General features: G+C 43.1%; 97 protein-coding genes, 2 tRNA genes, 1 other RNA gene and 1 pseudogene. 47 read left to right on the forward strand and 54 right to left on the reverse strand.

Features of this window, described 5'->3' with window-relative positions; genetic code table 11:
* Positions 1 to 109 precede the first annotated feature (109 nt).
* Entirely contained in the window at positions 110 to 2,425 is a 2,316-nt protein-coding gene (locus DK415_RS06750) for a Tex family protein (RefSeq protein WP_109432991.1), read from the reverse strand.
* A 116-nt stretch (positions 2,426 to 2,541) separates the two neighbouring features.
* Here DK415_RS06750 and greB point away from each other — a divergent pair, with 116 nt between their 5' ends.
* The gene (gene greB, locus DK415_RS06755; protein ID WP_109432992.1) at positions 2,542 to 3,021 is read left to right on the forward strand and encodes a transcription elongation factor GreB; all 480 of its coding nucleotides are present in this window, start codon (positions 2,542 to 2,544) and stop codon (positions 3,019 to 3,021) included.
* A 46-nt stretch (positions 3,022 to 3,067) separates the two neighbouring features.
* On the opposite strand, the gene mreD is transcribed toward greB, so the two are convergent.
* The 3 genes from mreD to DK415_RS06770 all read right to left on the reverse strand — a co-directional run bounded on the left by mreD (position 3,068) and on the right by DK415_RS06770 (position 5,747).
* A complete protein-coding gene (gene mreD / locus DK415_RS06760; protein WP_109432993.1) occupies positions 3,068 to 3,556 on the reverse strand; it encodes a rod shape-determining protein MreD in 489 nt (162 codons plus the stop codon).
* Positions 3,556 to 4,623 carry a rod shape-determining protein MreC gene (mreC, locus tag DK415_RS06765; RefSeq protein ID WP_109432994.1) on the reverse strand — a complete coding sequence of 356 codons (1,068 nt, stop codon included), beginning with the start codon at positions 4,621 to 4,623 and terminating at the stop codon, positions 3,556 to 3,558. The genes mreD and mreC overlap by 1 nt, the downstream gene beginning before the upstream one ends.
* Before the next feature lie 68 nt (positions 4,624 to 4,691).
* Complete coding sequence (locus DK415_RS06770) at positions 4,692 to 5,747, reverse strand: rod shape-determining protein (protein ID WP_109432995.1); 1,056 nt, start codon at positions 5,745 to 5,747, stop codon at positions 4,692 to 4,694.
* Positions 5,748 to 5,985: 238 nt separating this feature from the next.
* Between DK415_RS06770 and rnr the strand changes: the two genes are divergently transcribed.
* From rnr to glpQ, 4 genes are all read left to right on the forward strand, one after another.
* Entirely contained in the window at positions 5,986 to 8,373 is a 2,388-nt protein-coding gene (rnr, locus tag DK415_RS06775; RefSeq protein WP_109432996.1) for a ribonuclease R, read from the forward strand.
* A complete protein-coding gene (gene rlmB, locus DK415_RS06780) occupies positions 8,366 to 9,103 on the forward strand; it encodes a 23S rRNA (guanosine(2251)-2'-O)-methyltransferase RlmB (RefSeq protein ID WP_109432997.1) in 738 nt (245 codons plus the stop codon). The genes rnr and rlmB overlap by 8 nt, the downstream gene beginning before the upstream one ends.
* Positions 9,104 to 9,408: 305 nt before the next feature.
* Positions 9,409 to 10,851, forward strand: a complete 1,443-nt coding sequence (gene glpT / locus DK415_RS06785; protein WP_109432998.1) for a glycerol-3-phosphate transporter — start codon at positions 9,409 to 9,411, stop codon at positions 10,849 to 10,851.
* 156 nt (positions 10,852 to 11,007) lie between these two features.
* Positions 11,008 to 12,093, forward strand: coding sequence for a glycerophosphodiester phosphodiesterase (glpQ, locus tag DK415_RS06790; RefSeq protein WP_109432999.1), 1,086 nt, complete (start codon positions 11,008 to 11,010; stop codon positions 12,091 to 12,093).
* A gap of 103 nt (positions 12,094 to 12,196) precedes the next feature.
* On the opposite strand, the gene rplS is transcribed toward glpQ, so the two are convergent.
* The 6 genes from rplS to DK415_RS06820 all read right to left on the reverse strand — a co-directional run bounded on the left by rplS (position 12,197) and on the right by DK415_RS06820 (position 16,391).
* Positions 12,197 to 12,547, reverse strand: a complete 351-nt coding sequence (gene rplS, locus DK415_RS06795) for a 50S ribosomal protein L19 (protein WP_006719364.1) — start codon at positions 12,545 to 12,547, stop codon at positions 12,197 to 12,199.
* A gap of 125 nt (positions 12,548 to 12,672) precedes the next feature.
* Positions 12,673 to 13,425, reverse strand: coding sequence for a tRNA (guanosine(37)-N1)-methyltransferase TrmD (gene trmD, locus DK415_RS06800; protein WP_109433000.1), 753 nt, complete (start codon positions 13,423 to 13,425; stop codon positions 12,673 to 12,675).
* 64 nt (positions 13,426 to 13,489) lie between these two features.
* The gene (gene rimM, locus DK415_RS06805; protein WP_109433001.1) at positions 13,490 to 14,017 is read right to left on the reverse strand and encodes a ribosome maturation factor RimM; all 528 of its coding nucleotides are present in this window, start codon (positions 14,015 to 14,017) and stop codon (positions 13,490 to 13,492) included.
* 24 nt (positions 14,018 to 14,041) lie between these two features.
* The gene (gene rpsP / locus DK415_RS06810) at positions 14,042 to 14,290 is read right to left on the reverse strand and encodes a 30S ribosomal protein S16 (RefSeq protein WP_109433002.1); all 249 of its coding nucleotides are present in this window, start codon (positions 14,288 to 14,290) and stop codon (positions 14,042 to 14,044) included.
* Between the two features lie 232 nt (positions 14,291 to 14,522).
* Complete coding sequence (pepP, locus tag DK415_RS06815) at positions 14,523 to 15,833, reverse strand: Xaa-Pro aminopeptidase (RefSeq protein ID WP_109433003.1); 1,311 nt, start codon at positions 15,831 to 15,833, stop codon at positions 14,523 to 14,525.
* A gap of 9 nt (positions 15,834 to 15,842) precedes the next feature.
* Positions 15,843 to 16,391 carry a YecA/YgfB family protein gene (locus tag DK415_RS06820; protein WP_109433004.1) on the reverse strand — a complete coding sequence of 183 codons (549 nt, stop codon included), beginning with the start codon at positions 16,389 to 16,391 and terminating at the stop codon, positions 15,843 to 15,845.
* Positions 16,392 to 16,521: 130 nt separating this feature from the next.
* Here DK415_RS06820 and DK415_RS06825 point away from each other — a divergent pair, with 130 nt between their 5' ends.
* The 3 genes from DK415_RS06825 to DK415_RS06835 all read left to right on the forward strand — a co-directional run bounded on the left by DK415_RS06825 (position 16,522) and on the right by DK415_RS06835 (position 17,682).
* Positions 16,522 to 16,827: a cell division protein ZapA gene (locus DK415_RS06825; RefSeq protein WP_032997987.1), complete on the forward strand. Its 306-nt coding sequence runs from the start codon at positions 16,522 to 16,524 to the stop codon at positions 16,825 to 16,827.
* An 83-nt stretch (positions 16,828 to 16,910) separates the two neighbouring features.
* Positions 16,911 to 17,094, forward strand: a non-coding RNA gene (gene ssrS, locus DK415_RS06830) — 6S RNA.
* 12 nt (positions 17,095 to 17,106) lie between these two features.
* Positions 17,107 to 17,682, forward strand: a complete 576-nt coding sequence (locus DK415_RS06835; RefSeq protein WP_109433005.1) for a 5-formyltetrahydrofolate cyclo-ligase — start codon at positions 17,107 to 17,109, stop codon at positions 17,680 to 17,682.
* Between the two features lie 35 nt (positions 17,683 to 17,717).
* Here DK415_RS06835 and DK415_RS06840 read toward each other — a convergent pair whose 3' ends face one another.
* Positions 17,718 to 18,503, reverse strand: coding sequence for an outer membrane protein assembly factor BamD (locus tag DK415_RS06840; protein ID WP_109433006.1), 786 nt, complete (start codon positions 18,501 to 18,503; stop codon positions 17,718 to 17,720).
* A gap of 106 nt (positions 18,504 to 18,609) precedes the next feature.
* Between DK415_RS06840 and rluD the strand changes: the two genes are divergently transcribed.
* Positions 18,610 to 19,584, forward strand: coding sequence for a 23S rRNA pseudouridine(1911/1915/1917) synthase RluD (gene rluD / locus DK415_RS06845; protein WP_109433007.1), 975 nt, complete (start codon positions 18,610 to 18,612; stop codon positions 19,582 to 19,584).
* 1 nt (position 19,585) lies between these two features.
* A complete protein-coding gene (gene pgeF, locus DK415_RS06850; RefSeq protein ID WP_109433008.1) occupies positions 19,586 to 20,323 on the forward strand; it encodes a peptidoglycan editing factor PgeF in 738 nt (245 codons plus the stop codon).
* 73 nt (positions 20,324 to 20,396) lie between these two features.
* Here the strand turns inward: pgeF and DK415_RS06855 are convergent, their stop codons facing one another.
* The gene (locus DK415_RS06855) at positions 20,397 to 22,619 is read right to left on the reverse strand and encodes a FepA family TonB-dependent siderophore receptor (RefSeq protein ID WP_109433009.1); all 2,223 of its coding nucleotides are present in this window, start codon (positions 22,617 to 22,619) and stop codon (positions 20,397 to 20,399) included.
* A gap of 257 nt (positions 22,620 to 22,876) precedes the next feature.
* Here DK415_RS06855 and DK415_RS06860 point away from each other — a divergent pair, with 257 nt between their 5' ends.
* Positions 22,877 to 23,605, forward strand: a complete 729-nt coding sequence (locus tag DK415_RS06860; protein WP_109433010.1) for a 7-cyano-7-deazaguanine/7-aminomethyl-7-deazaguanine transporter — start codon at positions 22,877 to 22,879, stop codon at positions 23,603 to 23,605.
* A gap of 57 nt (positions 23,606 to 23,662) precedes the next feature.
* Here the strand turns inward: DK415_RS06860 and DK415_RS06865 are convergent, their stop codons facing one another.
* The 4 genes from DK415_RS06865 to hemC are packed head-to-tail and all read right to left on the reverse strand — an operon-like array spanning position 23,663 to position 28,092.
* Positions 23,663 to 24,937, reverse strand: a complete 1,275-nt coding sequence (locus DK415_RS06865; protein WP_109433011.1) for a heme biosynthesis protein HemY — start codon at positions 24,935 to 24,937, stop codon at positions 23,663 to 23,665.
* 12 nt (positions 24,938 to 24,949) lie between these two features.
* A complete protein-coding gene (locus DK415_RS06870) occupies positions 24,950 to 26,380 on the reverse strand; it encodes a uroporphyrinogen-III C-methyltransferase (RefSeq protein WP_109433012.1) in 1,431 nt (476 codons plus the stop codon).
* Positions 26,381 to 26,409: 29 nt separating this feature from the next.
* Positions 26,410 to 27,156: a uroporphyrinogen-III synthase gene (locus DK415_RS06875; RefSeq protein ID WP_048750758.1), complete on the reverse strand. Its 747-nt coding sequence runs from the start codon at positions 27,154 to 27,156 to the stop codon at positions 26,410 to 26,412.
* A gap of 9 nt (positions 27,157 to 27,165) precedes the next feature.
* Positions 27,166 to 28,092: a hydroxymethylbilane synthase gene (gene hemC / locus DK415_RS06880; protein WP_109433013.1), complete on the reverse strand. Its 927-nt coding sequence runs from the start codon at positions 28,090 to 28,092 to the stop codon at positions 27,166 to 27,168.
* A 153-nt stretch (positions 28,093 to 28,245) separates the two neighbouring features.
* Between hemC and DK415_RS06885 the strand changes: the two genes are divergently transcribed.
* The 5 genes from DK415_RS06885 to ppx all read left to right on the forward strand — a co-directional run bounded on the left by DK415_RS06885 (position 28,246) and on the right by ppx (position 38,762).
* On the forward strand, positions 28,246 to 30,747 hold the full coding sequence (locus tag DK415_RS06885; RefSeq protein ID WP_109433014.1) for a class I adenylate cyclase: 2,502 nt from the start codon (positions 28,246 to 28,248) through the stop codon (positions 30,745 to 30,747).
* An 8-nt stretch (positions 30,748 to 30,755) separates the two neighbouring features.
* Positions 30,756 to 31,385 carry a two-component system response regulator NarL gene (narL, locus tag DK415_RS06890; RefSeq protein WP_109433015.1) on the forward strand — a complete coding sequence of 210 codons (630 nt, stop codon included), beginning with the start codon at positions 30,756 to 30,758 and terminating at the stop codon, positions 31,383 to 31,385.
* A gap of 174 nt (positions 31,386 to 31,559) precedes the next feature.
* Positions 31,560 to 33,317, forward strand: a complete 1,758-nt coding sequence (tamA, locus tag DK415_RS06895) for an autotransporter assembly complex protein TamA (RefSeq protein ID WP_109433016.1) — start codon at positions 31,560 to 31,562, stop codon at positions 33,315 to 33,317.
* Positions 33,318 to 33,338: 21 nt separating this feature from the next.
* Positions 33,339 to 37,211 (forward strand): autotransporter assembly complex protein TamB, encoded by a 3,873-nt coding sequence (gene tamB / locus DK415_RS06900; protein ID WP_109433017.1) that lies wholly within the window; start codon positions 33,339 to 33,341, stop codon positions 37,209 to 37,211.
* A gap of 3 nt (positions 37,212 to 37,214) precedes the next feature.
* Entirely contained in the window at positions 37,215 to 38,762 is a 1,548-nt protein-coding gene (ppx, locus tag DK415_RS06905; protein WP_109433018.1) for an exopolyphosphatase, read from the forward strand.
* 64 nt (positions 38,763 to 38,826) lie between these two features.
* Here the strand turns inward: ppx and pckA are convergent, their stop codons facing one another.
* Positions 38,827 to 40,443: a phosphoenolpyruvate carboxykinase (ATP) gene (gene pckA / locus DK415_RS06910; protein ID WP_109433019.1), complete on the reverse strand. Its 1,617-nt coding sequence runs from the start codon at positions 40,441 to 40,443 to the stop codon at positions 38,827 to 38,829.
* A gap of 266 nt (positions 40,444 to 40,709) precedes the next feature.
* On the opposite strand from pckA, the gene DK415_RS06915 reads away from it, so the two are divergent.
* Entirely contained in the window at positions 40,710 to 41,354 is a 645-nt protein-coding gene (locus DK415_RS06915) for a hypothetical protein (protein WP_109433020.1), read from the forward strand.
* A gap of 97 nt (positions 41,355 to 41,451) precedes the next feature.
* On the opposite strand, the gene mnmA is transcribed toward DK415_RS06915, so the two are convergent.
* The 11 genes from mnmA to DK415_RS06975 all read right to left on the reverse strand — a co-directional run bounded on the left by mnmA (position 41,452) and on the right by DK415_RS06975 (position 51,023).
* Positions 41,452 to 42,603 carry a tRNA 2-thiouridine(34) synthase MnmA gene (gene mnmA / locus DK415_RS06920; RefSeq protein ID WP_109433021.1) on the reverse strand — a complete coding sequence of 384 codons (1,152 nt, stop codon included), beginning with the start codon at positions 42,601 to 42,603 and terminating at the stop codon, positions 41,452 to 41,454.
* A 111-nt stretch (positions 42,604 to 42,714) separates the two neighbouring features.
* Positions 42,715 to 42,921: a tautomerase family protein gene (locus DK415_RS06925; protein ID WP_014064153.1), complete on the reverse strand. Its 207-nt coding sequence runs from the start codon at positions 42,919 to 42,921 to the stop codon at positions 42,715 to 42,717.
* 30 nt (positions 42,922 to 42,951) lie between these two features.
* A complete protein-coding gene (gene nqrM, locus DK415_RS06930; protein ID WP_109433022.1) occupies positions 42,952 to 43,209 on the reverse strand; it encodes a (Na+)-NQR maturation NqrM in 258 nt (85 codons plus the stop codon).
* Positions 43,210 to 43,281: 72 nt separating this feature from the next.
* Positions 43,282 to 44,370, reverse strand: a complete 1,089-nt coding sequence (locus DK415_RS06935) for an FAD:protein FMN transferase (RefSeq protein ID WP_109433023.1) — start codon at positions 44,368 to 44,370, stop codon at positions 43,282 to 43,284.
* A gap of 151 nt (positions 44,371 to 44,521) precedes the next feature.
* Complete coding sequence (nqrF, locus tag DK415_RS06945; protein WP_109128876.1) at positions 44,522 to 45,757, reverse strand: NADH:ubiquinone reductase (Na(+)-transporting) subunit F; 1,236 nt, start codon at positions 45,755 to 45,757, stop codon at positions 44,522 to 44,524.
* A gap of 11 nt (positions 45,758 to 45,768) precedes the next feature.
* Entirely contained in the window at positions 45,769 to 46,365 is a 597-nt protein-coding gene (gene nqrE / locus DK415_RS06950; RefSeq protein ID WP_048750769.1) for an NADH:ubiquinone reductase (Na(+)-transporting) subunit E, read from the reverse strand.
* A gap of 3 nt (positions 46,366 to 46,368) precedes the next feature.
* The gene (locus DK415_RS06955) at positions 46,369 to 46,998 is read right to left on the reverse strand and encodes an NADH:ubiquinone reductase (Na(+)-transporting) subunit D (RefSeq protein ID WP_109433024.1); all 630 of its coding nucleotides are present in this window, start codon (positions 46,996 to 46,998) and stop codon (positions 46,369 to 46,371) included.
* Positions 46,998 to 47,783, reverse strand: a complete 786-nt coding sequence (locus DK415_RS06960; RefSeq protein WP_006719428.1) for a Na(+)-translocating NADH-quinone reductase subunit C — start codon at positions 47,781 to 47,783, stop codon at positions 46,998 to 47,000. The genes DK415_RS06955 and DK415_RS06960 overlap by 1 nt, the downstream gene beginning before the upstream one ends.
* Entirely contained in the window at positions 47,776 to 49,011 is a 1,236-nt protein-coding gene (locus DK415_RS06965) for an NADH:ubiquinone reductase (Na(+)-transporting) subunit B (protein ID WP_109433025.1), read from the reverse strand. Before DK415_RS06965 ends, DK415_RS06960 begins: the two co-directional genes overlap by 8 nt.
* 2 nt (positions 49,012 to 49,013) lie before the next feature.
* Positions 49,014 to 50,354, reverse strand: a complete 1,341-nt coding sequence (locus DK415_RS06970) for a Na(+)-translocating NADH-quinone reductase subunit A (protein ID WP_109433026.1) — start codon at positions 50,352 to 50,354, stop codon at positions 49,014 to 49,016.
* Positions 50,355 to 50,711: 357 nt separating this feature from the next.
* Positions 50,712 to 51,023 (reverse strand): BolA family protein, encoded by a 312-nt coding sequence (locus tag DK415_RS06975; protein WP_109433027.1) that lies wholly within the window; start codon positions 51,021 to 51,023, stop codon positions 50,712 to 50,714.
* A 106-nt stretch (positions 51,024 to 51,129) separates the two neighbouring features.
* Between DK415_RS06975 and DK415_RS06980 the strand changes: the two genes are divergently transcribed.
* Positions 51,130 to 51,723: a YajG family lipoprotein gene (locus DK415_RS06980; protein WP_109433028.1), complete on the forward strand. Its 594-nt coding sequence runs from the start codon at positions 51,130 to 51,132 to the stop codon at positions 51,721 to 51,723.
* Between the two features lie 198 nt (positions 51,724 to 51,921).
* Here DK415_RS06980 and DK415_RS06985 read toward each other — a convergent pair.
* From DK415_RS06985 to mutY, 5 genes are all read right to left on the reverse strand, one after another.
* Positions 51,922 to 51,997: transfer RNA gene (locus DK415_RS06985), tRNA-Asn, on the reverse strand.
* A gap of 4 nt (positions 51,998 to 52,001) precedes the next feature.
* Positions 52,002 to 52,077 (reverse strand) — tRNA-Phe (locus DK415_RS06990).
* 208 nt (positions 52,078 to 52,285) lie between these two features.
* Positions 52,286 to 53,362, reverse strand: coding sequence for a membrane-bound lytic murein transglycosylase MltC (mltC, locus tag DK415_RS06995; protein WP_109433029.1), 1,077 nt, complete (start codon positions 53,360 to 53,362; stop codon positions 52,286 to 52,288).
* A gap of 3 nt (positions 53,363 to 53,365) precedes the next feature.
* On the reverse strand, positions 53,366 to 53,641 hold the full coding sequence (locus DK415_RS07000) for an oxidative damage protection protein (protein WP_006719440.1): 276 nt from the start codon (positions 53,639 to 53,641) through the stop codon (positions 53,366 to 53,368).
* A complete protein-coding gene (gene mutY / locus DK415_RS07005; protein ID WP_109433030.1) occupies positions 53,619 to 54,758 on the reverse strand; it encodes an A/G-specific adenine glycosylase in 1,140 nt (379 codons plus the stop codon). Before mutY ends, DK415_RS07000 begins: the two co-directional genes overlap by 23 nt.
* A 301-nt stretch (positions 54,759 to 55,059) precedes the next feature.
* On the opposite strand from mutY, the gene trmB reads away from it, so the two are divergent.
* Both trmB and DK415_RS07015 read left to right on the forward strand, forming a co-directional pair.
* A complete protein-coding gene (gene trmB, locus DK415_RS07010; RefSeq protein WP_162540479.1) occupies positions 55,060 to 55,827 on the forward strand; it encodes a tRNA (guanosine(46)-N7)-methyltransferase TrmB in 768 nt (255 codons plus the stop codon).
* A gap of 30 nt (positions 55,828 to 55,857) precedes the next feature.
* Positions 55,858 to 56,196, forward strand: coding sequence for a YggL family protein (locus DK415_RS07015; protein ID WP_109128869.1), 339 nt, complete (start codon positions 55,858 to 55,860; stop codon positions 56,194 to 56,196).
* Between the two features lie 94 nt (positions 56,197 to 56,290).
* On the opposite strand, the gene DK415_RS07020 is transcribed toward DK415_RS07015, so the two are convergent.
* Positions 56,291 to 56,707 (reverse strand): copper chaperone PCu(A)C, encoded by a 417-nt coding sequence (locus tag DK415_RS07020; RefSeq protein WP_109433031.1) that lies wholly within the window; start codon positions 56,705 to 56,707, stop codon positions 56,291 to 56,293.
* 125 nt (positions 56,708 to 56,832) lie between these two features.
* Between DK415_RS07020 and hflD the strand changes: the two genes are divergently transcribed.
* The 3 genes from hflD (at position 56,833) to DK415_RS07035 (ending at position 60,050) form a co-directional block, all read left to right on the forward strand.
* Positions 56,833 to 57,444, forward strand: coding sequence for a high frequency lysogenization protein HflD (gene hflD, locus DK415_RS07025; protein WP_048750781.1), 612 nt, complete (start codon positions 56,833 to 56,835; stop codon positions 57,442 to 57,444).
* A 16-nt stretch (positions 57,445 to 57,460) separates the two neighbouring features.
* Positions 57,461 to 58,828: an adenylosuccinate lyase gene (gene purB, locus DK415_RS07030; protein WP_109433032.1), complete on the forward strand. Its 1,368-nt coding sequence runs from the start codon at positions 57,461 to 57,463 to the stop codon at positions 58,826 to 58,828.
* 223 nt (positions 58,829 to 59,051) lie between these two features.
* Complete coding sequence (locus DK415_RS07035) at positions 59,052 to 60,050, forward strand: iron ABC transporter substrate-binding protein (protein ID WP_109433033.1); 999 nt, start codon at positions 59,052 to 59,054, stop codon at positions 60,048 to 60,050.
* Positions 60,051 to 60,220: 170 nt separating this feature from the next.
* Here DK415_RS07035 and DK415_RS07040 read toward each other — a convergent pair whose 3' ends face one another.
* On the reverse strand, positions 60,221 to 62,665 hold the full coding sequence (locus DK415_RS07040) for a tetratricopeptide repeat protein (RefSeq protein ID WP_109433034.1): 2,445 nt from the start codon (positions 62,663 to 62,665) through the stop codon (positions 60,221 to 60,223).
* 298 nt (positions 62,666 to 62,963) lie between these two features.
* Between DK415_RS07040 and DK415_RS07045 the strand changes: the two genes are divergently transcribed.
* A complete protein-coding gene (locus DK415_RS07045; RefSeq protein ID WP_109433035.1) occupies positions 62,964 to 64,484 on the forward strand; it encodes an ABC transporter permease in 1,521 nt (506 codons plus the stop codon).
* A gap of 17 nt (positions 64,485 to 64,501) precedes the next feature.
* A complete protein-coding gene (locus DK415_RS07050; RefSeq protein ID WP_109433036.1) occupies positions 64,502 to 65,560 on the forward strand; it encodes an ABC transporter ATP-binding protein in 1,059 nt (352 codons plus the stop codon).
* Between the two features lie 110 nt (positions 65,561 to 65,670).
* Here DK415_RS07050 and dusC read toward each other — a convergent pair whose 3' ends face one another.
* The 4 genes from dusC to rph form a co-directional block, all read right to left on the reverse strand.
* Positions 65,671 to 66,609 carry a tRNA dihydrouridine(16) synthase DusC gene (gene dusC, locus DK415_RS07055; RefSeq protein WP_109433037.1) on the reverse strand — a complete coding sequence of 313 codons (939 nt, stop codon included), beginning with the start codon at positions 66,607 to 66,609 and terminating at the stop codon, positions 65,671 to 65,673.
* 3 nt (positions 66,610 to 66,612) lie between these two features.
* Positions 66,613 to 67,473, reverse strand: a complete 861-nt coding sequence (djlA, locus tag DK415_RS07060) for a co-chaperone DjlA (protein ID WP_109104138.1) — start codon at positions 67,471 to 67,473, stop codon at positions 66,613 to 66,615.
* A gap of 83 nt (positions 67,474 to 67,556) precedes the next feature.
* On the reverse strand, positions 67,557 to 68,201 hold the full coding sequence (pyrE, locus tag DK415_RS07065; RefSeq protein WP_109433038.1) for an orotate phosphoribosyltransferase: 645 nt from the start codon (positions 68,199 to 68,201) through the stop codon (positions 67,557 to 67,559).
* A 10-nt stretch (positions 68,202 to 68,211) separates the two neighbouring features.
* Entirely contained in the window at positions 68,212 to 68,928 is a 717-nt protein-coding gene (rph, locus tag DK415_RS07070; RefSeq protein WP_109433039.1) for a ribonuclease PH, read from the reverse strand.
* A 119-nt stretch (positions 68,929 to 69,047) separates the two neighbouring features.
* Here rph and DK415_RS07075 point away from each other — a divergent pair, with 119 nt between their 5' ends.
* The 12 genes from DK415_RS07075 to DK415_RS07135 all read left to right on the forward strand — a co-directional run bounded on the left by DK415_RS07075 (position 69,048) and on the right by DK415_RS07135 (position 82,253).
* Positions 69,048 to 69,911, forward strand: coding sequence for a YicC/YloC family endoribonuclease (locus DK415_RS07075; RefSeq protein ID WP_109433040.1), 864 nt, complete (start codon positions 69,048 to 69,050; stop codon positions 69,909 to 69,911).
* 27 nt (positions 69,912 to 69,938) lie between these two features.
* Positions 69,939 to 70,826: a CAF17-like 4Fe-4S cluster assembly/insertion protein YgfZ gene (gene ygfZ, locus DK415_RS07080; protein WP_109433041.1), complete on the forward strand. Its 888-nt coding sequence runs from the start codon at positions 69,939 to 69,941 to the stop codon at positions 70,824 to 70,826.
* A complete protein-coding gene (locus tag DK415_RS07085; RefSeq protein WP_109433042.1) occupies positions 70,826 to 71,668 on the forward strand; it encodes a patatin-like phospholipase family protein in 843 nt (280 codons plus the stop codon). The genes ygfZ and DK415_RS07085 overlap by 1 nt, the downstream gene beginning before the upstream one ends.
* Before the next feature lie 218 nt (positions 71,669 to 71,886).
* Positions 71,887 to 73,098, forward strand: a complete 1,212-nt coding sequence (yedE, locus tag DK415_RS07090) for a selenium metabolism membrane protein YedE/FdhT (RefSeq protein ID WP_109433043.1) — start codon at positions 71,887 to 71,889, stop codon at positions 73,096 to 73,098.
* A 51-nt stretch (positions 73,099 to 73,149) separates the two neighbouring features.
* Complete coding sequence (gene yedF, locus DK415_RS07095; protein WP_006719477.1) at positions 73,150 to 73,419, forward strand: sulfurtransferase-like selenium metabolism protein YedF; 270 nt, start codon at positions 73,150 to 73,152, stop codon at positions 73,417 to 73,419.
* A 195-nt stretch (positions 73,420 to 73,614) separates the two neighbouring features.
* Entirely contained in the window at positions 73,615 to 75,426 is a 1,812-nt protein-coding gene (locus tag DK415_RS07100; protein ID WP_048750721.1) for a monovalent cation:proton antiporter-2 (CPA2) family protein, read from the forward strand.
* Between the two features lie 271 nt (positions 75,427 to 75,697).
* A complete protein-coding gene (rpsB, locus tag DK415_RS07110; protein WP_109433044.1) occupies positions 75,698 to 76,420 on the forward strand; it encodes a 30S ribosomal protein S2 in 723 nt (240 codons plus the stop codon).
* A 141-nt stretch (positions 76,421 to 76,561) separates the two neighbouring features.
* Positions 76,562 to 77,410, forward strand: a complete 849-nt coding sequence (gene tsf, locus DK415_RS07115) for a translation elongation factor Ts (RefSeq protein WP_006719481.1) — start codon at positions 76,562 to 76,564, stop codon at positions 77,408 to 77,410.
* 188 nt (positions 77,411 to 77,598) lie between these two features.
* Positions 77,599 to 78,312: a DNA repair protein RecO gene (gene recO / locus DK415_RS07120; protein ID WP_109433045.1), complete on the forward strand. Its 714-nt coding sequence runs from the start codon at positions 77,599 to 77,601 to the stop codon at positions 78,310 to 78,312.
* 1 nt (position 78,313) lies between these two features.
* Positions 78,314 to 79,630, forward strand: coding sequence for a 23S rRNA (uracil(1939)-C(5))-methyltransferase RlmD (rlmD, locus tag DK415_RS07125; protein ID WP_109433046.1), 1,317 nt, complete (start codon positions 78,314 to 78,316; stop codon positions 79,628 to 79,630).
* Between the two features lie 9 nt (positions 79,631 to 79,639).
* Positions 79,640 to 81,868: a GTP diphosphokinase gene (relA, locus tag DK415_RS07130; protein ID WP_109433047.1), complete on the forward strand. Its 2,229-nt coding sequence runs from the start codon at positions 79,640 to 79,642 to the stop codon at positions 81,866 to 81,868.
* A 28-nt stretch (positions 81,869 to 81,896) separates the two neighbouring features.
* Positions 81,897 to 82,253 carry a diacylglycerol kinase gene (locus DK415_RS07135; RefSeq protein WP_109433048.1) on the forward strand — a complete coding sequence of 119 codons (357 nt, stop codon included), beginning with the start codon at positions 81,897 to 81,899 and terminating at the stop codon, positions 82,251 to 82,253.
* Between the two features lie 127 nt (positions 82,254 to 82,380).
* On the opposite strand, the gene DK415_RS07140 is transcribed toward DK415_RS07135, so the two are convergent.
* Positions 82,381 to 82,779: a MerR family transcriptional regulator gene (locus DK415_RS07140; protein WP_109433049.1), complete on the reverse strand. Its 399-nt coding sequence runs from the start codon at positions 82,777 to 82,779 to the stop codon at positions 82,381 to 82,383.
* A gap of 111 nt (positions 82,780 to 82,890) precedes the next feature.
* Between DK415_RS07140 and DK415_RS07145 the strand changes: the two genes are divergently transcribed.
* Positions 82,891 to 83,532: a cation diffusion facilitator family transporter gene (locus DK415_RS07145; RefSeq protein WP_109433050.1), complete on the forward strand. Its 642-nt coding sequence runs from the start codon at positions 82,891 to 82,893 to the stop codon at positions 83,530 to 83,532.
* Positions 83,533 to 83,599: 67 nt separating this feature from the next.
* On the opposite strand, the gene ftsX is transcribed toward DK415_RS07145, so the two are convergent.
* Genes ftsX through ftsY form a run of 3 tightly spaced genes read right to left on the reverse strand, consistent with a single transcriptional unit; the run spans position 83,600 to position 86,587 of the window.
* Complete coding sequence (gene ftsX / locus DK415_RS07150; RefSeq protein ID WP_109433051.1) at positions 83,600 to 84,532, reverse strand: permease-like cell division protein FtsX; 933 nt, start codon at positions 84,530 to 84,532, stop codon at positions 83,600 to 83,602.
* Positions 84,533 to 84,540: 8 nt separating this feature from the next.
* The gene (gene ftsE / locus DK415_RS07155) at positions 84,541 to 85,191 is read right to left on the reverse strand and encodes a cell division ATP-binding protein FtsE (protein WP_048750711.1); all 651 of its coding nucleotides are present in this window, start codon (positions 85,189 to 85,191) and stop codon (positions 84,541 to 84,543) included.
* 40 nt (positions 85,192 to 85,231) lie between these two features.
* A complete protein-coding gene (gene ftsY / locus DK415_RS07160; protein WP_109433067.1) occupies positions 85,232 to 86,587 on the reverse strand; it encodes a signal recognition particle-docking protein FtsY in 1,356 nt (451 codons plus the stop codon).
* Positions 86,588 to 86,666: 79 nt separating this feature from the next.
* On the opposite strand from ftsY, the gene rsmD reads away from it, so the two are divergent.
* The 5 genes from rsmD (at position 86,667) to DK415_RS07185 (ending at position 91,405) form a co-directional block, all read left to right on the forward strand.
* Entirely contained in the window at positions 86,667 to 87,251 is a 585-nt protein-coding gene (gene rsmD, locus DK415_RS07165; RefSeq protein ID WP_109433068.1) for a 16S rRNA (guanine(966)-N(2))-methyltransferase RsmD, read from the forward strand.
* A 267-nt stretch (positions 87,252 to 87,518) separates the two neighbouring features.
* On the forward strand, positions 87,519 to 88,496 hold the full coding sequence (locus tag DK415_RS07170) for a mannose/fructose/sorbose PTS transporter subunit IIB (protein WP_109433052.1): 978 nt from the start codon (positions 87,519 to 87,521) through the stop codon (positions 88,494 to 88,496).
* 17 nt (positions 88,497 to 88,513) lie between these two features.
* Complete coding sequence (locus DK415_RS07175) at positions 88,514 to 89,311, forward strand: PTS mannose/fructose/sorbose transporter subunit IIC (RefSeq protein ID WP_048750710.1); 798 nt, start codon at positions 88,514 to 88,516, stop codon at positions 89,309 to 89,311.
* Positions 89,312 to 89,322: 11 nt separating this feature from the next.
* Complete coding sequence (manZ, locus tag DK415_RS07180; RefSeq protein ID WP_109433053.1) at positions 89,323 to 90,159, forward strand: PTS mannose transporter subunit IID; 837 nt, start codon at positions 89,323 to 89,325, stop codon at positions 90,157 to 90,159.
* 85 nt (positions 90,160 to 90,244) lie between these two features.
* Positions 90,245 to 91,405 (forward strand): Cof-type HAD-IIB family hydrolase, encoded by a 1,161-nt coding sequence (locus DK415_RS07185; RefSeq protein WP_109433054.1) that lies wholly within the window; start codon positions 90,245 to 90,247, stop codon positions 91,403 to 91,405.
* Between the two features lie 72 nt (positions 91,406 to 91,477).
* Here DK415_RS07185 and DK415_RS07190 read toward each other — a convergent pair.
* A pseudogene (locus DK415_RS07190) lies at positions 91,478 to 91,573 on the reverse strand (pyridoxine 5'-phosphate oxidase C-terminal domain-containing protein); the annotation flags it as partial.
* A gap of 13 nt (positions 91,574 to 91,586) precedes the next feature.
* Complete coding sequence (locus DK415_RS07195; RefSeq protein WP_109433055.1) at positions 91,587 to 92,645, reverse strand: AI-2E family transporter; 1,059 nt, start codon at positions 92,643 to 92,645, stop codon at positions 91,587 to 91,589.
* A 77-nt stretch (positions 92,646 to 92,722) separates the two neighbouring features.
* Here DK415_RS07195 and arsC point away from each other — a divergent pair, with 77 nt between their 5' ends.
* Positions 92,723 to 93,073, forward strand: coding sequence for an arsenate reductase (glutaredoxin) (gene arsC / locus DK415_RS07200; protein ID WP_109433056.1), 351 nt, complete (start codon positions 92,723 to 92,725; stop codon positions 93,071 to 93,073).
* A 97-nt stretch (positions 93,074 to 93,170) separates the two neighbouring features.
* Here the strand turns inward: arsC and DK415_RS07205 are convergent, their stop codons facing one another.
* Both DK415_RS07205 and DK415_RS07210 read right to left on the reverse strand, forming a co-directional pair.
* On the reverse strand, positions 93,171 to 93,467 hold the full coding sequence (locus DK415_RS07205; RefSeq protein WP_109433057.1) for a DUF5377 family protein: 297 nt from the start codon (positions 93,465 to 93,467) through the stop codon (positions 93,171 to 93,173).
* 16 nt (positions 93,468 to 93,483) lie between these two features.
* Positions 93,484 to 93,768 (reverse strand): alternative ribosome-rescue factor A, encoded by a 285-nt coding sequence (locus DK415_RS07210; RefSeq protein WP_048750702.1) that lies wholly within the window; start codon positions 93,766 to 93,768, stop codon positions 93,484 to 93,486.
* Between the two features lie 215 nt (positions 93,769 to 93,983).
* Between DK415_RS07210 and rimO the strand changes: the two genes are divergently transcribed.
* The 3 genes from rimO to DK415_RS07225 all read left to right on the forward strand — a co-directional run bounded on the left by rimO (position 93,984) and on the right by DK415_RS07225 (position 96,194).
* Entirely contained in the window at positions 93,984 to 95,315 is a 1,332-nt protein-coding gene (rimO, locus tag DK415_RS07215; RefSeq protein WP_109433058.1) for a 30S ribosomal protein S12 methylthiotransferase RimO, read from the forward strand.
* A 59-nt stretch (positions 95,316 to 95,374) separates the two neighbouring features.
* A complete protein-coding gene (locus DK415_RS07220) occupies positions 95,375 to 95,848 on the forward strand; it encodes a low molecular weight protein-tyrosine-phosphatase (protein WP_109433069.1) in 474 nt (157 codons plus the stop codon).
* Positions 95,849 to 95,975: 127 nt separating this feature from the next.
* Positions 95,976 to 96,194, forward strand: coding sequence for an HP1242/YdcH family protein (locus DK415_RS07225; RefSeq protein WP_048750699.1), 219 nt, complete (start codon positions 95,976 to 95,978; stop codon positions 96,192 to 96,194).
* A 54-nt stretch (positions 96,195 to 96,248) separates the two neighbouring features.
* Here the strand turns inward: DK415_RS07225 and slyD are convergent, their stop codons facing one another.
* The 7 genes from slyD to def form a co-directional block, all read right to left on the reverse strand.
* Positions 96,249 to 96,962: a peptidylprolyl isomerase gene (slyD, locus tag DK415_RS07230; protein WP_109433059.1), complete on the reverse strand. Its 714-nt coding sequence runs from the start codon at positions 96,960 to 96,962 to the stop codon at positions 96,249 to 96,251.
* A 231-nt stretch (positions 96,963 to 97,193) separates the two neighbouring features.
* The gene (rraB, locus tag DK415_RS07235) at positions 97,194 to 97,631 is read right to left on the reverse strand and encodes a ribonuclease E inhibitor RraB (RefSeq protein WP_109433060.1); all 438 of its coding nucleotides are present in this window, start codon (positions 97,629 to 97,631) and stop codon (positions 97,194 to 97,196) included.
* Between the two features lie 92 nt (positions 97,632 to 97,723).
* Positions 97,724 to 98,110, reverse strand: coding sequence for a large-conductance mechanosensitive channel protein MscL (gene mscL, locus DK415_RS07240; protein WP_109433061.1), 387 nt, complete (start codon positions 98,108 to 98,110; stop codon positions 97,724 to 97,726).
* A 105-nt stretch (positions 98,111 to 98,215) separates the two neighbouring features.
* Positions 98,216 to 99,592, reverse strand: a complete 1,377-nt coding sequence (trkA, locus tag DK415_RS07245) for a Trk system potassium transporter TrkA (RefSeq protein WP_109433062.1) — start codon at positions 99,590 to 99,592, stop codon at positions 98,216 to 98,218.
* Between the two features lie 22 nt (positions 99,593 to 99,614).
* Positions 99,615 to 100,976, reverse strand: coding sequence for a 16S rRNA (cytosine(967)-C(5))-methyltransferase RsmB (gene rsmB, locus DK415_RS07250; RefSeq protein WP_109433063.1), 1,362 nt, complete (start codon positions 100,974 to 100,976; stop codon positions 99,615 to 99,617).
* Complete coding sequence (gene fmt, locus DK415_RS07255) at positions 100,976 to 101,932, reverse strand: methionyl-tRNA formyltransferase (RefSeq protein WP_109433064.1); 957 nt, start codon at positions 101,930 to 101,932, stop codon at positions 100,976 to 100,978. Before fmt ends, rsmB begins: the two co-directional genes overlap by 1 nt.
* A gap of 66 nt (positions 101,933 to 101,998) precedes the next feature.
* Positions 101,999 to 102,511 carry a peptide deformylase gene (gene def, locus DK415_RS07260; protein ID WP_109433065.1) on the reverse strand — a complete coding sequence of 171 codons (513 nt, stop codon included), beginning with the start codon at positions 102,509 to 102,511 and terminating at the stop codon, positions 101,999 to 102,001.
* Between the last annotated feature and the right edge of the window lie 166 nt (positions 102,512 to 102,677).

Consider the following 102,677-nt stretch of genomic DNA (forward strand, 5'->3'; position numbering starts at 1 on the left):
TCATTATGTTGATAAAACGAATCTGATGAAAACACAATAAAAAATGACCGCACTTTAGTGAAATAAAGTGCGGTCATAATTTTAAATATTTTTAGTAAACTAGCATTTACTATTTCTTCCAATTCTTCAACGCATCCACAAAGGCATTGCCCATCGCATTATTTGCTCGTGGGTTGCTACGGTCTTGGCGGACATTATCTGAACGCGGTTTTGCGGATAAAGTGCGGTCAGATTTTCCGTCATTTTTCACCGCACTTTCATCTAAACGCATTGTTAATGCAATACGACGACGCGCCACATCCACTTCCAATACTTTCACTTTCACGACATCACCGGTTTTCACCACTTGATGCGGATCTTCCACGAATTTATCGCTGAGAGAAGAAATATGAACCAAGCCATCTTGGTGCACCCCGATATCTATAAAAGCACCGAAATTAGTCACATTGGTTACCGTACCTTCTAAGATCATGCCGGCTTTTAAATCTGTAATTTCTTCCACGCCCTCAGCGAAGGTGGCAGTTTTAAATTCACCGCGCGGGTCACGTCCCGGTTTTTCCAATTCTTTGAAAATATCCTGAACCGTCGGCAAACCAAATTGCTCATCGGTAAACTGTTTTGCATCAAGCTGGCGCACTAAACCGGCATTACCCATTAAATCCTGAATCGATTGCTCCGTTGCTTGCAGAATTTTTTCTACCACCGGATAGGCTTCCGGATGCACTCCTGACGCATCTAATGGATTGTTGCCTGCGGCGATACGCATAAATCCGGCACATTGTTCAAAGGCTTTAGGGCCTAAACGAGGAACTTTTTTCAGTTGCTCACGGCTGTCAAAACGCCCGTTTTCATCACGGTATGTCACAATATTCTGCGCTATCGTTTTGGTCATCCCCGCTACTCTCGCCAATAACGGCACAGAGGCGGTGTTTAAGTCCACACCAACAGCGTTTACACAGTCTTCCACCACCGCATCTAGTTTACGCGCTAATTGACTTTGATTCACATCATGTTGATACTGCCCAACACCAATGGCTTTCGGCTCGATTTTCACCAATTCCGCCAACGGATCCTGCAAACGACGGGCAATGGATACTGCGCCACGCAAGGATACATCCAAATCGGGAAATTCCTGCGCAGCCAATTCGGAAGCGGAATAGACGGAAGCACCCGCTTCGCTCACCACCACTGTTTGTGGTTTATGTTCTTTAATTTCCTTAATCACGTCTTTGGCAAAACGTTCTGTCTCACGAGAAGCTGTCCCATTCCCAATGGCAATCAATTCTACGTTATGTTGTTTAATTAATTGGAAAACAGACAACATCGCACGCTCCATCTGCCCGGTGTGCGGATAAATGGTATCGGTTGCCAATAACTTACCGGTGTTATCCACCACCGCCACTTTCACCCCGGTACGCAGACCTGGGTCTAACCCCATGGTGTTCTTGGCGCCTGCCGGAGCTGCCATTAAAAGTGCGGTCAGATTTCGTGCAAACACATCAATGGCTTCATCTTCCGCTTTCTCACGCAAGGTCGCCATGAGTTCTGTTTCCAAATGCAAGGCCACTTTAATTTTCCATGTCCAAGCAATCACTTGCTCACGCCATTTATCCGCTGGCTGACCGGTGAAACGAACACCTAAATAATCACGAATAATCTCTTCGCAATAACTTTGACGACTCCCTTCTTCCGCTTCCGGATCGGCATTCAAACTTAACTGTAGAATACCCTCATTACGACCACGGAACATCGCCAACGCTCGGTGAGACGGCACATTTTTAAGCAATTCCTGATGGTCAAAATAATCTTGGAATTTCGCCCCTTCCGCCTCTTTGCCTTCAATCACTTTAGAAACAATCAGCGCATTTTTGCTTAAATAATCGCGCACCTTTGCCAACAATCCTGCATCTTCGGCAAAACGCTCCATCAAAATATAGCGTGCACCATCTAATGCAGCCTTAACGTCAGCGACGCCTTTCTCCGCATTCACATAATCAAGTGCGGTGGTTTCCGGCACTGTTTTTGGCTCGTTCCAAAGTAAATCCGCCAATCGCTCAAGGCCAGCTTCAATAGCGATTTGGCCTTTGGTGCGGCGTTTTGGTTTGAACGGCAAATAGAGATCTTCCAATTCGGTTTTGCTTTGCGTTGCTTGAATTTTATCGCGCAATTCAGCCGTCAATTTGCCTTGTTCCTCAATGGATTTCAGAATGGTTTGACGGCGGTCTTCCAATTCACGCAAATAAATTAAGCGGGTTTCAAAATGACGTAATTGCGTGTCGTCCAAACCTCCTGTGGCTTCTTTGCGATAACGGGCAATAAAAGGAATCGTGTTGCCATCGTCTAATAATTGAATGGCGGCAAGAATTTGACTATCGCGAACATTTAACTCTTGTGCGATAAGTTGGCTAATTTGCTGATTTAACATGATATGTACTTCTTTCTTAAGAATGAAAAAACGGGCATAGCATACTGTTTTTGCGCAATAGGCTCAAATGTTTGTTCCTTTTTCAGTATAATTTTACGGCAATTGAGGACAGGATTATGGCAAAGTCAAATTACATCACCCGACAAGGTTGGAATGTGCTGGATCGGGAATTAAAATTTTTATGGAAAGAAGAACGCCCACAAGTCACCCAGGCAGTGTCTGATGCTGCTGCGTTAGGCGATCGCAGTGAAAATGCAGAATATATTTACGGTAAACGCCGATTGCGGGAAATTGATCGCCGTGTACGCTTTCTCACTAAACGGCTAGAAGTGCTACAAATCGTGGATTATTCGCCAAAGCAAGAAGGCAAAGTATTCTTTGGCGCCTGGGTGGAATTGGAAAATGAAGATGGCGATATCAAACAGTATCGCATTGTCGGTTGTGATGAATTTGATCCAGCAAAAAATTGGATTTCCATTGACTCACCGGTGGCGCGTGCCTTAATTGGTAAAGAAGAAGACGACGAAATTACCGTAGAAACCCCTTCCGGTAAAATCCAGTTATATGTAAATCGTATTTGGTATGAAAAGGGGTAGCCAAGGTAAAGTGCGGTAAGAAAATTCAGTGAATTTTCTGCGCACATTAACTCAAACTTAAATAACGACGGATTTTTCTGAGAAGTAAGAAAATCCAAGGCCAAAGCACACCACTAGCCAACGCCCCGAAAATTTCTTGCCAGTTAAAATTGGCGCTATGCAAAACAGATTCAATCAAGAAAATACTGACTCGAATAGCAAAAACAAAGCCCACCAGTAACAAACTTTGCATCCATAAGGAAAGGTTGCGCAACCGTAAATGATGTCGAGTAATGAGATACGCGAATAAGGACATCACTAAGGCATGCACACCGAGTGTTGAGCCAAGCACCATATCCCAGATAATACCGATAATAAACGCCCACCCAATACTGACTTTATGCGGAATTGACAACGCCCAATAGGCAAATACCAAAACAATCCATGCCGGTTTAAAACTCTGAAAACCGGATGGCCATGGCGCCAATTCCATCACTAAAGCAATCGCAAAAATTGCCGTCAACACAAGACATTGAAAGAAAAATCGACCTTGCATTAATCTTCCTCTCTGTGAGATTGGTTTGGTAACGGTGGATGATTCATCTCATTTTGCGAATCCGTTGGTGCTTCTGCCGGCATGTATTCACTCGGTAATGGCGATGTCATATTATTACTCGGGTCATTCTCTACCGGTACAACGGTTTTCTTCACTTTATTGGCTTCAGCCCCTTGATTATCAAGACGTTGTTGGACTACCTTACGCACGTCTTCCGGCGTAATGGTTTTCGCTTTACGCATATCTTCATTCGTTGGCCACAATAAAAGCACATAACGCAATTTATCAATAGAAGCCAAGGGTTTTGCCGTGACCGTCGCAAAATAATTTTTTCCATTTCTGGAAACTGATTCCACGATCGCCACCGGATAGCCTTCCAAGAAACGCCCGCCTAAACCGGATGTTACTAATAAATCGCCTTTTTGAATATCAACGGAACGCGGCACATTATCTAACGTCAATTCATCACTATGGCCTGTTCCGTTAGCGATTAAACGTACGTCATTACGCAATACTTGAACCGGAACCGCATGAGTCACATCGGTAATCAACAAAATACGACTGGTGTTTTCCCCCACCGAAATAATTTGTCCAACGACGCCTTTCTCATCAATCACCGGCTGACCGACATAAGCCCCGTCTTTTTCACCTTGATTAATCACGATTTGTTGACGATAAACATCTGTTTCGGCAGTCAACACTTCTGCAATTTTTTTGTATTCGTCGGTTCGTAATGGTGAATTTAGCAATAAACGTAAACGTTGGTTTTCAACTCTGAGTTGATCAAGCAAAAGTAAATCGGCATTTTTTTCACGCAATTGCTCTTTCAACACGCGATTTTCAATTTGCAGTTTATTGGTATCCACCAAATTATCAGAAACCCCATCTAACACCGCACGCGGCGTATTCGCTAAATAATAGAGACTCCCGACCGCCGTTTCCAGAAAGCAGCGGGCTTGAATTATCGCGTTTGTTTGTCCGTCAGATAGGATTAAACCGACAGAAGCGGTAACCGCTAAAAAGAGTTTCAATCCTAAGGGAGGGGTTTTACCGAAGATAGGTTTCATTGTCGTCAATTCCGACTAAATAAAAGTGCGGTCATTTTTAACCGCACTTTTTTTCTTGTTCATCAAGCTTAAATTTCGTCGCTGAAAATATCGCCGCCGTGCATATCAATCATATCCAAGGCCTCACCGCCGCCACGAGCAACACAAGTCAACGGGTCTTCCGCCACAATGGTCGGTACGCCGGATTCCTTCGCTAACAACATATCAATATTGCGCAACAAAGCACCACCACCGGTTAACACCATGCCACGCTCAAAAATATCAGCTGCATGCTCCGGTTGGCATTCCTCTAATGCAGTGCGTACTGCCGCAACAATACCACTCAACGGTTGACGAATCGCTTCTAAAACATCTTGAGAGGTTAAGGTAATGGAACGTGGTGCACCTTCTGCAATATTGGAACAATGCACTTCCATTTGTTTCACCTCATCATCCTCTTGAAGATAAGCAATACCAATTTCTTGTTTAATACGTTCAGCGGTTGGTTCGCCAATAATGGAACCAAAGTTTTTACGCACATAAGACACGATAGCTTCATCAAAACTGTCACCACCAATGCGCACAGAAGAAGAATAAACGATGCCATTTAAAGAAATTACCGCGACTTCTGTCGTACCACCACCGATATCAATGACCATGGAACCTGTTGCAGTCGAAACCGGTAATTTTGCTCCAATGGCTGCTGCCATTGGTTCTTCAATTAAATACACTTCACGAGCACCAGCTCCCATGGCAGATTCTTTAATGGCACGACGTTCTACTTGAGTTGCACCTGCCGGCACACAAATCAACACACGAGGACTTGGACGCATGAAGTTGCCACTGTGTACCTGTTTAATGAAGTACTGTAACATTTTTTCGGTCACGAAAAAGTCTGCGATCACACCATCTTTCATCGGACGGATAGCTTCGATACTTTTCGGTGTACGCCCTAACATTTGTTTCGCTTCTCTACCTACCGCAGCAATGCTTTTTAATGAACCGCTACGATCGCGACGAATCGCAACGACAGATGGCTCATCAAGAACAATACCCTGTCCTTTCACATAAATTAATGTATTTGCTGTACCCAGATCGATTGAAAGATCATTAGAAAATAAACCGCGAATTTTTTTAAATAACATAGGAATTCCGTTAAACTGAATTGAATAAAGAATGCTCACTTTTGAGCGTCAGAAAATTGCGCTAAATGTACCAAAAAATGCGCGCCTATAACAGAAAATTTTATTTCATAACCGCAAAAAATTGAAATGTAATGGTGCTGTTTATGTATTTTTCGACAAGCCATTGAGCCTCAATTTCCCTTGCTTTAGGCAAAACAGCGTGTAAACTGACCGCACTTTAGTTGACGAAAAGAACATTATGGCGAAAAAAACACACAAAGCGATATTGCAAGATCCGAATTATGCGAAGGAATTGGCAAAATACGATAATCCGATTCCGAGTCGTGAATTTATTCTGCAAATTATTCGCAAACAGAATTCTCCTATGAGCAAAGAGGAGATTTTTAAAACCCTTGCCATTGTAAATGAAGAACAACAAGAAGCTATGCGCCGTCGTTTACGCGCCATGGAAAATGACGGTCAGTTAGTTTTCACCAAACGTAAATGCTATGCCCTACCGGAAAAACTGGATTTACTTAAAGGCATGGTGATTGGGCATCGCGAAGGCTTCGGTTTTTTACAAGTCGAAGGAAAAAAGGAAGACTTTTTCATTCCTAACGTACAAATGCAGAAAGTCATGCACGGCGATTATGTGTTGGCACAAGCAAACGGATTTGACCGTAAAGGTCGTCCGGAAGTACGCATTGTGCGGGTGTTGGAAGCAAACAAAAAACAAATTGTCGGTCGTTTTTTCCTTGAGCAGGGTATCGGCTATGTAGTGCCGGACGACAGCCGCATTACACGCGATATTTTAATTCCCGATAATGCCCGTCTTGGCGCACGTATGGGACAAGTGGTCGTGGTGGAACTCCACCCGCGCACGGCACCATTCTTTCAACCGATTGGCAAAATTACGGAAATTCTCGGTGAAAATATGGCGAAAGGCATGGAAGTGGAAATTGCCATTCGCAAGCATGACATTCCTCATGTATTCCCAAGTGCGGTGGAAAAACAACTTAAAAAATGGGCTGAAGACGTGCCTGAAGAGGCTAAACGTGGCCGTGTAGATTTGCGTGACTTGCCGTTAGTGACCATTGACGGCGAAGATGCACGTGATTTTGACGACGCGGTATTTTGCCAAAAACAAGGCAAAGGCTGGAAGCTTTGGGTAGCCATTGCCGATGTGAGCTATTATGTACGTCCGAAAAGCGCGTTGGACACGGAAGCCTATAATCGAGGCAATTCCGTCTATTTTCCGAATCGCGTCGTGCCGATGCTGCCGGAAAAACTCTCCAACGGCTTATGTTCGTTAAATCCACAAGTGGATCGCTTATGCATGGTGTGTGAAATAACGCTCTCTGCTAAAGGCAAAATGACAGATTATCGATTTTACGAAGCGGTGATGAATTCCCACGCCCGTTTAACTTATAACAAAGTGGCAAAAATACTGGAAAAAGACACCGCACTTTGTGAACGTTACGCCTCGTTAGTGCCTCATTTGCAAGATCTGCATGACATGTATCAGGCATTGGTGAAAGCACGCCAACAGCGCGGTGCCATCGAATTTGAAACCATTGAAAGCAAATTTATTTTCAATGCTTTGGGACGTATTGAACGTATTGAGCCGGTTGTGCGTAACGATGCCCATAAAATAATTGAAGAATGTATGATTTTGGCAAATATTGCGTCTGCCAACTTCATGGAGAAACATCAAGAACCGGCGCTATACCGCATTCATGCCGTACCAAGTGAAGAAAAACTCACAGCATTTCGTAGTTTCTTAGCGGAATGTGGCTTGAGTCTATCCGGTGGGAATAAACCGACACCGATGGATTATGCACAGCTACTTGAACAGATTAAACAACGTCCGGATCACGAATTAATTCAAACCATGTTGTTACGTTCCATGAGCCAAGCAGTTTACAACGCCAACAACATCGGGCACTTTGGTTTGGCGCTAGAAGAATACGCTCATTTCACCTCGCCGATTCGCCGTTATCCCGATTTAACCTTGCACCGCAGCATTAAATATTTATTAGCGAAAAAGAAAGGTTCTAAACGTAAAACCACCGACACCGGCGGATATCATTATCAACTTGAGGAAATAGATGTCTTTGGCGCACATTGTTCCTCCACAGAACGCCGTGCCGACGATGCCACCCGTGAAGTCGCCGATTGGCTAAAATGCGAATATATGCAAGATCATGTGGGCGAAGAATTTGACGGCGTGATTTCTTCCGTCACCGGTTTCGGCTTCTTTGTCCGTTTGAATGATCTGTTTATCGACGGCTTGGTGCATATTTCCGGTTTGGCAAATGACTATTACTTATTCGATATGCCGAAACAACGTCTTATCGGCGAAAACAGCGGCATGATTTTCCGTCTCGGTGATGCGGTGAAAGTGCGTGTGGAAGCCGTGAGTTTAGAACAAAAACAAATTGATTTTTCCCTCATTTCAAGTGAACGCAAGCCGAAACGTAGTAGTAAAACGGCACGAACGAAAGCCAAGAAAGCGGAAGTCAAAGCGCCTAAGAAAACAACAAACCAAAAGGCAAAAATAAACAAAAGTGCGGTCAAAAAAAGTCACGTTTCTAAAATGAAACCCAAAGCCGCCAAAACGAAGAAGGTAAAGAAAAAACATGAGTGAAACAATTTATGGTATCCACGCAGTAAAAGCGTTTGTCTCTAATCACCCGGAACGTTTAATTGAAGTGTTAGCACTAAAAGGCCGAGACGACCAACGTTTACAGCCTTTGATTAATGAAATTCAACGGTTGGGCATTTCCGTTCAATTTTTAAATCGTCAAACCTTGGATAAAAAAGCAGAAGGCGAAGTGCATCAAGGTATTATTGCGCGAGTGCACTCATTACCGGAATTAAATGAGCATGATTTGGATCTCTTATTAGAAACTCAAAACGCGCCTTTATTATTAGTTTTGGATGGTGTGACAGATCCACATAACTTAGGCGCTTGTTTGCGTACTGCCGATGCTGCCGGCGTAAGTGCGGTGATTGTGCCGAAAGATAAATCTGCGCAACTCAATTCTACTGCACGAAAGGTTGCCTGTGGCGCAGCAGAAAATGTCCCGCTTATTCGAGTGACTAACCTTGCCCGCACGTTACGTGATCTACAAGAACGACACAATGTATGGGTTGTAGGCACCGCCGGTGAAGCCACCGAAACCCTCTATCAAACCAAACTCACAGGGGCGTTGGCGTTGGTCATGGGAGCTGAAGGCGAAGGCATGCGCCGCTTAACCCGCGAACATTGCGATCAACTCATCAGCATTCCAATGGCCGGTTCGGTTTCTTCTCTCAATGTCTCCGTTGCCACCGGTGTTTGTTTGTTTGAAATCGTCCGCCAACGGTTAGGTTGATTTAGCGAGTGAGACATTGAAAAAGTGAGGCAATTTTTGACCGCACTTTTTCTCATCCAGATAAAAATAAGCGCTTAGAATAGCGCTTATTTTTTATTTCCCCCTACAATTTATGAGCGAAAATGAACAGCGGATGTTCATTTATCAATAATAAATATTTCGCATTCAATCAAAAGAGTGCTTATTTTTGTGATATTTCTCACAAAACCTCATAATTTTGCTTTCCTGTTTTTATATTTGCTTTATCATTCCTGCGTTCTTTTCATATAAAGACAATATTACTTATTTAACTCTTGGAGAATTTTATGTTTGGTCCATTTAAACCAGCTCCACATATTGCTGAGCTGCCGGCTGACAAAATCGATTCCACTTACAAACGCCTACGTTGGCAAGTATTCGCAGGGATCTTTTTCGGTTATGCCGCTTATTATTTCGTACGTGCAAACTTTGACTTGGCACAACCGGGCTTAATTCAAGCCGGCTTATACTCTAAAGCCGAATTAGGGGTTATCGGTTCTGCTGCAGGTTTGGCTTATGGTCTATCCAAATTCGTCATGGCCGGGATGTCCGACCGCTCTAACCCACGTGTGTTCTTACCATTTGGTTTGTTGCTCTCTGGTCTTTGTATGACCCTAATGGGTTTGTTCCCATGGGCAACGTCCGGTATCGCGATCATGTGGGTCATGATTTTCTTAAACGGTTGGTTCCAAGGGATGGGCTGGCCTCCATGTGGTCGTACTATGGTGCACTGGTGGTCTAAATCCGAACGTGGAACTATCGTGTCCATCTGGAATACCGCTCACAATATCGGTGGTATGATGCCGGGCGCCATGGTGTTATTAGCCAGCGCAATCTTCTTCAGCACTCATGGTGTTGAAGCACAAGCAAAAGACATTTGGCAACAATCCCTTTACTATCCGGGTATTGCAGCAATGTTCTGTGCTATTCCTGTATATTTTGTCATGCGTGACACGCCACAATCTTGTGGTTTACCTTCCATTGAAAAATGGCGTAACGACTATCCGGATGACTACAACGAAAAAACCTATGAAAACGACTTAACGGCAAAAGAAATCTTTGTTACCTATGTTTTGAAAAACAAATTGTTATGGTACATCGCGATTGCTAACGTATTCGTTTACTTAATCCGTTATGGCGTATTGAAATGGTCACCGGTTTACTTAAGTGAAGTGAAACACTTCAATATTAAAGGTACCGCTTGGGCATACACAATCTATGAATTGGCCGCAGTACCGGGCACATTATTATGCGGTTGGGTTTCTGACCATGTATTCAAAGGTAAACGTGGTTTAACCGGTTTCATCTTCATGATCTTAACCACTGCAGCAGTTGCCGCTTACTGGATGAACCCGGCTACACCGGAAGCAGAGTTAGCAAATTATGCTGCATGGTATGAAAACCCATATCAATTAACCGACTTCATCTTAATGACCTTAATCGGTTTCTTAATCTACGGTCCGGTTATGCTTATCGGCTTACATGCTCTTGAACTTGCACCGAAAAAAGCGGCAGGTACAGCAGCAGGATTTACCGGTTTATTCGGTTACTTAGGTGGTACAGTATCAGCTTCTGCCGTTATTGGTTGGGCTGCACAACACTACGGTTGGGACGGCGGTTTCTACGTCATGATCGGTGGTGGTGTTCTCGCGGTGCTCTTGCTCTTTATCGTCATGATTGAAGAAGGCAAACACAAAGCGAAATTAGGTGACACCTATGGCACTAAATAATTAAACAATACAAAGGCGCAAGCGAAAGCTTAGCGCCTTTTTTGTACCTCAATTTTATAAGTTAAATGATTTTATCCAACATAAGTTTCTGTCGCTGCATTTGGATAGAATCAAAAACACCCAAAAAATCAACCGCACTTTCAGGGAGAAATGCTGATGAAATTAAAAACCTTAGCCGTCACATTAATTGCAGCAGGCGTATTAGCCGGTTGTAGCCACCACCCCTCCATAAACAACATGAAATCAGACAAAATTATTATTGCCCACCGTGGTGCAAGCGGTTATTTACCGGAGCATACATTGGAATCTAAAGCGCTTGCTTTTGCACAACAAGCCGATTATTTAGAACAAGATTTGGCCATGACAAAAGACGGTCACTTAGTCGTCATTCATGATCATTTCTTAGACGGTTTAACAGATGTTGCGAAAAAATTCCCGAATCGCCACCGTAAAGACGGCCGTTACTACGTTATCGACTTTACATTAAAAGAAATTCAACGTTTGAATATGACAGAAAACTTTGAAACGAAGGAAGGAAAACAGGTCGCTGTTTACCCTGGACGTTTCCCTCTGTGGCAATCTCATTTCAAAATACATACCTTTGAAGATGAAATTGAATTTATCCAGGGTTTAGAAAAATCTACCGGTAAAAAAGTAGGTATCTATCCTGAAATAAAGGCACCTTGGTTCCATCATCAAAATGGCAAAGATATTGCTGTAGAAACTCTCAAAGTGTTGAAAAAATACGGCTATGACAAGAAAAGTGATCTAGTTTATTTGCAAACTTTCGATTTCAATGAGTTAAAACGTATTAAAACGGAATTACTACCGAAAATGGGCATGGATTTAAAACTTGTCCAGTTAGTAGCATATACCGATTGGCATGAAACGGAAGAAAAAAATGCCAAAGGTAAATGGGTAAATTATGACTATGATTGGATGTTCAAACCAGGTGCCATGGCAGAAGTTGTAAAATATGCCGATGGTGTTGGACCGGGCTGGTATATGTTAATTGACAAAGATAAATCCAAACTGGGGCAAATTGAATATACGCCTTTAGTGAAAGAATTGGCGCAATATAAGGTTGAATTGCACCCATATACCGTGCGTAAAGATGCATTACCTGAATTCTTTACTGATGTGAATCAAATGTACGACGCGTTGCTCAATAAATCCGGCGCTACCGGTGTGTTTACCGACTTCCCGGACACCGGCGTGGAATTTTTGAAAAAACAGAAATAATCTACGAATCAAATATGTGGATTAAGCATATTTAATTGCTTATCAACACAAATAAAAAAGGCTTGGAAATCCAAGCCTTTTCTTTTTTTTCTGCTTTGCGAAATTATTCGCCCAAACGCTCTTTGATACGAGCCGCTTTACCGGAAAGTGCACGTAAGTAGTAAAGTTTCGCTTTACGTACCGCACCTTTACGTTTCACTACGATGCTATCAACTGCCGGAGAGTGAGTTTGGAAAACACGCTCAACACCAACACCGTTGGAGATTTTGCGTACAGTAAATGCAGAATGCAAGCCACGGTTACGAATTGCAATAACCACGCCTTCGAATGCTTGCAAACGACGTTTGCTGCCTTCAACAACCCATACTTTAACTTCTAATGTGTCACCCGGACGGAAGCTAGGTACGTTTTGTTTTAATTGTTCTTGTTCAAGTTGTTTAATGATGTTAGACATTTTAATAATCCTTAATCCTAGAATTAACTGATATCTTGCTTCATATTTTAATCAATTTACTGCGTGGCTACGCTTCGTCGTACTAGATGTACTGCCTTCAGTTTGCCACTTGTATCTTGATTAAACTATTTTGCAAAAGACTGCTGATATTCGGCTTTCACCTGTTTTAACAGCTTACGTTGTTCGTCAGTCAGAGCTAGGCCTTCCAGTAGCTCAGGGCGTCGTAACCATGTTCTCAATAACGATTGTTTTAACCGCCATTTGCGAATTTCCTCATGGTGTCCCGACATCAGCACGGGTGGCACGGTTAATCCATCAAGCACTTCAGGACGCGTATAATGCGGACAATCCAGTAATCCGTCGGCAAACGAATCTTCCTCGGCGGAAGCTTGTTTACCAAGCACGCCTGGGATAAATCGGGCAACTGCGTCAATTAACGTCATTGCCGGCAATTCACCGCCGGTGAGGACATAATCACCTACTGACCATTCCTCATCAACGACGGTTTCAATTAACCGTTCATCGATGCCTTCGTAGCGGCCGCATAACAAAATCAATTTCTGATTCTGCGCTAATTCCTCTACGCCTTGTTGATCGAGTTTACGACCTTGCGGCGAGAGATAAATCACTTTTGCACCTTCGCCTGCTACTTCTTTTGCTGAATCGATAGCATCCTTTAATGGTTGCACCATCATCAGCATTCCCGGGCCTCCACCATAAGGTCGGTCATCCACGGTTTTATGCTTATCGTGCGTAAAATCTCTTGGATTCCAGCACCGCACTTGTAACAGGTTTTGCTTAACAGCCCTGCCGGTTACCCCATATTCCGTAATTGCTTTAAACATTTCAGGGAACAGACTTATTACCCCAATCCACATAATTTAGCCTTAACTTTTGAGCCTTATGTTAATGTTACCGCAAAGCGCTACGGCATACCTGAGATTAGAAACCAGCGTCCCAATCCACTGTAATTGTCTTAGTGGCGAGATCGACTCTTTTAACTACTTGTTCATACAAAAACGGAATTAACCGCTCTTGTTTCCCGAAAGCATCTTTTACATTGGCTTTTACTACCAATACATCATTAGAACCAGTTTCCATCATTTCGGTCACGGTTCCCATGGCATAACCTTCCAGATTCACCACCGCACAACCGATTAAATCGTGCCAGTAGTAATCCCCTTCTTCCAAGGTTGGAAATACCGATAAATCGACACCGATTTCCACATTGGCAAGAATTTGCGCCGCTTCACGATCATCCACGCCTTTTAATTTAACGATCAGTTCGTGATTATGATGACGCCAGTTTTCCAGTTCGGTTGGCTGCCACTGCCCTTTGATTTTCAAAAACCAAGGTTGATAATCAAAGATACTTTCAGCTTGTTCTGTGGATGAGTAAATACGTAACCAACCGCGAATACCATAAGTCGAACCTAATTTGCCGACAGTTTCGATTCTTTGTTGTTGCATATTCATCACCTCAAAAAAGTAAAATTACGCAGCTTTTTGCACTTCTTTTACTAAAGTCGCAACGCGATCAGACAATGAAGCACCTTGGCTAACCCAGTGGTTAACACGGTCTAAATTGATACGAACACGTTCTGCATTGCCTTGTGCGATTGGATTGAAGAAACCAACACGCTCAATAAAACGACCGTCACGTGGTGAACGGCTGTCAGCAACTACGATTTGGTAAAATGGGCGTTTTTTAGCTCCGCCACGAGATAAACGAATGGTTACCATAACCTTCCTCTAATTATTTGATTACAAAAAGAAAACCCTCAAATATCGAAAGTTAAATGAGAGTTAAACTTACTTTTTTCTCTGTATATATAGACAAAAAGCCCGTGGATTGTACTCTTTTTCGCATAAAAAGCAAGTTAAAATCCATGTTTGGGCTTTGTTAAAACGGGAATTTCTCAGATAAATTCAAGATAAAGTGCGGTCGTTTTTCAGAACGTTTTTAAGATCTCTTTTACCCTTCAAAAGATTGCGCATCTGCCATTAATTTCTCAATATCGGCAATTTCTTTCGGCGCAGCAGACGTCAGATTTTTGTTGCCATAATCGGTAATCAACAAATTATCTTCAATACGAATGCCAATGCCTTTGTATTGCTCCGGAATATCCGCGTCTTTAGATAAATATAACCCAGGCTCTACGGTGAGTACCATGCCAGGTTCCAATGTGCGGTCGCGATTTTCACCATATTCGCCCACATCATGCACATCCAACCCGAGCCAATGTCCGAGACCGTGCATATAAAATTCACGATAGGCTTTTTGTTCGATTAATTCATCTGCATCGCCTTTCAAAATGCCTAAACGGACCAAACCTTCGGTTTTAATACGAATAACTTCTTCGTTCGCTTTCGCAATGGAGCCGCCCGGCACCAGCAATTCAATGGCGCGTTTTTGTGCTTGTAGGACAATTTCATAGATCGCTTTTTGCGCCTCGCTAAATTTACCGTTTACCGGGAAAGTACGGGTAATATCGCCTGCATACATGGCAAATTCGCAGCCCGCATCAATAAGCACCAAATCGCCGTCGCGCAACGGCATATCGTTTTCCGAATAATGCAAAATACAGGCGTTTTCACCACCGGCAATAATGCTGTTATAGGAAGGATAACGCGCGCCGAAGCGATTAAATTCATGCAGAATATCGCTTTCCACCTCATATTCCAAACGGTTCGGGCGAGTTTGCTGCATGGCTTTAATATGTGCAAGCGCACTGATTTGCCCCGCTTGTTGCACGAGCGCAATTTCATTTTCCGATTTGAACAGGCGCATCTCACCGAGTATCGGCTTCCAATTAAAAACACTCAAAAATTCCACCGCACTTTGTTCCAGCAAGGCATCGCCCCAAGGCTGTTGCTTCGGTGCATAATAAAGTGCGGTCTGTTTTTGCGCTAAATTTTTAAACTGCGGTACAAACTCGTCGATAGCATAAGCGGTATCCACCAACAAGGTTTGCGGCGCGTTGTCCACGCCAAGACGGCGTCCGTTCCAAATTTCCAGTAATTTATCGGACGGGCGTACAAAAATGATCGCCTGCTGTTCACCTTGCTGTTTACGCAATAACAATGCCGAATTTGGCTCATTAAAACCGGTCAAATACCAGAAATAGCTGTCCTGACGGAAAGGATAATCACAGCCGTCATTGCGACGACGTTCAATGTCGGAAAATACCAAAAATAAGGAATCTTCCTGCATTTGTTCAAAAACCTTGGCGCGGCGTTGGGCAAATTCTTCCATCGGTAACGCTGCTATGTATGCGAGATCCATCATTTATCCTTAGTGTAACGTTGGCTGTTTGTCTTCTTGTTTGGTGAAATGGGTAAAAAACAAGGTGGCGATGGTACGTACATATTCCACGATCTCTTCCACCGCTTGTGCCAGTTCCTCGGGATCATCGTCTTCTTCGTAACCTAACTGGCAAATATCATGTAAATCGTCCAGCGCTTCGCCAATGTCGCCTTTTTCTTTATCCAAATGCGGTTGTGCTAAGCCTAAACCGAGCAAAAAGTGATTCGACCATTCCGCTAAGCCATCCGCCTGTTCAAACACATTTTCCGTATCGGGCAAACAAAGCTCAAAGTCAAAAGCTTCATTGTCCGCCAATTGGCGATGAACTTGTTGATAAATGTCGCTAACTTGCGTTAAAAGCGCGGTAGGATAGGCATGATTATCATTGGTAAATTGATAGAGCAATGGCTGCCAACTTTGATCTTGAATGCCTCCGCAAATTAAGCCGCTCAAAAAACCGTGTAATTCGGCGGCAGAAAGTGGAATAGAGGCTTGTTGAAGTTGTTGATTTAGGTGTTGATAAGAAATTGTTGTCATTGAAATTATCCTTGTTGAAATTCCGCTTAGTTTATCATTCTACACCGCAGGCAACCAGTTTAGAAATTGGCAAGTTTTTTCGCCTATGGCATAATACGGACAGTTTTGGATTAAGGAATTTGAGGCTAAAATGTCATCAAAAAGTATTGAAATTTCCGTCTTGGGGCAGGTATTACGTTTAAATTGTCCGGAAGAACAACATGAAGCTTTACGCAACGCTGCCCGTGAATTAGATCAACGCGTCTTGGAAATGAAAGAGCGCACCGGCATGTTACAAGTTGAGAAGGTCCTTTCCATCGTCGCCTTAAATTTAAGTTTTGAACTCATGCAAGAGCAACAAAAAACGCATCTCATTGAGGATGTGCTAAAAAACAGAATTTTGCGCCCGCTCGATCATTCTCTTGAAAATATCGGGGCACAAAAGCTCAATTCCTGATAATTTCAGATAACTAAATGTCATCTGAGAAAAAGAATTAGTGCTAGTCATTAAACCTAATTTCGAGTAGTATTAAATAAAAGAAATTCCTGAGGTGTTCGCCAGTGGGTTATGTCCCTGAGCCGATACTTTTAATCTTATGAATTGGTTTCCTGTCATTGGTGTGCAGGCTTAGCTCCGCTAAGAAGCCTAAAAATGATTTCAACTAATTCCCTTGAACCGTCGGGTTCAAGGACCGACCATCCACAACGGCACCTCGGGTCCTCTCAAACAACAACTATGTGTTTATTTTCCTCAACCGCTACTCTTCGCCAACAACTTCGTCAGCAAATGCGAGAAACTCGGCAAAAGCTAACCGCACTTCAGCAACAACACGCGGCCCAACGCATTACCCAACAAGCTCTCGCGTTCATTGAACAACATCAAGCACGCAATATTGCCCTATATCTTGCCGTGGACGGCGAAATTGTTACACAACCGCTCATTGAACAATTATGGCTACAGGGAAAAAACGTTTATTTACCGGTGTTACACCCATTTTGTAAAGGACATTTGCTATTTCTGCGCTACTTGCCTGATACACCGATGAAAGCTAATAAATTCGGGATTTTTGAACCTTACTTAAATGTACAAAATGTAATTCCACTCGAGCAATTGGATGTTATCTTCACGCCGTTGGTCGCCTTTGATAAGCAGGGAAACCGTCTAGGCATGGGCGGCGGATTTTACGATCGTACATTACAACATCCACAACACCATTTCATCGCCGTGGGCTTAGCACATCAATGTCAACAAGTAGAATTACTACCAATTGAAAGCTGGGATATTCCCTTAGAACACATTTTAGCGGGATAAAAAAACCTCCGAAAATTCGGAGGTTTTTTTATGGATTATTGTGGCGCTTTTAATTCCGGTTCTTTTGGCTTTTCCGGCTCATCAAATTTCTTGCCTTCGTTGGCCGCAATAATTTTTGCGGTTTGATCTGCTAAATGAGTCAAGTTCATCTTTTCATAAGATGCTTTCATCAACGGTAACGCATCCAAAGTCGCTTGCGTATCCGGATACAGTTTCAACATAGAAACCACGCGATTTGCCGTTGCCACATAAGCATCCCGTTTGAAATAGAACTTCGCAATCGCTAACTCATGACGAGCAAGACTCGCTTTAATGTAAGTCATACGCGCCAAGGCATCCGGCGTATAAGGACTATTCGGGAAATGTTGCACTAAATTTTGGAAGTTGGCAAAGGCCGTTTTAATGGATGTATTTTCACGGGTTGCGCGATCCACACCAAAGAAATCTTGGAAGAAATTATCACCTAATGCAGAATTAGTTAAGCCCGCCATATAAAGGGCGTAGTCTAAGTGGCTACTGTTTGGAAAACGTTGAATAAAACGGTCAATAGTGACTAAGGTTTCGGAGTAGTCCTGCGTTTTATAATAGGCATAAATCAAATTTAATTGTACTTGTTCGCTATAAGAACTCCCCGGAAAACGACTACTCACCGCATTTAAATAACGGATTGCCTGAGAATAATCACCGTCCTGCAAATAGGTTTGTCCTGTGCTGTATAAAGTTTGTTCCGGTGCTTGTTCTACATCTTGTTTAGAGCTTGAACATGCGGTCACCGCCAACGCCAGCGCGGTAAGTAATGCAAAGGATTTAAGTTTACGCATTGAATAGAATCCTTATTTTTACGAAAAATGAGAAATGAGTTACAATTGCCCGATATTGTATAGAACATTGCTAAATAAGCAAACTTGATTAACGGATTTTTTATTTATGGCCCAAATTACTCTCTCGGCAACCGTGCAACCACAACAAATGGGACAGCGCTTAGACCAAACCTTGGCGGAATTGTTCCCCGACTATTCCCGCTCCCGCTTAAAAACATGGATTGAGGAGGATTTGGTGTTGGTCAACGGCGTCGTGCAAAATGTGCCGCGTACCAAAGTTTACGGTGACGAACAAATTGAGATTACCGTAGAAATTGAAGATGAAACCCGCTTTGAGCCGGAAGCTATTCCGTTAAATATCGTTTATGAAGACGAGGACATTCTCGTTATCAACAAACCCAAAGATCTTGTGGTTCACCCCGGTGCAGGCAATCCTAAAGGCACCGTTCTCAATGCGCTACTTTACCATTACCCACAAATTGCCGAAGTGCCGCGCGCAGGCATTGTACATCGTTTAGATAAAGACACCACGGGCTTGATGGTCGTCGCCAAAACCATTCCCGCGCAAACGCAGCTGGTGCGTGATTTGCAAAAACGCAAAATCACCCGCGAATATGAAGCTGTTGCCTGCGGCATCATGACCAAAGGCGGCACCGTAGATGAGCCCATGGCGCGCCACCCAACCAAACGTACTCATATGGCTGTGCATCCGATGGGCAAACCCGCCGTTACCCACTATCGCATTATGGAACGTTTCCGCGATTACACGCGCTTGCGTTTGCGTTTAGAAACCGGCAGAACTCACCAAATCCGTGTGCACATGGCACATATCGCCCACCCGTTATTAGGCGATCAAACCTATGGTGGTCGTCCGCGTCCCCCCAAAAATGCCAGCGAAGAACTCATGGAGGTGCTACGTAATTTTAAGCGTCAGGCATTACATGCGGTGATGTTACGTTTACAACACCCGATTAGCGGTGAAATGATGGAATGGTACGCACCGTTGCCGGACGATTTTGTGGAATTAGTGACTGCTTTAAAAGCGGATTATGTTCTCCACAAAGACGAATTGGATTATTAATATGCAAGCCATTAAACCGAACTGGAACACCCCTCAAAACGTGAAGGCGTTCACCACGCTTCGCCATGGCGGTGTGAGCCTTGCACCCTATGACAGTTTTAATTTGGGTAACCATGTAGGCGACGATAAAAACGCCGTGAAAATCAACCGCACTTTATTGGTGGAAAAATTCCATTTGCCACAAATGCCGTTGTTCTTAAACCAAACTCATAGCACGCGTGTATTAACCCTGCCTTATGACGGGGAAGATTTCAATGCCGATGCGGTTTATACCAGCCAACCGAATCAAGTGTGTTTGGTGATGACTGCCGATTGTTTGCCTGTGTTATTCACCAATAAACAGGGCACGGAAGTGGCCGCAGCGCATGCTGGTTGGCGTGGATTATGCGATGGCGTATTGGAACAAACTGTCGCTAAGTTTGAATGCCCGCCTGAAGACATTTTAGCGTGGTTCGGACCGGCTATTGGCCCAACAGCCTTCCAAGTGGGGCAAGAAGTTATCGATCAATTTGTTGCCCAAGATCCCCAAGCCACATCAGCCTTCATCGCTGATCCTGCAGCCGAAGGCAAATTCCTCGGCAACCTTTACCAAATCGCTACGCAACGCCTCAACGCCCTCGGCATTCCCCAAATCAGCGGTGGCGAACACTGTACTTATCTTGAAGCAGACAAATTCTTTTCTTATCGCCGAGAGAATGTCACAGGAAGAATGGCATCGGTAGTATGGATTAATGGATAATTTGATTTTTAATCTGTTTCATAAAAAAAGTGCGGTCATTTTTAACCGCACTTTTATTTATCAAGGAAAGAAATTAAAACGTATATTTCAACGTCGCATAATAAGCACGACCCGGCTCATTGTAAGTATGCGCGTTATAATTGGTACTACTTGAAGAACGATAAAGTCGTTTATCAAATAAGTTATTTACACCAACTCGAACACTCACGGTATTTTTCCAGTTGTAACCAGCACTTAATCCCCAAACTGCATAGCTACCGATATCAGAAGAATTTGCTAACTTACCATTTTCCATTCGGTTCTCCGGATTCTTACGAGAAGTTTGCTTGCCGTATTGCGTATAGGTCAACATGGTATCAAACGCCTCTGTAATTTGATAGTTCAAACTGGAATTTAATGTATATTTTGGCACGATAGAAAGCGGGTTACCGGTATCTTTATTTTTGGTTTTGTGCATATAGGTGAAATTATTCACCCAAGATAATTTATCTTCAATTAATGGCAAGGTTAGGTTTCCTTCCAAACCTTCAATTACCGCACGGTTTGCATTGCCCCATTTATACACATAGTTTCCAAGAGAACTAAGGCCAACAAACTTGCCATCAGATACAATTTTGTTACGGTAATCGTTGCGGAAATAGGCAATGGAGGCTAATAGACCATCTTTATCATATTCAATACCAATTTCCTTGTTCCAGCTGGTTTCCGGTTTAATCTCGCTGTTTCCTTGGAAATAACAGGTTTTGCCATTCGGTACATAGGTTGGACAACCTTGACCTAAGGTAAACAGTAAGTAATTTGGGTTAGTTTGATAAAGGTTTGGTGCTTTATAGGCACGGGCAATGCCACCTTTTACTTTCCAATGGTCACTTAATCCTTGTAAGAAGTTTAAACCACCACTCACATTAGAGCCGGAATAAGTATTGTAATCATAGCGTAAAGACGGGGTGAGCACCGTTGATTTTGTTGCCGAAATATTGTCTTCAACAAATACGGCCCATTCACTTTGACTGGAGTGTCCGCCACGAACATTCGGCACACCGCTCGGTAAGGTTTCTGTAAGATCATAAATGACTTTACCGCCAACACGTCTTCCCCCGAGCAATTGTGTCATAGAGGAAGTATCGTCTAAGCTACTGTGTGCTCCCTCAAAACCAACTGTCAGCATATGCTCGACGCCGAAAGTAAACGGAATATAAAATTCAGAACTAAAACGGGTATTTTTTAAAACGGAATCTTTAAAATCAGAGGTGCTGGCATAACTGCCTTCCGGACCGCCGGCTAAAAATTCCGGCAAACGACTGTTTTTCGTTTTATCAAAGGCGAGATACGTTTTATTATCAAAATGATCAAATTTACCTTCATAAGTTAAGGCATAATTTTGACGGTACAAACGCGCTGTTTCTGCTTTATTGGCGGCTAATGTTTTAGTTGCAGGATAATTGGCATTATTATAAAGCCCACTAGAACTATTTTGCGTATCGCCATTATAAATATTGCCTTGACGGCTAAAACCACTGTCTAAAGTTAACTTGTGATCTTTGTTGATATTCCACACTAAACGACCGTTAATATCTTTGTTACGTACGCCTTCACGACCTGCAATAGCCGGATCGCCATTAATGCCCACATCGTCCGCTTGAGTCTTATTCCAGTTACCATATAAACGGAATTGCAATATGTCTTTAATTAGTGCACCGCTTAAATTGAAACCTACACGATTCGTCGCACCTTCTTTTCTATCTTCCGGTTGATTCGTATAATAGCTTATGCTCCCATGCAAATCATTGGTAACAGGTTTGGTAATAATATTTACTACACCACCCATTGCTCCCGAACCATAACGTGCAGCTGCCGGACCACGCAACACCTCAACGGATTCAATGGCCTCTATCGGTATCCAGTTGCTATCACCGCGAGAATTTCGCTCTCCTCTCACCCCATAACGCTCCGCATTACGTGAAGTCACAGGTTTTCCATCGACTAAAATAAGCGTATTTTCAGGTCCCATTCCACGAATATCAATTTGGCGTTTATTTCCACGTTGTCCTGTAGCAGAGTTGCCAGTTAAGTTTACCCCTGGCATTGTTCGTAACACATCAGAAATATCATTGGTGACGGGGCGTTTTGCTAAATCTTTTTCACTCACTATTGAAACACCAAGCGACTGTTTTACTTGACTTTCCGCTGTAACACGAATTTCATCCAACTGTTGTGTAGCCACCACAGCGTTTGCATTATTTACAAATAATGCAGTACTGAGCAAACTCAACATGAAAATAGATTGTTTTTGCATAAAATGCTCCTAAAGAAAAAGTATGTAATATATAGGGCGCTTATTCTAACGAAATAACACTTATTGTTGCAAATACAAATTAATTCCATTTATAAAATATTCTGTTTGGTTGGTATTTTCATATTGTGATTATGTTTCAATACTTAATTCTGGTTGAATTATTTTTTTGATGCAGTATTATTTGCGCCCTGCATTTTTGCAGACTCACAATATGTTCTGGGTTCCCTAACCCCAATTTAAACTAAAAAGGTATTCAAATGACACACACATTTTCGATCTTTAGCGATCGCCAAAAACGTCGAGCATTAGTTTTGCTCAGTTTCTTCCACATTTTTATCATTGCTGTCAGTAACTATTTAGTGCAGCTTCCTTTTGAAATTCATGTGCCACTGACATTCTTCGGCGCACAAGAAGACTTTATGTTCCACAGCACCTGGGGCGCAATTACCTTCCCATTTATTTTCTTGGCGACGGATTTAACCGTGCGTATCTTCGGTGCGAAAGAAGCACGTTGGATCATTTTCGTGGTAATGATTCCGGCATTAATTATCAGCTATGTGGTCTCAACCCTCTTTTCAGATACCCAATATCAAGGTCTACAAGCATTAACCGAATTTAATATGTTTGTGTTCCGCATTGCAGTCGCAAGTTTCTTCGCCTATGTTTTCGGACAATTATTAGATGTTTTGGTATTCAATCGCTTACGCCAACTCAAAACTTGGTGGATAGCGCCAACCAGCTCCATGGTATTTGGCTCTATGGCAGACACTTATTTGTTCTTCGCGGTTGCCTTCTATGCCAGCAGCGATCCGTTTATGGCGGAACACTGGATGGAAATCGGCTTCGTCGATTATTTATTTAAATTATTCATCGGGTTACTGTTATTCGTCCCTGCTTACGGTGTATTCTTAAATATGATTCTACGTAAGATTCAACAACTGACTGCCGTTCTCGAAAATGACATGGAATTACCCCAAAATTCTTAAAAAAGAAAGAATAAAAAAATGCCCTGAATCATCAGGGCATTTTGTTTTTTGAAGAGATTATTTTTGCGCTAAAAGTGCGGTCGGATTTTCTGATGTTTCTTCCGATAAGTTGAGATTTTCCACTGCCATCACAGACTTCAAACCATCTTCACGTAATTGTTGTGCTGCAGCCTTATCACCAACTTGCTCAAAGACATAAGATGCCATTGTAATGTCCGCCGGCTCCAATTTCTCTTTATTTGCGATTAACGCTTTAAACACCTCATTAGCTTTAGCAAAGTCATTGTTACGCACATATAAATAACCAAGTGCACGATGCGCACAACATTGTGCCGATGTGTTCGCGCCTTTTAACCACTTGCTGATAAATTTCACCAACTTGCTGTTATCTTCAGGTTGCAAACGGCTGATTTGTTTAAACAATTCTTGCGTTAACGAGCTATTGTCACTATCTAATTTTTTCACTAACTCCAATATGAATTCATAAGCAGACTCATGATCATTAGCATCAATTAAACGCGTGATTAACGCCAGTTTCACACGGGCATCATTGCGGCGTTTACGTGATTGCTCGTCCCACCAATCTAACAAACCATCGACGCCTTCTTCGTTCATTTTCTCATCGAGCAATCCTTCTTCCACTTGGGTTTGTAATGCAACAAATTCCTGTGAGGTATACAAGCCGGATTTTTCGATTTGGTCTAAAATATTATCTAGCGCCTGATAAGCTTTTGATTTTAAATAAATCTCAACGGCTAATTTAAGTACTTCCTTATTTTTCCCCGCCATCAACAATAAGCTGTCAACGGAACTGCGCGCTGCCGGTAATTTATTTTGTTGTAATAAAATGCGGGTACGGGCAATTTCTAAAACCAAGCTATCAGAACCGGCAATTTCCGTTGCTTCCATTAAATAACGGTTAGCACTGAATTCATCGCCACGCTGTTGTGCTGCTTCTGCTGCTTTAATGAAGTTCAGCACCGGCTCATCAGAATGCTTCGCATTTTTACCAATTAATTTTTCCGCTTTAGAATAATCCCCTTCATCCATACGCATTAAGCCTTCCAATGTTTGCTTTTGTGCTTTCGTGCGTTTACGACGAGAAAACCAGCTGTATGTGTTGTTGCTTAAACGGAAAAAACGGCTAATGATAACTTCAATGCTGTACACCAAAGCTAAAGCGAGCACGAAGAAGATCACTAAAGTGGTAATGGACATTTCGACGATATGACCTGCCGTTTCAATTCGCACATAACCCTGCTTACCCGCTAAATACGGACCGGCAATTAAGCTCGCCAGTAACAACAACATTAAAAATAGCACTCGTAACATAATCTATTTCTCCTATTGTTGTTGTCCTTGATTGGCATCAGGCTTAGTTTCATTCGCCGGCGCGGTGGCAGCCTCATTTTCTTTTCCAGTTGGCTCAGTTCCCGAATTCCCGTGCGACTCGAGTTCTTTATCCACAGAAAGGGTGATTTTTTGCACTTCTTGTGTTGGCTTATTCAACAATTTATCTAAGGCATTTAACCCACTTAACTGAGTCGGCACATCCACGTAAATTGATTGTTCTGCTAATTCATCCAAATTCTTCAAGAAGTTTTGAGCCACATCGGTATTGGTATCAAAATACGTCCGAATCCAAGAAGCCACAGTTTGTAAAGATTGTTTGTATAAATCGTTTTGTTGGCGCGGCACAGATAAAATTGCAATTTGTAAACGTAAACGAATATTCTCACGTAAATAAATATCTTGATTTGGCGCTAATAACGCTTTGTCATTCGCTTTCTTTGGGGTCACACGAATAAAATGATTTAAAAAACTCACCGCACTTTTTTCTGCATTTTCTTTCCAATCATCCAAAGAATCCGTCAATTTATCGTTGTTCGGATCTTCATCAAAATTCACGTTTAACACCGTTAATTCGTCGACATTGTTCGCAAGCTCCGATAGATCCTGCATGATGGCATTTTGGTCTACGTTATTAAGCGATAATAGGTTTTTCAAATCTGCGTGAATGGCGTTACGTACCGAAGCTACCTCTGGCAACGCAACTTTCGATAAAGTTTCATCGGCTACTTTTAACAACGCGATGCTGGTGTCCACGTCATTATCTAACACCAACTTACGCAACGCATTATTGAGTAGAAAGTCCGCCTCGGTAAGCAACCAATCATTGGGTTGCTCTGCTTTTGCTTGGTTCGCCAAGCGTTGAACTTCTTGTTTCAACGCTGATAAGCTTTGTTCTTTAACAGCAATTTCCTGATGTAACGCGCCAATTTGTTCACTGGCCATTTGCGAAAATGCAATAAGCTGTTGAAGCTGTGCTCTTTCGGCTTCAAAATTTTGTCCTTCGGCTACCACTACAGGCACTGACTGTTGTACTTTCCCTGAAAGTGCGGTCAATTTTTGTTGTATTTCCTCAACCTGTAACTGACCAAAATAATAGCCCGCGCCACCCAAACCTAGCGCAATTAAAATTGCTAACAAACCTAATGCAGAACCGCCTTTTTTTACAACTACCGTTTCTTTTACAGGCGTTTCTTTTATTGTAGAAGCGTTAGCAACAGTTTCCGCTACAGCAGATTGCTGTTCCGAAGAGATCGTCTTTTCATTGTGTTCTTGTTGCATAGTGTTTACTTTATCCTCTATTGGGGTCTCAATTTGTTCAGTTAATGCCTCATCTTGTGTCGCTAAATCAAGATCTTCACTGATATCAATTTTCTGTTCCACTTCTGCATTCCGTTTCGACGGGTGAGATTTCTTGTTAGCCATAATATTTACCTATAAAGAAAAAATGTGGTTTAACGACATTGTAATAAGGTTTGTAATAACGTTCTATTGTCTGAACACGGGCAAACCGTCACTTGTTGCCAACCTAACGCTTGCGCCAAATGGGCAATACGCTCACTGATTGTAATAAGGTGACAACTTTTTAGCCAATTATGTTCGCTTTGCGGAACAAAATCCACTAATTGGGTGAGTATTTCAGCACTGGTCACGACTATCGTTTGTACGCCAGCTCGTTTGCACAAACTGGTTTGCTCCGCTTGATTATAAACGAGAGGTTCACGTCGATAGCATTCGACAATTTCAATACTACCGCCACGTTGTTGTGCCTGTTCGGCAAAAAACTCGCGACCACCATTGCCGCGCAAAATTAATACCGTTTTCTCAGACAAATCCTGCATCATGGATAACTGCAATAATCCTTCACTATTTTCTTGCATAGTCGGATAGTGAACAACCATTTCTGTCATGGCAGCAAAATACTGAGCCGTACTTTTCCCGACGGCAAAATAGGATAAGTCATCACGCCACTTGAAACCGGTGTTTTTAATGGCTTTATCCGCAAAATCTACCGCATTTTTAGAAACAGCAAAGACATAATCGCCAGGTTTCAGCTTCGCTAATCTCGCTGGCAATTCGTTCAGTTCCGCCCCGCGAGTAATTTGAAATAGGGGTAAATGCAACGCAACGATGCCGGCTTTCACCAACATCTCAACCAGTTGTTCTCCACGTTCGTCAGGGCGTGTCACCAAAACAGCCATATTCAACTCTTATGCGTAAATATTTTGCAAAATCTTGTCAGCACCTTGTGCCAAAAGTTGCTCGGCAATTTGCACGCCCAAAACCTCAGCATTTTCTGCCGCACTTTGACCTTCCGCACGAATAATTGTTGAACCGTCAACACTCCCCACCAAGGCTCGCAAGTACAACATGCTCTCACACAACACGGCATAACCACCAATAGGCACTTGGCAACCGCCTTGTAGGCGATTATTCATGGCGCGTTCCGCCAACACACAATAAGTCGTTTCGACATCAGCCAACGGTGCTAATAATTGTTTCACCTGTTCGTCATTCGTACGGCATTCAATCCCTACAGCGCCTTGCCCGGCAGCAGGAAGTGACTGTTCTACCTCAATAAAAGAAGTAATTCGAGCTGCCAATCCCAAACGGATTAAACCGGCAGAAGCCAAAATAATCGCATCAAAATCACCGTTGTCCAGTTTGCTCAAACGCGTCCCCACATTGCCTCGCAAAGAGCGAATTTCCAAATCCGGACGTAAGGCTTTTAGCTGACACTGACGACGCAAACTGGATGTACCGACGATGGCTCCTGTAGGCAACTCGGCTAAAGTGCGGTAAGTATTTGAAACGAATGCATCACGCGGATCTTCACGCTTACAAATGACGGATAAACCTAGCCCCTCAGGAAATTGCATCGGCACGTCTTTCATAGAATGCACAGCGATGTCCGCTTCATTATTCAACAATGCATTTTCCAATTCTTTCACAAACAAACCTTTACCACCGATTTTCGCCAACGGCGAATCTAAAATCACATCGCCTTTAGTGACCATTGTCACCAATTCGATAGATAAATCGGGATACAGTTGTTGTAAACGCGCTTTCACAAAGTTTGCCTGCCACAATGCTAATGGGCTTTGACGAGTGGCAATTTTTAAAGTTTTTTTAAACATAATAACGAGATATGAAAGTGATCTTATGTGCTTTATCCTACCATTGTTAGCCCGTATTGTCAGTTTCCATTTAATTTTTTTGCTTTCCTGAAGTACTGGTGATAGAGTACCCACCAGCCAAGTATGACTGTTGTAAAAAAGTTAGGATACGAATTGAAGTTTGATCTCAATGAAGCCAAAAAACGCGTGGACTTTCTAGATAAATTACGCATTGATCGCGCTTTATCCGACACGACTGAATCCTTTCAACTTGTCTTTAAAGTCATTCCTTTGTTACTTCATTTTAACCATCCAGATCTTCCCTGCTATGTTGCGAACGCGCCAACCGGGATTGCACGTTTTTCTCTCAGTGGTTTTCAACAAGACTACCTTGCTAGAACACTTTCTGAAGAACAAAGAAAAAACATTCAAAAAAATCACCGCACTTTTGAGCAAGAAGCAATTCTAGGCGTATATGTGATGGGCAGTATTGCCTCCATCGCACAAACACCATCTTCCGATTTGGATATCTGGATTTGTCATCAAGAAGATTTAAGCCAAAGCGCGCTCGACCTATTACAACAAAAAACTAATGCAATTCAGCAATGGGCAAAACGTCTTCAAGTAGAAATTAACTTCTATTTTATGGATCAAAAACGTTTCCGTTGTTTTCGTTATGCCGAACCGATGGACGGTGAAAATTGTGGTTCAACACAATACATGTTACTGCTGGACGAGTTTTACCGCTCTGCCATACGCCTTGCCGGCAAACCTTTGTTATGGCTACATTTATTGGTTGAACGTGAAGAAAATTATGAAGCAGAAATTGAGCGTTTAACTCAAGAAGGACAACTGGATTTAAACGATTGGGTGGACTTTGGTGGATTAGGTTCGTTCTCGGCAAACGAATATTTCGGTGCAAGCCTGTGGCAACTCTATAAAGGCATTGATTATCCGTACAAATCCCTGCTCAAAATTTTATTACTTGAGGCCTATTCTTGGGACTATCCAAACACCTTCTTAATTTCTCGCGAATTTAAGCACGCCTTACTGAATGGCGATATGAACGTCGAACACCGATTTGATGCTTATTTAGCCATGTTACAGCGGGTTACCGATTATTTAACCCGTCAAAAAGAATTCAAACGGTTGGACTTTGTACGTTGCTGTTTTTATATCAAAGTACACGAAAATGAAGTGGCCCCCGGGGAAACGAACTGGCGTTTAGATGAACTGTTCAAACTGGCTCAACAATGGGGATGGAAGTGCGGTCAATTAGAGTGCCTCAATAATCGCCGACATTGGAAAATCAAACAAACCATGAAAATACATAATAGTTTGATTAAATTCCTCATGTTGAGCTATCGCAACTTAGTCCATTTTGCACGTAAACACCAAGTAAATGCCAGCATCATGCCACAAGACATGAGCGTGCTAACACGTAAACTGTACGCTGCTTTTGAAGAGTTGCCGGGTAAAGTGACCTTACTCAACCCACAACTGGCTGTGGATTTATCAGAACCGGCGTTGACGTTTATTGAAGTCAAACATAATCGACATTTTAAAGACGGTTGGTATGTCATCAATCAAACGCCGGACGTGGAAGGTTGTCGTCATCCTCGTTATATCGAATATAACGAAAGCTTGAATAAACTTGTGGCTTGGGCCTATTTCAATCGTTTATTAAACGCCAATACGCAATTATTTATTTCTAGCGATAACATAGAACTAAAAACGTTGCGCCAGTTTGTCACCGACCTCCGTTTAACATTCCCGATTGAAACGACCTTTGCAAGCAACGCCGATCTCAGCCATCCTTGCGAAATCCGTAGTCTTGCCGTCATTATCAATTTAACTCAAGATCCGACGCAACAGTTGAAGGACATCAAGCCCACCATCCAAGCCAGTGATTTGTTTAGCTTTGGTCCGAATGAAGAAAGCTTGGTTGGCAGCATTGACTTAACTTACCGTAATGTATGGAATGAGGTCAGAACATTACATTTTGAAGGAGCAAATGCGATTTTATTGGCGTTAAAAGTGCTTTCCAACAAAATTTATCGTGGTGCGCCATCACCGAAATTTGTACAAGTTTTTTGTTATAGCCGTTACTATCGACATGCCTTACGCCGCATCGTCACAACACTCATTAATAAATGTATCAGCATTCAACTTGGGGTCACCGAGCCGCCAAAAAATAATTTATTGCGAGTGGCAGGGAAAAACTGGCAATTTTTCTTTGAAGAACGCGGTATTAGTTTGCAAGAAATTCATCACGGACGGGTCACAAAAACACATCAATTTGACACCGCACTTAATAAAAAAGCAGCGGCAACGGATCCGGTTCCAACGAAGCATCAAAAGTATCCACGAGAAATCGATCGATTTGCAACGGAAGGTTTCCTGCAATTCTTCTTTGAAGATAATCCGAACGGTAGTTTTAACGTTTATATTTTAGATGAACTTAATCGCCTTGAGGTTTACCGCAACTGTGATGGTACAAAAGAGAAAAAAATTCATGAGATAAATCGAATTTATCAACTCTCAGGCTTGGATGAAAATGAGAATCCGTATAAAATCGTACAACGCGATTTTAATTATCCACAATTCTACCAATTATTAATGACAGAAGAAGGAATAACGATTGTTCCTTTCCATAGCCGTTTGGCTTTGTCTTGAGGTGTAACATGAATGACAAATTAAAAGTTTTAATTATTGATGACCATCCGTTAATGCGTCGCGGCATACAACAACTTGTTGAATTAGAAGAAGGTTTCGAGGTTGTTGGCGGTGCAGGCAATGGTTCTGAAGGAATTAATTTAGCGCTACAAACCTCACCGGATCTCATTATTTTAGATCTGAATATGAAAGGACTCTCCGGTTTAGATACGCTTAAAGCATTGAGAGCAGAAGACGTTGATGCTCGCATTGTCATTTTGACCGTGTCTGATGCTAAAAACGACATTTTTACCTTAATTGATGCCGGTGCGGACGGGTATTTATTAAAAGATACCGAACCCGACACATTGCTTTCTCAACTAAAACGCATCGCTCAAGGTGAAGTTATCCTCAGTGATTCCATTAAAAATCTCTTATTAGAGCGTCAATCTTCGCAAAGCCCTATTGACTCTCTTACCGATCGTGAAATTGACGTATTGCGTTTAGTGGCAACCGGTCTTTCCAATAAACAAATTGCCGGTCAATTGTTTATTTCAGAAGAAACCGTCAAAGTACACATTCGTAATTTGCTACGTAAACTTAACGTTCACTCGCGCGTTGCCGCAACAGTGCTTTATTTTGAGCATAAAAACAGCTAAACCATATCATTTCACAAGAAATAGCCGACAGCATTGTCAGCTATTTTTTTATTATCAATTTACTCGTCACCTTTTCTTAAAAATATCGAAAAAATCCACCGCACTTTGTATGGGGGAAGCATTGCAGGGTAAAAACCTAACGAGTAACCTACCAAGGTTTAATATGGGAGTTATATGAAGCAATTGTTCAATAAAAAAGCAAGTCAACGTTTCTATGCACTTGTATTTTCGTGCTTATTTTGGCATTCCTCTGCCTACGCCGAACATGTCGTTGATTTACAAATTGATGGGGTAAAAAACGATACGTTAAAAAACAATATCCAAATTCACCTCAATGCCATCGATAAAGAAGAGGCAGACGGCTCCGAACGTTATCAAGATATTGTCAGCAAAGCCGTTGATAAAGGTCTGCGTGCTTTAGGCTATTATGATCACCAGATTCAATTTGAATTAAAACCGCGAGCCAAGAACAAGCCGCTATTAATCGCTCACATTACCGTAGGGGAACCGGTAAAAATCGCTGCCACAGACATCGTGATTAAAGGGGAGGCCAAACAAGATTCGGAATTCATGCAACTGGAAAAACAGGTTCCTAAAACCGGCACCATACTCAATCACGAAACTTACGAAGATTATAAAAACCAACTGCAACAACTCGCGCTATTTCGCGGCTATTTTGATGCAGAATTTGAACAATCCCGTTTAGAAGTGATGAAATCCACGCGCGAAGCTTGGTGGAATCTCATCTTCGATAGCAAAAAACGCTACCACTATGGGAAAATTCATTTCTTACATGCGCAAATTCGAGAAGAATATTTACGCAACATGCTCAACATTCACTCAAATGAACCCTATTTAATGAGTGATTTTTCTACCTTAACCAACAATTATTCCTCCTCAAACTGGTTCAGCTCAGTGCTATTGCAACCGCACTTAGACGATAAAAAGAAATTAGTGGATGTGGATGTGCTGCTCTACCCGCGAAAAAAAAATATTATGAACGTCGGACTAGGTTATTCCACTGATGTTGGACCTCGCTTCCAATGGAGTTGGACGAAACCTTGGATCAATGATCGCGGGCATAGTGTCAGAAGTAATCTCTATTTTTCCTCACCGAAGCAAACGCTCGAACTGACCTATAAAATGCCCCTACTGAAAAATCCGCTGAATTATTACTATGAATATTCCGGCGGTTTTGAACGTGAAAATAAGAACGATACGAAAACAACCTCATCGACTCTTGCCGCATTACGCTATTGGAACCATCCTACCGGATGGCAGTATGCCTTGGGTTTACGCTTGCGCCACGATGCCTTTACCCAAGCGGATATATCAGACCAAACACTACTACTTTATCCAACCACTTCTTTAACCCGTACCCGTTTACGCGGTGGTGCCTTTCCTGATTGGGGTGATTCACAACGCATTACCTTCGATTTCGGACGTAAATTGGGGATTTCTGATGTCAATTTCTGGAAAATTCAAGCGTCCACCGCTTGGGTCAGAACCTATGCGCAAAATCACCGTTTTCTTACTCGTCTAGAAATTGGCGTACTCAACACTGCAGATATTCACCGAATTCCACCCTCATTACGTTTCTTTGCCGGCGGCGATCGCAGCGTACGTGGTTATGGTTATAAAAAAATCTCGCCAAAAGATCGAAAGGGAAAATTAATCGGTGGTTCACGTTTAGCAACAGGAACCCTTGAATACCAATATCAGGCTTATCCCGACTGGTGGATCGCCACCTTTGCTGATGCTGGTTTGGCGACAAATAGCTTTAAACCTGATGAATTACGCTATGGTGCGGGCTTTGGCTTGCGCTGGGCATCACCGGTAGGCGCCATTAAATTTGATGTCGCCACACCGATACAAGACAAAGACAAGAGTAAAAACATTCAGTTTTATATCGGGCTGGGTAGTGAAATATAGCAACATAAAACGGATTACTTCATGACAGAACAGACAGAAAAAGCGGCTCAAACAACAAAAGCAAAATCCCCAGGCCTTTGGCGATGGATTTTATGCCTCGTAAGTGCGGTCATTTTTTTACCTATTTTTGCCCTCTTCGCCCTCCTTTCAACAGAAAGTGGTCAGCACAAACTCCTCCACTGGGCAGATGCAGGGCTCGATGCTCTTTCCATTGAACAAGTACAAGGCAATTTGAAAGAAGGATTAACATTAAAACATCTTCGCTTTCAGACAGAAGGTGTGGATGCCCATATTGAGGAAGCGCATCTGCAGCTGCAATTAAGCTGTTTATGGCATTTAGACGTGTGCATTGATGATATCATCCTGACACAACCATCCATTCTGATTGACACCGCCTTGCTGCCACCCTCTGAGCCTAAAAAGAACAGCAACGGGAACATGAAACATGTGTTCCTACCTATCTCGGTGCAAATCAATCGGTTAGCCGTTAACGATTTCTCATTATCTCTTGATAAAAATAAAATCAGTTTAGGTAAATTCCATACGGCAGCAAGTTTAAACAACGCCAATGGATTAACATTAGCACCGACACAAATTGAGAATTTCAGCTTTATTCACGATTTAACCTCACCCCCCAAAAATACCGATACGTCTAAAAAGACTGAAACTTCCACACCAATTCAATGGGAAGAGTTGGAACAGTCTCTCCGTAAACCTCTGTTTAGTGAATTGCAGCAAGTTGAACTGCCTTTTGCAATACACATTCAAGGCGTTCAAGGCAAAAACTGGCGATATCAAAGCCTCAATGGGAAAAATACTGTCGAGCAAGATATCCTCGTTTCTGCTGCAGAACTTCAAGCAAGCGCAACTGATGATATTATCAAACTAGCTAAATTTGATGTGCAAAGCTCGCTTGGTCAGTTACAAGCGAATGGCCAACTAGAACGCCAACAAAATTTTCCGTTGCAATTTGATGCCACCGTAAAAATTAACGATATACGCCAAAATAACGAACTTATTTTGCCGGCAAGCCAAGCGGAAATCCGTCTCTCAGGCGCATTAAAAAAACAGACCGCACTTTCTTGGCAAACCCAGGGCGCGTTGGAGTCACAACTGAATGCTCAAATTCAGGCTGCTGAACCCAACTTTCCGCTTCAAGTGAACTTGACTGTGCCTCAAGCACAATACCCTTTTAATAACAAGGATCCGTTAAAAATTCAGGATTTCAATTTGACCGTAGGCGGCAACTTAGCTGCCGCACAAATACAACTTAAAAGTGCGGTCAGTGGCATGGGAATACCAAACAGCGATTTGGCATTACAAGCCGTGGCCCATTTATCCGACATCGCGATTAATCAACTCAAACTCAATACCTTAAATGGCACGGCAGATTTAACAGGCAAATTAAATTGGCGTGATGGTGTGGAATGGAATGGGCATTTAGCGTTAGCAAAGATGCCGCTTAATGCCTACTTAGCCGATTTTCCGGCAATCATTTCCGGTAGCTTAAATTCACAGGGAAGAATCAATCAAGGCAAACCAGAAATTTCGGTTTCAGACATCGCTCTGCAAGGTTCACTGTCGCAACGCCCATTGAGCCTAACCGGTAATTTACATATGGCAGAACAGCCATTACTTAATGTGCCGCAGCTCACGTTCACTTATGGCGACAACAAAATCAACGCACAAGGCAACCTTGGTTCCGTCTCCGATTTTACTCTTGATATTAATGCGCCGAATTTAAGCGGTTTATTGACCGGTTTATCCGCCTCAGTTAATGGCAAGAGCGCCGTAACCGGCAACATTATGCACCCAAATCTTGTCGTAGATTTAACCGCAAAACAGTTTCATTTCTACGACATCGACCTTACTCAAGCCAGCGTTAAGGGGCAGCTAAATACCGAGCAACAAATCCAAGGTCAGCTTAATGCCCAGCTCAATGGATTTCATTACAATGACATCAAGGTCAATAACCTCCAACTCTCTGTTTCAGGAGATGAGCAAAAACACAGTTTGCAGCTAATTTCAGAAGGAAATCCCATTGCTGCCAACATGAATATCATCGGAAATTTCGACCGCACTTTACAACAATGGCAAGGCACGATTAGCCAACTTATGCTAAAAACGGAGTTTGGCCACATCCAAACGAACAAAAGCGTGGCTGTCACATACGACAATAAAAGCACCCAAAGCACCATTGCCGCCCATTGCTGGATGCACAGCAACATAGATCTTTGTTTTCCGCAAACCTTTAATGTCGGCACTAATGGTGAAATACCTTTTGAAATCAAACGCTTTGATTTGGCATTTATCAATAAAATACTTGAAGAGGATCTTTTGAAAGGCCAGCTGAATAGCAAAGGAAAAGTAGCCTGGTCAACACAGGCACCACTATCAGCTGAGATACAAATCAACGGCAATGCCCTATCTTTGACAAAAAAATTAGATTACCGGACTTTTAAATTAGACATGCCAAAAGTCGTACTAAATGCCAATTTAGCAAATAACCATCTTGCCTTAAAAACAGAAGTTCATGTTCAGGAACAAGGCAAAATCAATGCCGATTTAAAATTGCAGGATATTGTTAACACTCGTAAACTGAGTGGTACTTTTACGATTCCTCATCTTAATCCTGCAATTGTTAACCAACTTTTAGCAAACGATGAAAAAGTCAGTGGAGAACTCAAAGCCAATCTCACATTAGGTGGAAACCTAAGCGCACCAACACTGAACGGCGATATTTTACTTAAACAACTGAACGCCCAAATTCGGGCCTTACCTTTCGATATTAAAAATAGCGAATTAGCGTTACATTTTGCCGGTACCAACTCCACGCTAAAAGGATTTGTACAAACAGATGACAGTCGCTTAAATCTCAGCGGTGAAGCCCATTGGAAGAATATCAATGAATGGCGCACCCGCTTGAACGCGCAAGCAGAGAAATTTAAAGTGGACATCCCATCAATGGCGAAATTGACGATTAGTCCCAATATTGAAATCAGTGCCTCGCCAAAACTCTTAGAATTATCGGGAAATATTGAGATCCCCAAAGCGCGAATCGCCATTGAAAGCTTGCCAGATAGTGCCATTGAAGTCAGTGCTGACGAAGTCATTTTAGACGGTAAGACAAAAAGAACATTGCCAAAAAATATTCCGGCAGAAACACGAAGCGGCATGGCGGTAAAATCTGATCTGAAAATTCATATTGGGGATGATGTCAGCTTAAAGGCTTATGGGCTCAAAACCTATTTACATGGCTTACTTAGCGTAAGACAAGAAAAGGGGAACCTGGGTTTATACGGCGAAGTTAATCTTAAAAATGGGCGTTACGCCTCCTTTGGGCAAGATTTGATTATTCGCAAAGGGTTAATCAGTTTTGTGGGCCAACCTTCCCAACCATTCTTAAATATTGAAGCCATTCGCAACCCAGAAGCGATGGAGGACAATAGCGTCACTGCCGGCGTGAAAGTCACTGGATTAGCCGGCTCACCAAGCATGACTGTTTTCTCCGAGCCCGGCATGCCACAGGATCAGGCTTTAGCCTACATTCTCACCGGACGTTCTTTAGAAAACAGTGGCGATGCATCTTCAAGTGGCTCTGTGGGTGCAGCCCTATTAGGTATGGGGTTAGCTAAGACCGGGAATGTTGTAGGTGGCATTGGAAAAGCCTTCGGAATTAAAGATCTGAATCTCGGCACACAAGGTGTCGGTGACAGTTCTAAAGTGGTTGTGAGCGGCAATATCACACCACGTTTACAAGTCAAATACGGTGTGGGTTTATTCGATGGCTTAGCTGAAGTGACCTTGCGTTATCGCTTGTTACCACAACTTTATGTACAATCGGTATCAGGTGTTAATCAAGCCTTTGATTTACTCTACCAGTTTGAATTTTAATCTATGAATAACGAAAACTTACTCAGTAAAGCCAATGAACTGCATGCGCGACGTGGCGAAGTGCGTGAAATTGCTGCCATTGATCTCGGCTCTAATAGCTTTCACATGATTATTGCCCGTATTGTAAACGGCACACTACAAGTACTTTCCCGCCTTAAGCAAAAAGTACAACTTGCCGAGGGGTTAGATGAGAACCAAGTGCTAAGTCCAGCTGCGATTGAACGTGGTGTCAACTGTTTGGCGTTATTTGCAGAGCGCTTACAGGGTTTTCCTGCCGACAACGTCAATGTCGTAGGCACATATACCTTACGCCGCGCTGTGAACAATGAAGAATTTCTACGTCAAGCGGCAAAAGTCTTCCCTTATCCTATTCACATTATCAGCGGTAAAACGGAAGCGAAAACCATCTACGCCGGCGTTTGCCATACACAGCCTGAAATTGGTCGAAAATTTGTTATCGACATCGGTGGTGGTTCAACAGAAATGATCATCGGCGATAACTTTACGCCATTAATTTATGAAAGTCGCCATATGGGCTGTGTAAGTTTTGCAAAACAATTTTTTCCTCACGGTCAAATCAATGAAGAAAATTTTCGTCTGGCAAAACAAAGCGCTTTAAACAAAATTGAAGATCTCGCTTGGGAATACCAAAATTTGGGTTGGCAATCCGTGCTCGGCTCGTCCGGCACGATTAAAACCGTCCATCAAGTTATTTGTGAAAACATTGATCCGAATGGCACCATTACAGCTGAACGTTTAAACCAACTCATTCAACAAACTCTGCTATTTAGCCACTTTGATCAACTCCAATTTAACGGATTAAATCCCGATCGCGCTGACGTTTTTGTACCGGGCTTAGCCATTTTAAGTGCAGTTTTTGAAAACTTTCACATTGAAAAAATGCGTTATTCCGATGGTGCACTGCGGGAAGGGGTGATGTATAGCTTGGAGCAAAACTTCCAAGTCAATAATATTCGTGAACGCACCGCACTTGGTCTGATGGAACAGTTTAATATTGACCAAGCACAGGGCGAACGGGTACATCAAAGTGCCTCGTTACTATTTGAGCAATACCAACATTGGCAAAACCAAGAAATGGTTGCTGAAATGAAAGACGTTCTCTTGTGGGCTGCACGTTTACATGAAGTGGGCATTGTCATCAATCACAAAAATCTACAAAAACACTCTGCATATATTTTATACAACACTGAGTTACCGGGTTATGACAACGAGCAACATCGTTTGCTGTCAACTTTGGCACGTTATCACTTAGGGAATTTCAAATTGCCGGAGATGTTTAAATTTTCTCGTTATCACGAGCAAGATGTGCTGGCGTTAATTCGCATTTTACGCTTAGCAATTATCCTCAATCGAGCCCGCCAAGCGACAGAAAAACCTCAAAAAATCACATTAAAAATCGACCGCACTTTAGTAGATTGGCGCTTAACATTTGAAACGGATTATCTACAACATAACCCGTTAGTGAAAAACGATCTCGCATTAGAACATCGTTTCTTGCAGACATTGGGATTATCCTTATCAACTCGTTAATTGATTTACTCTCCCATAAAAAATCCCCGCTGATAATAGCGGGGATTTTTATTCTTTCGTCAAATTACGCTTTAGGACCTGCAGCAATTAATGCTTTACCTTCAGCATTTGTTGCATATTTTTCGAAGTTCTTCACGAAACGACCGGCAAGATCTTTCGCTTTTGCTTCCCATTGTGCTTTGTCTGCATAAGTATCACGCGGATCTAAGATAGCTGGGTCAACACCTGGTAAAGCGTTAGGAATTGCCAAGTTGAAGATTGGTAATTCGCCCATTTCAGCTTTTTCGATAGAACCATCTAAAATCGCATCGATAATACCGCGAGTATCTTTAATAGAGATACGTTTACCTGTACCGTTCCAACCGGTGTTCACTAAGTAAGCTTCCGCACCTGCCGCTTGCATACGTTTAACTAACACTTCCGCATATTGAGTTGGGTGTAAAGTTAAGAATGCAGCACCAAAACAAGCTGAGAAAGTTGGGGTTGGTTCGGTGATACCACGTTCTGTACCCGCTAATTTTGCAGTAAAGCCTGATAAGAAGTAGTACTTAGTTTGTTCCGGTGTTAATTTAGAAACCGGCGGCAATACGCCGAATGCGTCTGCAGTTAAGAAAATCACTTTCGTTGCGTGACCTGCACGGGAAACCGGTTTAACGATGTTATCGATGTGATAAATCGGATAGGACACACGGGTATTTTCTGTTTTAGAACCGTCATCAAAGTCAACGGAACCATCTGCACGCACAACCACGTTTTCTAATAACGCATCACGACGGATTGCGCGATAAATATCCGGTTCGTTTTCTTCAGAAAGGTGAATAGTTTTCGCGTAACAGCCACCTTCAAAGTTGAAGATACCCACATCATCCCAACCGTGTTCATCGTCACCGATTAATTCACGTTTTGGATCGGTAGAAAGGGTGGTTTTACCGGTACCGGACAAGCCGAAGAATACAGCCACATCGCCATCTTTACCTACGTTAGCAGAGCAGTGCATTGCACCAACGCCTTTAAGCGGTAGGAAGTAGTTCATCATGGAGAACATACCTTTCTTCATTTCACCGCCGTACCAAGTACCGCCGATTAACTGAACACGTTCAGTCAAGTTAAATGCAACGAAGTTCTCAGAGTTCAAACCTTGCTCTTTCCAGTTCGGGTTGGTGCATTTAGAACCATTCATCACCACGAAACCTGGTTTGAAATCTTTTAATTCAGCTTCTGTCGGACGGATAAACATGTTTTTCACGAAATGTGCCTGCCATGCCACTTCAGTCACGATACGTACCGCAATACGGTCTTGTTCACTAGCACCACAGAAACCATCAACCACAAATAGGCGTTTACCGGAAAGTTGTTTAGTCACAATGCCTTTCAAGCTCGCCCAAGTTTCTTGGGTCATTGGTTTGTTATCGTTTTTCGCCGCATCGGAATTCCACCAAACGGTATCTTTTGTGGTGTCATCCAACACAATATATTTATCTTTCGGTGAACGACCGGTAAAGATGCCGGTATCAACAGCCACGGCGCCGGTTTTGGTCAACGTACCTTTTTCAAAACCTTCCAAGCCTGGTTTAGTTTCCTCTTCAAATAATTGTTCATAACTTGGGTTATAAACAACCTCTTTGACATCATGAATACCAAGCGCTTCAAGTTCTTTAATAACTTTACTTAAGTCAGTCATAGATTACCTCTTTGTGTTAAAAGTGTTAAAAATAAAAACTGTGCTTATTCTATGAAAATTTCTACCTAAAAACTGTTATCTTGATCAAATATTTGAACATTACTTTCTTTTTTATTCGATTTTAGGGAGAATTTATCCGCCTTTTGGAAAAGCCACTCACTGCTTTATCAAAACGCGTCCAAAAAGCACCGCACTTTCAAGTGGGAACTTATGCTTGAAGGCTCGTTCTAAGTTGCACAACAATTTAATGAGATAAAAGGAATCACATGAAATTACTCAAATTATTTTTACTTGCTACATTACTTTATATTCCCGGTGTACAAGCTGCCGAAGCAACGGATTTGAACATCAAATACAGCTCCAATTATCTCATGCCTGCTTATGTGCATTTTCACTCCGATGGCTTTGAATATACGATCAATGCCAACATCAATATCCCCTTGTACAAAATTCAATTTATCTCGAAAGGTGCGCAAAGTAGCAATGTTTTTAACATGTTCAGCTACAAAGACACTCGTAATGACAAACCTTATGCCGAAGCAAAAATTGCCAATCGAAAAATTGAGTACGGTAAAATAAAAAATGGACTTAAAACCGAAGAGTTAACCTTGCCAACCTATGATTTATTTACGGTAGCCTTCCAGCTCAGTTATTACGACAAGTTGCCAAAAAGTTTCCAAATCACCAATGGTAAAAAGCTTTATCCAATGGAAAACGTAGTGCTAAACACAACGAAAAAACAAGTGAAATACAACAAACAAGAGGTGACTGAAATCACCTATCAATTTAAAACCGATGGCAAAGATATAGTGGTAAAAAAACACGAAGGGGAAAAATTCCCGCGCTTTATTTCCTACAGTCGGGATGGTGATGAATACGAGCTTACTTTTAGCGATTTTGTCAAAAATTAATCTTTTCATGAAAAAATAAAGCCACCGAAATAGGTGGCTTTATTATTGGCAAGTGCGGTCTAAAAAACATATGAATTTTAGACTGCACTTTTCTGTTCTATTTTAGCTGTTGCTCGATGATACCACCGCCAAGGCAAACTTCATCCAAATAGAAGACGGCTGATTGCCCCGGCGTGACGGCAATTTGCGGCTCATCAAAAATAACTTTGATGCTTTCATCATCGATAGGCTCAATCGTACAAGGCACATCCGTTTGGCGATAACGGGTTTTCACTGTACAACGCAACGGTTCACGAATCGGTTGACGATCGACCCAATGTAATTGTTGTGCGATTAAACCGGTAGAAAGTAACGCAGAGTGATCATGTCCTTGCGCCACAATTAACTCGTTATTGACCAGATCCTTTTCCACCACATACCAAGCGTCTTCGCTTGCGCCTTTTACACCGCCGATACCCAAGCCTTTGCGTTGCCCCAATGTGTGATACATCAAGCCATCGTGGCGACCAATAATGTCGCCCTCTACCGTGCGAATGTTGCCCGGTTGCGCCGGCAAGTAACGGGCTAAGAAATCTTTAAATTTACGCTCACCAATAAAACAAATGCCGGTAGAATCTTTTTTCTTCGCCGTGATCAAACCTAAATCTTCGGCAATCGCACGTACAATCGGTTTTTCAATGTCGCCAACAGGAAACAGACTTTGTCCCACTTGCTTACTGCTCAATGTATATAAAAAATAGCTCTGATCTTTGTTAGCATCCAAACCGCGCAATAATTGTGCGTTATCATCAGTACCGCGACGACGGACATAATGCCCGGTAGCGATATAATTCGCGCCTAAATCTTCTGCGGCATACTCTAAAAAGGCTTTAAATTTAATTTCTTTGTTACACAGAATATCCGGATTCGGAGTACGACCAGCCTTGTATTCGTTAAGGAAATGTTCAAATACATTATCCCAATACTCTGCCGCAAAATTGATTTTATGAAGCTTAATACCAAGCTTGTCGCACACAGCTTGAGCGTCAGCTAAGTCCGCGGCGGCTGTACAATAATCGGTGTCGTCATCCTCTTCCCAATTCTTCATAAACAAGCCTTCCACTTGGTAGCCTTGTTGTTGAAGAATAAAAGCAGACACGGAGGAATCCACTCCGCCGGACATGCCACAAATCACTTTTTTCGTTGCATTTTCGGCAAGCTGTTCAGCAGAGAGTTTCGGGAAATGTTTTTCGTAGGTTTGTGATTTCATAGTTTAGTAATAAACGTTCCACTAAATAAATAATTGGGCATTCTACCGCAAATCAAGTAAGAGTAAAAATGCCCGACAATTTCGGGCACTTTCATACAGGTTACGGCATGATCACTTCATTGAACGTCGAGAAGTTACCGTTTTTCCGCCAATCCCCCAGTTATCCATATCGACTTCGTCAATAACCACCACTGTCGTTTCGGGATTTTTGTTTAACACTTTCTGTAATAAATGGGTGACACCTTCAATTAACTCCGCTTTTTGTTTAGCTGTCGGCGCCTCTGCACCACCGGTCACTTTAATATTGACATAGGGCATACTGTTCTCTCATCACAACGTTAAATGGAACTACTTCACTTCGTAAAATTGAGCTTTCTCTTTTTGCGCAAATTTTTGTTCATATTCTGCCTTCGCATTTTCGTCGCCGGCATCCAATTTAGATTGCAACGTATCGCAAGGCTTATCGCAATCACAGGCTTTCGCAATCCCTAAAGACGATAAACCGCCACAGCTACCTTTGAGCGCTTGGCGTTTTACGATATAGCCCAATGCCATGGTCAAAATAATCAGGATGAAAATCCCAAAAGTCACTAAGAATAATTTCATAATTTCTCCATAAATAATCTAAATATCTACCGCACTCTATCATTCAAAGTGCAGTCTTTTCTAACGCTATTTTTACTGAGCCAAAAATTGCTTAAATGCGGAAGACATTTCCGTGCGATATCCCTGACCGTCTTTAATGATCATAAAAATCGGCAAATTTTCCCGTTCAGCCACCGCTAACGCTTTTTCCTCGCCTAATACGAATAAACCGGTGGAAAGCCCGTCAGCAGTCATAGAGCTTGGCGCTAATACGGTAATTGAGGCTAACGCGTGTTGAATCGGGTAGCCTGTTTTCGGATCAATTTCGTGGGAAAAACGCACACCATCTTGTTCAAAATAATTACGGTAATCACCTGATGTTGCCATAGCCATATTATTTAAACCGATGATCTGTTGGGCTGCTTGCTTACCGTCAAAGGTTGGGCGTTCAATCGCAATCTGCCACAGTTTATTTTCGGCATTTTTGCCTTTAGCACGAATTTCACCGCCGATTTCCACCATGTAGTTTTGTACGTGAATACTTTCTAAATAATCTGCCACTTGATCTACTCCGAAACCTTTAGCGATAGAAGAAAGATCCACATAAAGCTGTGGTACGGCTTTTGCGAGGAAAAACTTACCACTCTCTTCAGTGAGTGACAACTTATCAATCCCGACTGAAGCTTGTCGCTCAGTAATTTGCTCTTGCGTTGGCTGTTTTTCCACACGCTTTTCCGGCCCAAAGCCCCAAAGATTAACTACCGGTCCAACGGTTACATCCAACGCACCTTGTGTCACCTGATTTAAACGCATTGCTTCTTTAACCACAAGCGCAAAATCTGCCGAGACTTCAATCGGTGTATTCGTCTGTGTATTTTGATTAAAACGACTGATTTCAGAATCCTGGATGTAAGTGGACATTTTGGCGTTCACCTCTTTCAGAATCACTTCAATCTGTTCATGCACTTGTTGTGATGTGATAGAAACTTCATTATTGCCCCAATATTTAATGTGATAAGTGGTTCCCATCGTTTTACCACTCAGGGCAACTATTTCATTTTTTGCTGCCACTGCTTGCTGCGTTTCTGCTTGTTGTGACGTCGCTTTCTGATCGCAAGCGCTTAGCGTCAATGCGATGGCGACAAAAGTAAGCCCGCGAACGAATAAATGAGAGATTTGCACAATACTTTCCTAACATAAAATGGATCACACGCAAACCAACTGTTGAAATTGATTTGCGTGTGATGAATCAAGATGGAAAACGCTGTAAAAATTGACCGCACTTAAGAAGAAAGTGCGGTCGTTTTTACGGTGTTTTTAAACCTAAACGGGATTAACCACCAAAGTCATCCAATAAGATGTTTTCGTCTTCAACACCGAGGTCTTTCAACATTTTGATTACCGCAGCGTTCATGACCGGAGGTCCGCACATATAGTATTCACAATCTTCAGGTGCTTCATGATTTTTCAAATAATTTTCATAAAGGACATTGTGAATAAAACCTGTGTAGCCTGTCCAATTGTCTTCCGGCAATGCATCTGAAAGCGCCACATGCCATACGAAGTTATCGTTTTCGGCTTGTAATTGGTCAAAGTCTTCTTGATAGAAAATTTCACGTTTAGAACGCGCACCATACCAGAAAGACATTTTACGTTTAGAGTGTAAACGTTTTAATTGGTCAAAGATATGAGAACGCATTGGTGCCATACCCGCACCACCACCGATGAAGACCATCTCATTATCGGTTTCTTTCGCGAAGAATTCACCGAATGGACCTGAAATTGTCACTTTATCACCTGGTTTTAATGACCAAATATAAGAAGACATTTGTCCCGGAGGCGCATCCGGTTGACGTGGTGGAGGCGTTGCGATACGCACGTTCAACATGATGATGCCTTTTTCTTCCGGATAAGACGCCATAGAGTAAGCACGGATAATATGCTCATCCACTTTAGACACATAACGCCATAAATCGTATTTGTCCCAATCCTCATGGTATTCTTCTGGAATATCAAAATCTTTGTAGTAAACCGTATGTGGATCAGCTTCAATTTGGATATAACCACCTGCACGGAATGGTACCTCTTCACCTTCAGGAATCGCCAACTTAAGCTCTTTGATGAAGGTTGCTTTGTTATCATTAGAAATAACGGTACATTCCCATTTTTTCACACCAAAGATTTCTTCCGGCAATTCAATATCCATATTGCCTTTAACGTTAACTTGGCAAGAAAGACGATAGCCTTCTTTCGCTTCACGTTTAGTAATGTGAGATAGCTCTGTCGGTAAAATTTCACCGCCACCACTTTTAACTTTGACGATACATTGACCACAAGAACCACCACCACCACAGGCAGAAGACACGAAAATACCTTTGCTGGCAAGTGCGCCAAGTAATTTTCCACCTGCTGGTAAAGTAATCGCTTTGCTTGGGTCATCATTAATCTTAATGGTAATGTCGCCGGAATCCACTAATTTGGATTTAGCAAATAAGATGATTGCTACAAGCACTAAAACGATCGCGGTAAAGGCTGCAACACCGAGTACAAGAATTGTTGTTTCGCTCATTTATGCACTCCTTATAACTGAATACCGGAAAATGACATAAAGCCAAGCGCCATTAAGCCTGCAGAGATAAAGGTAATCCCTAAACCTTTCAAACCGGCCGGCACATCGGCATATTTCATTTTTTCGGTTAAGCCTGCAAGTGCAACGATTGCTAACATCCAACCTAACCCTGCACCCACACCATAAACTGCAGATTCTGCAAAAGTGTATTCACGTTGTACAGCAAAAGATACACCACCAAAGATCGCACAGTTTACAGCGATAAGTGGAAGGAAAATACCTAATGCGTTATAAAGTGCTGGGAAGAATTTATCTAAAGTCATTTCAAGTAATTGAACAAGACCCGCAATAATCCCGATAAAGGTAATAAAGTTTAAAAACTCAAGGCTTACACCTTCTACCAATGCGCCATCTTTTAATACATGTTCGTATACAAATTGGTTCGCAGGCACCGCAATACCAAGTACCACTGTTACCGCAACACCAAGGCCAAACGCCGTAGAAACTTTCTTAGAAACTGCAAGGAAAGTACACATCCCTAAGAAGAAAGAAAGCGCCATGTTTTCAATGAAGATCGCCTTCACGAATAGGCTAATATAATGTTCCATTGATTATTTCTCCTGTTGCTCAGGTTTCCACGTTCTTAAGCCCCAAATCACGAAGCCGATAATAAAGAACGCACTTGGTGCAAGAAGGAACAAACCGTTCGGTTGATACCAACCGCCGTCTTGAATGGTTTGGAATACCGGTAAGCCGAATAAACGGCCGGAACCGATTAATTCACGTAAAGTTGCCACGATCAATAAAATCGCACCGTAGCCTAAACCGTTACCGATACCGTCAACAAAGCTTTCAAGCGGACGAGATTTCATCGCAAAAGCTTCTGCGCGGCCCATTACGATACAGTTGGTAATAATTAAACCGACAAATACCGATAATTGTTTGGACAAGCCGTAAGCAAAGGCTTTTAAAACTTGGTCAACCAAGATTACCAAAGACGCGATAATCGCCAGTTGCACAATGATACGAATACTGTTTGGGATGTAATGACGAATCATTGAAATAAACATACTGGAAAAACCGGTTACTAAACTTACTGCAATTGCCATAACGATCGCGGTTTGTAGTTGAGTGGTGACCGCTAATGCAGAACAAATACCCAAAATTTGCAGCGCAATTGGGTTATTTTTTGCGATCGGATCAAGCAAAAGTGCTTTTAAATTGCTTTTTGCATCAGCCATTATCTTGCCCCCGCTTTAAATTTTGCTAAGAATGGACCAAAACCATTTTGGCTAAACCAATAATCAAAAGAACCTTGCACACCATTTGAGGTTAAAGTTGCACCTGATAAGGCATCAACGCCGTGTTCTTTGTTAGAAGACGCATTTTTAGCAACACGAATAGCCACACGTTGATTATCATCAAACAGTTTTTTATCTACGAAAAGTGCTTGCCAACGCGGATTAGCGATTTCACCACCAAGACCGGCTGTTTCACCTTGATCATAGTAAGTAATGCCTTTGATGGTATTGGCATCTGGGGCAACCGCAACGAAACCGTACATTGTTGACCATAAACCACGACCATACATTGGTAATACCACTTGGCTGACATTGCCTTGTTCATCTTTCACAAGGTAAACACGCGCCTGATTTGCACGCACTTTAATACCCGCTTTATCTTGTTCAGCAGGAATTGCTTGGCTAAGTGCGGTCGATTTTACCGCTGTTTTTGGATCAAACTTTTCCACATCATCTTTTGATGCTTGAATAAAATCACCGCTTTGCAAATCCACTAAACGCGGTTCAATAAACTTGTTATAAGTGTCTTTAATGACAGAAGCATTATCTTCTTTCATTAGGCCGGCAACCGTTAAAATATTACGCTGAACGTCAAGTGCTTTTTGTTCATCTTGTTTTGATTTCAATGCAACTGCGGCACCGGAAACCACGATAGAACACACCAAACTTAGCAATACAACAACGGTAACTGTACCGCCAACGCTATCTTTATTAAATTTAGCCATTTGTTCTTGCTCTCCGACGTTTGATATTTGCTTGAACCACGATGTAGTCGAAAATTGGTGCAAACAAGTTTGCAAATAAGATCGCTAACATCATCCCTTCTGGGTAAGCTGGGTTCACTGTACGAATTAATACTGCCATCACACCAATTAACGCGCCGTACCACCATTTACCGGTATTAGTAAATGAAGCGGAAACAGGGTCAGTTGCCATGAAGATCATACCAAGTGCAAAACCACCTAATACGAAGTGCCAATGCCAAGGCATAGAGAACATTGGGTTAGAATCAGAACCGATAAGATTAAAGAGGGTTGCAGTACCGACCATACCGATCATCACACCCGCCATAATGCGCCAAGAGGCAATACGGGTGAACACAATCATAGCACCACCGATTAACAATGCGAGCGTTGAAACCTCCCCCATTGAACCAGGAATATTACCGATGAACGCATCCATCCAAGTAATTGGTTGACCACTTACGGTATGTTGTAATGCAGCTTGACCACCTTGTGACCATTGTGAAAGTGCGGTTGCGCCTGAGAAACCATCTGCAGCAGTCCATACTAAGTCACCGGAAATTTGAGCCGGATAAGCGAAGAATAAGAATGCACGACCAGCAAGCGCAGGGTTCATAAAGTTACGACCTACACCACCAAAGATTTCTTTTGCAACAACAATACCAAAGCTGATACCAAGTGCGGCTTGCCATAGTGGCAATGTTGGCGGAACGATTAAGGCAAACAGAATCGTAGAAACGAACATCCCTTCATTCACTTCGTGACCACGCACAACTGAGAATAATAATTCCCACATCGTACATACGGTAAACACCACTAAGTAAATTGGTAAGAAGAAAATCGCCCCTAACGCCATTTTTGAGCCCCAAGTTGCATTATTGGTTAAATCTAAACCTAATGAACTTGCAAGTGCATAGTGCCAATCGTTAGCAATTAATTGATCTAAATTGCCTAATTGATTTAAGGCTGGGATCGCTTGGTTACCCACATTGTACATACCGTAGAAAATCGCTGGGAACAATGCTAGGAAAACCGTAATCATCATACGTTTTGAGTCTAACGCATCGCGAACATGTGTGTTTTTGTGCGTTACTGTACCCGGTGTATAAAGCAAGGTATAAATCGATTCAAAGATCGGATAAAGCTTGCTGTATTTACCGCCTGGTAAAAACGCGGGTTCCATTTTTTCAAAAAGATTTTTCAAACCCATTTTTAACCTTCCTTCTCAATCTTATCTAAAACGTGACGCAAGATTGAACCGTATTCATATTTGCCCGGGCAAACGAAAGAGCATAACGCCAAGTCTTCTTCGTCTAATTCAAGACAACCTAACGCTTGTGCACCATCGGTATCACCCACGATTAAATCACGTAATAATAATGTCGGTAAAATATCCAACGGCATGACACGCTCATAGCTACCGATTGGTACCATCGCACGCTCACCACCATTTTCTGCGGTAGTAAAGTTGAATAATTTCTTACCGAAGTGACCAAGTACAGTTCGGGTAATCGAATATTTATTCGGTTGTGGCGTAATCCAGCCGAAGAATTCTTTTTCATTACCTTCTTCGATCACAGAAACTTGCAATGCATAACGACCGAGATAGTCGTGAGCACCTTTTGCTGTTTGACCGTAAAGTACCGAACCGGAAATAACGCGATTTTCACCCGCACTTAACTCGTCCTTCGTTAATTGGGAAAGGTTAGCCCCAATAACCGTACGCACTAAACGTGGCGATTTGACTTGTGGTCCCGCAAGAGAAACCACACGTTCTACATTAAGCTCGCCGGTTGTGAATAATTTACCGATAGCAATCACATCTTGATAGTTGATATACCAAACAGTTTTATTCATTCCTACAGGCTCAATAAAGTGGATATGAGTACCACTTAAACCCGCCGGATGAGGACCTGCAAATTCATTAATCACCACATTACTCGCATGTGATGCTGGAATTTTATTATCAGGCGCTTTGCATAAGTGAATGTTGCCATCATGTAAACGACTTAACACAGTTAAACCATTGACGAAATCATTTTCGGACGCAGCAATAATAACCGCAGGATCTGCCGCTAACGGATTCGTGTCCATCGCATTAACAAAAATGGATGAAGGTACTCCATCAATCGCAGGCACTTTGCTGAATGGACGGGTACGGAACGCTGTCCACAAACCAGATTCCTGTAAATTTTTACGCACTTGCTCCGCACTTAACGTGTTCAATTCAGCTGCCGGGTATTTATCGAAAGAAAGCGCTTCATCGCCTTCAACTTTAATTACCACAGATTGCAATACACGCTTTTCGCCACGATGAATTGCTGTGATCGTGCCACTCGCAGGCGCGGTGAAAATGACACCAGGATTCTTTTTGTCTTCAAAAAGCACCTGACCTTTTTTCACTACATCACCTTCGCGAACCTTCATAGAAGGGCGCATTCCCACATACTCTTCACCAAGCAAAGCAACTTCAGTAACGGTATTCCCGTTATGGATTACCTGCTCCGGTTTTCCTGCAATAGGAAGATCCAAGCCTTTTTTAATCGTAATCATATTGTTTGCACTACTTTTGTTAGATTAAAAATACAGCAATAACCCTAAGGTTATTACCTCGTCTTGAGTGATAGTTGTTGAAATGATTAAAGAAGAAAACGGCAAAACACCGCTATGCCTAAATAACCACTCTCCAACCGATAAAAATAAAACTCAAATTCTGTTTTAATTTTACGGACATTTTCGTCCGTAAAAACGTTAAATTTTTGCTAAAAAAATTGATTTATTTTAACCAAATAATAACGTTCTTACCACTTTGAAAGCCGATTGTTTATGTATTTTTGTGAAAAACTTCACATTCTTTGCCAAAAATCAATTTTTTAATTTTTATTGGGTAATTACAAAGAGGTAAGGGACTTATTGCCCAACACCCGCACAATGAGGGGATTTGGGGAATTGTTGCCCCAATTCATCCCATTCTTGTTTGGTATAAAGATGCAATGCCAAAGCATGAATACCATTTTGTAAATCTTGAGAGAGAAATTGGTAAATTTGGCGGTGACGAGCAACTTTGCTGCTCCCCTCAAAGGCGTCACTTACTAATACGATTTTAAAATGTGAATCTGCGCCACGCCCAGAACTGTGCATATAGCTTTCATTTTCAACCACAATAAAGTGCGGTTGAAATTCTTGGCGTAATCGTTGCTCTAATTCTTGTTGTTTTGACATATTTCTTTCTTCCTAAAACAAATGATTAAATTAAATGGGAGAGACTATACAATCAGTTATAACTTTGTAAGAATAATACAAATTTATTTAAACTTATGAGGATATTATGAAATTTAACATGAAAACCTTAATACTCGGTTCAGTCTTACTTTCAAGTGCATTATTGAGTGGTTGCCAAAGTGAATCCAACACGTTACGTTTTACACCTGCTGCGCCACAAGCAAGCATGAATGTTAACCAATCCGCTGTTGTTTACGTCACCACTCGCGATATGCGCCAAGCACCTGAAATTTCTAGTTATGTTGCCGATGGGAAACTCGTCAAATTATCCGCGATGCCAAGTGTCACCGAGCTATTCCAACAAGTTGAACAACAAAACCTTATCAGTAAAGGATTTCGCATCGGCACGGCAAACAACGCGAATGCCGCAGTCACCGTAAACGTGCAAGAGTTTTTTGCTAAAGTCAATCAAGGAAACTTACGCTATGATATCGATAGCAAAATCCAGTTAGCCATTCATGTTCAAGGGGCGAAGGGCCAATTCACCAAAAATATTGGTACCACACGTAGCCACTCGGGTGCATTCTCTGCCCAAAATTCAGAGATCCAAAAGGTGCTAGGTGAAACCTTTAATGACATCGTTCAATCTATTTATAAAGATCAAGAAGTCACTCAGGCAATTAACCAATACGCTAACTAAAAACACAGTGAAAAACCACCGCACTTTCTAGCTGAGTTCAGAAAAGAGCGGTACAAAAACCAAGTGTTTTTAGGTCACAATCCCAAAGATAAAAATAACGCATAAATTTGATTCCGATTTATGCGTTATTTTTTGCTTTGCAAAATACAAAATCAGAAAAAACAAAAGCCGCTAATTACTTAGCGGCTTTCTAGAATTTGGCTCCTCCTGCGGGACTCGAACCTGCGACATATGGATTAACAGTCCACCGTTCTACCGACTGAACTAAGGAGGAATAGTGGTGCCTCGAGGCGGAATCGAACCACCGACACGGGGATTTTCAATCCCCTGCTCTACCGACTGAGCTATCGAGGCAACTCATCAGTGGTGCGTATTAAACGTTTTTTTGAATTTCAAGTCAACATCTATTTTTAAAAAATACGAAATAATTAACTTGTTTGCACATTTAACAAGCGAAACGTACATAAATGCTACATTTATCGAAGATTTTTTACTTCTTATATAAAAAGAAAGCCCGCTCAATATTTATTAAGCGGGCAATAAATTTCACAAAAGATTGCGATTAACGTCTGACACGATAGCTCTTTTGCGCTTTATCAACTTTCACCAAATAATTTCGCGCCTGCGCAGACGGATGGCTGGTTGTCAAAATACGGTACACTTGTTCCGGATAAAGCTGGTTAATTTTCATCATGGCCATCTCTTTATCATCGTTAAATACACGCAATACCGCACCGGCACCGCTGTTATACGCCGAAATCATGGCAAAGCGTTTTGATGTCGGATTCGTAATACCATCTAAGTATTTATTTTGTAGCAACCATAAATACGCCGCACCGGCATCAATGTTTTTCTCAGGATCAAACAAATAATTTTTACTTGGTTGACCACTCATGCCTTTCATTTGGAACACATCGCGTCCTGCGGTGTGCGGCACAACTTGCATTAAGCCCATGGCGTTAGCATAGCTTATCGCATACGGGTTAAAGCTCGATTCCGTTTGCATAATGCCCAGAATTAAACTTTCATCCAATCCATAACGACGCGCAACTTTACGCACAATCGGTAAATATTTTTGTGCACGTACTTCCACGTGATTAGCAATCATTGGAATCACCACAAATTGCACTTGATTACCGTTTGATAACCGGCGAGTTTGCAATTTATTTTGAATTAAATATGTGGCGAAATTACTTGCGGTAAACTGATCTGCAATAGAACCACCGCGATTATCAATCACCTGCCCAACCAAGAAAGGGCGAGAGCTAATCGGCACATCACCGGAGGCAAATAAATCGATGCCATTCGCATCAGATCCCATCAATAAGGTGTGAACAATCGCATTATGTAAACGGTTTAAATCTGCCTGCGTTTCGATGGTAATTAAACCTTCATCAAAACTCACATGGCTACGGGTAAAGTAACGATCCGTATATTTCACATAGTCCTTACGACTTGCGACCAACAGCTCGTTGACCCCCCAAATGCGGTCGATATTATTGGCAAATTGTCCGGTTAAAATATCCAAACCACGGGTATCTTTTGCAAAGGCTTCATCGTAATCCAATCCCCGATGATGCGAACCGCCGCCACAAGCATATAAAAAAGGGATAAGGGCTAAAATTAAATACTTCTTCATTTTTTATTTCGCTTCAGGAGGAGTGTAACCTTCAATATGCACATCTTTGCCTTCAAAAAGAAAGCTCACCATTTCCTGTTCCAATAACTTACGATGATCCGCATTCATCATGTTTAATTTTTTCTCATTCACCAACATGGTTTGTTTTTTCATCCATTCGCCCCATGCTTGTTTACTAATAGAATCAAAAATGCGTTTACCCAATTCACCCGGATATAACTGAAAATCCAACCCTTCGGCTTCTTGTTTTAAACGTTCACAAAACACCATTCTTGCCATAATGATTCCTTACATATTGAGTTAATAAATTCTTCACGGGCGTTGCCAACCCGATAGGTTCAGGATGCTGCGGATCATACCAATATTTGACCGCACTTAATAGGTCTGATTGATATTCCTCCGTTTTTTTCGGCACTTTTTTCCAAGGGGAACAATCCTCATCTGCGGTCTCAGTTAAGCTGCCAACTTGCGCATAAATTGGATAAATATCTAAATGAAAATGGCTAAATGTATGACGAAATGCCGGCCACTCCTGATATTGCTTAATCCCGTTTGCGGCTAAATAGGCTAACAACGCCTGCTTTTCAGTAAATTGCGGAAAACAATACAATCCGCCCCATAAACCGGCACTTTCCCGTTGTTCCAAAGCAATCTTGCCATTTTGTTCTAATAACAAGAAATAACTTTCCCGTTCCGGTAGCGTTTTTTTCGGTTTTTTGCCGGGATAAGCCAGCCAATTTTGTTCGGCATTTGCTCGACAATCTTTTTTCAACGGGCAAAGATCGCACTTTGGCTTGGTTCGCGTACACACCATTGCACCAAGATCCATCATTGCCTGATTGAAATCCCCCACCTGTTCCGTTGGAGTCACCTGAGCCGTCAATTGCCACAAACGGTCTTCCGTTTTCTTCTCGCCCGGCCAACCGTCCACGGCAAAATAACGGGATAACACCCGCTTCACGTTACCGTCCAAAATGGGATAAGGCGCATTCAAACAAGAAGACAACACCGCCCCCGCAGTACTTCGCCCCACGCCTGGCAATGCCCACACTTGTTCAAATTCTGTCGGAAATATGCCGCCATATTGATCACGCATGATTTGCGCGGCTTTATGCAAATTTCGCGCCCGCGCGTAATAACCCAAGCCCGTCCACAAATGCAGTACCTCGTCTAACGGCGCATCAGCAAGTGCGGTCAAATTAGGAAACGTTTTAACAAAACGCTCAAAATACGGAATGACCGTTGCCACCTGCGTTTGCTGCAACATCACTTCTGACAACCAAACACCATATAAGGTTTTATTTTGTTGCCACGGCAAATTTTTTCGTCCGTATTTGGCATACCACGACAGTACGGCATGTGCAAAAGGCGCATGGGGAGATGATTGAGCGAGCATAAATCCTGATATATTCATAAAAGTGCGGTCGTAAAAAACAACGTTTTTAAGCGTCAATTTGCAGACAATCCAAGAGGACAAGCAACCGAACCTAATTCGATTGTGCGTAAAATATTCGCTATTTCTCAACCGTTTGATAATACAAAAACCGGCAAAGTTTATCACAAAGTACAATGCACCTTCAGCAAACTTCAAGAAATCACTTAGTGCTTAACCGGGCTAAATTGCTAATGTATTGGAAACAGCCTATAATCAGCCGCTAAAATTTTCCGCAGACAATAATTTCAACTTCAAAGAAGACATGTTAGAAACGCAATCAGAACATTCCATTCAATCGACTTTTGCCGACCAAAAACGCAAAACCGTTGAGGCTGCCGAGTTTACCAAAGACGGACGTTATAAACGCAAAGTGCGCAGCTTCGTGTTACGCACAGGACGCTTAAGCGATTATCAAAAAAACGCCATGAACCAAAACTGGGCAGCGCTCGGCTTGGACTATCAACCGCAGCCATTTGATTTCAATGCAATTTACGGCAACGACAATCCTGTCATTTTGGAAATTGGCTTCGGCATGGGCAGTTCGTTGGTGGAAATGGCGGCACAAAATCCTGATAAAAACTACTTAGGCATTGAAGTGCATACACCGGGTGTAGGCGCTTGTATCGCCTATGCCGTAGAAAAAGGCGTCACTAATTTACGTGTCATTTGCCACGATGCCACCGAAATTCTACGCGACAGCATTGCTGATCAAAGTCTCGGCGGGTTACAGCTGTTTTTCCCGGATCCGTGGCACAAAGCGAGACATCATAAACGCCGTATCGTGCAACCGCACTTTATCGACCGTTTATTGAATAAATTACAGGCGGGTGCTTTCATTCATATGGCAACCGACTGGCAAAACTATGCAGAACATATGTTGGAAGTGTTGCAACAATATCCGCAATTACGCAATACGTCAGACACAAACGACTACATCCCTCGCCCTGATTTTCGCCCTCTGACCAAATTTGAAGAACGTGGTCACCGTCTTGGGCACGGCGTATGGGATCTGTATTTCATCAAATCTTAATTTCATCCACCTCAATAGAAGGAAATCATCATGGCTATTAAACGTAACCAAAGACAACGCAAAAAAATGCATATCGCCGAATTCCAAGAATTAGGCTTTTTAGTGCAATGGCAATTTGCTGAAGGCACTTCCGTAGAACAAATCGACAGCACCGTTGACCGCTTCATCAGCGAAGTGATCCAACAAAACGGTTTGGCTTATGAAGGCAGCGGCTACTTACACTGGGAAGGTTTAGTGTGCTTAGAAAAAATCGGTAAATGCGATGCGTCTCACCAAGAATTAGTGAAAAACTGGTTAACGCAAAACGGCTTAGAACAAGTGGAAGTTAGCGAATTATTTGATATTTGGTGGGATTACCCAACAAAATAATCATTGTAAAAAATAGCTAAAAAACAGACCGCACTTTTCGCCTACAAAGCGCAATAAAAAGTGCGGTCATTTTTTTATGTCTTTTTACAGAATATTACTGTGAATACTTAACGACATTTGCCTCGATTTGAATTTTCTCACCGTTATCAAACAGCAACATCAGCGGAAAATGTCCCCCTGCCTGCAAAGCCGTAGCAGAATCAAACACCATAATATGTAAACCACCCGGCTTCAGTTTTACGTTGCCTTTGGCAGGAATTTCAATACCGTCCGTGGTGATCATTTTGCCGTTTTGTGTGCCGTGCAAAACCAAATTTGCCGGCTGACTGCTCTGCACCATCGCAAGATTCACGGCTTCGTTACCGTCATTATGCAATTCCATAAAAACAGCTGTTGGTTCACCCGCCTGTTGGGTTGCAAAAATGATCGGATTGGTCACACTGATTTTTGCCAACGTGCCAAGAGGCAAAAGTGCGGTCATAAAAAACAACGTTTTAAAAATACGTCGCATCGTTTTCTCCTTTTTCATTTCTTATTGATTTCGTCGGCATTGCCGATTGCCTTTAAAATATAGCAGAAAAATGCTATATTACCGCCCACTTTTTTATACCTATTTTATGCAATTCTAAAACCTCAATGGCAAATTATTACGACATTACACTCGCCCTAGCCGGCGTCTGCCAAGCAGCAAAATTAGTGCAACAACTGGCGTTAAATGGCGAAGCGGACTCAACGGCATTAGAAACTGGTTTAAACAGTTTGCTACAAACCGCACCGGATACGGCATTAGATGTTTTTGGCGGCGAGCTAAACAACCTGAAATTGGGGTTAACCACACTTTGCGAACAGCTTAACGGCAGCGAGCCGGAACTAGGTCGTTATTGGCTCAGTCTGTTAGCATTGGCGGCAAAACTCAACAAAACCCCGGAAGCCAAACAAGAATTGGCACGCCGCATTCAATATTTACCCACACAGCTGGAACATTACCACTTACTCGACGAACAGATGCTGTCTAATTTTGCCGGCATTTATGTGGACGTTATCAGCCCGTTAGGTCGCCGAATTCAAGTGACTGGCGTGACTCAATATTTACAGCATTTAGGCACACAAAATCGCATTCGCGCCGCGTTATTAGCCGGCATCCGTTCCGCTATTTTGTGGCAACAAGTGGGCGGCACCAAATGGCAACTGCTATTTTTCCGCCGCAAAATCGCCACCACGGCACAACACATTCTCTCTTCTCTTTAATATGGAGCTTTCATCTATGCAACTTAGCGCGCTAACCGCACTTTCCCCGATTGATGGTCGTTATCAAGACAAAACCGCCCGTTTACGTCATATTTTCAGCGAATTCGGATTATTAAAATTCCGCGTTACGGTGGAAGTTCGTTGGTTACAAAAATTGGCAGCGACCGCACAAATCACTGAAGTGCCTTCTTTGTCAAAAGAAGCAAACGATTACCTTAACCAAATTGTCGCCAATTTTGCTCTTGAAGATGCCGAGCGCATTAAAGAAATTGAAAGAACGACCAACCATGATGTGAAAGCGGTGGAATATTTCCTTAAAGAAAAAAGTGCGGCATTGCCTGAATTAGCGGCAATCAGCGAATTTATTCACTTTGCCTGCACCTCCGAAGACATCAACAACCTTTCCCACGCATTAATGTTAAAAACCGCACGCGAAGAAGTGTTGTTGCCGGAGTGGCAAAATTTAATCGAAAAAATCACCGCACTTGCCGAGCAATATAAAACCATTCCATTGCTTTCCCGTACGCACGGTCAACCGGCATCGCCAACCACCGTGGGCAAAGAAATGGCCAACGTGGTGTATCGTTTAAGACGCCAATACAAACAGTTACAACAAATCGATATTCTGGGCAAAATCAACGGTGCCGTGGGCAACTATAACGCCCATTTGTCTGCTTACCCGAATATTGATTGGCATACCTTCAGCGAAGAATTCGTGACGTCTTTGGGCATAACATGGAACCCGTACACCACCCAAATCGAACCCCATGACTACATCGCTGAATTGTTCGATTGCGTAGCACGTTTTAACACTATCGTGATCGACTTCGACCGCGACCTGTGGGGTTATATCGCATTAAATCACTTCAAACAACGTACTATCGCCGGTGAAATCGGTTCTTCTACCATGCCGCACAAAGTCAACCCGATCGACTTCGAAAACTCCGAAGGCAACCTCGGTTTAGCAAATGCGGTGATGGCGCACTTAGGCAGCAAATTACCGATTTCCCGCTGGCAGCGCGATTTAACCGATTCCACCGTGTTGCGTAACCTTGGCGTAGGTTTAGGCTACTGCTTAATCGCCTATGCGGCGACCCAAAAAGGCATCAGCAAATTAGAAGTGAACGAAGCCCATTTGCGCGAAGAATTGGATCAAAACTGGGAAGTGCTTGCCGAACCGATTCAAACCGTGATGCGTCGTTACGGCATTGAAAAACCGTACGAAAAACTAAAAGAACTCACTCGTGGCAAATGCGTTGATGCCAAAGCGATGTTTGATTTTATTGAGAAATTAGACATTCCGGCAGAAGAAAAAACGCGCTTGCAACAACTCACCCCGGCAAGCTATATTGGCGCCGCAGTGCAGTTAGTGGAAAAACTATAACGTCATTAAAAAAACGGTCGTACCACATACGACCGTTTTTCTTTTTACCCTTTTCTCTCGCCAAAATTCATTGAAAAAATCTACCGCACTTTTTACGTTAAACCCCAATCTTAATATTGAGAATAATTTGCATTTATAAGAATATTCCCCTAAAATAACCCCGTTAAAATTTAACATTTAGGAAACAATCTATTTAAATCACATCATTTAAAAAGGAGCATTTATGAAACTTAACGCATTAAAACTAGCAACACTTACCGCAGCATTGGCATTCTCTAGCGCCACTTTCGCTGACATTACCGTGTATAACGGTCAACACAAAGAAGCGGCCAAAGCCGTCACCGAAGCCTTTACCAAAGAAACCGGCATCAAAGTGACCTTAAACAGCGCCAAAAGCGAACAGCTTGCCGGTCAATTAAAAGAAGAAGGCGACAAAACCCCGGCTGATGTGTTCTATACTGAACAAGTCGCCTCCTTTGCCGGATTATCTGGCTCAGACCTACTCGAACCCCTCTCTGCCGACATCATCAAACAAACCCAATATAAAGGCGTACCGGTAGCACCGAAAAAAGACTGGATTGCCTTAAGCGGTCGTTCCCGTGTGGTGGTTTATGACAAAAATAAACTCTCCGAAAAAGACATGGAAAAATCCGTATTAGATTACGCCACGCCGAAATGGAAAGATAAAATCGGTTATGTGCCAACTTCCGGTGCATTCTTAGAACAAGTTGTAGCCATCACCAAACTAAAAGGCGAACAAGCGGCGTTAGACTGGTTAAAAGGCTTGAAAGAAAATGGCAAACTCTATGCGAAAAACAGCGTGGCATTACAAGCCGTTGAAAATGGCGAAGTGCCGGCTGCGTTGATTAACAACTATTATTGGTATGCCTTAGCAAAAGAAAAAGGCGAAGATAAATTAAACTCTCGTTTGTATTTCATTCGTCACCAAGATCCGGGTGCATTAGTCACCTACTCCGGTGCCGCAGTGTTAAAAGGCTCCAAAAATAAAGAAGAAGCGAAAAAATTCGTCGAATTCTTAGCCAGCAAAAAAGGCCAAGAAGCGCTTGTGGCTGCCCGCGCAGAATACCCATTACGCACTGACGTGGTTTCTCCATTCAACATGGAACCTTACGCAAAACTAGAAGCCCCTGAAGTCACCGCAACAACGGCGCAAGACAAAGAAAAAGCCAATAAATTAATTGAGCAAGCGGGATTGAAATAATCGTATCACCACAGTGTCTCTCAACGTGAAATACCGTGGGTACAGTTAAAAATATAAAAAGCCACCTGAAAGTGCGGTCGTTTTTTGACACGTTTTTCGGGTGGCTTTTTTGTTGCGAGCGAAATAGCTAAACAAGAAAAAGTTTCCAATAAGATGGAAACTTTTTGGGTTTAGTCATTCTTAATCGGAGGATTCGCATAAATCGGCAATGATGAACGAGAAACCTTAACATATGGGCATTTTTGTTTCATCTGGTGTTGAAATACTTCTGCTTTGTATCTGATATGAGTTTTCTCATAATTGGTGCCCAAAATCACTTCATCTACCATATAGCTGATATCAGCATAAGGTAAATAAATGGATTTGGTCGTTTTGCAATATTCAATTTCCTCTGAGCCGATTTCTGCCATTTTTAGCACCCGGAATTCTTCTTCATCACGGAAGGCAAAGTCTTTAAATAAATAGCGAATATATTCCAACGCATTTTTGTTTTTATCATTAACATGGTCTTTCTCCTTAAAAAAGCCAACAAGCTCTTGTAGGGCCTCCTTAAGTTGATCAAGACGAAAATTATGCCAAACCTTATTTTCACCTATCGGCTTCAAACAGATTCCAAATGAGTTATCAAGCCATCTTTCACATTTTTCTTCGGCAATGTATTCATCTTTATATGCAATATAAGCAACTTGATAAAGTGGTAGTTTTTCATATTCCACGTTGGAAATATCCGTCTCCTTAAATTCAGCTGAATTTTCGTCCAGATTTTTTAGAAAACTACGGAAGGGTGCTGAAATGTCAGGCTCTTTCAACCAATCTCTATTTTTATTAAATACCAAGCAACAGCCCGAAGCTTCTACACCATCTTCTTTGCCATATAAGCGAAATTGATTTAAATCATTCACACGAGCAGAAAAACAGGCAAAGAAAGCATTGTGAGGTGAACAATCTGCTTTATTTTCCAATTCCAAATCTTGTAGCGATAACAATTCCAGTAACCCTTTTCCTTCAGAAGGATCATTCATATAGGTGGAACTGCCTATTCTCATTGGACTAGTCATTGGACTAGAATCATCCTCATGAACAACACCAAATAGTTTGTTACACACTGTGGAAGATGTGTAATGCGCAAGCGGGGTTGAACCCAATTCAATCGGAGGAATATTTAAAACGGCTAAAATAGTAGAAATTGCTTCCTTTAGTTTTCTATCCAAGTTGTTATCCTCATCTGAAAATAACGCCTTACTTATATCTTGTTTTTTCTTATTAAAATAAAGAATCCAATTACTTCTAAGAAAACAAATGTTTCTTAAATAGTGGTAAATTATCTTTTCAACTCTTTTTCTTTCTTGTTCATTATCAAATAGTGGTAACAATTCCAAGGAACCTAAAAAATAGCCCTCCGCATCTTTAATCAAAATTTCAGTTTGTAACTTATCTTCAATTTTAGTCGCTTGTGAAAAATAACAACGACCAAGCCAAAATTGGGCATAGATTTGCTGCTGAATACGTGTTTGCTCATCAGTCAGCTGTTCAGCGAGTTGTAATTGGTGTTTATAATGGTGGTTAATTGCTTTTTCAAATAAATCTTTTACATTCGTTATGTCTTTGGTTCTAATCGCCTGTTCGAAATAACAACGACCAAGCCAAGATTGGGCATGGATTTGCTGCTGAATACGTGTTTGCTCATCGGTCAGTTGTTCGGCAAGCTTGAGCCACTCTTGGTGGTGCTCAATAGCTTGGGCAAATAACCTATTCGCCTCTGTTATATCTCCAACCTTCCGTGCCTGCTCTAAATAACAACGACCAAGCCAAGAGTGAGCATTGATTTGCTTTTGAATACCTGTTTGCTCATCGGTCAGCTGTTCGGCAAGCTTGAGCCACTCTTGGTGGTGCTCAATAGCTTGGGCAAATAACCTCTTCGCCTCTGTTATATCTCTAACCTTCAATGCCTGCTCTAAATAACAACGACCAAGCCAAAATTGAGCATTATTTTGCTCTTGAATACCTGTTTGCTCATCAGTTAGCTGTTCGGCAAGCTTGAGCCGCTCTTGGTGGTGCTCAATAGCTTGGGCAAATAACCTCTTCGCCTCTGTTATATCTCCAACCTTCCGTGCCTGCTCAAAATAACAAAGACCAAGCAAAAATTGAGCATTATTTTGCTTTTGAATTCGTGTTTGCTCATCAGTTAGCTGTTTGGCAAGTTTAAGTTGCTCTTGGTGGTGCTCAATAGCTTGGGCAAATAACCCCTTCGCCTCTGTTGTATCTCTAACCTTCAATGCCTGCTCGAAATAACAACGACCAAGCCCAAATTGAGCATTGTTTTGCTTTTGAATACCTGTTTGCTTATCAGTCAGCTGTTTGGCAAGTTTAAGTTGCTCTTGGTGGTGCTCAATAGCTTGGGCAAATAACCCCTTCGCCTCTGTTATATCTCCAACCTTCCGTGCTTGCTCGAAATAACAACCACCAAGCCAAGAGTGAATATTATTTTGTTCCTCAAGTTGAGAGTTTTTATCTTCAATCTCATCTAAAGCCTGATTAAATTTTGCAATTGCTTGATCAAAATTATTGCTTTTGAATAAACTCACACCTTCTTGAATTAAATCATTAACACTCATTGTTTTATTCCTTATGAAAATGCCTTAACGGAAATTAAATTTCGTTAGTAATAAAAAGACACAATCCATTAAATTTATTTATATAATTCATCTTAAAAATCACTTAATGAGAATTTTAGTTATTTTAATTTCGGAAAGGAAGATATAATGACACACTGAACACAAAATGAAGAAATTTTGTATAGTTAATTTGTGCCAACAACAGCTTTCAGGTGATACCGGTAACTGACAGTGCTTGGCATACAGCTATACTAGCGAGAGCCGTTAATTTTAACCCAATACTCAAAAGGACAGCCCCTTGAGCCGTAATCCTCCGTTTTGGCTAACCGCCTTGATTATTCTGATCAGTTTGCCATTGATTCTACCGTTTCTCTATGTGGTGGTTCGGGCGGTTGATGTGGGTTGGGTGCGCAGTATTGAATTGCTTTGGCGACCGCGTATGTGGGAGCTGTTGAGCAACACCTTGTTATTGATGGTATGTGTAACAACTTTTTCCATTATTCTCGGCACAGTTTGCGCCTTTTTATTGGAACGCTATCGCTTTTGGGGTAAGCCTTTTTTTCAGGTGGCGATGACCTTGCCGTTGTGCATTCCAGCCTTTGTCAGCTGTTTCACGTGGATTAGTCTGACTTTTCGTGTTGAAGGCTTTTGGGGCACGATTGGCATTATGACCTTAAGCTATTTTCCACTTGCCTATTTGCCTGTTGCCGCCACGTTAAAACGACTGGATCGGTCATTGGAGGAAGTCAGTCTTTCTCTCGGTAAAAGCCGTCGTGATACCTTTTGGTACGCCATATTTCCCCAGTTAAAACCGGCTATCGGCAGCAGTATTTTACTCATCGCGTTACATACATTGGTGGAATTCGGTGCCGTGTCTATTTTGAATTATCAAACCTTCACCACGGCTATTTTCCAAGAGTATGAAATGGCCTTTAATAACAATACGGCGGCGTTACTGTCGGCGGTGTTAATGGTTATTTGTGCCTTGATCGTGTTCGGCGAAATTTTCTTTCGTGGACAACAAATCCTGTATAACAGCGGTAAAGGCGTGACTCGCCCTTATCCGGTGAAAAATTTAACCGCCGGCAAGCAATTCTTGGCTATTATTTTTTTCCTCACCATTTTTCTCCTCAGCATCGGTGTACCACTCATTATGTTGATTCACTGGATGTTTGTAGGTACGTCTATTGAAAGTGCGGTGGATTTTTCCGCCTTTTTCGAAGCCTTCAGCAATTCTTTGTTGGTTTCCGGTTTAGGCGCGGGACTCACCGTGCTTTGCGCACTGCCACTCGTTTGGAGCGCCGTGCGTTATCGTAGTCGCCTCACTGTGTGGATTGACCGCCTGCCATATTTATTGCATGCGATGCCGGGTTTGGTAATTGCCTTGTCATTGGTGTATTTCACCATTAACTACGCTTATTCTTTCTACCAAACCTTCCTCATGGTCGTGGTCGCCTATTTCATGTTGTATTTACCCTTGGCACAAACCACGTTGCGTAGCTCCTTGGAACAAATCTCCGATAACGTCGAAAAAGTAGGGCAAAGCCTTGGGCGTAGTCATTTTTATATTTTCCGTACGCTCACCATTCCCGCCATGTTGCCGGGCATTACCGGTGCCTTTGCGTTGGTGTTTTTAAACCTGATGAAAGAGCTCACCGCCACCTTATTGCTCACCCCAAACGACATCAAAACCTTATCCATCGCCGTTTGGGAATACACTAGCGATGCCCAATATGCAGCCGCCACACCTTATGCCATAATGCTCATGCTATTTTCCGGCATTCCGGTGTTTTTATTGAAAAAATATGCGTTTAAATAATGACAATACAAACTTCTATGCAAACAACACCACTCCTCCAAATCCACTGCCTCAATAAACATTTCGGGCAGACGCATGTGCTACGTGATATTTCCCTTGAATTGCACAGTGGCGAAATCTTGTTTTTGCTCGGAGCTTCCGGTTGTGGAAAAACGACTTTGCTACGTGCTATTGCCGGTTTTGAACAACCTGATAACGGTGAAATTTACCTAAAAGAGCGGTTGATTTTTGGCGTAAATTGCAACATTCCGCCACAACAGCGTCGGCTAGGTTATGTGGTGCAAGAAGGCGTGTTATTTCCACACTTGAATGTGTATCGCAATATTGCTTACGGGTTGGGCGATGGCAAAGGCAACTCCCCGGAAGAACGACAACGCATTGACGAAGTGATGGCGCTCACCGGTATTTGTGCGCTCGCCGACCGTTTTCCACACCAACTTTCCGGTGGGCAACAACAACGTGTCGCCTTGGCACGCGCCATTGCGCCAAATCCTGAACTGATTTTATTGGACGAACCTTTTAGTGCCTTAGATGAACATCTGCGCCAACAAATCCGTCATGATATGTTGCAAGCACTCCGCCAAAGTGGTACTTCCGCCATTTTCGTCACCCATGATCGAGACGAGGCCTTGCGTTATGCCGATAAAATCGCTGTGTTGCAAAATGGAGAAATCTTACAAATTGCCAACCCGCGTACGCTTTATTGGTCGCCAAAACACCTTTCCACTGCCACCTTTATCGGCGAAAGCATTGTGTTGCCGGCAACCTTAAATTCACCTTCAACGGCGCATTGCCAATTAGGTGACATTGCCGTCATAGACAAAAGCCAAGGGCAACAACGCGGCAAGCTACTTCTCCGTCCGGAACAATTCTGTTTGTCAAAAACACCGCAAAATTCCACTGCACTTTTTAACGCCATCGTCCGCCACGTGGAATTCAAAGGCAAAATAACGGCGATTCGACTTGAAATAAACGGGTTCGACATTGAATTAGAGGAACACCATGGAATTGAGTTGTGTGTAGGAGATAAGGTTGACGTTTATTTATATGGCACGGGCTTGTTTTATGGGGAATAAGTGTTGGCTTTATGGCGGTTGCAATTTATGTTGTAGGTAAAAAAGCGCTATTCATGAGCTCATGAGTTAAAAAGTGCGGTGCATTTTTCAGTTATTTTTCAAACAGGAAGCTAGCCCAAGTACGTTTCCAACAACACTCTTAATTCATCCCCATCATGACAACGTTTTACAATCTCAAATAAATCCGTTGCTTCTTTATATTCACATTTCAAATACTGCAGCCATTGCTTAATGCGCGCCACGTGGTAAAAACCGCTGTCGTGGCAATTTTCTAATGTGGCGTATTTGCGCAAAATCGGCATGATTTCAGCCCAGCTTAACGGCGCGTCATTATGTTTTAGCACACGGCTTAAATTAGGCATATTAAGCGCCCCACGACCAACCATTAAATCTTCACAGCCGGTTATTTCTAAGCATCGTTGCCCATCTTCCCAACGCCAAATTTCGCCATTGGCGATCACTGGAATATGGAGTTTTTGGCGGATTTCACCAATTTTTTTCCAGTTGATACGATCAGCGCGATAACCATCCGCTTTGGTGCGGCCGTGAATCGCAATTTCGGTGGCGCCACCTTGTTGCACCGCGTCAGCAATGTCGTAAGCAAAGTCGGTGGAATCCCAGCCTAAGCGCACTTTGACACTCACTACCTGTTCTGGTGGGACGGCTTGACGAATGGCTTTGGTGGCTTGGTAAATAAGTTCCGGTTGCTTTAACAAAGAGGCGCCACCGTTGCTGCCGTTGACGGTTTTCGACGGACAGCCACAATTTAAATCAACACCGTGGGAACCTAATTGAATGGCAAGTTCGGCATTTTCCGCCAGCCATTGAGGATGTTGTCCGAGCAGTTGCACACGTACCGGCGTACCGCTTGGCGTGTAGCCCTGTTGGAGTAATTCAGGGCAAAGACGATAAAACACTTTCTGCGGGAGGCGTTGATCCACCACGCGGACAAATTCGGAAATGCACAAATCGTAATCGTTCACTTCCGTTAATAATTGACGCACGAGAGGATCAAGCACGCCCTGCATCGGGGCTAAAATGACGCGCAAAGGTTATTTCCAACCTTTGGCTTTGCAAATCAAGTCGTATGCGGCTTGAATTTGCTGGGTTTTCTCTTTCGCCATTTCCATCATTTCCGGTGGCAACCCTTTTGCCACTAATTTATCCGGATGATTTTCATTCATTAAACGACGATAGGCACGTTTCACTGTGGGCTGATCGTCTGTCGCGCTAACCCCAAGCACTTGATAAGCATCGTTTAAGGTCGGGCCGGAAGAAGATTGAGATTGCTGTTGATAGCCACCTTGGGAGCCGGAATGTTGCTCGTAGTAGCCGCCTTGTTGATAAAAACCACCGCGCGCAAAATGACGCGCCGCCATTTCCATTGCCAACATTTGCTCAAATTGAACGCGGGATAGCCCCAGTTCTTCAGCAACAATAAAGAGCACGTCTTTTTCATTGTCATGTAAATGATCGTCAGAAAATGCGGCTTGAATTTGCACGGATAAAAACGCCCGCAATAAATCGGCACGTTGTCCGCAACCAAGACGAAATTCACGAATCACCTGACGAATCGGAAAATCCACCTGTTTGCCACGGTTAAATGCCTCTTGCGCTAAACGGCGACCGGCATCGTCTAGTTGCATTTGGTCCATTAAATGGGTCGCTAACAGAATGTCATTTTCCGTGACACGCCCTTTGGCTTTGCTTAAATGACCCAACACCGCAAAGGTGGTTTGCATAAACAATAGTTGACGGGTGGTTTTCGTTTTGAAGAAAGAAGAATTGACTGTGCCCAGTTCATACAGTTTTTTGTCTGCAAGATGGCCAAGAAACACTCCCGCCAACATGCCAAAAAAACCGCCCAATCGAAAGCCGATTAAGGCACCTAAAAATTTCCCAATAAAATTCATTGTCGCTCCGTTAGGGTCAAAAAAGTGCGGTGGATTTTCTCAGCAAATTGAAAAACGCGTGAAAAAACAACCGCACTTTCGCTTTATTTAATGCCGTATTGCTCACGATAAGCGCGCATTGCCGGTAAATATTGTTGGTATTCCGGTTGAGTTTCAATGAACGCCATCAAATCGGCAAAATCAATGATAGATAACACGTCGCATTGGTAATCGCGCTCGACTTCTTGAATGGCAGAAAGCTCACCGTTGCCACGTTCTTGACGATTCAAGGCAATCAATACCGCGCTTAATTGCGCTTCATTGGCTTGAATAATTTGCATGGATTCACGAATTGCCGTACCGGCAGTGATCACATCATCCACCAACAACACCTTGCCGCGCAACGGACTACCGATTAAATTGCCACCTTCGCCGTGATCTTTGGTTTCTTTGCGGTTAAAGCACACCGGTTTATTGATGTCAAAGCGGTTGAATAACGCGATGGATACCGCGGTGGCAATGGGAATGCCTTTATACGCCGGGCCAAAAATCATGTCGTACTGCAAACCGGCATCTTGTAAGGCTGCCGCATAAAATTCACCTAAACGGGCAAGATCGGCGCCTTGGTTAAACAAACCGGCGTTAAAGAAATAAGGGCTCACACGGCCGGATTTCAAGGTGAACTCACCAAATTTTAAAACCTGACGGGCAAGGGCGAATTCAATAAACTGTTGTTTATAGTTTTCCATCTTCCTATCCTTATTCTGCCAATGCCGCACGTTGGGTTTGGAAAATGACCTCACAGCCTTGTTTAGCGAGATCTAATAAGGTTAATAATTCCTCGTGGCTGAACGGTTCGCCTTCTGCGGTACCTTGCACTTCAATCATGCGGCCATCTTCCATCATGACCACGTTCATGTCCGTTTCCGCAGCTGAATCTTCCACATATTCCAAATCACATACAGCTTCGCCGTTTACGATGCCGACAGAAATCGCCGCGACCAATCCTTTCAACGGATTTTTGCTTAATGTGCCGTTTACCACTAAACCGTTCAATGCATCACATAACGCCACGCAAGCGCCGGTAATGGAAGCGGTACGAGTGCCGCCATCTGCTTGGATCACATCACAATCCAATGTAATACAACGTTCACCAAGGGCTTCTAAATCCACCATGGCGCGTAAGGAACGGGCGATTAAACGTTGAATTTCTAAGGTACGACCGCCTTGTTTGCCTTTTGCTGCTTCACGTTGCATACGGCTGTGGGTTGAACGTGGCAACATGCCGTATTCCGCCGTCACCCAACCTTGACCCTGTCCTTTTAAAAAGCGCGGCACGCCGTCTTCCACGGTAGCAGTACACAACACTTTGGTATCGCCAAATTCCACCAGCACGGAACCTTCCGCGTGTTTGGTGTAATGACGGGTGATTTTAATTGGGCGGGTTTGGTGGTTGGCACGTTGATTCGGACGCATGAAAAATTCCTCGTTAAGCAATAAAAAAATCGCGCCATTTTAGCACGCAAACTGACAGAAACGAAATTTGGCAGTACAATAGCACGCAAATTTTAGCGCCTAAAAATGAAGGAATTATTATGATTTATAGCATGACGGCATTCGCCAGTTTAGAAATCAAAAAAGACTGGGGAAACGCAGTTTGGGAAATCCGTTCGGTCAATCAACGTTATTTAGAAACCTTTTTCCGTCTGCCGGAACAGTTCCGCAGCTTGGAAAACACCTTACGCGAAACCCTGCGTCAAAAACTCACTCGCGGCAAAATCGAATGTACTCTGCGTATTGATAACAAAAAGCAAGCCGCGACAGAATTACACATTAACCAAGAACTCGCCACGCAAGTATTGCAATCTTTACAATGGCTAAAACAGCAAGCAGGCGAAGGTGAACTCAATTTAACCGATGTATTACGCTACCCGGGTGTAGTGGAAGTACCGGAACAGGATGTAGATTTAATCAGCCAGGATTTATTGGCGGCATTTGAGCAGGTCGTGAGTGAGTTTATCGCCATGCGCCAACGCGAAGGGGAAAAAATCCACACATTACTGACACAACGTCTTGACGCCATCAATGAAGAACAGCAAAAAGTGCGGTCCAAAATGCCGGAGATTTTACAATGGCAACGCGAGCGCATGTTGCAACGCTTTGAAGAAGTTCAACTGCAACCGGATCCACAACGTTTAGAGCAAGAACTGATTATGTTGGCGCAACGCATTGATGTGGCGGAAGAATTGGATCGTTTGCAATTACACGTCAAAGAAACGCAAAACATTCTGCGCAAAGGCGGCGCAGTGGGACGCAAGTTGGATTTCATGATGCAAGAGCTCAACCGCGAATCCAACACCTTGGCGTCTAAGTCCATCAATGTCGATGTGACCAATTCCGCTATTGAGTTGAAAGTGTTAATTGAGCAAATACGCGAACAAATTCAAAATCTTGAGTAATTGATTGATATTTTTAAGGAAAGTACGATGGCCTATTCCCTTTTAACGGCACAACAAGACGACATTATTTGCCCGTTAACGCACTACTCGCTGATTCAAATTGAAGGCACAGAGGCGGAAAAATATTTGCAGGGGCAACTCACTTGCGATGTGACCAAATTGGCAGCCGGTGAATCGACCCTTACCGCCCATTGCGATCCGAAAGGCAAAATGAGCTCGCTGTTCCGTTTAATTCGTCAAGATGAACAGACCTTTTATATGCTGTTAAAAAGTGCGTTATTGCCATCGGCGCTAGATCAACTGAAAAAATATGCGGTATTTTCCAAAGTCACTTTCACGCCGTTAGATTGGCAAATTCTCGGCGCTGCCGGCACAAAAGGCATTGAAAAGTGCAGTCAATGTTCAGCGCAAATTCGCATTGACGTGAAGGCGCAACAACCGCGCATGATTTTACTCAACCCGACCCGTTTAGCCCTCGAACCTACCGTTGAAGCAGAGGCTTGGGATTTATTGGACATTCAAGATGGTATCCCTAGTTTGGCAGCCGCGACTCAATTAGAATTTATTCCTCAAGCGTTAAACCTACAAAGTATCGAACAGGCGATTTCCTTCCAAAAGGGCTGTTACATCGGGCAGGAAACCGTGGCGCGAGCCAAATATCGCGGTGCCAATAAACGCGCTTTATTTATTTTCGCAGCGCAAACGCAAAGTCTGCCGGATATCGGTTCGGCATTGGAAATGGCACTTGGCGACAATTGGCGAGCCACCAGCACCATCACAAGTGCGGTCAATTTTCACGGCGTTTTATGGTTGCAGGCCGTGTTAAATACGCCGTTGGAAGAAGGTCAGGCATTCCGCTTGCCGAACAGCCAAACCTTGCTCGACATGCAACCCTTGCCTTATGAGTTAAGCTGATGAAAGTCGGATTGGTATTAGAAGGCGGCGCCATGCGCGGGATGTTCACCGCCGGCGTGTTGGATGTCTTTTTGGATGAACAGATTCACATTGACGGCATTGTCAGCGTGTCCGCTGGGGCATTGTTCGGTGTGAATTTTCCTTCCAAACAACGTGGCCGTGTGTTGCGTTACAACAAAAAATACCTCAACGACAAACGCTACATGGGATGGCACAGCCTGTTCACCACGGGCAATATCGTCAACAAAGACTTCGCCTTCTATCAATTGCCTTTTGAATTGGACGTGTTCGATCAAGAAGCATTCGCCCGTTCCGGCATCGACTTCTACACGGTGTTAACCAATGTGGAAAGCGGCGAGGCGGAATATGTGAAAATCCACGATGCCTTTGAGCAAATGGAAACCCTGCGTGCCACCTCCGCCATGCCTTTTGTATCAAAAATGGTGGAAATCAACGGCAAAAAATATTTAGACGGCGGCATTGCAGACAGTATTCCCTTGCGTTTCTGCCAACAGTTGGGCTACGACAAAATCATCGTCATTCTCACCCGACCGTTGAATTACCGCAAAACGCCGACCAATCCGTTGCTGTTCAATGCGTTTTATCGCCGTTACCCGAAACTGGTTGAACGCCTGACTAACCGCTATGCCGACTATAACCGCGCAGTGGAAGACGTCATTCGTCTTAACGAACAAGGCGAGATTTTTGTTATTCGCCCTTCTGTTACGCTGCCTATTCGCCGTATTGAAAAAGACGTCGCCAAAGTGCAGGCAATGTATGACTTAGGAGTACGTGACGGGCAAGACATTCTGCCGGCCCTAAAAGCCTATCTGACCAAGTGAAAACACAGGAAAAACCCACCGCACTTTTACCGATTTTCTGCACAAAATATTGTTGCAGAAATGTTAACGATCCTTTAGACTAGCGCCCGCAAATCTAATTTGTAATTTCATTTATATCGCAAGTTTGTGTATAGGAAATGACAAAGCCCTTCTTTTGAGCCTTTTCTCATTGTTATACCTTCCTTGTAATACTTTCATTCACCTTAATAGGATAAAAAATGAACGAAGTTTTACAACAGTTCAAACAACAATATTTGATTAAATATTGGAATCCCGTTATCGCCGTTATCGCCGCCGGTTTAATCTCGGCCTATTATTTCGGCATTACCGGCACGTATTGGGCGGTCACCGGCGAATTTACCCGCTGGGGCGGTCATGCATTAGAAGCCTTGGGCATTGATGTGTCCAATTGGAGTTACTACAAAATCATCGGTATGCAAGGCACGATTTTCACCCGTGTTGATGGTGTGATGATCTTAGGCATGTTTGCCGGTTGTATCTCCGCAGCCTTGTGGGCAAACAACGTGAAATGGCGAAACCAGCCACATAAACGCCGCATTGTACAAGCCTTAATCGGCGGAGCCATTGCCGGTTTCGGCGCACGTTTGGCGATGGGCTGTAACCTGGCCTCGTTATTTACCGGCATTCCACAATTTTCTGTGCATGCGTGGTTTTTCACCATCGCCACAGCTCTTGGAACATACGCCGGCGTAAAAGTCACTTTATTGCCGATGTTCCGCGTAAAACTGGAATTGAAAAAAGGCGCAGCAAAATTACAAGAAAGTGATCCGAAAAGAGCACAACGCCGTTTTTGGATTGGCATGGTGGTTTTCCTCGCTTACCTCATCGCCTCCTTTTATGTGATGACTCAGTCCGTTAAATTGGGCTTCGCCATGCTATGCGGTTTAGCTTTCGGTTTACTTATCGAACGTGCGCAAATCTGTTTCACTTCCGCGTTCCGTGATCTCTGGGTGACCGGTCGCGCTTACATGGCAAAAGCCATTATTTTCGGTATTCTTGCAGGCACCATCGGCGTGTTTAGTTACATTCAATTAGGCGTTCCCGCAAAAATCATGTGGGCAGGTCCGAATGCGATTATCGGCGGTTTATTATTCGGTTTCGGCATCGTGTTAGCCGGCGGTTGCGAAACCGGTTGGATGTACCGTGCGATGGAAGGTCAAGTGCACTTTATGTGGGTGGGGATCGGCAATGTTATCGGTTCGACCTATCTCGCCTACGCATGGGACGATCTCGCTCCGGCTTTGGCGCTTGACTACGAAAAACTGAACTTATTAAAAGAATTTGGTCCGGTCGGTGGATTATTAGTGAACTACGGTTTATTGATTCTCTGCTTAATTGCTGTCGTCTGGTGGGAAAAACGCTTCCTTGCCAAAGCAAAAGCCAAAATCGCCGCTTTCGCACAGGCGTAAAAGTGCGGTTTGATTTGACATTATTTTTATTTCACAGAAGGAAAACACACTATGGCATTTACCGTTGTACACAAATTAGATAAAGATCCAAAAGACATCGTGCCGGATTACACCATCGACACGGTTGGCGAACCTTGCCCATACCCGGCTATCGTCATGCTGGAAAGCATGCCTGAGCTCAAAGAAGGGGAAGTATTGGAATTGTTAAGCGACTGCGCACAATCCATCAACAACATTCCAGTGGATACTAAAAACCACGGTTATACGTTATTAAGCGTGGAACAAGATGGCACAAAATTACGTTATTTGATTCAGCGTTAATCAATGTTCAGAAAAGCAAAGCCCGTTTGATACGGGCTTTATTTTTCCAAAGAAAGGATAAGATAAGTTCTTTAAAAAAATTGACTAAACCTATCAAAAAATTTGCCTATTTCCTCAACAATTTGTCCGAAAAAACGCTAGAATAAGCGGCTTTTTTAATATTCATCGCTATAACATTTATTTCGGGGGAACAAGATGGAAGCTCAGGGGGCGGGTGATTTAATTCGCGTTGTCACGTTATTAGGCGCGGCCGTAGTGGCGGTGCCATTATTTAAACGTATCGGTTTAGGTTCAGTGCTGGGGTATTTAGCCGCGGGCTTAATAATTGGCCCCTTCGGCTTGAAATTAGTGACTGATTCTCACGCCATTTTGCACATTGCGGAATTTGGTGTGGTGATGTTCCTGTTCATGATCGGTTTGGAAATGAAACCGTCCCATTTATGGAGCTTACGCAAACAAATTTTCGGGCTCGGTAGTTTACAAGTAGTAATCTCCGCCCTGTTAATGACCCTCGTTTCCGTACAATTCGGCATTTCTTGGGAAGTGGCCTTTATTTGTTCTTCCGGTTTCGTGCTTACCTCCACCGCCATCGTGATGCAAGTGTTGGGAGAACGTAAACGCCTGTCCACCCGCCCAGGACAAAAAATGGTATCGATCTTATTATTTGAAGATTTGCTGATCGTGCCGTTACTGGCTATCGTGACCTACCTTTCCCCACTCGAAACCGAAAGCACCATTTCTTGGTGGGAATCCGCCACCATCGCCTTAGTCGCGTTAGCCATCCTTGTGCTTATTGGACGTTTCATTTTGAATCCGGTATTCCGTATTTTAGCCGACTCCAAAGCTCGCGAAGTAATGACCGCCGCCGCCTTATTTGTAGTATTGGGCTCGGCATTACTGATGGAAGAAGCGGGCTTATCACAAGCCATGGGCGCGTTTGTTGCCGGCGTCATGCTGTCGGAATCAGCTTTCCGCCATCAATTGGAAGCAGACATTGAACCGTTCCGTGGTTTATTGCTAGGGCTATTTTTCCTCGGCGTGGGAATGTCACTCAATCTCACCGTCGTGGCTGAAAACTGGATGCTAATTGGCATCGGCGTATTCGCCTTAATGCTGACAAAAGGTATCTGTATTTATCTCGTTGCCCGCGCAGCGAAAAGCACGCACAAAACGGCTATGGAACGTGCTTTGCTCATGGCTCAAGGCGGGGAATTTGCTTTTGTTTTGTTTGCTCAAGCCTTCAACCAAAAAGTTATTGATGAAACCGTCAATGCCAACATGACCGCAATCGTTGTGCTGTCCATGGTGTTAACACCTATTATGTTAGTTTTGTATGAAAAATTCGCACCCAAACCGACCGCAGAAGAATTACCCGCTGATGAAATCGATGAACAACATCCGATTCTCATCGTCGGCATGGGGCGTTTCGGTCAAATCGTGAATGACTTATTGCGCTTAAGCGGCTATGCCACCACCGTTGTTGATTTGAACCCGAACATGATCAAAGGCTTCAATGAATACGGCATTAAATCCTATTTTGGCGACGCATCTCGCCGTGAATTTCTCATCGCTGCCGGTTTAGAACAAGCCGAAATATTGGTCATCGCCATTAATAATAAAGAACAAGCAGAAAACATCGTGCACTTTGCTCGTGAAGTGAATCCGAACATTAAAATCATTGCTCGTGCTTACGACCGTTTCAGCACCTTTGCCTTACACGAAGCCGGCGCAGACGAAATTATCCGTGAAACCTTCGATGCCGCCGTACGTGCGGGTAAACGCGCGCTGGAAACATTAGGCATGGAGCCGGAATTAGTGAAAGAAATCGGCGACTATTATTTTGATGCGGATCGCCATGAAGTCGCCCTCATGTCACAGGTTTATGATCCCAACATGGGGTTATTCCAAAACCCGCTCATGCGTGATATTGCCCGCGAATGCGATCAAAAAATGGCGGCCGATATCCAAGAAATCATTCTGAGAGCGAAGGAAAAAGAAGAGGAATAAAACATCGCAAAAACAGACCGCACTTTACGTCCTAAAGTGCGGTCGTTTTTTTATCTGTTTTTATGTCAACTTTCCTCTCACAACAAAATCCGCTGGAAACCCACCGCACTTTATGGTATAAAGCACGCCGTTATTTTGCTGTTTAAAAGTAACGTTTATTTTTTAATCAATTTACTAAAACACACACATATCAGAAAGGCTAAATCGGGGTGCCAAACGGTCGATTGGCTGGATATGTGGAGGCTAAACCCCAAACAAAAGGAAAATTATTATGGCACAAGTTTCTATGCGCGATATGCTTCAAGCAGGCGTTCACTTCGGTCACCAAACTCGTTACTGGAACCCAAAAATGAAACCATTCATTTTCGGACCACGCAACGGCGTTCATATCATCAACCTTGAAAAAACCGTTCCAATGTTCAACGCAGCATTAGCTGAGTTAACCCGCATTGCGAGCAACAACGGTAAAGTATTATTCGTTGGTACCAAACGCGCAGCGACCGATGCAGTGCAAGCAGCAGCATTAGACTGTCAACAATACTATGTAAACCACCGTTGGTTAGGCGGTATGTTGACCAACTGGAAAACAGTTCGTCAATCCATCAAACGTTTAAAAGATTTAGAAACTCAATCTCAAGACGGCACTTTCGACAAATTAACCAAAAAAGAAGCGTTAATGCGTACCCGTGAGATGGAAAAACTTGAATTAAGCCTTGGCGGTATCAAAGAGATGGGCGGTCTTCCAGATGCATTATTCGTGATCGGTGCAGACCACGAACATATCGCAGTAAAAGAAGCAAACAACTTGGGTATTCCTGTATTTGCTATCGTTGATACTAACTCTAGCCCGGACGGCGTAGATTTCGTTATCCCAGGTAACGATGACGCAGCACGTGCAATTCAACTTTATCTTTCTTCTGCTGTTGCAGCGATCAAAGAAGGTCGTGGTAACGAAGCAGCGGTTGCTGAAGAATTAGTGCAAGCCGCAGAATAATTCGAGCGATTGCGATAAGGCGTAAGCCCTTATTAATCAGATGATTAATGAATAAGCAGGGGGCTAAATAGCTCCCTGTATTTTTTAGAGCTAAAAGTGCGGTCTTTTTCCACCGCACTTTAACCGACAGAGGATTTTAAAATGGCTGAAATCACAGCATCATTAGTAAAAGAACTGCGTGAACGTACCGGCGCAGGCATGATGGAATGTAAAAAAGCATTAGTTGAAGCAAACGGCGACATCGAATTAGCCATCGACAACATGCGCAAATCTGGTCAAGCAAAAGCGGCGAAAAAAGCAGGTCGTGTTGCAGCTGAAGGTGTTATCCTTGCTCGCGTACAAAATGGTTTCGGCGTATTAGTTGAAATGAACTGTGAAACCGACTTCGTAGCAAAAGATGCCGGTTTCTTAGGTTTAGCCAACGAAGTAGCTGATTTCGCAGCAGCAAACAAAGGCGCAACTATCGAACAACTTCAAGCACAATTTGAAGAAAAACGTGCTGCATTAGTGGCGAAAATCGGTGAAAACATGACCATCCGTCGTGTTGCTTACATCGAAGGCGATGTTGTAGGTTCTTACTTACACGGCGCGAAAATCGGTGTATTAGTGGCTGGTAAAGGCGCAGACGATGAATTGTTAAAACACATCGCAATGCACGTTGCAGCAAGCCGCCCAGACTACGTTAACCCAAGCGACGTTCCGGCTGAAGTGGTTGAACACGAACGCAACATCCAAGTGGATATCGCAATGCAATCCGGTAAACCACGCGAAATCGCAGAAAAAATGGTTGAAGGCCGCATGAAGAAATTCACCGGTGAAGTTTCTTTAACTGGCCAACCATTCGTCATGGATCCATCTAAATCCGTTGGCGATTTGTTAAAAGAAAAAGGTGCAGACATCTCTAACTTCATCCGCTTAGAAGTGGGCGAAGGTATCGAGAAAGTGGAAACCGACTTCGCTGCAGAAGTAGCGGCAATGTCCAAAGCTTAATTGAACATTTGAGCAAAAAAGCAGGTGTCAAAGCCTGCTTTTTTATTGCCTGTTGTTCCGAAATCCTCCTTGCAGCAATTCTGTTATATCCCATTTCCTTTTCTTCTAAAATCGCCTACAAAATCCCACAAAGTGCGGTGGGAAATCTGCTAAAATAAACACCGGTTTTTTATCGACGAAAGGGCGACATCATCGAAAATTGGCAACGCGGTTTCGTACTACATCGCAAATCTTACAGCGAAACCAGCTTATTGGTAGATTTACTGACCGAAGATTTCGGGCGTATCAGCGTATTGGCAAAAGGCGCACGGGCAAAGCGTTCCATGCTAAAAGGCGTGTTACAACCCTTTACGCCGTTACTGCTACGTTGGAGCGGTCGCGGCGATCTGAAAATTCTCACCAAAGCAGAACCTGCTGCCATTGCCTTGCCATTACAAAATGTTGCCTTGTACAGCGGCTTTTATTTAAACGAACTCATTTGCCGCGTATTGGAACCGGAAACAGCCTATCCGCAATTGTTCCAACACTATTTGCAGTGTTTAACGCACTTAGCCGTATCGCAAACCAATGTGGAACCAGCGCTACGCACCTTTGAGTTTCAACTCTTGCGCACCTTAGGCTATGGCATTGATTTCACTCATTGCGCAGGCTCCGGCAAAGCCGTGAAAGCGGACATGACCTATCGTTACCGCGAAGAAAAAGGCTTTATTGCTTCCTTAATCAAAGATAATTTAACCTTTTACGGGCGGGAATTATTGGCCTTTGAACAAACCCAATTTGACGAACCCTCTGTATTATCGGCAGCCAAACGGTTTACACGCATTGCATTAAAACCGTATTTAGGCGACAAGCCCTTGAAAAGTCGAGAATTATTTACCCAACACAGCTTATATTCAAAATAACATGGCATTACTTTACAGCGACACCAAACCAAAGAAAAAGACCGAAAATTTCACCGCACACATTCTTTATTTGGATTATCAAGGCTTAGGCGTGACTAAAATTAACGGCAAAACCTGGTTTATTGAAAACGCGCTGCCGCAAGAAAGCGTAGAAGTTCGCGTATTGGAAGAAAAACGCCAATACGGTCAAGGTGTAGCACAGCATATTTTACGCCCAAGTCCTCAGCGCCAAACACCGCCATGCGTTTATTTTGAGCAATGCGGGGGGTGCCAAAATCAACATATTCCCATTGAATTACAACGTTCTGCCAAACAAACTGCATTGGTTCAACGCTTATCCCGTTTACAGCCGGTGCCTATTCATTTCACGCCGTTATTGCACGGTGAGCCTTGGCATTACCGTCGTCGGGTACGTTTAAGCGTATTGTTTGACAGTAAAAATCGCAAACTGAATATCGGCTTACGGCGTAAAAATTCACAGCAAATTATTCCTATCGACCATTGTTTGGTGTTGGAAAAGCCGCTGAATGATTTATTGCCCAAACTGACCGCACTTTTCGAGCAATGGACAACGCCACAACAACTGGGGCATATTGAACTTGTTGCGGCAGACAATGGTATCGCCATGTTATTACGCCATGTAAAAAACATTACTGAAATCGACCGCACTTTATTATTACGGTTTGCCGAACAACACCAACTCATGTTATTTGTACAAGAACATGACAGCATTGAACATTGGTATGGCGAACAGCCTTATTACCGTTTGGGCGATGACATCACGTTGCAATTTGATATTCGCGATTTCATTCAAATTAATGCACAATTAAACCGTCAAATGATCGCAACGGCGTTAGACTGGTTGGAGCTTAACCAACAAGATCATGTGTTAGATTTATTCTGTGGCATGGGCAACTTCACCTTACCGATGAGTCGCAAAGTAAAAAGTGCGGTAGGAATTGAAGGCGTTTCTGCGATGGTGGAAAAAGCCCGCGCCAATGCCGAACGAAACGGTTGTCATAATGTCCAATTTTACCGAGCTGATTTGGATAAACCCTTTATCAGTCAATCGTGGGCGCAGCAACCCTTCAATAAAATTTTGCTCGACCCACCACGCACAGGGGCGGCATTTGCTTTAAATGCGCTCTGTCAGTTACAGGCTGAAAGCATCCTGTATGTTTCTTGCAATCCTGCAACACTCGTGCGAGATACGGAAATCTTGCGTGACGCAGGCTATCAATTGGATAAAGTCGCCATGATCGATATGTTCCCACAAACCGGTCATTTGGAGTCGATAAGTTTATTTCGAAAAAGATAAGGATTCATTATGGTCGCTGTGAGAGGATCTCATTTATTAAATCCTAAAGATTTTGAGATTGAAAAATGGTGCGCTAACTTGAATGTAGCGGAAAATGTCAAAGCCAACTTAATGACGGCATGGCATTATTCGCAACAGAAAATGACCTTGCGTGCCGAGCATCAGCAGGAAGAAGCCCATTTGCTGACGTTCGGCGTGGAAATGGTGGAAATCCTCAACAGCTTAAACATGGATGCCGACAGCTTGTTCACCGCCATGCTCTTCCCTATCGTACGCGATCAACTGGTAGATTTAGCCCAAATTGAAGAAGATTTCGGCGCGAATATCAGCAAACTGGTACGCGGTGTTATCGAAATGGATAATATCCGCCAACTCAACATCACCCATTCTGCCAGCAGCTTGCAGGTGGATAACGTGCGCCGAATGTTGCTCGCCATGGTGGATGATTTCCGCTGTGTGATTATCAAATTAGCGGAGCGTATCGCCTTTTTGCGTGATGCCGAAAAAAATTACACGGAAGAAGAACGCGTCCTCGCCGCGAAAGAATGTGCCAATATTTACGCCCCACTTGCCAACCGCTTAGGTATCGGACAGCTCAAATGGGAACTGGAAGATTACTGTTTCCGTTATCTGCACCCGGAACAATATCGCGCCATCGCCAAATTATTAAAAGAACGTCGCCTTGACCGCGAACAATACATCGCCGATTTTGTCTCCGAACTTTCCGGTTATTTACAAGAAAATATCCCACAAGTCGAAGTGTACGGTCGCCCGAAACACATTTACAGCATTTGGCGAAAAATGCAGAAAAAGCACTTAGAGTTCAGTGACTTATATGACGTCCGCGCGGTGCGCATCGTTGTGCAAAAATTACAAGATTGTTACACCGCACTTGGCATTGTACACACCCATTTCAAACATCTGCCAAAAGAATTCGACGATTATGTCGCCAACCCGAAACCGAACGGCTACCAATCTATTCACACCGTGGTATTGGGTAAAGGCGGCAAGCCGATAGAAGTGCAAATTCGTACCCAACAAATGCACGATGATGCCGAACTTGGTGTTGCGGCACACTGGAAATACAAAGAAGGCGCCAGCGCCGGTCGTAACGGCTACGAAGAAAAAATCGCCTGGCTACGCAAACTCTTGGCGTGGCAAGACGATATTGCCGATTCTGGTGAAGTGATGGCGGAATTACGTAGCCAAGTGTTCGATGATCGTGTGTATGTCTTTACGCCAAAAGGCGAAGTCGTGGATTTGCCAACAGGCTCAACACCACTCGATTTTGCCTACGCCATTCACAGTGAAATCGGTCACCGTTGTATCGGTGCGAAAGTGGGCGGACGCATTGTGCCGTTCACCTATCAGCTCCAAATGGGCGATCAGGTAGATATCATCACCCAGAAAAATCCAAACCCAAGCCGCGACTGGCTAAATCCAAACCTCGGTTTTACTCACACAGCAAAAGCCCGTGCGAAAATTCATGCGTGGTTCAAAAAGCTGGATCGTGATAAAAATATTCCGGCCGGCAAAGAATTGTTGGAAAGTGAAATCAACCGCTTGGGCATCAGCTTAAAACAAGTTGAACAACAAGCCTTGCCGCGTTACAACCTAAAAAATCTTGATGATTTATACGCGGGCATTGGCGGCGGTGATATTCGTATCGGGCCGTTAATCAACTTCCTGCAAAACAAATTCATCAAAATCTCCGCGCAGGAAGTGGATGAAGAAATCTTGCGTCACGTCAGCACCAAAAGTGCGGCCAACGCCCAACAAAAAACCGAACGCAAAGATTGTGTTATCGTCGAAGGCGTCGGCAACCTGATGCACCACATTGCCCGCTGCTGCCAACCGATTCCGGGCGACAGCATTGTGGGCTACATCACCATGGGGCGTGGTATTTCCATTCACCGTTGTGATTGCGAACAATTCCTTGAGCTACAAAGCGTTCACCCGGAACGTGTGGTGGAATCCCGCTGGGGCGACAATTATTCCAATGGCTTCCATCTCAACATTCGTATTGTGGCGTCAGATCGCAACGGCTTATTGCGCGACATCACCACCGTGCTGGCAAACGACAAAATCAGCGTACTCGGCGTGTCTTCCCGTACGGATACGAAGCGCCAAGTGGCAAACATTGACATGCAAATTGAACTCAACAACGTAGAAATGTTGAGTAAGATTCTATCCCGTTTAGAAAAACTGGATGATGTCATTGAAGCCAAACGCCTCTAATAACAATAAAGAAACAAAGGAAAACCTAATGGACAAAACGACGGGGCTAACCCACTTAATTAAATCAACCCAATATTCCATGCAAGGCTTAAAAAGTGCGGTCAAATATGAAACTGCTTTTCGCCACGAGCTTTTCTGCTGCCTTTTCATGATTCCCTTGGCATTATGGCTCGGTGATGATGCCATTGAAAAAGCGCTGATGATCGGTTCCGTGTTGCTAGTATTGGTCGTAGAACTGCTCAACAGCGCCATCGAGGCCGTAGTGGATCGTATCGGCACCGAGCACCACGAACTCTCCGGCCGCGCTAAAGATCAAGGTTCTGCCGCCGTGTTTATTGCACTGGTTATTGTCACGATAACCTGGGCGTTCATGTTGTTTAATTAAAAAATGCGGTCAAAACTGACCGCACTTTGATCTGTTCCCGTAGCGGCAACTCATTGCACGAAATCAATGGAGATTCTGTGGCGTTAAAGCAAGCTAAAATAGCGAACACATTTTGTTAGGAGACACCTTAAACTGTCTCCTTTATTTTTGCTTGAAGCCCGGCTATAGCCTTGCATTCATCCTCGCTATGTTTACCCTTAATGGCGATGGATTGTAAAAACGCTTTAATATCTTGTAATTGTGAAATTTTCTCTTCCACCAACGTCAGTTGCTTAAGTACCAATTTGTCCGCATGATAATGGTCGGCGGTGTGAAATTTGAGTACGTTAAGTTGTTTAATATCTTCCAAAGAAAAACCAAGCTGACGACAATTTTTAATGAACATAAGCAGTGCCACACTTTCTTCATCATACGATCGATAACCGTTCAGCTGCCGTTTTGGTTCCGGTAAGACGCCTTGTTTTTCATAGTAACGAATGGTTTCTAAGTGAATCCCGGTACGTTTACTCAGCTCATTGACTTTCATTTCTTCCTCCCCCAAAATTTTTACCATTCTAACAAAAAATACTTGATCCCGTAGTCCCTACGGGCTTTAAGCTGTTCCTTACTTAAACAAATTAAGTAAGGAAGGAACGAGATGCCACATCAACACAAACACGAACATTCACACGCTCATACACCAGCAAATAAAAAGATTTTAAGCACCAGTTTGGTCATTATCAGCAGCTATATGATCATCGAGTTTTTAGGTGGCTATTATTTTAATAGCCTCGCCTTAATGGCTGACGCCGGGCATATGGCAAATGACAGCCTATCGTTGCTCCTCGCCCTCATTGCTTTGTTTTTAAATGCACAAAACCAAAAAAAGTTCGCGCTGTTAAATGGCACTTCTCTGATTGTGGTGGCAGTATGGATTTTGGTGGAAGCGACTGAACGTTGGCAATACCCAACGACAATGTTGGCGTTGCCTATGCTAGGCGTTGCCATCACTGGACTCTTGGTAAACATTTTCGTAGCTTGGCTAATGATGAAAGGCGATCATGAAAACTTAAACATCAAAGCCGCCTATTTACACGTATTAGCTGACCTGTTTGGCTCACTGGTGGCAATTATCGCCGGATTAAGCGCATGGCTACTAAACTGGCAATGGGTTGACCTTGTCGCCAGCAGTATTTTAAGCCTACTAATATTGCGAAGCGGTGCTTCTGTTGTCTATCAAGCCTGTAAAGCATTACGAAACAATGAATCGCATTTTGATACAACACCACACCAACATTAAAAAAACTGTAACAAAAAAGACCGCACTTTTTATCAAGTGCGGTCTTTTTCTTCTGTGTTTTTATCCTCTAACCTTTCTTATCCAACAAGCGAATATAACGTGTGGCCGATAACCATGCGCCGATGTAACCCATAATGACGCAAACCACGAGTAAGAAAAGGAATTCCACCAATCCTAAACCGTTTAAGTTGAAATTGACGGCAAAGATATCGGTCACATATTTCACTGCACCGGTAAAATAGCCAATGGTGAGGCTACTGAAAATACACGCGAAGAAACCACCGAGCGCGGCATAAATCATGCCTGTATAGAGGAATGGTCGAAGGATGAATTGATCGGTAGCGCCGAGCAATTTCATCACTTCAATGTTTGCTTGGTTGCTGTAAACGTCAGCGCGAATGCTGTTGCCGATCACCAAGAAAACGGCAACCGCCATCAGCACGGTACAGAAAATGGCCACATGCGCCACTAACCACGTCAGGGCGGTCAGTTTTTCTAACCAATCGTTATCCAAACGGACTTCTTGAACACCTTTGATTTTATCCAAGTTTTCCCGTAATTCATTACGTTGTTGCGACTCGTTAAACGCTTTGGTCGGTTTAATCATCACCACTGCCGGCAACGGATTATCATCCAACACGTCCAACTCTTCGTTAAAACCTGACCAATGGCGAAACTCGTTCAAACTTTCCTGACGAGAAATATAATTTAATGATTCAACCCCTTCTTGCTGACGGATTTTTTCCACCACCAAGTTGTCATCCTCTTCCGACAAGTTTTTATGTAAATACACGGTCAGTTCACTTTCCGGATAAAACTGCGTGGTGGCGTGATGAATATTTTTCCAAAGCAAATAGCTCACGGTCGGAATCGTTAAAGAGACGGCGATCACCAACACGGTTAGCAATGTGGCAAACTTACGTTTCAATAAATCCGCTAACACCGCACGCAACACGTACACACTTTGCACGCCAAAAGGGAAATTCAAACGAAAACTCATGTTGTCTCCTAGCGTAAATAACCTTGCTCAAGCACCAAGCAAGGTTTTGGTTTTTGTTGCACGATGCCCATGTCATGAGTCGCGATTAACACCGTCATACCGAGACGATTGAATTCTTCAAATAAATTGAAGATCTCTAAGGAGAGTGCACTATCTAAGTTCCCGGTAGGTTCATCTGCCAACAATAATTGCGGTTTATGCACCACGGCACGCGCGATATCAATGCGTTGTTGTTCACCACCGGACAAGTGTGCTGGCAAGTGATTTGCACGATCACGCAATCCCACACGATCCAATGCTGCCAACGCACGGCTATTGGCATCTTTCGGATGTTGTCCGGCAATAATCAATGGCAGCGCCACGTTATCCAACACGGAACGATCCGACAATAAGCGATAATCTTGATGCACCATGCCAATTTGACGACGTAAAAACGGCACTTCATGGTGGGATAAACGGGTAATGTCGTGCCCGTTAAACCAAATTTGCCCACCATTGGCACGTTCCATGCCCATAATTAATTTCAGCAGGGTACTTTTCCCTGCACCGGAATGCCCCACCAAGTAGGTCATGCTACCCACCGGTAAATGAAAGCTTAACCCTTGCAGCGCCGGTTTTCCGCCCAAATACGCTTTACTCACATTTGCAAATCGAATCATTTTTCTTCTCTAAAAAAACACGTCATTTTTGAACCGCACTTTATTCCTCTTCATGAGCAAATAAAGCGTCAATAAATTCTTCCGCGTTAAATTCTCGTAAATCTTCAATTTTTTCACCTACGCCGATATAGCGGATCGGCAAATTAAACTGGTCGGCGATAGCAAAAATCACGCCGCCTTTTGCGGTACCATCCAATTTGGTTAAGCTAATGCCGGTAAGCCCAACGGCTTCGTTAAATAACTTAGCTTGGCTAATGGCATTTTGACCGGTACCCGCATCTAGCGTGAGCATAATTTCATGCGGTGCACTTTCATCGTATTTTTTCATCACGCGCACGATTTTCTTCAGCTCGTCCATCAAGTTATTTTTATTTTGTAAACGACCGGCGGTATCCGCAATGAGCACATCAATATTACGTGCCGCCGCTGATTGCATCGCATCAAAAATCACCGATGCCGAATCGGAACCGGTGCTTTGTGCCACCACCGGAATGTGATTACGCTCGCCCCACACTTGCAACTGCTCTACTGCGGCGGCACGGAAGGTGTCGCCCGCCGCCAACATGACAGATTTGCCTTCCATTTGGAATTTACGCGCCAGTTTACCGATAGTGGTAGTTTTACCTACGCCATTCACCCCCACCATTAAAATCACATAAGGCTTTTTGCTGCCATCAATGCGTAATGGTTGCGCCACCGGTTTTAAGATCTCGCCCATTTCCAATTTAAGTTGTTGGTATAAGGTATCTGCGTTTTGTAACTGCTGACGGGTCGCATGTTGCGTTAAGTTGTTGATAATTTTTGTGGTTGTCGGCACCCCGATGTCAGCGATGAGGAGCTGTTCTTCCAATTCTTCAAACAATTCATCGTCGATTTTTTTACCAAAAAAGAAACTGCGGAAGCCTGCCCCAATATTTTGTTTGGTTTTCACCAAACCTTTGAGTAATCGACTGAAAAAGCCACCTTCGCTTGGTTTTTCTTGTGTTTCCACCATGTCGGCAGCGGCGCTTTCTTCTTCGTGTTCTTCCGTTTCAGCAACAGATTCATCTTCAATATCCACCGCACTTTCGATGCTTTTTTTGACTTCCTCAGAGGATGGCGCAAGCGTCCACGCTTGTGCCGTTAGTTTTTCCTCTTGAGAGGCCTCTACTTGAACGTCATGGCTTTCAGGCACAAGCGTGAACGCTTGCGCCATTGATGTATCTTCCGTTAATGTATTTTCAGTCTCTGCTTCATCTGAAAGTGCGGTCGTTTTTTCTGCCATTTCTTGCACTTCAGATTCATTAGGGAGCTGTTCTTTTGACGCCGGTTCTTTCGGTTCCGTTGATTCTCCTTGTTTATTTTTGCCTAATCCGAACCAAGACCAAAATCCGCCTTTTTTCTTTTCATCTGACATAAATTGCCCACTCTTGTTTAAACTTGATAAAATGCCGCTCATTCTAGCAAAAAAACACATCATTTTCCTGCCGATTTATATGAAAAAAGCAACAACACAACAAAGCACAAAAGGCGAAGTACGCATTATCGCCGGCTTATGGCGCGGGCGAAAATTGCCTGTGCTGCCATCCCAAGGCTTGCGCCCTACCGGCGATCGTGTAAAAGAAACCCTATTCAATTGGCTCATGCCTTATATTGTTGACAGTGAATGCTTAGACGGGTTTGCCGGTAGCGGTTCTCTTGGCTTTGAAGCGCTTTCGCGCCAAGCGGCAAAGGTGACCTTTCTGGAATTGGAAAAAGCCGTGGCGCAGCAGTTAAGCAAGAATATTCAAACCTTAAAATGTGCCGATCGCGCGCAAGTCGTCAATCAAAACAGCCTGCACTTTTTAAATAAGCCGCAAAATCAACCGCACTTTGATGTGGTCTTTCTCGATCCGCCCTTTCATTTTAATTTAGCCGAGCAAGCCATGGTTTTATTAGCGCAAAACAACTGGCTGCGTCCACAAGCCTTGGTTTATGTGGAAACAGAAAAAGGCAAGGAACCGAACGTACCGGAAAACTGGCATGTGTTAAAACAAAAAGACAGCGGGCAAGTAAGTTATCGGTTATATCAGGCGGAGTAATCTCCGCTTTTTTTTCGCTAAAATCGCAACAACTTCACAACATTTTTTTAAGATTTCACCCTATTAATTCACGTTTCATTTATATTTTTTGTATAAAAAAAACACACTCCTCATACCACTTGCTCATCATCATAATTTTCTCACTCTCCATTTGACGGCATATTTGAAAGGAATACACTTAGCTCGTCACGCAAACGTTTACGTAGTTCTATTAGCTTTGCTGAAACGTTAATGCTTGATTTTTTAACCAGATTAAAGGAGGTTTGAATGACCCACATTATCGTTGCAACGCACGGTAAGTTTTCAGAAGAAATCGTCAATTCCGCCGCAATGGTGTTTGGTGAAGATGAAAACTGCCATGTGGTGACTTTTCTGCCCGGTGAAGGCGGTGAACACTTGGTGGAAAAATACAACGCCATTATCGCGACCTTGCCGGAAAACGAGCCTATACTCTTTTTAGTCGATTTATTCGGCGGCAGCCCATACAACGCGGCAGCACGAGTCGCGACAGGACGCGAAAATACGGATATTGTGACGGGCATTAGTTTGCCAATGTTACTGGAAGTATTAGATGCGAAAGACAGCGCAAGCTTAGCAGAACTGGTGGAAACCGCCAAAGAAGTGGGTGTTGCAGCAGTAAAATCCTTCCACCAACCTAAAGAAGACACCTCTTCAGCCTCCTCAACACAAGCCCCTACCAAACCGGCAGAACCTGAAAAAACACCGGAAAAAACGACCGCACTTACCGGCAACATGAATATCACCTTGTTGCGTATCGACAGCCGTTTAATTCACGGTCAAGTGGCGACATCTTGGGCAAAAGCCGTGAAATGCGAAGCCATTTTTGCTGTCAACGATGATGTAGCAAACGATCCTCTCCGCCGAGACTTGTTACTTCAAGTTGCTCCACCACATTTGAAAGCCTATGTAATCCCGGTGGAAAAAGCCATTAAGGTGTATCACAACCCGAAATATGCAGGCAAAAATATTCTGTGGTTAGTGACCAATCCGTCAGACATCGTGCGATTAATCGAGGGTGGTGTGAAAATTGACAAAGTGAATGTGGGCGGGATGACTTATCGCGAAGGCAATAAATTGCTTTCCCAAGCGGTTGCCGTTGATCCAACCGATGTAGAAGCATTCAAACAACTTTTAGATAAAGGCGTGGAATTAAGCTTGCAACAAGTGGCTGCCAATCCGAAAGTAATGCTGACTCACAAAGAACTTAATGCCATTAAATTTTAATTAGAGGACTATTTACCATGACAACAATGGAAATTATTTTAGTCACGCTGGTTGCCGCCATTTGCGGTATGGGAAGCGTGTTAGACGAACGTCAAACCCACCGTCCGTTGGTCGCCTGCACCCTTATCGGGTTAGTACTCGGTGATTTAGAAACAGGGATTATCGTGGGTGGTACCTTGGAATTAGTCGCCCTCGGTTGGATGAACGTGGGTGCGGCAATGGCACCGGATGCTGCGCTTGCCAGCGTAATCGCCGCAATCTTGGTGATCAAAGGCGGTCAAGACAAAGGCAGCGCCTTAGCCATCGCCATTCCTGTTGCCGCAGCCGGTCAGGTATTAACGATTTTTGTGCGTACTCTCACCATTTTCTTGCAGCACAAAGCCGATGATTACGCGGCGCAAGCCAATTTCCGCGGCATTGAATTTTGTCACTTTGCGGGTCTTTCCTTGCAAGCCTTGCGTGTCGCTATTCCAACGTTCTTCGTCGCACTTGTGGCCGGTACAGACACCGTTACCCACGCGTTGAACTCCATTCCGGAAGTGGTCACCCGAGGATTACAAATCGCCGGGGGCTTTATCGTGGTGGTTGGTTACGCCATGGTCATCAACATGATGCGCGCCGGCGCGTTAATGCCGTTCTTCTTCCTTGGTTTCGTGATTGCCTCCTTCTCCGGCTATAACTTAGTAGGCTTGGGTATGTTAGGCACCTGCTTAGCCATCGTTTACATTCAATTAAACCCTCGCTTTAACCAAGCAGCCTTACCACAAACCGGTAGCAAACGCGAATTGGCTGATGATGAACTTGAAGGACTATAAGGAATACGATCATGACTGAACAAACTAAATTAGCATTAACGAAAAAAGATATTCGCAGCACTTATTGGCGTTCCACCTTCCTTTTAGGTTCATTTAACTTTGAACGGATGCAAGCCATGGGTTTCTGTGTGTCCATGATGCCAACCATTAAACGCCTCTACAGTAAAAAAGAAGATCAAGCGGCCGCTTTAAAACGCCACTTAGAATTCTTCAACACCCAGCCTTGGGTAGCTTCTTCCATTATCGGCGTAACTGCCGCGATGGAACAAGAACGAGCCAACGGCGCAAAAAACATTGACGATGCGGCAATCAGTGGGGTGAAAGTGGGTCTCATGGGGCCACTTGCCGGTGTGGGTGACCCGATTTTCTGGGGCACACTACGTCCGGTGCTTGCAGCACTTGGTGCCGGTTTAGCCATTACCGGTAACTGGTTAGGACCATTGCTATTCTTTATCGGAATTAACCTTTGCCGTGCCTTAAGCCGTTGGTATGGTTTTAAATACGGCTACGAAAAAGGGACAGAAATCGTTAACGACATGGGCGGCGGTCGCTTACAAAAATTGACGCAGGGGGCGTCTATCCTCGGTCTCTTTGTGATGGGCTCACTAGTGTCAAAATGGACCACTATTAACATTTCACTGGAACTGCTACGCTATAAAAACCAAATGGGCGAAGAAGTGGTCACGACCGTGCAAAGCGTATTAAACGATTTGCTCCCGGGCTTGGCGGCGCTGCTACTCACTTTTTTGTGTATGTATTTGCTACGCAAAAAAATCAACGACATGTATATCATTTTCGCACTATTCGGCGTGGGTATCCTCGGCTATCATTTTGGCGTGTTAGCATAATTTAACCTCACATAATCATGGCGCGCGTCTTTTGGCGCGTGCCTGTTTTATTTTAACAAGACACTGTTCAATCAGCGGATTTTCAATGAAACTCAAGGATCTCATCAAAGCACCACCAGCCGAAGGCTACATCAAAAATTCATCGAATTTAGTAACCGCACTTTTTATTCTCGCCGGCATCCTTTATTACCCCACCAACGGCTACGGCTCCGTCATTGCCTTAGCAGCGGCGCTTATCGTGTTATTCGGGCAAAAGATGCTAATTGGGCAAACCAACAAAGATTTTGCAGACATGCAATTTGCCGAAAAGCAATTCGCACAAACCCAAAATGCCGATTACGTCCGTTTCATCCAAGCCCGTGCCACACAAATTTTGAACGACAATAAAGTGTTATCGGAAAAAGGCAAGAAAGAACTCGTCCGCATGCTGAAGTTCGCCGAAACCGCTTTGGTACCCTCATCACCATACAAAGCGGTATTCAGCGACATCGACGGCACATTGCTCAACAGCCAACATCAGATCACGCCCAAAACGGAAGAAGCCATTAAGAATGTGCTAAAACAAGGCGTTCCATTTATCCCTGTTTCCGCCCGTCCGCCTTATGCCATCACGCCTTACACGGAACTGCTCGGCGCACAACATGGCATGATTTGTTACAGTGGGGCATTAATTTTAGATAAAAATCTGACCGCACTTTATAGCGTGACTTTAGAACCGCAAGACTTACAAAAACTCAACGAGCTTTTAGCCGACTATCCCCATCTGTCCATCAGCTACTACGCCGGTTTGGATTGGTTTTGCAATGATGTGAACAATAATTGGATCAAGCAAGAAAGCGAAATTACGGGCTTAAGCGCCAAGTTGCTGCAAGGCAACCTCACGGACGTACACAAAATATTAATCATGGGCAGCGCCGAAGAAATCCAAATGGTGGAACCCGTGCTGAAACAAGCTCTGCCACACTTAAGCATTCACCGCTCCAAAGACGAATATTTAGAAATCATGAACCCTGCTGCGACCAAAGCGAAAGCCATTCAATTTATGGCGCAACATTTGGGCATCAATGCCAAGCAAGTCATCGCTTTCGGCGACAATTTTAACGACTTGGATATGTTGCAATACACTGGCCTTAGCATCGCCATGGGCAACGCCCCCGATGCTATAAAACAAGCAGCAAAAGAAGTCACCGCCACGAATAACGAAGACGGCATTGCATTGGTGTTAAATCGGGTGTTTGGGAAGTAAACCTAATTAAAATTCAGCGTAAAAAAAGACCGCACTTTTAAACCCAAAGTGCGGTCTTTTTTTCTAACGTTTTTACGGTGACAATCTTACTTTCTTCCATTCCCCATTTTCTAGCAAATAACAGATTCTGTCATGTAGGAAGTTAGGTCTGCGTTGCCAAAATCCGATAACCAAATCCGATTTAAAGCGTTTCGTTGGAAGGCCAGGCATTGACCACCGCTTTCACGAGAGTTGCCAGAGGAATAGCAAAAAAGACGCCCCAGAACCCCCATAAACCGCCAAAAATCAACACGGCGATGATGATAATTAATGGATGAAGGTTGACGACTTCGGAAAATAAAAACGGCACGAGAAGATTTCCGTCTAATAATTGGGAAACAACAAAAGCAATCAGGATATACCAAAACGTGTGTGTGTCGCCGAATTGAAAAATGGCCACCAACACAACGGGAATTGTCACTAGCACTGCACCGATGTAAGGCACCAAGACGGAAAATCCAACCGCCACCGCCAACAGCAACGGATAATTCAAGCCGAAAGTTAAGAAGATGGCGTAAGTAACTGCGGTCACGACCAAAATCTCCAGCAATTTACCGCGAATATAATTGGCAATTTGCTGTTGCATTTCTACCCACACTTTTGAAGCAAGTGTACGATTACGCGGCAGAAAACGGCTGACGCCATCAATCAGCTGACGTTTATCTTTAAGTAGGAAAAACACCATTAACGGCACCAAGAAAGCATAAATCCCGAGCGTCACCAAGTTCATAATGGAAGCTAAAGAGAGTTTCAATGCCGATTCGCCTAAGTTGAGGATTTTCTCTTTTACCGTACCGAAAATGGATTCTACGGTTTGTGCATCAATCAGTTCCGGATAGCGTTCCGGCAAAGATAAAAGCCACTCGTTAAAGCGATTAAACATGTGAGGTAAATCACTTAATAAATTCGCTAACTGTGCCCATAAATTCGGAATCAAAACTAATACAACAACAAAAACCAAGCTGATAAAACTGCCTAGCACCAACATCGCAGCCACTAAGCGGGGACACTTCAATTTTTCATTTAATAAGCGTACCGGCCATTCCAATAAATAGGCCAACACAATCGACACTAACAACGGTGCAATAAGATCGCTGAAAAAATAAATGGACACGAAACCGAACAGCAAAATTGCCGCCAATCCCATAGCTTGCGGATCGGTGAAGCGTCGGTTATACCAACTTTTAAACATTTCAATCATGTTTGATTCCTCTATAAAACCTGCCTGATTATAAGGTAAAATCTATGTAAAGCACACATTAAGCAGGAGGAATTTCTATGTCGATTACTATCTACCATAACCCACGCTGTTCCAAAAGCCGTGAAACATTAGCCTTGTTGGAAAGTCAGCATATTCAACCGAATATCGAACTGTATTTACAACACAACTACGATGTTGAAACGCTACAAAGCATTGCAGATAAATTGGGTATTACGGATATTCGCCAAATGATGCGAACCAAAGATGAACTCTATAAAACCTTGGGGTTAGATAATCCAAGCCTAACAGCACAGGATTTACTCAATGCCATTGCACAACATTCTGAATTATTAGAGCGCCCGATTGTGGTGAATGGCAATAAAGCCAAAATCGGACGCCCGCCGGAAAGCGTGTTATCCATTTTATAAAAACACCGTCAAAAATCCGTTGGATTTTGTAACCGCACTTTGTGGTGTAAGCAGACAAAAATAAACCCGATTCCATGTCGGGTTTATTTTTTATTGGTTACTCTTTCGCGAGGCCTAAATTGCCGATTTTAATCCCTAAATGCCCCAATGCTACCGGAGAAATTTGTTCACTCAAATAAATGAACAATTCATCCAAATCGGTGAAGTCTTTTTTGATTTTAATTTGGTCTTCCACTTTGCGGGTAAAGGTATATGTTGTTTGATTGCCGTTGATGTGCGCTTCTAAGGTCACATAAATGGTCTCAAAAAAGTGGCTTTTCGCGCCTTCTTCGCCAGGATCGCTGATTCTGACGTTCCATGTGTTGTTAAATAAAATTTCTGTTTTCACTGTCATAATAACCTCATTTATATCAATACATTACATAAACTTTACGAATAGAAAAAAGCCCGATAATAAAATCTCTTATCATAGAAATCTTATTATCGGGCTTTTCGTAATAACGATTCGCATGTTTCGCTTGACGTTGATAGCTGCCTTTGCCTTTCTTATTTCGTTCAACACGTTGGCGAAAGAGTTTATCGTGTAATAACGCTTGAATTGCATTCTCTTTAATCACACCGCGCTGATGCTGATAGGTCATCGTTCCTTGAGAATTCTGAGGCGGTGTCTGCAAGGCATGTTTTTGTTTTGCCATGATTTTTCCTCTTATGAATGAAAATAGGTTGTGTTTTTTAAGGGCTAAAAAACGGCACACATTATAGCGGATTCCGCTGAAATGAAAAGCTGTTACACGGAAAGGTAAGCGCGAAAACCCGATTTTTATTGGCATTTCACTGTCGCCTTTTTGTACAAAAAAAGGTAGAATTAGCCCCTTTTTTATTACCCGCGATAGACTTTTTGAGAAAATTTATGAGTTCAACCCCAAACATCGGCTTTGTCAGCCTTGGCTGTCCGAAAAATTTAGTGGATTCAGAACGTATTCTGACAGAATTACGTTCCAACGGTTATAACATTATTCCGAGCTATGAAAATGCCGATTTAGTGATCGTGAACACCTGTGGTTTTATTGACAGTGCCGTACAAGAATCTTTGGAAGCCATTGGCGAAGCCTTGGAAGAAAACGGCAAAGTGATTGTGACCGGCTGCCTTGGTGCAAAAGAAGATCAAATTCGCCAAGTTCACCCAAAAGTGTTGGAAATCAGCGGTCCGCACAGTTATGAAACCGTGATGAACCAGGTACAAAAATACGTACCGAAACCGGCTTATAATCCGTATGAAAGCCTGCTGCCGGCGCAAGGTGTGAAACTCACGCCAAAACATTATGCCTATTTAAAAATTTCTGAAGGATGCGACCATCGTTGCACGTTCTGTATTATCCCGTCCATGCGTGGCGATTTGGACAGCCGTCCGATTACTCAAGTTTTGGATGAAGCCAAACGTTTGGTGGATGCCGGCGTAAAAGAGCTGTTAATCGTGTCCCAAGACACCTCCGCTTATGCCTTAGACCAAACCAAAGAAAACCAGAATAAAACCGTCTTCTGGAACGGCATGCCAATTAAAAATAATTTAATCAGCTTGTGTCGCCAATTAGGCAATTTGGGCATTTGGGTTCGCTTGCACTATGTTTATCCGTATCCACATGTGGACGAATTGATTCCGCTCATGGCGGAAGGCAAGCTGTTGCCTTATTTGGACATTCCATTGCAACACGCCAGCCCGAAAATTCTGAAAGCCATGAAAAGACCCGGCAAAATCGACCGCACTTTAGAGCGCATTAAAGCATGGCGTGAGATTTGCCCGGAATTAACCTTACGCTCCACCTTTATCGTTGGTTTCCCGGGAGAAACGGAAGAAGATTTCCAAATGCTGTTGGATTTCTTGAAAGAAGCACAGCTAGACCGCGTAGGCTGTTTCAAATTCAGCCCGGTAGAAGGTGCAGAAGCGACAGAGATGCCGGATCAAGTACCGGAAGACGTGAAAGAAGAACGCTATCACCGTTTCATGCAACTCCAACAAGCCATTTCCGCAGCCCGTTTACAACAAAAAATTGGCAAAACATTAAAAGTGATTGTAGATAACATCAACGAAGAAGGCATTATTGGTCGTTCCATGGCAGATGCGCCGGAAATTGATGGCTTGGTGTATGTAGATAATCAAAGCCAAAGTGCGGTCAATATTGGCGATGTGATTTCTGTGCAGATTACGGATGCCGATGAATACGATTTATGGGGAACTTGTTAATCCCTTCAACAAAAATCCTCGCCATGAGGATTTTTTTTATGACTTTTGAGAGAGAAAAAATGCAACCAATCAAAATCCTTTTCGTCTGTTTAGGCAATATTTGTCGTTCTCCTATGGCGGAATATGTTATGCGGGAAAAAATCAAACAAGCCCATTTGCAGCGTAAAATCCTGACTGCCAGCGCCGGAACCTCCGGGTGGCACGACGGCGAAGGCATGCACTGCGGCACTGCCGACATACTGGATCAACATAAAATCGCTTCAAATGATTTTGTCAGCCGTAAAGTGCGGTCAAAAGATTGGGCGGATTTTGATTATCTGATTGCCATGGACAATGAAAATTTACGGGATTTGGAAAAGCTATTTGGACATCATCCGGAAAAACTGTTTCAAATCACCGCACTTTGTCCTGATTTAGGTATCGATCACATTCCGGATCCTTGGTACACCAAGAACTTTCAGCAAACTTATGCCTTGCTCGATCAATGTTGCGATGCCTTATTAACCAAAATTCGTCAAACACATCATTTGTGATAGAAATGTTAATTTGATACATGCATTTTGTGATCTCTCGCACGTTTATTTCGCCGCGGATTCGGTAAGATAATGCCAGCATAACTGCCGTTATGTCATGTAAAATTTATAATGAGGTATTTCCACTATGTTTCCAGAATTTAGAGATCTAATTACCAAACTGAAAGTTGAAGATGCTTACTTTGCAAATTTATTTGATAAACATAATGAACTAGACCAACGTATTAAAAACATCGAATCCAATATTGAATTGGGTACGCACAATGAAGTGGAAATGTTGAAAAAGGAAAAATTACGTTTGAAAGATTCGATGTACGAAGTCTTGAAAAAGGCCAGCGCAAAATAAACAAGCATAAAAACAAAAGACCGCATTGAAGTGCGGTCTTTTTTATGGACATTTTTAGTGTTTGCCGCCACAGCCGCAACCACCGCCATGGTGATGATCGTGATCATGATGGTGACCATGTCCGCCACAGCAACCTTCGTGCTGATGATCATGGTCGTGATGATGGCCATGACCACCACAACAATCTTCATGGTGATGATCGTGGTCATGATGATGGTGGTGATGATGATGGTGGTGATGACCGCCACAGCAAGAATGACCTTCTTCATCGCTATCATGACCATGACCGCCACAGCAGCCACCTTCTTCATGTAAATGACCGTGTGCGATTTCTTCTAATGTCGCCTCACGGGTATCAACGACTTCCACGGTGAAATGTAATTCTTGACCGGCTAACATATGGTTACCATCAACCACAACATCCGTATCGCCCACTTCAGTAATCACAACTGGCAATGGTCCCATATCCGTATCTGCAATGAAACGCATACCGACTTCTAAATCTTCCACGCCAACAAAAACATCTTTTGGTACGCGTTGCACCATATTTTCGTTGTATTCACCGTAACCGTCTTCCGGTTTCACGCGAACTTCAAATTTATCGCCCACAGATTTGCCTTCCAAGGCATTTTCTAAACCCACAACAAGGTTATTATGACCTTGTAAATATTGTAACGGTTGATTTACCGGTGCTTCATCTACCAACACACCGTCTTCCGTACGAACTTGATAAGCAATGCTTACCACAACGTTTTTTGCAACTTTCATTATTTACCTCGTTTATTTTAAAAGAGAATTTCTGCGTAAAACCGCCTCACAGAAAAACCTCGCCATTCTATAAGAAATACCGACAGGGAAAAAGCAATTAATTTAATGACACGATTTTCCTTCTTACAACTACGCTTCATCCAGTATAACCAACATATGCATCACACTTTGCTTTTTTAGTCTTATACCATGGCTAAAAGAGAAAAGTGCGGTCGTTTTTACGGCTATTTTTTAATGCTTAACGAATTCCTCTTCGTCATCATCTAAATCATCTTCATCATCAAAAAACTCGCCGTCATCACCGTATTCATCCTCATCCGCATCGGGATCTTCAAAGTAGGTCCCCCAACCATCGTAGTTGCCTTTATACTTTTCCAACAATGGCAATAATTCTTTTTGTTGCGCATCAATGATTTCCGGTCTCAATTCCACTTCGCTGATGATGTCACAGCAGAAAATCGCCTTGCCATTTTCCTCTTCAAACTCTTCCGCTTCAGAAACTTCATACCCTGCTTTAAACGCCTCCATGGCAATTTTCTCAAGCAGATCAAAATTATGATGAGAAATGTGGTGTTCAATAATATAAAGCGCATCCGGATCACTACCGTCATTTAATAAATCGGTGATGATCTCGCGGGTTTCGTTTTGTAATTCAATTAAATCGCTCATAATTTTTCCTTACTGAAAAATAAAAAGAATGGAATAGGGAAGAGGGATAAAGAAAAATCTTCCCACAAGGAGAAGATTTTATCTAATAAAAATTATTTTTTAAGTAAATCGCGGATTTCAGTCAATAATTTTTCTTCAGCGCTAGGTTCTTTGACTGCTTCGACTGGTTTCTTCAATTTATTCAATGCTTTAATCATCATAAAAATCGCAAACGCAATGATGATGAAATCAAATACATTTTGAATGAAGACACCATAGTTTAATGTCACTGCCGGAATATCACCAGCAGCTTCCGCCAAAGTGAGTTTAAGGTCTTTAAAATCAATCCCACCGGTTAAAATACCTAATACCGGCATAAAAACATCTGCCACTAATGAACTGACGATTTTGCCGAATGCAGCACCGATAATCACACCGACAGCCATATCAACAACATTGCCACGCATGGCAAATTCACGAAATTCTTTAATAAAACTCATAAACGCTCTCCTAAGATAAATCAAAATATCAACGGTAAAATATTTGCCGATTGGTTAAAAAAGGCGCACATTATAGTGAGTTTGCGCAGAAATAACAATTTTTATTCAAATAAAAAATGCGGTTGGCTGGAATAGCTTCTCGACATCGGAAATATATTTTTTCTCGCTTAAATACACCACAACATGATCGCCTGCTTGAATAACGGTTCTTGAATCCCCAATCAATACATCATTGCCTCGTAAGATCGCACCAATCACCGCACCGGTAGGCATTTTTAATTCATTAACCATGCGACCGATAACATGAGAGCTACTTTCTTCACCATGAATAATGATTTCAAGCACTTCCGCTAGTCCGTGTCGCAAAGAAACAACATTTGCTACATCCCCTTTACGCACGTGACCAAGCAAAGCGGAAATCGTTGCTTGCTGTGGAGAAATCGCAATATCAATGGTGCCGCCTTGAATCAAATTGATATACGCAATGCGCTGGATCAGTACCATGGCTTTTTTCGCGCCAAGCCGTTTTGCCAATAACGCCGACATAATATTGGCTTCATCATCGCTCGAAAGTGAAAGAAATACATCGATATTTTCAATATGCTCTTCAAACAGCAAAGACTGATCAGAGGCATCTCCATTGAACACCAACGTTTTAGATAATTTTTCCGCAAGCATGGCTGCCCGTTCAGCATTACGTTCAATAAGTTTCACGGTGCAATGGTCTTCTAACAATTTTGCCACGCCGGTAGCAATATTTCCTCCCCCCACAATCATGACGCGCTTATAGGGTTTTTCGAGGCGTTGTAGCTCACTCATCACCGCTTTAATATGCACGGTGGCACAAATAAACGTAATTTCATCGCCGGCTTCAATGATTGTTGACCCCTGTGGACGAATCACTTTATCTTGGCGCAAAATAGATACAATACGGCAATCAATATGCGGTAAATGTTCTTTCAGCGTAGAAATAGAATAACCAACCAGCGGCCCACCGTAATAGGCTTTCACCACAACCAAACTGATCTTATCTTTCGCTAAATGCGCCACTTGTAATGCGCCGGGATAGCTAATTAAACGAACAATATCCTGCGTCACCAAATTTTCCGGTGAAATAATATGATCGATAGGAAACGCATCGTCAGAAAATAATTTCTCTTTTTCCTTCAAATATTCACTATTACGAATACGGGCAATTTTAGTTGGCGTGTTAAACAAGGTATATGCGATTTGGCAGGCAACCATGTTAATTTCATCGGAACTGGTCACTGCAATTAATAAATCGGCATCAGGCGCACCGGCATCACGCAACATCTTTGGTGAAGAGGCTAACCCTTGCATCACCCGCAAATCGTGTTTATCGCGTAAATGCTCCAAACGCAAGGATTCATCGTCAACCAAGGTAATATCATTGTCTTCGCTCACTAAATTGGCTGCCAAGGTAGAACCGACTTGCCCTGCGCCTAAAATAATTATCTTCATTTGATTCTCTCCATGGCTAACGTTAGCCCTGACGTTTCACCAATTTCGCGTAATAAAAACCGTCGCCACCGTCTATCTGTGGAATAAATTGAAAACCGACCGCACTTTGATTACACGCAAGCACATCAGATGGTAAATCCAACGGGAGCAATTGCGCATCAGGTGTCTTTTGTAAAAAACGCTCAATCTGCTGGCTATTTTCTTCTGCAAGCACAGAACAGGTTGCATACAACAATACCCCATTCGGTTTCAAATAATGCCACAATGCATCCAAAATCTGCCCTTGCAAAGCGACTAACTGCTCGATATCAGCCTCTTTACGTAACCATTTAATATCCGGGTGACGACGAATTACCCCAGTGGCAGAACAAGGTGCATCTAATAAAATGCGGTCAAAACGCACCGCACTTTTGTCCAATTCTGCCAGCCATTCTTGCGGATTGGCCGCATCACCGCACACGACTGTCGCCTGCTGTTGCATGCGTGCTAAATTTTCTTTCACCCGTTGTAAACGGTTTTCTTCCACATCCAACGCCATCACATCAGCCTGCGGCGCCAGTTCTAAAATATGGGTGGTTTTGCCTCCCGGTGCCGCACAGGCATCTAAAATAACCTCATGATTTTGTGGCTGTAATAATAATGCCGACCATTGTGCATGAAGATCTTGAACTGTCACACCACCTTCGGCAAACAACGGTAAATTTTGCACGGCGGTCGGCTGAGTTAACCCCAGCGCCTGCGGATGAGACGTTACCTGTGTTTCCATCTGCTGCGCTGTTAATAAAGTGCGGTAAGTTTCCAAGCTGTTTTTTTGCGTATTCACCCGTAACCACATGGGTGGCTTTTGATTATTGGCGTCAATGATCTCGCGCCAGTTCAGATAAACCTTTTTCAGTTTATTCACAAACCAATCAGGATGCAGCGTTTGCCAATGTTTATCCACAATCGCAAGAATATCATCTTGTTCGCGCAAAAATCGACGCAGCACCCCATTCACCAAACCACGAAAACTATCAGATTTTAAGGATTTTGTCGCATTCACCACTTCATCTACCGCGGCATGCGCCGGCACACGCATATAAAGCAGCTGATATAAACCGACCAATAGCAAACAATGCACAATGCGCGTTTTGCCTTTAAGTGGTTTATCCACAAGGCGTTTGATAATTTGTTCTAAACGAGGCAGTACGCGACATACGCCGAAACAAATTTCTTGCAACAAAGGTAAATCTTGCGCTTTCACCGAAGATTGCGCTTCCGGTATCAACGTAGACAAGGATTTCCCTTCATCCAATACTTGCAAAATCACTTTCGCCGCCATCGCACGCGTAGAAAGTGCGGTTGTTTTTGGCGGTGTTTTTTTAGATGAGTATTGTTTTTCCATTAGGCCAGCACCTTACTCACTTGGAACCAATCGGCACGACTGTTTAATAGATCCTGTGCCGACATGGGTTTCTTACCCGCCGGTTGTAATTGCAATAAATTCAGTACGCCATCCGCTGTCGCGATTTGGATACCCTGTTTATCAGCGGCTAAAATCGTCCCTGGTGTTTTATTCACATGGGGCAACACGGTTGCCTGATACACTTTCAGCGTTTGCGGATGATTCTGTCCATCCATTAATTCCAAATAAGCCATCGGCCAAGGATTAAATGCGCGAATGTTGCGTTCCAACTGCGCAGCCGATAGCTGCCAATTTAACTTGGCTTCTTCTTTGGAAAGTTTGTCAGCATAATTACTTTGGGTGTCATCTTGTTTTTCCGCGGTGAATTTACCGGTTCCTAAATTATCCAATACATCAATTAATGCCGACGGCGCAAGCTCTGCCAGTTTGTTATAAAGGCTTATGGACGTTTCAGTCGGTAAAATATCACAATACACTTTATGCAACATATCGCCTGTGTCCAACCCGGCATCCATTTGCATAATCGTGACACCGGTCTGTGCATCGCCTGCCCAAATTGCCCGTTGAATCGGTGCGGCACCACGCCAACGCGGCAACAAAGAACCGTGCACATTTAAGCAACCATAGGTTGGTGCATCTAAAACGGCTTGAGGCAAAATCAAACCGTAAGCCACCACGACCATGACATCTGCATGCAACGCACATAATTCTGATTGCGCTTCCGGCTTCCGCAAGGATTTCGGTTGATAGACAGGAATCTGATGTTGCTCGGCTAACTGTTTCACAGGGCTGGCTTGCAATTTTTTACCACGCCCGGCAGGTTTATCTGGCTGGGTGTAAACTGCAATAACGTTATGGGAAGAATTGAGTAAAGCTTGTAAATGCTGTGCAGCAAAGTCCGGCGTGCCGGCAAAGATAATATTGAGTGGTTTCATAATGTTCTACGTCATAGATAAATAAAAGTGCGGCTAAAAATTACCGCACTTCTGGAGGATTCACAATTATTTTTGCTTTTCCATTTGTTTTTTCACTTTCATCAGCTTTTCTTTTATGCGCTGACGTTTCAACGGAGAAAGATAATCTACAAAAAGGATACCGTTAAGATGATCAATTTCATGCTGAATACAAATAGCCAGTAAACCATCGGCTTTTAAGGTAAATTCTTTACCATCACGATCTAAGGCTTTTACTGTCACTTTCTCTTTGCGAGGCACTAAAGCACGAAATCCGGGAATAGATAAACACCCTTCTTCAATACCGGTTTCACCTTCGGAATCCAAAATTTCAGGGTTAATCAATACTAATTGATTTTGTTTGTCACCTTCAATGTCGATAGTGATAATACGCTGTAAAATATCGACCTGAGGTGCGGCTAAACCAATGCCTTCTTCTTGATACATGGTATCAAACATATCGTCAATAATTTTACGGGTCTCGTCATTGACTTCCAATACGGGCTCGCAAACAACTTTCAGATGTTCTTCAGGGTAAATAAGTACATTTAAAGCAGTCATAATTTCTCTTAGAATTTAAAATAAGTGCGTTATTGTAGCCTTTTTCTCATAAAATTCCTACGCTGTAAAAAGCAAAAACCCCCGATGCACTCACATCAGGGGTTCATATTAGGCTTGGCGGTGACCTACTCTCACATGGGGATGCCCCACACTACCATCGGCATTA

This window comes from Aggregatibacter segnis (assembly GCF_003130075.1).
GTDB lineage: Bacteria > Pseudomonadota > Gammaproteobacteria > Enterobacterales > Pasteurellaceae > Aggregatibacter > Aggregatibacter segnis_A.

Coding starts and splice junctions, on each gene's coding strand:
- DK415_RS06750 (WP_109432991.1), bottom strand. CDS start 2,425: ATGTTAAATCAGCAAATTAGCCAACTTATCGCACAAGAGTTAAATGTT.
- greB (WP_109432992.1), top strand. CDS start 2,542: ATGGCAAAGTCAAATTACATCACCCGACAAGGTTGGAATGTGCTGGAT.
- mreD (WP_109432993.1), bottom strand. CDS start 3,556: ATGCAAGGTCGATTTTTCTTTCAATGTCTTGTGTTGACGGCAATTTTT.
- mreC (WP_109432994.1), bottom strand. CDS start 4,623: ATGAAACCTATCTTCGGTAAAACCCCTCCCTTAGGATTGAAACTCTTT.
- DK415_RS06770 (WP_109432995.1), bottom strand. CDS start 5,747: ATGTTATTTAAAAAAATTCGCGGTTTATTTTCTAATGATCTTTCAATC.
- rnr (WP_109432996.1), top strand. CDS start 5,986: ATGGCGAAAAAAACACACAAAGCGATATTGCAAGATCCGAATTATGCG.
- rlmB (WP_109432997.1), top strand. CDS start 8,366: ATGAGTGAAACAATTTATGGTATCCACGCAGTAAAAGCGTTTGTCTCT.
- glpT (WP_109432998.1), top strand. CDS start 9,409: ATGTTTGGTCCATTTAAACCAGCTCCACATATTGCTGAGCTGCCGGCT.
- glpQ (WP_109432999.1), top strand. CDS start 11,008: ATGAAATTAAAAACCTTAGCCGTCACATTAATTGCAGCAGGCGTATTA.
- rplS (WP_006719364.1), bottom strand. CDS start 12,547: ATGTCTAACATCATTAAACAACTTGAACAAGAACAATTAAAACAAAAC.
- trmD (WP_109433000.1), bottom strand. CDS start 13,425: ATGTGGATTGGGGTAATAAGTCTGTTCCCTGAAATGTTTAAAGCAATT.
- rimM (WP_109433001.1), bottom strand. CDS start 14,017: ATGCAACAACAAAGAATCGAAACTGTCGGCAAATTAGGTTCGACTTAT.
- rpsP (WP_109433002.1), bottom strand. CDS start 14,290: ATGGTAACCATTCGTTTATCTCGTGGCGGAGCTAAAAAACGCCCATTT.
- pepP (WP_109433003.1), bottom strand. CDS start 15,833: ATGGATCTCGCATACATAGCAGCGTTACCGATGGAAGAATTTGCCCAA.
- DK415_RS06820 (WP_109433004.1), bottom strand. CDS start 16,391: ATGACAACAATTTCTTATCAACACCTAAATCAACAACTTCAACAAGCC.
- DK415_RS06825 (WP_032997987.1), top strand. CDS start 16,522: ATGTCATCAAAAAGTATTGAAATTTCCGTCTTGGGGCAGGTATTACGT.
- DK415_RS06835 (WP_109433005.1), top strand. CDS start 17,107: ATGTGTTTATTTTCCTCAACCGCTACTCTTCGCCAACAACTTCGTCAG.
- DK415_RS06840 (WP_109433006.1), bottom strand. CDS start 18,503: ATGCGTAAACTTAAATCCTTTGCATTACTTACCGCGCTGGCGTTGGCG.
- rluD (WP_109433007.1), top strand. CDS start 18,610: ATGGCCCAAATTACTCTCTCGGCAACCGTGCAACCACAACAAATGGGA.
- pgeF (WP_109433008.1), top strand. CDS start 19,586: ATGCAAGCCATTAAACCGAACTGGAACACCCCTCAAAACGTGAAGGCG.
- DK415_RS06855 (WP_109433009.1), bottom strand. CDS start 22,619: ATGCAAAAACAATCTATTTTCATGTTGAGTTTGCTCAGTACTGCATTA.
- DK415_RS06860 (WP_109433010.1), top strand. CDS start 22,877: ATGACACACACATTTTCGATCTTTAGCGATCGCCAAAAACGTCGAGCA.
- DK415_RS06865 (WP_109433011.1), bottom strand. CDS start 24,937: ATGTTACGAGTGCTATTTTTAATGTTGTTGTTACTGGCGAGCTTAATT.
- DK415_RS06870 (WP_109433012.1), bottom strand. CDS start 26,380: ATGGCTAACAAGAAATCTCACCCGTCGAAACGGAATGCAGAAGTGGAA.
- DK415_RS06875 (WP_048750758.1), bottom strand. CDS start 27,156: ATGGCTGTTTTGGTGACACGCCCTGACGAACGTGGAGAACAACTGGTT.
- hemC (WP_109433013.1), bottom strand. CDS start 28,092: ATGTTTAAAAAAACTTTAAAAATTGCCACTCGTCAAAGCCCATTAGCA.
- narL (WP_109433015.1), top strand. CDS start 30,756: ATGAATGACAAATTAAAAGTTTTAATTATTGATGACCATCCGTTAATG.
- tamA (WP_109433016.1), top strand. CDS start 31,560: ATGAAGCAATTGTTCAATAAAAAAGCAAGTCAACGTTTCTATGCACTT.
- tamB (WP_109433017.1), top strand. CDS start 33,339: ATGACAGAACAGACAGAAAAAGCGGCTCAAACAACAAAAGCAAAATCC.
- ppx (WP_109433018.1), top strand. CDS start 37,215: ATGAATAACGAAAACTTACTCAGTAAAGCCAATGAACTGCATGCGCGA.
- pckA (WP_109433019.1), bottom strand. CDS start 40,443: ATGACTGACTTAAGTAAAGTTATTAAAGAACTTGAAGCGCTTGGTATT.
- DK415_RS06915 (WP_109433020.1), top strand. CDS start 40,710: ATGAAATTACTCAAATTATTTTTACTTGCTACATTACTTTATATTCCC.
- mnmA (WP_109433021.1), bottom strand. CDS start 42,603: ATGAAATCACAAACCTACGAAAAACATTTCCCGAAACTCTCTGCTGAA.
- DK415_RS06925 (WP_014064153.1), bottom strand. CDS start 42,921: ATGCCCTATGTCAATATTAAAGTGACCGGTGGTGCAGAGGCGCCGACA.
- nqrM (WP_109433022.1), bottom strand. CDS start 43,209: ATGAAATTATTCTTAGTGACTTTTGGGATTTTCATCCTGATTATTTTG.
- nqrF (WP_109128876.1), bottom strand. CDS start 45,757: ATGAGCGAAACAACAATTCTTGTACTCGGTGTTGCAGCCTTTACCGCG.
- nqrE (WP_048750769.1), bottom strand. CDS start 46,365: ATGGAACATTATATTAGCCTATTCGTGAAGGCGATCTTCATTGAAAAC.
- DK415_RS06955 (WP_109433024.1), bottom strand. CDS start 46,998: ATGGCTGATGCAAAAAGCAATTTAAAAGCACTTTTGCTTGATCCGATC.
- DK415_RS06960 (WP_006719428.1), bottom strand. CDS start 47,783: ATGGCTAAATTTAATAAAGATAGCGTTGGCGGTACAGTTACCGTTGTT.
- DK415_RS06965 (WP_109433025.1), bottom strand. CDS start 49,011: ATGGGTTTGAAAAATCTTTTTGAAAAAATGGAACCCGCGTTTTTACCA.
- DK415_RS06970 (WP_109433026.1), bottom strand. CDS start 50,354: ATGATTACGATTAAAAAAGGCTTGGATCTTCCTATTGCAGGAAAACCG.
- DK415_RS06975 (WP_109433027.1), bottom strand. CDS start 51,023: ATGTCAAAACAACAAGAATTAGAGCAACGATTACGCCAAGAATTTCAA.
- DK415_RS06980 (WP_109433028.1), top strand. CDS start 51,130: ATGAAATTTAACATGAAAACCTTAATACTCGGTTCAGTCTTACTTTCA.
- mltC (WP_109433029.1), bottom strand. CDS start 53,362: ATGAAGAAGTATTTAATTTTAGCCCTTATCCCTTTTTTATATGCTTGT.
- DK415_RS07000 (WP_006719440.1), bottom strand. CDS start 53,641: ATGGCAAGAATGGTGTTTTGTGAACGTTTAAAACAAGAAGCCGAAGGG.
- mutY (WP_109433030.1), bottom strand. CDS start 54,758: ATGCTCGCTCAATCATCTCCCCATGCGCCTTTTGCACATGCCGTACTG.
- trmB (WP_162540479.1), top strand. CDS start 55,060: ATGTTAGAAACGCAATCAGAACATTCCATTCAATCGACTTTTGCCGAC.
- DK415_RS07015 (WP_109128869.1), top strand. CDS start 55,858: ATGGCTATTAAACGTAACCAAAGACAACGCAAAAAAATGCATATCGCC.
- DK415_RS07020 (WP_109433031.1), bottom strand. CDS start 56,707: ATGCGACGTATTTTTAAAACGTTGTTTTTTATGACCGCACTTTTGCCT.
- hflD (WP_048750781.1), top strand. CDS start 56,833: ATGGCAAATTATTACGACATTACACTCGCCCTAGCCGGCGTCTGCCAA.
- purB (WP_109433032.1), top strand. CDS start 57,461: ATGCAACTTAGCGCGCTAACCGCACTTTCCCCGATTGATGGTCGTTAT.
- DK415_RS07035 (WP_109433033.1), top strand. CDS start 59,052: ATGAAACTTAACGCATTAAAACTAGCAACACTTACCGCAGCATTGGCA.
- DK415_RS07040 (WP_109433034.1), bottom strand. CDS start 62,665: ATGAGTGTTAATGATTTAATTCAAGAAGGTGTGAGTTTATTCAAAAGC.
- DK415_RS07050 (WP_109433036.1), top strand. CDS start 64,502: ATGCAAACAACACCACTCCTCCAAATCCACTGCCTCAATAAACATTTC.
- djlA (WP_109104138.1), bottom strand. CDS start 67,473: ATGAATTTTATTGGGAAATTTTTAGGTGCCTTAATCGGCTTTCGATTG.
- pyrE (WP_109433038.1), bottom strand. CDS start 68,201: ATGGAAAACTATAAACAACAGTTTATTGAATTCGCCCTTGCCCGTCAG.
- rph (WP_109433039.1), bottom strand. CDS start 68,928: ATGCGTCCGAATCAACGTGCCAACCACCAAACCCGCCCAATTAAAATC.
- DK415_RS07075 (WP_109433040.1), top strand. CDS start 69,048: ATGATTTATAGCATGACGGCATTCGCCAGTTTAGAAATCAAAAAAGAC.
- ygfZ (WP_109433041.1), top strand. CDS start 69,939: ATGGCCTATTCCCTTTTAACGGCACAACAAGACGACATTATTTGCCCG.
- DK415_RS07085 (WP_109433042.1), top strand. CDS start 70,826: ATGAAAGTCGGATTGGTATTAGAAGGCGGCGCCATGCGCGGGATGTTC.
- yedE (WP_109433043.1), top strand. CDS start 71,887: ATGAACGAAGTTTTACAACAGTTCAAACAACAATATTTGATTAAATAT.
- yedF (WP_006719477.1), top strand. CDS start 73,150: ATGGCATTTACCGTTGTACACAAATTAGATAAAGATCCAAAAGACATC.
- DK415_RS07100 (WP_048750721.1), top strand. CDS start 73,615: ATGGAAGCTCAGGGGGCGGGTGATTTAATTCGCGTTGTCACGTTATTA.
- rpsB (WP_109433044.1), top strand. CDS start 75,698: ATGGCACAAGTTTCTATGCGCGATATGCTTCAAGCAGGCGTTCACTTC.
- tsf (WP_006719481.1), top strand. CDS start 76,562: ATGGCTGAAATCACAGCATCATTAGTAAAAGAACTGCGTGAACGTACC.
- rlmD (WP_109433046.1), top strand. CDS start 78,314: ATGGCATTACTTTACAGCGACACCAAACCAAAGAAAAAGACCGAAAAT.
- relA (WP_109433047.1), top strand. CDS start 79,640: ATGGTCGCTGTGAGAGGATCTCATTTATTAAATCCTAAAGATTTTGAG.
- DK415_RS07135 (WP_109433048.1), top strand. CDS start 81,897: ATGGACAAAACGACGGGGCTAACCCACTTAATTAAATCAACCCAATAT.
- DK415_RS07140 (WP_109433049.1), bottom strand. CDS start 82,779: ATGAAAGTCAATGAGCTGAGTAAACGTACCGGGATTCACTTAGAAACC.
- DK415_RS07145 (WP_109433050.1), top strand. CDS start 82,891: ATGCCACATCAACACAAACACGAACATTCACACGCTCATACACCAGCA.
- ftsX (WP_109433051.1), bottom strand. CDS start 84,532: ATGAGTTTTCGTTTGAATTTCCCTTTTGGCGTGCAAAGTGTGTACGTG.
- ftsE (WP_048750711.1), bottom strand. CDS start 85,191: ATGATTCGATTTGCAAATGTGAGTAAAGCGTATTTGGGCGGAAAACCG.
- ftsY (WP_109433067.1), bottom strand. CDS start 86,587: ATGTCAGATGAAAAGAAAAAAGGCGGATTTTGGTCTTGGTTCGGATTA.
- rsmD (WP_109433068.1), top strand. CDS start 86,667: ATGAAAAAAGCAACAACACAACAAAGCACAAAAGGCGAAGTACGCATT.
- DK415_RS07170 (WP_109433052.1), top strand. CDS start 87,519: ATGACCCACATTATCGTTGCAACGCACGGTAAGTTTTCAGAAGAAATC.
- DK415_RS07175 (WP_048750710.1), top strand. CDS start 88,514: ATGACAACAATGGAAATTATTTTAGTCACGCTGGTTGCCGCCATTTGC.
- manZ (WP_109433053.1), top strand. CDS start 89,323: ATGACTGAACAAACTAAATTAGCATTAACGAAAAAAGATATTCGCAGC.
- DK415_RS07185 (WP_109433054.1), top strand. CDS start 90,245: ATGAAACTCAAGGATCTCATCAAAGCACCACCAGCCGAAGGCTACATC.
- DK415_RS07195 (WP_109433055.1), bottom strand. CDS start 92,645: ATGATTGAAATGTTTAAAAGTTGGTATAACCGACGCTTCACCGATCCG.
- arsC (WP_109433056.1), top strand. CDS start 92,723: ATGTCGATTACTATCTACCATAACCCACGCTGTTCCAAAAGCCGTGAA.
- DK415_RS07205 (WP_109433057.1), bottom strand. CDS start 93,467: ATGACAGTGAAAACAGAAATTTTATTTAACAACACATGGAACGTCAGA.
- DK415_RS07210 (WP_048750702.1), bottom strand. CDS start 93,768: ATGGCAAAACAAAAACATGCCTTGCAGACACCGCCTCAGAATTCTCAA.
- rimO (WP_109433058.1), top strand. CDS start 93,984: ATGAGTTCAACCCCAAACATCGGCTTTGTCAGCCTTGGCTGTCCGAAA.
- DK415_RS07220 (WP_109433069.1), top strand. CDS start 95,375: ATGCAACCAATCAAAATCCTTTTCGTCTGTTTAGGCAATATTTGTCGT.
- DK415_RS07225 (WP_048750699.1), top strand. CDS start 95,976: ATGTTTCCAGAATTTAGAGATCTAATTACCAAACTGAAAGTTGAAGAT.
- slyD (WP_109433059.1), bottom strand. CDS start 96,962: ATGAAAGTTGCAAAAAACGTTGTGGTAAGCATTGCTTATCAAGTTCGT.
- rraB (WP_109433060.1), bottom strand. CDS start 97,631: ATGAGCGATTTAATTGAATTACAAAACGAAACCCGCGAGATCATCACC.
- mscL (WP_109433061.1), bottom strand. CDS start 98,110: ATGAGTTTTATTAAAGAATTTCGTGAATTTGCCATGCGTGGCAATGTT.
- trkA (WP_109433062.1), bottom strand. CDS start 99,592: ATGAAGATAATTATTTTAGGCGCAGGGCAAGTCGGTTCTACCTTGGCA.
- rsmB (WP_109433063.1), bottom strand. CDS start 100,976: ATGGAAAAACAATACTCATCTAAAAAAACACCGCCAAAAACAACCGCA.
- fmt (WP_109433064.1), bottom strand. CDS start 101,932: ATGAAACCACTCAATATTATCTTTGCCGGCACGCCGGACTTTGCTGCA.
- def (WP_109433065.1), bottom strand. CDS start 102,511: ATGACTGCTTTAAATGTACTTATTTACCCTGAAGAACATCTGAAAGTT.